Below are 115343 nucleotides of genomic sequence, written 5' to 3' on the forward strand. Positions count from 1 at the left end.
CGTCCTCCGGTTTGGAGAACGCCACAATCACATTGGCCAAGCGCACTCACCTCCAGGGTATCGAATCAGCTGCGAAACAAAATATCAATACTTATACAAGTACTCCTTTGTCTCCCAATCCGTTACGTACGCCCGGAACATCCGCCATTCGGCTTCCTTGGCCTCCAGATACTTGGTATAAATATGCTCTCCCAAAACCTCTTTCATGAATTCGCTGCTCTTAAATTCCTCGATGGCCTCTCCGAGCGTCTCAGGAAGCCTGGAAATACCGCGCGCAAGAACCTCCTCCGGCGCCATGGTATAAATATTAGTATCCACACTGTCAGGCGGAACCATACCTTTTTTAATCCCGTCCAGGCCAGCCGCCAGGCAGGCCGCCAGCGCCAGATACGGATTGACGGAAGGGTCCGGGCAGCGCAGCTCGATCCGGGTGCTCTCTCCTCTTGACGACGGAATCCGAATCAGCGGACTGCGGTTTGCCTTTGCGGACCACGCGATATAGATGGGCGCGTCGTATCCAGGCACGAGCCGCTTGTAGGAATTCACCAGAGGATTCGTTAAAATGGTCATCTCCTTCATATGGCAGAGGATGCCGGCCATAAACTGGTAGGCGAGCTGGCTGAGCCCCAGCGGATCCGTCTCATCCTCAAATAAATTCTTTCCATTTAAATCAGACAGGGACATATTTAAATGCATACCCGATCCATTGACTCCCGCCTTAGGCTTCGGCATAAACGTGGCATGAAGGCCGTGGCGTTTCGCAATCGCTTTTACTGCCATCTTAAACGTCATGACATTGTCGGCCGTTACCAGCCCTTCCGCGTATTCGAAGTCGATTTCATGCTGTCCCGGCGCCATCTCGTGGTGAGAGGCCTCTATCATAAATCCCATGTCCTCCAGATTGAGCACGATATCCCGGCGGACATTCTCTCCCTGATCAATAGGAGCCACGTCGAAGTACCCGGCCATTTCGTGGGTCTCCGTCGTCGGTCGGCCTTCCTCATCTGTCTGAAAAATAAAAAATTCGCATTCCGGTCCGGCGTTAAAGACAAACCCCATATCGGCCGCTTCCTTTAGCACGCTTCTCAGCACATACCGCGGATCCCCCTCAAACGGAGTCTTATTGGGACGGTAGACGTCACACATCAGCCGCGCCACCTTTCCCTGCTGCGGGCGCCACGGAAAAATCTCAAAGGTATCCAGATCCGGATATAAATACATATCGGATTCCTCGATCCGCACAAAGCCCTCGATTGAGGACCCGTCAAACATGCAGCGGTTATCGAGCGCCTTCTTCAGCTGGCTCGATGTAATGGCAACATTTTTCAGCATGCCAAAAATGTCAGTGAATTGAAGCCGGATAAACTCCACATCTTCCTCTTCCACGATTCGGAAGATATCTTCCTTACTGTATTTGCTCATAATAGCGTCTCCCTTTCCTCTTACACAAAAAGGGGCGTGATGTACCAGAACCCCTGACCGGAGCGTCCGCCCCGATGAAATTCTCTTACATCACCCCCGTTATATGCATAAAATATAACAGCTTGAGAAAAGTTTGTCAATGTATTTTTATTCTTATTCTGGAAGCATTTTATTCATATTTGGAAAACAATCCAGTCATCCGGTTTTCCCGAAAAGGTATGGGGCCATTTTCCTTAAACTTCCGTACCTGCGCTGCCCTCAAACGTCTTCTCCCGCGCATTCTTATAATTCAGCGCCCGGATGGCATTTAAAATCGCCAGTACAGAAACCCCCACATCGGCGAATACCGCCGCCCACATGGTTGCAAATCCAAGTGCCGTAAGAATCAGAACCAGCACCTTGACACCGATTGCAAATATAATATTCTGTTTCACAATCCGCATGGTTTTTCTGGCGATAACGATGGCATCCACGAGTTTGGAAGGTTCGTCTGTCATAATCACCACGTCCGCCGCTTCCACTGCCGCGTCGGAACCGATTCCGCCCATGGCGATACCGATATCCGCCCTGGCAAGAACGGGGGCGTCATTGATGCCGTCGCCCACGAATCCCAGTGTGCTGCCTTCCGGCTTCGTAGTGAGGAGTTCTTCTACCTTTCCCACTTTATCCCCTGGCAGGAGGCCGCCGTACGCTTCGTCGAGGCTCAGCTTATCTGCAACCGCCCTGCCCACTTCCGGTTTGTCTCCGGTCAGCATTATGAGACGTCTGACGCCGGCTCTTCTCAGTCCGTGCAGTGCTTCCGGCACATCCTCTCGCACTGTATCGGAGATGATGATGGAACCGAGGAACACGCCGCCTTCTGCGATGTAGAGGGATGTTCCTATGATTTCCGGCACATCCGAAATGGTGATTCCCTGTGCCTTCATCAGCCGTTCATTACCGATATATAAGTCTTTTCTGCCGTTCTCCAGATCCAGTACGGCGTGAATTCCGTGTCCGGCAATCTCTTCCGCCGTGACGATCCTGGATTCCTCCACGCTCTTTCCATATGCGTCCTTCACCGACAGGGCAATCGGATGATTGGAATGAAACTCTCCGTAGGCCGCCAGTTCAAGCAGTTCGTCCTTCGTTCCTTCCACCGGTTTTACCCGTGTCACCTGGAACTTTCCGGTGGTCAGCGTTCCTGTCTTATCAAATACCACCGTATCGAGTGACGCCACCGCTTCCAGATAGTTGCTTCCTTTCATCAGGATCCCCTGCTTCGAAGCCGCTCCCAGACCGCCGAAGAAGCTGAGCGGAACAGAGATAACCAGTGCGCATGGGCAGGACACTACCAGGAAGCTGCACGCGCGGTAAATCCAGATCCCCCAGTTTCCTCCCGTGATCAGAGGCGGAATAATAGCCAGAACAAGCGCCAGACAGACCACCACAGGGGTATACACTCTGGCAAATTTCGTGATGAAGTTCTCGGCTTTTGCCTTTCTGGAGCTGGCGTTTTCCACCAGTTCCAGGATCTTTGCCACGGTGGAGTCGTCGAACAGCTTCGTCACCTGGACCTCCAGAACTCCGTTTAAATTGATGGAGCCGCTGATAATCGGATCATGATCCTTTACCTCCACCGGCATGGACTCTCCGGTCAGCGCCTTCGTATCAAGGCTGGAGCTTCCTTTTATAATCACGCCGTCGAGCGGTACCTTTTCCCCTGGCTTAACGACGATCGTATCTCCGACTTCGACTTCATACGGATCGACCTTCTCTTCTTTTCCATCCCGGACCAGGTTGGCATACTCCGGGTTGATATCCATCAGCTCGGTGATGGACTTTCTCGACTTGTTGACAGCATAATCGCTGAATAACTCTCCTACCTGATAAAACAGCATGACCGCAACCGCTTCTTCCAGGGCTCCGCATCCGATCGCTCCGAAGGTTGCCACTGTCATCAGGAAATTCTCATCAAATACCTGGCCATGGGAAATATTGCGCACCGCCTTTAGCGGAATGTCATAACCGGCCGACAGATAAGAAATCATAAACGGAATCCATGCATAAGCCGTCTTCCCTTCCATCAGGGCTCCCGCAATCAGAAATACCGCGCTGACCGCCAGCCTTACTACCATCGTTTTCTGTTTTTTCGTCATCGCTGCTCCTTAACGTTTACCGGAGTACCTTGAATTCTGCTTCCGGCTCTATCTTATATGCAATTTTTCTGCTTTCTTCCACAATCGCGTCTGCGCGGTCGTCCTCGACCTCTATGGTCAGTCTCTGCGTCATAAAGCTGAGTGCTGCAGACTTCACGCCTGCCAGCTTCGAAACCTCAGTCTCGATCTTTGAAGCACAGTTTGCACAGCATAAACCTTCTAATTTAATAATCTTTCTCATACCTTACTCTCTCCTTTTTCTTTTCTCTTATTCGCAGATATGTTCCATGCCCTGGGCCAGAATCGTCTCGATATGGCCGTCTGCAAGGGAATAAAATACGGTTTTTCCGTCCCGCCTGAACTTTACCAGACGCATCTGCTTTAGGACGCGCAGCTGATGGGATATCGCTGACTGCCCCATCTTTAAAAGGCCTGCGATATCACAAACGCACATCTCGGACTGGCTGAGTACATACAGGATCCTGATTCTGGTGGAATCTCCGAATACCCGGAAGAATTCGGCCAGATCCAGAAGCTGCTGGTCAGCCGGCATCACCTGCATGACACGGTTTACAATGTCCTCGTGGACCGATATAAAATCACAGTGCGGTGCCTCGCTGTCCTGCAGATCCATTCTGTTTCCATCCTCCATGATTTACCTCCTTCTTGTTCTTATTTTATTCCTTCATATGAATAACTGTTCATATGTTTATATTATCACATTTTATGAATAAGTCAATACCCTTTTTCCGTTGACTTTTGCCCTCTCCGGTGCTAAAATGAAGTTCCTTTCTCCCGCCGTCATCCCATTCCGGGAATCGGGAAAAGAGAATATTGATACCACGGTAGAGTCCCCGGGAAGCAGGCGTCATTTCCTGCTGCACAGTCATCTCCCGGAGAGGAATGCGGTTTTTGAGGCATTCCACCGCTTGGCAAGATATTAGAACGCACTCACTGTTACGACAGATCTGCAACCGGCTGTCCTCTGTCAGAAAGTCCACGTTCCATAATATTACTACCAGGAGGAACCATTATGATTCAAGTGGAACATGTGAACAAGACTTTTAAAGTCGCAAGAAGGAGCGCCGGCTTTTCTGAAGCGGTCAGGGCGCTTTTTCACAGGGAAGTGGACTATGTCCATGCGCTGAACGACATCACCTTCACCATCGGTGACGGTGAGATGGTCGGCTACATAGGCCCCAACGGCGCAGGAAAAAGCTCCACCATCAAAATCTTAAGCGGAATTCTGACTCCCGACAGCGGAACCTGCCTCATTGACGGCCGGATACCCTGGAAGGAACGGAGGGAACACGTAAAAGAGATCGGCGTCGTATTCGGCCAGCGCTCACAGCTCTGGTGGGACGTGCCCGTCATCGATTCCTTCGAACTTCTCCGCGACATCTATGAAATTCCCCAGACACATTACGAAGATGCACTCGACGAGCTTGTAGATTTACTGTCCTTGAGTGAAATCATGCGGACGCCTGCCAGACAGCTGTCCCTCGGCCAGCGGATGCGCTGTGAAATCGCCGCCTCCCTGCTGCACCGGCCGAAAATCTTATTTCTGGATGAACCGACCATCGGCCTGGATGCCGTCTCCAAGCTGGCGGTCCGTGACTTTATCCGCAGACAGAACAGAATTCACGGCACCACGGTCCTCCTGACCACCCATGACATGCAGGACATAGAAGCCATGGCAGACCGGGTCATGCTGATCGGAAGAGGCCGCCTGCTTTTAGACGGCACCTTCGAGTCACTGAAAAATCACTGCAGGGAAGAAGGGGAGACTTTGGATGAGATGGTCGCCGATCTGTACCGCGATTATCGGATTTAGGAGGCGGCTTATGAAAAAATATCTCTCATTTTTCCGGATTCGCTTCCTACACGGGCTGCAGTACCGGACTGCCGCGGTGTCAGGCATGGTCACCCAGTTTGTCTGGGGCGCCATGGAGATTTTACTGTTCCGGGCCTTCTATCAGGCGGATTCCTCGTCATTTCCCATGACCTTTCAGGCGCTGTCGACCTACGTCTGGCTTCAGCAGGCGTTTCTGGCCCTCTACATGGCCTGGTTCTGGGAGATGGAGCTGTTTGATTCCATCACCACGGGTAATGTAGCCTACGAGCTCTGCCGTCCCGTGCGCCTCTATAATATGTGGTATGTCCGGAGTCTGGCCGTCCGTCTGTCAAAGGCGGTGCTGCGCTGTATGCCGATTCTCATCGCAGCCCTTCTCCTTCCGAAGCCCTACGGCCTCACACTGCCCTCCCATGCGGGAACCTGGTTTTTTACCGTACTTTCCATGGTTCTGGCGCTGTTCATCGTCACTGCGCTTAACATGGTGGTCTATATGTCTGTTTTTTATACCATTTCCTCTCAGGGAATCCGGCTGATCGTCTCATCGCTCTTCGATTTTTTCAGTGGCGCCGTCATCCCCCTGCCCTTTTTGCCGGGAAATATAGGAGCTGTCGTCAGCCTGCTGCCCTTTGCCTCCATACAGAATGTGCCGTTCCGCATCTTCGGCGGTGATTTGAGCGGCCGTGAGATATACTTAAGCCTTTCGCTGCAGATCTTCTGGCTGCTTGTGATGCTGGCCGCCGGCAGGGCCATGGAACGCCATGCATTGAAACACGTTGTCATACAGGGCGGTTGAGAAAAAGGAGGAATCTTTTATGAAAGCAGTACGGCTTTATTTTCGTTTTTTTGAAATGCAGTTAAAAAGCATGATGCAGCACAAGGCTTCGTTCTTTTTCACCATGCTGGGACAGTTTCTCGTCTCTTTTAACGCATTTCTGGGCGTCTACTTCATGATGACGCGTTTTCATGAGGTTTCCGGCTTCACCTATCCGGAGGTGCTCTTATGTTTTTCCATCACGCTGATGGCGTACACGCTGGCGGAGACATTTTTCCGCAGCTTCGATACCTTCAACCTGATGATTGGAAACGGTGAATTCGACCGGATCCTGCTGCGGCCGGGCAGCTGCGTCTTCCTGGTGCTGTGCAGCAAGATCGAGCTTACAAGGATCGGACGGCTTCTCCAGGCTGTCGTCATGCTGGCTTACGGAGTGGTGAAAAGCGGTATTCTCTGGACACCGATGCGGGTGCTCACGCTGATCCTCATGATCGGAGGCGGGACCCTCGTGTTTGCCGCTATCTATATCATCTTCGCCTCCATCTGTTTCTTCACCCTGGAGGGGCTGGAGTTCATGAACGTGTTCACGGACGGCGCGCGGGAATACGGTAAATATCCAATTGCCATTTACGGAAAGACGGTGCTCACGATCTGCACCTTCCTGGTGCCGTTTTCCCTGTTCCAGTACTATCCCTTCCTCTATCTGACCGGCAAAACAGTCAGGGACTGGTACGCCCTTCTTCCGCTGCCCGCCTGCCTCTTCTTAATTCCGGCGGCCTGCCTGTGGCGTTTCGGATTGTCCCATTACCAGTCCACGGGCTCATAAGAGACCCCCTCTGAAGCAGCTGTTGCACAAAAAGAAGGCAGAGAAAGTAAACGGTTCTACCTTTTACTTTCTCTGCCTTCCGGCACTTGAAACTCTATGGCTTATTCGGCCTGATTTTGCTTTTTCTTCACGCAGCGATGGGAACGATAGCTGCTATCTGATCAATTATATTATCACAGTTATCTGTATGGAAGATAACTTCTACTGTTCTCGATTTAGCAAGGGACAGCACTCCAACAATCGACTTCGCATCTACTATACGGCTTCCCAGTTTTACGTCCGCATCAAAATCACATTTGCTCATAATTTTTACAAATGAAAAGATCTGTTCTGCCTGGTCAAACGTTACGAAAATATGCTTCATTTTTATCACCCCTTTGTTTTCTGACAGTTTATATCATAACACGACAGGAATCGACATTTCTACGGTAATATTTTTCTAAATACTGGAAAATATTTCGTTTTTGCCATTTATCCCCGTTTCACAGGCCGCTGCCGCCCTCATCCGGCGCTGCGGGATCCCCCGCCGTCACTTCCAGACCGCCGCCGGCGCCCTCGTGAATCGGATAGTCCCTGCCGTCTTCCGTTTTAAATACCGCTCCTTCTCTCACTGTAAGCTCCTGATTAACCAGTGCCATGGACACCTGGGCAGACAACGCTCCTAATGCAGCCGGATTCCAGAGAATTAACTCCGGGCACACGCAGGCGTCGTCAGAAACAGCGTCTTCCTCAGACATGGGTGGAATCCCAAGACCTGTCACCCTGATCTGTCCCTCAAGTCCCTGCTCTTTTACGACATCCGCAGCGGCCTTAATCCCTACCGTGGTGGGCGCACAGATCGCCTTAAGAGCCGGGTACTTCTCAATCAGCTCTCTCGTTCTGGCTTCGGATGCCTTATAATCATCCTCCCCATATACAATATCCACGAGACGCATATTCTGATACTCCGGCTGCTCCAGTTCTTCCATCATGGCGCGAATCCACTGGCTCTGATTGGCTGAACGGGCCTGGGCCGAAAGGATTGCCCACTGGCCTTCCCCATCCATACAGTCTCTGACCGCGTGCACCAGACTGGCGCCTGTCTCCTTTGGATCGGCCGGGCTCACATAAATGCTGCGGCTGTCCTTTTCCGTGTCAGAATCTAAAGTAGTGACCACGATTCCTTTTGCCATCGCCTCCTTTAACACGGGAGCGAGCGCATGTTCGTCACTGACCGCGATGGCGATGGCTTTCACCCTCTCCCGCATCATACGGCGCACAAGAATCACCTGATCCTGGGCCCTCGCCGATTCCGGATACAGCACCTCGCAGCGATATCCCGCTTCCTCTGTCACCTGGCGGAACGATTCCGCCACTTCTTCATTATACTGGTTATCTTTCGATTTCATGATTATTGCATATTCCGGATCCTCCGCCACCAGCCCCGCAGCACTGCACGCCGCAAGGCTTAAAAGGGTCAGAAGTCCTATTATCAGCCAGAACCGTTTCACCGTCTTCCCTCCGCTGTTTCCTCTTTTGCTTCCATTATATTCCAGTATACTACCCATGGGGTAATTTGTCTATTTTCGTTGCATATTTCCTATTTCCTGTTACAATATTTATATACCATGTTTACAAAACATGAAACCGGGGACGTTCTGGCGTTCCCGCATTTTTGGAAGGAGAAAGATACGATGAAACTGCTGATTGTAGACGACGAAAAACTGACCCGCGAGGGAATCCGTGACAGCATCGCCAGGCTTTCTCTGCCTTTTGACTCCATACTTCTCGCCGACGACGGGGTACACGGCCTGGAGACTGCGGTCTCCGAACAGCCGGACATTGTCTTAACCGATGTGAGGATGCCCCGGATGACAGGTGTTGAGATGGCAGAAGCCATACTGGAAAAGAATCCTGACACCGCTATTATTTTTATGAGTGCCTATTCTGATAAAGAGTATTTAAAGGCAGCCATCAAACTGAAGGCTGTCCGCTACGTAGAGAAACCACTGAGCCTCTCCGAGCTCGACGACGCCCTGGCTGAAGCCCTGTTAAACTGCCAGGTGCGCAGCCACACGCGGAGCGCCGTCATGATACAGGAAAAGGAACAGAAAGGCCATCTGGCCCACCTTCTGTCGCTTCCGGGCAGCGAGGCGGCGGCGCTGGAGCTGAGCGGCCAGCTGGAGCTTACCATTGGTCCCGCCACCTCGTTTTTCACAATCATCGTGGACAGTATGACGCCGCTCTCCGAGCTTCCGGAGATCCCGATGGATGAGGCGCGGGAGAATTTCCTGATTCTGTTAAAGGCGCTGGGATTAAAGCAGGTCTATGCCTTCCGCTCCGACCGCTATGTGATCGTACATATATATTCTGAGAAAAAGCCCGATAAGGAGGCCGTTAAGCGATGCGCCCTGTTCTTACAGGAGAGTTTCGACAAATACTGCCGCTTTTTCCTCGCAGTAGGCCCTATCGTCACGGGCGCCGCCTCCGTCCATCTCTCTTACGAGAAGGCGAAGCTCCTCCTGGAAAACAGCTTTTTTCACGAGTTCAATTCCATTTTGACCGATTACGATAAACCGGCCGCCCTCTGCCCGCCCGCCGATGTGCTGATGGACTTTGGCCTGGCCCTCTCGGAAAAGCAGAAGGAGAAGGCGCTGGAGCTCGCGAGACTGCTCCACGACTCCATCTTGAACGGCCAGCCGCTTCTGCCCAGCCAGGTGAAGGATATCTACTACAAATACCTTGTAAAGCTGGACGAAAACGGCATCATGAACTACATTTCCCTGTGGAGCAGCGAGGGAGTAAATCCTCAGTCCATCTGGGACAGCGTACTCCGCTGCCGCACATTCTCCGAGCTGCACAGTCTGCTGGCAGAGAAAATCGAACAGTATTTTGACCATTTAAGCCGGGACACAGGGGAGAATCCCCTGGTCTTTCAGGTCAAGGAATACCTTCACCAGAACTATGCCATCTCCTCGCTCTCTGTGCTTGATGTCAGCGAATACGTGAACCGGTCTTCCAGCTATATCTGCACGCTGTTTAAAAATGAGACGGGTCAGACACTGAACCAGTATCTGACCAATTACCGGATCAAGAAGTCCAAGCAGTTTTTGGGCGATCCCCGTTATAAGATCGCCGATATTTCCTCCAAGGTGGGCTACAGCGACGGCAACTATTACAGCAAGACCTTCCGGAAGCTGGTGGGCCTGTCCCCTTCTGAATACAGGGAGAAAATACTTTCATGAAAAACTTCTTCAAACGAATGATGCGTCACTATACGTATGACCTGAAATTAAAGAATAAGCTTGTTATCTCCCACGCTCTTTTAATTCTGCTGCCCACGGCGGTCTTATCAGGCTTTATTTTCGTAAAGCTTTACGGCATCGTCATGGACGACTCCATCCGCTCGGAGCAGGCCTTATCTGCACAGACGGCGGCGTCGATCGAGAATCTGGTCTCCCACGTGACCTACGTATCCGACGCACTCAAGGAGTCTTCCTCCATCCACCGCCTCTTCTATCTCTCGGAGAGCGATGCAGCGGCGTTTGAGCCGGAGCAGAACCGGATGGACAGCCTGTTTCATTTGACGGACAGCCTGACCGACAACACCATGATCACGGGAATCCGCATCTACTATGATGATTCCGTTTACCCTGATCTGATGAAATACAATACAGAGGGCAACCGGCTGTTTTCTCCGGTCTCCTCTGTCAGCAGCAGCTACTGGTACGGAATCTTCAGCACCATGCATGATAAGGAACTGCTCTGCCCGGAGCTCTACTTAAGTCCGTCCGAAGCAGGGGAATTCGGCCGCCTGGCCTATATTTCCAAGATCACCTATCTGCCGCCTGTCGGTTCCGATCAGGAGCTTGTGCAGGCCTCCGCCTATCTGGCAGTGTATTTTAACAGTGAGCCCTTCGATTCCGCGCTTATTAACAACGCCTCAGTCAAGGGAGAGGCGGCCTACATCATCAACAGCCGTGACGTGATGGTATCCGCCTCCGACATGGCCCTTGCGGGGATCTACTATATTCCTGCGGACGAATTCTTTTCCAAGATCGGTCCGGAAAAGACATTTTCCCTGGTGGCGTATCCGGATGGCGACGCATATACGGCTTACTTCCCCATCAGGAACACGGACTGGTACATGGTCTCCCTGCTGCCCTCCAGCCATATCACCGACGCTGGGAGTAAGCTGATGGTTCAGCTGATTATGGCCTACCTCCTCTTCACCGCCGCCGCCCTCTTCATCGCCCTGAAGCTTTCCGTCTCCATCGCGGACCGTATCATCGCGGTGGCCTATCAGATGGAATCCGTCCGTACAGGCCGCCCCAGGCCGATGGAGGCCGAGGAGACCGGCTGTGACGAGATCGGCGTTCTCACCGACACGTACAACTATATGACGGAAGAGATCAACGATCTGATGAACAGCCAGGAGAAGGCCTCCGAAGACTTAAGGCTGGCGGAATTCCGGGCCTTACAGGCGCAGATTAATCCGCATTTTCTCTATAATACACTGGATATGATTAACTGGCTGTCCAGAACCGGACGAAAAGAAGACGTTACGAAAGCGGTCCAGACGCTCTCCCGTTTCTATAAGCTGACGCTCAGCAAGCGGGGACTTATGAACACCATCGAGGAAGAGTTAGAACACACCGAGCTATACGTGGAGCTCCAGAACATGCGTTACGACGACTGTGTCAGCTTCGTCGTGGATGTGCCGGATGAACTGTCCGAATATACCATTCCAAAGCTGACCTTCCAGCCCATTGTGGAGAATGCATGGCTCCACGGAATCATGGACAAGGAAGAAAAAAGCGGCAACATCCTTCTGACGGGCTGGCGGCAGGACGGGGACATTGTCTTCCTCATCTCCGACGACGGCATCGGGATTCCTCCCGAAAAGCTGGAATCCATTCTGGCAGAAGGAAACGGAGATCCCATGGCAAATGGAACCTCCGATTCTGTACACATCGGTGTCTATAACACCAACCTCCGTCTGAAGCGTCTCTACGGAGATTCCTACGGCCTTACCTTCCAGAGTTCTCCCGGAACGGGAACGGAGGTGACCATAAAGATTCCCGCGAAACGCCGGGAAGACAGCCCTGTTTAAACCGACAGAGTTTTAGTGATGACAGCTTCCGCCGCCATGATTGCAGTCATGGTCTTCGCCTTCATGGTGGTGGCTGCACATGGTATCAGGATTGTAGGAGAGCGTTCCCTTTAAGAGCGCCTCCACAGCCTGGTCCGCATCTCCGCTCACACCCGGATACAGTTCGATTCCGGCCTCGCTCAGCGCATTTCTCGCTCCTCCGCCGATACCTCCGCAGATCAGAGTCTCCACTCCCATCCCTTTTAAGAATCCAGCCAGCGCGCCGTGTCCGTTTCCATCGGTTTCCACAACCTCTGAAGATACAACAGTTCCCTCTTCTGCCTGATAGATCTTAAACTGTTCGCTGTGTCCAAAATGCTGAAACACACCGCCGTTCTCATACGTTACCGCAATTTTCATGATTACATCCTCCATTATGATATTCGAGTACTCTCGGAAACTCCTTGTGCTCAGATTTGTGAGATGATTTTTCGTCAGATGTGCACAAATTTACGAGGCGTACACGGCGTGTACGTTGAATAAATTTGTGTGCATATGGCGGAAAATCAGCCACAAAGATGGGCGCAAGGGAGTTTCCGAGAGTGCTCTTGTCCATCACACCTGCGTCCGGGGCAGAGACGCTTTCTGCAGTCCTTTTTACAGCAGCCGCCCGCCCTGGGGCATACCTCATAGTTTCCTCCGCAGATGGAAAGAGCGCTTCCCTCCACCAACATGGCCGCTATCTTCATCCTCGCGGACTGGTATACGGCCTGAATCGTCGTCCTGGCCACGCCCATCTGGTCTGCACACTCCTCCTGAGTACAGCCCAGATAGTCGATGAGGCGGATCGTCTCATACTCTTCCAGCGTCAGGGAAATGTTCTGGTCCGTCTCCGGGTCTGTCCCTGCTTCCAACGGTCCAAACCGTATTCTTCCCGGTATTCCGCATATCCGTCTTGCCTTAACGGGCCGTGCCATATCGTTTCCTCCCTTTTGCAGATGTTATTGACATATGTCATTTATTATAAGGCAATTTTTGACATATGTCAATTATTATCTCTGTATTTCTGTGATACTCTCTGCTTCAGTACAGTTCACGCCTCATCAGGGCCGCATATTAACGGTATTTTAGCATGAAACTGCTGTTTCTTAACAACTTCTTATTTGACTTTTCTTCTCATTTCCACTAAAATACAACATACTTATCAATGTATAAAGGAGGTACTTCACATGGGAGAAGTAAAGGTTGTATTCCAGTCCGTCGATGAAGTGATGGATTATTTAAAAGCGCTTGAAGGGTATTCCGGTGATCTGGATTTACAATGTGATCATATGATTGTTGACGGAAAGTCCCTGCTTGGCATTTTGAGTCTTGGAGTCAACCGCCTGCTCAATCTTCAGATTTATTCCGATAATTACGAAGAGCTGATTAAAAAGATCGAATTCTGCTGCCGCGGATAATAATCGGAACAGTTCAAAAAGGTGTGCCGCAGAATCATCAAAACGATGATTCTGCTGACACACCTTTTCTGCTTTCGTTCCTTCATCGGATCGATCCGATAATTCCGTCCGCCATATCCTTCCGGTATGGATCGTAGACGATCTCGATCATCATAATGGATTCTCCCGACCACCGGAAATACAGATCCTGGTTGAGAAGTCCCGTATAGATTACCGGCAGCTTCGCATATTCCCGGCCGCCAAGGGTGACCATCTCCACCGCTCCGATCTGCATGTACTCGTCGTATCCGCCGAGTCCCTGCCCCATCACCGCGGCCAGCTGTCCGGCATCCATTCCTTTAAACTCCTCGTCCATCTGATCATACGTCACCACCACCATGGACACCGTCATATCCGGCGCCGCCACCGACAGATCCAGGGTCATGGTATCATCCACGTATAAATCCATATAGGATTCCAGCGGCACGAAGCCTTCCGGAACCGTCACCTGATAGCCCAGCCTGGGGCTGGTAAACGTCATTCCGTTCCAGCTCCCCGCCGCCGGTGTGACGCCGGGTCCTTCCACCATGGCGCCGTTATCATCAAAGGTATACTCCGTCCCGTCGATCATACGGGTTGTCCCACAGACCATCGCTCCGGAATCCTCCAGATAATACCAGATCCCCTGAAGCTCTATCCAGCCGGTTTTCATAAATCCATCGGCTCCTATGTAATACCATCTGCCCTGATCCGTAATCCAGCCTTCCGGGGCAGATGTTCCGTCATCCTCCTGGTACTGCCATCCGCTCTCCTTCGTACCGGGGCCTGGCTGTTCTGCGGCCTGATACTGCCATGTCCCTGCCCAGGCCTGTCCCGTACCCAATGTGCCAAACAAAAGCACAGCGGCTGCGGCAATCCATTTTCGCATCACTGCTTTGTTCCTCCTGTCCGGACGTGCTCCTGGTACAGCGCTGCATAAACTCCTGAGTAACGCTGTAATACTAGTACAGCATTCACTGGAACTTATGCAACGTTGTACTAGGCTTTCTGCCTACCCAATACCGGTCTCCGGTTGATAATCTTGTCGATGACCAGGAAATAGATAGTCACCGATACAGCTGCGCTGACAAAATCGGAAATAGGTTCCGTGTAAAATATATATTTGATTCCCATGGTTGCAGGAATCAGAAACGCGCCGCCGAGGAAGATCATCTTCCGGAACATGGACAGTGTAATCGCCACACGTGCGATCCCCATACCGGTAAACCCGTCCACTACAGTATATTGCGCAGCCAGAGGAATTATGCCTAACGTATAGATTTTAATGGCCCAGACAGTCAATTCCACATATGTCTCATTCTGTGTGAAAATCCAGACGAAAAACTGGGGAATGGTGTGGGCGATCAGGAACATGACCGTGGTAAACACAAGCCCCAGCACTGCGATATGAACCTCCGCCTTCTTGATTCGTTCCGGCCTTCTCGCGCCGTAATTATAGCCCAGAATCGTCTGGGTCCCGCTGGTAATCCCGCCAAGCGGCATGGTGACCATCAGCATGAAGCTCTGAACGATCGTCATGCAGGTCAGCAGCATGTCTCCCTGCTCCGCACCGCCATACTTCTGAATCACAGTATTCAATGCGATGATCAGAATGTTGTCAAACGCGATGATCAGGAACGGACTTAAGCCAATTAAAAGGACTCTCTTCATAATCTGCCAGTCGTATTCCCCGAAGGTGATCCGCACCGGCGCCCGCTCACTGAAGAGAAACTTAAGCACGTAGGCGCAGGAAGCCATCTGAGACAGCACCGTAGCCACGGCCGCGCCGCGCACTCCCATGTGAAACACAAAGATAAACACGGGGTCCAGTATAATATTGCACACCGCGCCGATTAAGACCGACTTCATGCCCACCTTGGCGTAGCCCTGGCAGATGATAAACTGGTTCATCCCCGTCGCCAGGAGCGCGAATACCGTCCCCAGCAGATAAATCGTTATGTATGCGTTTGCATAAGGAAACGTGGCCTGGCTGGCTCCGAACCACATGAGCAGATGGTTCTTCATCAGCAGGGCGATCACTGTAATCGCCGCTGACAGCACGGTCAGAAGCAGAAAACAGTTTGCCAGAATCTGTCTGGCCGCCCGTTCATTCTTTTCCCCCAGCCGTATACTCATGAGGGGGGAGCCGCCGACACCCACTAAAAAAGCAACAGAAGAAATGAGGGTCACAATCGGGCCGCAGATTCCTACTCCTGCCAATGCGATTTCGCCGGTTCCGGTGATATTACCGATATACATTCTATCCACAATACTGTAAAACACACTCACAAACTGGGCCAGCATGGAGGGAAACGCAAGCCTCCATACCAGTCCTCTCATATCATCTGAATCTAAATTATTCTCTGCCTTCACCTTCTGTTATCCATCCTGTATTCCTATTTTCTTTCGCTTATTCTGCCATCGCCCCGTCAGGGCCAAAGGTATAAGATGCCCCGTCGATGGTCATAGTTGTGTCGTGAATCATGGCGCCGTTGGAATCTAAGTAGTACCACTTACCGTCTACCGAGACCCAGCCGGTCTGTTTCACGTAATTCTTCGTATAATACCAGTTTCCGTCTACATGCTTCCAGCCTTCCGCCGGAATCAGTGTTCCGTAATCCACAAAGGAGAATTCGATGGTCACGTCACCGGTGATTCCATCTACCTTTCCCTTATCCGTGCACTGCCATATGGTTCTGTTCTGGCAGTTGTTGATGGTTCCGTACCTCGCATACCAGATATCGTACGGAATCTGGCTGATATCCATATGATTGGTCAGCCACTCGTTGTTCGCATAGACGACTGGCCGGTATCCTGCGTCGGCTATCACTTTGCAGAATGCGTTAATATTGTCGGTGATCTGCTGCTTCGTCAGACCGTTGTCCAGCAGGTGCTGCGATTCCACATCATACGCGATCGGATACGATACAGGATAGTCCCGCACCATCTTTAACACGTAATTCGCCTCGTCTATGGCGCTCTGGGTGTCGAGTGCCTGTGTGTAGAAAAATACGCCGGTCTTAATCCCGTTTTCCGACGCTCCCTGCATGTTCATGGAATAGTAGGGATCCATGTCCTTGTAGTATCCGATTCTGATCATGGCGAAATTCACGCCGTCGGCCGCGACCTTTGCCCAGTCGATGCCTCCCTTGTCCGCGTTCGCCCGGTTCTGATACTTCGTCACGGTAATGCCTTTCTCCAGCGCTCCCGCTATGGGCGCCCCCGACGCGTCCACATACTGACCGTTTTCCTTGTCCCACGGCTCTGCCGCTGCCGCCGTAAACGGCACAGCAGCCATCATCATGACGGCCATCAGTCCCGCCGCCAGACGGATTCCTTTTTTCTCGTTCCTGATTTTACTCATTCCTTCCTCCAATTCGTTACTACACTAATACAGCGTTGCGTCAGTCCGATTCCCTGCGGAACACATTAATATCGTGAAGCAGTGTCTTCACACTGTAGATCAGGGAATCAAATGCCCCGAACTCATACAGATTCAGAAACAGCATGCCGATGGGCACCGCCAGGATCATACCTGCGACTCCGCTGATCTTAAAGCCCAGATACAGAAACAACAGCGTTGCAAGAGGATCCAGCCCCATGGTATCGCCTACGATCTTCGGTTCTATGACACGCCTCAGTACCTGTGTGAGCACATAGAGCGCAAGCATCCCCACTGCAAAGGCAGTATCTCCTGAAAAGAGCCTGATCACCGCCCAGGGAATCAGGATCGTCCCGGTTCCCAGCACAGGAAGAAAGTCCAGGAAGGCCACAATAACGGCGATCAGAAGAGCGTAATCGACTCTCAGGACCAGAAGGCCGACAGCAAGCACCACTGCGATCACAAACATGATCTTGAACTGTGCGAGAAAATAGCCTCCCACCAGATGCTTTACATCTTTTTTCAAATACTTATAATACTTCGATCCGCCCTCCGGCATGTTTTTCTTAAAGAATTCCAGTATCTTATCGCGGTCCACGATAAATAAGTAGGACGAAAAGATCGTGACAATCGTATATACCAGTGCCGCGGGAATACTCTTAACCACATTGCCGGCGACGGTCACGGTAGGGCTTGCGATCTTCTGCACTGCCAGATTCAAATACTCCCCGATATGTCCGAAGAACTGGTTTACGGAGTCTGAAACGCTCTGGGGCAGGAACTGCAGGAGCCGCTCCACTTGAATCAACATCTTCTGGACTTCCACGGAAGCCGATTCATAATACTTCGGGATGTCGCCCACGAAACCGACGGCCTCCGTTACCAGCTTCGTAATCACAAAATAAAGAAGCGTGATAATAAGCGCCAGAACCGCCACCACAATCAGCATGGAGCTGTGCTTTCTCACGATCTTCACCCGTTTTTCCAGAAACTTCACCAGCGGATTGGCTATCATCGCAATAATCCAGCCGATGACAAACGGCAGGAAAAACTTTAAAAAACGCGGTCCTATAAAACAGACCAGCCAGATAACAAGCAGGGGTATGACAATATTAAGAATTAACCTGCAGTACTTCTTCCAATTATTCATAATCATCACCTGTCCTCATTATACTCCCCGGCCGGAACCATTACAAGCCGAAAAAGCCGCCGCGCGCGGCGGTTTTTTTGACCCTCGCGGCAGTCGCCAAATGGACGCGCCAGCGTGTCCGTTTGGCTCGTTGCCCGCGGGAATGAAGAAAATCTAAAGATATTCTTTCAAAAAGCAGTATAGAGCCTCCATCTCCTCATCGGTTCCGATGGTAATGCGCAGATAGTTGTCAATCCGCGGCTGATTAAAGTACCGCACAAAGATGCTGTTCTGCCGGAGTGCCTCATAGATATCTTTCGCCCTGGCGGTCTCATGGGACGCAAAGATAAAGTTCGCCATGGATTCAGGGAAGGTAAAGCCAAGTTCATGAAGCCTCAGCTTCGCCTGTTCTCTCGTATGGATAATCTTCTCCACCGTATCCTGGAAATACGCCCGGTCTTCCACGGCCTTCGCCCCCAGAATCTGGGACGGCATATTCATGGTATAGGAGTTGTAAGAGTATTTCACATCATTCAAGGCGCGGATTAAGGCCGGATTCCCAATGGCATAGCCGATTCTCATGCCCGCCATGGATCTCGACTTACTGAAAGTCTGCACAACCAGAAGATTTTCATACTTCCTGGTCAGCTTAAGCGCGCTGGTTCCGCCAAAATCGATGTAGGCCTCGTCCACAATCACCACAGAGTCCTGGTTATGGGAAACGATGTCCTCCACCTCCGAAAGCGGCATATAGAGCCCGGTAGGCGCATTGGGATTAGGGAAAATAATTCCGCCATTCTCACGGTAATACTCTTCTTTCACAATCTTGAAATTCTCATCCAGAGCCGGTTTCTCATAGGGCACGCCGAAAAGCTCCGCCCAAACCGGATAGAAGGAATAGGAGATGTCCGGGAAAAGCACCGGCTTATCGGAGTTGAAAAAGGTCATGAACGCCATGGCGATCACGTCGTCGGATCCCACCCCTACAAAGATTTCATCTCTATCCACTTTATAATATTCGGAAAGTGCGTCCACAAGAACCGAGGATGCAGGATCCGGATATTTTCTGAACAGATCGTAATCCATCTCCTTAAGTGCTGCGCTTACGCCCGGCGTCGGCGGATAGGGATTCTCATTCGTATTTAACTTGACTAAATGACTGCCCTTCGGCTGGTCTCCCGGCACGTAAGGGACTACTTTTCTGATATTTGCCTCCCATGGTTTCATCGCTCTTCCTCCCGTCATGAAAGTCCGTACTCTCCGGCAACCGCTTCAAAGGCCGGCAGAGACCGCTCAATCTGCTCATAAGACACACAATAGGAAATTCTCACATAACCCGGACAGGCAAATGAGGTTCCCGGCACCACCAGCAGGCGGTGCTTCTTGCATACTTCACTGAAAGCCCTGTCATCTGCTTCCGGAGATTTTACAAACAGATAGAATGCGCCTTCCGGACGGATACACTCGAATCCAAATCCCGTAAGGCCGTTGTAAAGGAGATTCCGGTTCCTGTCATAGGCCTCCACGTTTACTTTCTCATCTATACAGCGCATGATCACCCGCTGCATCAGAGAAGGAGCGTTCACGCAGCCGAGAACACGGTTGGCAATGGTCGCCGCAGCGATGACTGCCTTTGAATCCTCCAGCTCATCCGGAATCACCAGATACCCGATCCGCTCTCCCGGAAGCGACAGGGACTTGCTGTAAGAGTAGCAGACAACCGTGTTATGGTAGAACGGAGTCACATAAGGCACCTCCACCCCGTCATACGCCAGCTCCCGGTAGGGCTCGTCCGATATCAGCACGATGGAAGTCTTGTACTCCTCTTCCTTTGCCTTCATAACTGCCGCAATCTGTTCCAGCGTCTCCGGCGAATAGACCACTCCGGTGGGATTGTTCGGTGTATTGATGATGACCGCCTTCGTCCGTTTCGTAATCTTCTCTTTCAGCTCCGAGATGTTCGGCTGAAATGAGGAGGTATTCGGGGACACCGTCACCAGCACTCCGTCGTAATTTCTCACATAGGCGCCGTACTCCATAAAATAGGGGGCAAATACGATCACTTCATCTCCCGGGTCCAGAACCGTCTTTAAAATAACGTTCATACCGCTGGCTGCGCCCACGGTCATCAGAATATTCTCCAGATGGAACTGGGTGCCGAATCTCCGGTTCAACGACTGTGCAACCGCATCCCGGACATCCTCGAAACCCGCATTGCTCATGTAACCATGGACCATGGTAGACACTTCTTCCGCCACGATATCCGTAATCGCCCGGTTCACCGCCTCCGGCGCCGGCACATTGGGATTGCCAAGGCTGAAATCATAGACATTCTCCGGTCCGTAGATGGCGGCCAGGCGTTTTCCTTCTTCAAACATGGCCCGAATGGCAGAATTATTCTCAACAAGGGGCCTCATCTTCTCAGCTATCATATCCTCATTCCCTCACTTTTTTCTGAATTTATGGCTGGTACTGCATTGCGTAAACTACCTCACCAAGTGCTCATAGTATACCATACCAGAAACTCAAGGTCTATAACAAAAATGAAGAGCCGGGGACAGCTGCAGGCGTCTTTTCACACCTGGCAGTTCCCCGGCTCCCGGTCTCATTTACGGCTAATCCACGATTTCTTCTCCGCAGCGCAGGCAGATGCCTTTCCCTCGGGAAGACGCCATTTCAAGCGCCTGCTCCGCCTTTTTGTAAAGATCATCAAAGTCTGCGCTTCCGTCCGCAGCCATCACATATCCCGCGTTGATGGAAGGCCGGATCTTTGCCGACTCCAGGGACAGCTCCAGCTTCATATCCGCCATCAGCTGTTCCAGCTTCCTGCACATATCCCTGCTCCCAATATTTTTACAGAGCACCAGGATCTCATAGCCGCTGATCCGGCAGACGATATCCTCCTCACGGAAAAAACTCTTCAGCTTCTCCACGCTGTTCACCAGGATTCGTTCCCCGCTCATCTGTCCCAGCGCCTCATTCACCTCTGGAAACCCGTGAAACCGGAACAGTGCCAGCGCAGACGGCTGGCCTCTGCGCCTGGATATCCACTCCTTCATCAGCGGAATCCCCGTCTCCCGGTTATGGAGACCCGTCAGCAGATCCGTCTCTGCAGGCCTGCACCGCTCCAGTTCTTCCAATCGTTTTCTGCACTCTTTTATCTCCTGGCGCAATGCCATAATCTCATCGATATCCAGGATGACTCCATATAAAAATGTGGTGCCATTCCAGTGTTTTCGTCTCGCCTGATAGCGGATCCATACATATCCCGTCTTCGTCCGCATACGGAATTCCAGGCTGTATACCGTCCGTTCCTCCGCCATAACAGCGGACAACACCCGTTCCCGGTCGCCGGGATGGATGAGCGAAACCATCTGATTCTGATACTCCTCCTCCAGCTCACGACCGGCAATTCCGAGAATTTCCAGAAAACGCCTGCTCACGTAGAGAAGCTCCATGTCCTCCGTCCACCGGCAGCAATGAAAACCGCCCGGAACACCGGAATCCAGAAACTCCAGTTCGTCGTTCTGCAGCTCAATGGGTTCTCCGGCCGTCTTAAGCATCTGGGGCTCAAATGCGCCTTCATCTCCGTTGATATTTAGTACATCCGCGAGAATCCGCTGGGAGGAAGCCAGCTTCTCTTCCTGTCGTTTTATCTTTGTCACGTCGCTGACCGATCCATAGAACAGCCTATGGCCATCCCTTTCCTTTAAGAAAAAGATGCGCAGGGAAATCCACATCAGCTCTCCGCTCAGCCTGTAGCGCCGTATGATACCTTCCGATCCCTTCAGCGGATTTCTGCAGGCCGCCTCGAAGAGCTCCAGCACCTTGCCCTGGTCATCCTCGTGTATCTGCGCCATAATAAATTTCCTGCGTTCCTCCAGATCGATGGGATTACAGCCGGTCACCCGGTAATACCCCTCGTTCACAGAAAGCAGCTCGATCTTTTCCCCGCAGACATCGTAAAGTGCCATTCCGCCCAGCATATTATTGAGGATTACCTCGCTGGTCACATCCTTATTGACCAGGTCCTCCAGGCGGAGTTCCTCCAGCTGATGGGCCTGAATACCGCGGTAATCCACATTCTCCTCATGGAGAAGCAGCGGTTCAAACTGATCAATCGGCATCGGACGGTAGTAGTAATAGCCCTGCCCGTAGATACAGCCCACATTTCTCAGGAAATCCACCTGCTCTTTTTTCTCCACGCCCTCTGCGATCACCCGCAGCTGCGTCAGCCTCGCCATGCGGACGATGGTCTCCAGGATTCCCATGCCGCGGTTCTGGCTGTACTCGTTCATATCCAGAAATTTCGTGTCGATCTTGATGACATCCACATTTACATCCTTTAACATGTTGAGCGAGGAGTATCCGCTTCCAAAGTCGTCCATAAAGACGGTAAAGCCCGCATTCCGCAGATCGATCACCACCTGGCGAATGAGATTGTAATCCTCGGCGTAGGCGCTTTCCGTGATCTCGATGGCCAGGAGCGCCGGATCGATCCCATACCGGCTCGTAAGCTCTGCAAACGTATTCGTAACGTTCATGGAATAGATATCGATTCTGGAGACATTGACCGCGATCGGAATCGGCTTATGCCCCGCAGCGATCCAGTCGTGAAGCCTTCCGCACACCATATCCCAGACGTAAAGGTCCAGATTGGTAATAAAGCCGTTGCTCTCCAGAAGGGGAATAAATTCTCCCGGCTGTACGATGCCCCTTACGGGATGGTTCCATCTGACCAGCGATTCCAGGCCGATAATCTTCCCTGTCAGCATATTGCACTGGGGCTGGGCGTAGAAGATAAACTCCCGGTTATCCAGGGCCCTCTGAACCTCCGACAGAAGCACCTGGTCGTCCTCCATCTTCTTTTTCATTCCCGCGTCGTACCGCCCTGTACGGTTTAGGTAATTCCCCTTGACCGAGGAAAGGGCGATGGAGGCTCTGTCATACATCATGCTGATAGATAGATTCCAGTCCTCTATCTCGTAGACACCGAAAGCCGGAAGGAAACCGGCGCTTCCCCCGTACTGCTTCACAAAATGCTTAATTCCCCGCTCCAGATTCCCAAGAACCAACTCATCTCTCGGAATGATGATGGCAAAATCATCGCCGCCCATATAGCCGGCCATGGAATCGCACTGCTTTTCGACTTCTTTTAACTGTTCCGCAATGCTGATCAGGAACCGGTCCCCGGCCTCCTCCCCGAACCATTCGTTAAACAGCTTGAAATGCTCAATATCGATGGCGACCATGCTGAACCTTGTGCCGCGCTTTTCCCGGAGAAACTGTTCCGCTCTCTCCAGAAACGGGCCGTACCGGTACAGTCCCATCATGGAATCCTTCTCTTCCAGCCTGCTTCCGCCTCTGTCCGATGCCGCAGTCTCCTGCTTTTTCTGATGATCGATGTCCTGGATAAAGACCATGATAACCGTCTTATCCTGCTCCCCCGTCCGCAGCAGCACGGCGGTCTGGGCCACCCAGCAGTACTCTCCTGACACAAGAAGCTTCCGGAATTCCCCTCTTATGGTGTGATTTTTTCCGCTCAGGCGCTGTGACAGCGTATCAAAATTCCAGAACTCCAGGAAACGCTCCCGGTCCTCCGGATCAATCATGTGATCCGCAACCTCCATACACATGGTATCCAGGCTTCCCTCCATGGCAGGAATCACGTATTTCCCATTCTGATGGAAAAGTATCTTATAGGTATTCTCTGCCAGATTTAACTCGAACAGCTCTTCATAGACACTGGTCTCCGTCAAATCGTAAAACAGGCTCATGCTCTGCCTGTCCACGATCTTAAAGAGCATCAGCCAGCACCGCCCGCGCCCAGGCCACTCAATCTGTCCCGACGACAATTCAAGCCACTGCCGGTTCACCGCGTCGTAAAACAGAATACGGCTGCAGTCCTCCTTCATGCCCGGACAGCCGCTGCACGGAGAATCTCCATTACAGATTCCCTGATAACAGGTGATCCCTACTCTTAAATTCGGGCAGACAGCCTTTGCTGTTTCATTGAAGTAGACAATCCTGTAATCTTCGTCTATAACATAAATGCCGGTACCTTCTCCAGCCACTGGCAATTGATCCATACGTTCCGCCTCTCTGCCGCAGTCAATACCGTCGGCATTCTATCGCAATTATTATCTATTATAAGCTATGGGAGGGGGTACGTCAACAAAACGAAATTGATGTTGGGCGGGGAAATTTGCGGTAGTTACAGTTCATGCCCCACCAGGGACACCGCAGTCCGGTTCGGCCGGGCAGGCTTCCTCAGCCTTTCCAGTTCCGGTTTCGGGCATAAGAAGTTCTAAACGTGCAGAATTTTTCTAAAAACCAGGTGAAATTCCCAAACTCGCTGCGCTCAGACAAGTGGGAATTTCACCTGAACGAAAAATTTTGCGCGTTAAGAACTTCTAATACCCTGCAAAGTCACTGGAAAGGCTGAGGAAGCCTGCCCGACCGAACCGGACTGCGGTGCCCCTGGTAGGGCGTGAACTGTAAATCGCGGTACAGAACTAAAAAGCGGGTGAAATTTGCCCGCATAAAGATGTATACAGGATACATCCTTCCGGCAAGTTTCACCCGCTTTTCAAGCTGTCAATACCAGGACTCACAGGCTGCGCAGCTGCTCCACCATTTCGTGGGATAATGTAAATTTTCCGACATAGCCCACGTCTCCGGTCATCAGGACAGATCCGTCCTCCTCGATTTCCACTTCAAGCACTCCGCCCGGCATATGGACGTACATCTTGGGATCGGTGAGGCCCATCTTGTAGGCGGCTCCGGCGGCGGCGCAGCCGCTGGTTCCTGATGCGAGGGTATAGCCCGCGCCTCTCTCATAGATCTCGATTTCTATGTTGGTCCTGTCCACCACCCTGAGGAGTTCAGTGTTTACCTTTTCCGGGAAACACTCTGCCGCTTCGGAGTGGCGGCCGATGCGGCAGGCCAGATCCTTTGAGATATCACTCAGCCAGATCACGCAGTGAGGATTGCCAATGGAGACACAGGTCACCCGGTACGGAATGCTGCCGAACATCATCGTCTCATTTAAGACTTCACGCCTCGGCCCTGTCATCGGGATTTCGTCGCTCCAGAAGCTTAAATGTCCCATGGAAACCTTGATTCTCGTTCCTTCCTCATTCAGGTAGTGGATCTGCTGTTCCCCGCTTAAGGTGTTGACCGTAAAATGATTTTTCTGCACATAGCCCGCATCCTTTAAGTATTTGCCGAATATCCGGACACCGTTTCCGCTTAACTCCGCTTCGCTGCCATCCGGGTTCAAGATCTTCACCGTCATCTTGTCTTCCCCCAGAATCGGGCCGACGAGAAGGCCGTCCGATCCAACACCGAAATTGCGGTTGCAGATCAGCCGTACCGCCTCCTTTGTGAGCTTTAATTCATTTTTATTCGGATCAAAGATCAGGTAATCGTTTCCGAGTCCATGGTATTTCTCCAACGTAATCTTCATAATGCAGCTCCTTTCCCGTTTTTGACTATTGCTTCACATAATTCTTGATACGTAATTCCGGCTGCCTTCGCTTCCTGCGGAAGAAGGCTGAAAGGCGTCATACCCGGAAGTGTGTTGGCTTCCAGACAGTATATGGCACCGTCTCCATCCATCAGAAAATCGACTCTGGAATAGTATCCCAGTTCCAGGATATGATGGACCGTCAGAGCGGCGGTTTCCAGCCTTAACTCCTGCTTTTCATCGATCCCGGCCGGACAGATCTCCCTGGTCATGCCGGGCTGGTACTTGTTTTTATAATCGTAAAAGCCTCTTTCCGGTATGATCTCTATGGCCGGCAGGGCTCTTTCGCCCAGTACGCCTACAGAGAATTCCCGTCCTGTAATCTTTTTCTCCACCAGCACGCGGTCGCCATAGGAAAATGCTGCTTCCAGCGCCGTATGCCATTCTTCTTCATTGTCTACGATTGTGACTCCCACACTGGAACCGCAGTCCAGAGGCTTTACGACACAGGGCAGGAATTCCGGCTGACTGCTTTTTCCTTTTTCTGCAAGATACCAGTCGGGAGTGGCCACTCCGGCCGCCCGCATCAAAATCTTGGAAATATTCTTATCCATTGCCAGTAAGCTTCCCGTATAACCGCTGCCCGTATGGGGAATTCCGTACGCCTCCAGTACTGCCTGGATCTGTCCGTTCTCTCCTGTGCTGCCGTGAAGCGCTATAAACACCATGTCCGCCTCCCGGCATGCCTCCAGAACGCCAGGGGCAATCAGTGATTTTTTCGCACCGGACTCTGCTCCGAGCAGCTCTAAGTCAGGGGCTTCCCCACCGATTTCGTAAGCAAAGCCCAGTCCATCTTCCCTGGTCCTGTAATGAACCCGCTCCCCTGCCTTGATTCCCAGCCAGGGATCCAGGAAAAAGACTTCATGGCCCTGCTCCATCAGCGCATTGGCAATTAAAGAGCCCGAGGACAGGGACACATCCCGCTCCGGACTGTATCCGCCTGCTAAAACAATAATCTTCATGATAAATTCCCTCTTTTGTCATTCATTCTTTCTCTCTATTATAGCCAGCATTATTTATCAATTCTATCGATATTATGCTGTTTTTATTGCATATTGTGCCTATTGCTGTATAATAGAACCATTGAGGAAAGGAAACAAGAACTTATGACCGGCTATGAAAAAAGAGGATACCTAAACAGCGACTTTCGGCTGTTCCATCTGACCGATACAAAAAAACAGGATTTTGAATACCACTACCACGATTTCGATAAAATTATCATCTTCATCCGGGGCCGTGTGACATACCGGATCGAAGGGCAGGCGTATGAGCTGCAGCCTTACGATATCGTACTTGTGAGCCATAACGATATTCACAGGCCGGACATCGATCCGTCAGTTCCCTACGAACGGATCATCGTCTACCTCTCCCCCCGCTTCATCACCTCCTACCGGTCCGACACCTACGACTTAAGCGACTGCTTCCATAAGGCGAAGGAGCTGCGTTCCAACGTGCTTCGGATTCATTCGCTGGAGAAGAGCGGACTCTTTAAGACCATCACCGATTTAGAATACGCCTGTGCCCACGATGGATACGCGAAAGAGCTGTACTGCCAGGTAGTATTTCTGGAGTTCATGATCAAATTAAACCGCGCCGCCCTGACCGGACGGGTGGAATACATCTCCCCCAGCACCGGCGACCGCAGAATCTCCGCAGTCATGGAATACATAGCCGGGCATCTGACAGAGGATCTGACCGTGGATCAGATCGCCGACGCCGCTTATTTAAGCCGCTACCATCTGATGCACCTGTTTAAGCAGGCTACCGGCTATACCCTTGGAAATTACATAACCGAAAAGCGCCTTTTGCTGGCGCGGGATCTGCTTCGCAGCGGGACGCCCGTTACCAGTGTATGCTTTGACTGCGGCTTTAAAAACTATTCCACATTTTCCAGGGCGTACAAAAAATACTTTGAATCTACACCCTCCGATGCAAAGAAGACGTAAAACAGGCAGCCTGGATAACAGGCTGCCTGCCAAAAGGGCATATCGCTTCGCCCGTGCGTAATTCTTATCATATCATCCGTTTAGAATCCATCAGTTTGGAATCTTCATCGTATGGAGAATATCGTCAATCTCCTGCCATCTCGATGGAATAAACACGGTCTCAATCATCAGTACATAGGAGCCGCAGCGTTTGAAATAGACATCGGCAATCCCCTCTTCACTCTGTATTAACGTGATCTTTGCGAAACCCAGATCGTTGAAGGATGCGCCGATGACATCGCTTTCGCTTCTATAAATATATTTAAAATAATAGGCCAGTTCCTCATCCGACCAGTTTTCTCCGTCCAGCTCAGACATATTGATAATGGCGGTGACGATGATACTGTTGCCATCGGGCGCTGATGCCACCATGTCGTACTGCGCCTCTTCCGGCAGAGAGACAGTGTTCCCCGAAACAGCCTGATAGGAATCCGGCAGTGTAATCTGGTATCCAACCAGCCGGTTCACGTAGGTCGTCCCGTTCCATCCGTCATTCAGCCGTACCTGCGGCTGTACCCACGCTCCGGAACCGTCAAACGTATAATCGGTTCCCCCGATATTCCGGGTTGTGCCGGAAACCATGGCCCCCGTATTCTCATCAAAATAGTACCATACTCCGGCGCCATCCTGGAACCAGCCGGTCTTCATAAAACCGTCCTGCTCCACGTAATACCAGGTTCCCTGGTCCTCTACCCACTGGGCTGCCGCATAGCTGCCGTCATCGTTGTGATACTTCCATCTTCCCTCCTGATTCTCCCAGGTTCCGGCAAATGCCGATGATGCCATCACCACACTGAGCGCCGCGGCAATAACAGCAGTCATCCACTTTTTCCCCATATTATTTCTCCCTTCCCCGCACCGGAACCTTCCGATAATCCCTGCGCGATTCCTTTTTCTATAACTCTATGGTACCGCCTTTTATATAGACTGTCAAGTATGCATTCTTTCTCTTTTATTTCGTCTTCGCAGATTTGTTTTTCATTTTTTCTTAATATTGTTTCCAAACATCTAATGTTTTCTTAATCCTTTATTACTTTCGTTGCAATCCATTTTCTGCCATGGTATTCTCTTACTAGAACCAAATTTAATCCATTCTCAGGGAGGAGAATAATTATGAAAAAAGTGGTTTCATTTATGATTCCGCTCTTTGCCGCTGTGGTCGGGATCACCGCATGCGGCTCGGGCAGCAAATCTTCAATGGTAGCAGAAGCGACGGTGGCTTACACAGAGGCAGCCGCCGAAACCGTGTCAAACACCTCCACGACCTATGACTCTGCATCCCAGAAATCCGAAAGCGGTTCCGGCGGCGAATTAGAGATGGATACGTCAGGTACTCCGCTCCTGCCGGAAGGGCGTAAACTAATCCGCAACATCACGATGCAGGTGGAGACGGAAGAATTCGACAAGATGATCTCCGGCATCAATGCCAAACTGTCTGAAGCAGGCGGCTACATCGAACAGTCCGATATCTCCGGCACCAGCTTAAACTATCGCGGAGAGCCCGTTCCCCGGTACGGCAACATCACTGCGCGCATCCCCAATGATAAACTGGACCGTTTCGTGGGAGCGGTCAGTGACAGCGGGAACGTCACCAACAAATCAGAGTCCACGCAGGATGTGACACTCCAGTACAGCGACGTGGAAAGCAGGAAAAAGTCACTGGAGATTGAGCAGGAACGCATCTGGCAGTTTTTGGAGAAGGCCGAGTCCATCGATACAGTCATCACGCTGGAGCAGCGGCTTTCTGATATCCGCTACCAGCTGGAATCCATGGAATCCCAGCTTCGTCTCTACGACAACCAGGTGGATTACAGTACCGTCTATTTAAGCATTTCAGAAGTGACAGCCTACACGCCTGTCACGCCGGAGACGACCGGAGTACGAATTAAAAACGGGCTCGCAAAGAATTTCGAGTCCATCGTCACAGCCCTGACGAATCTGCTGATCCTCTTCATCACCACATGTCCTTTCTGGATTCCGTTAGCCCTGCTCGCGGCTATAGTTATTTCCATCGTCCGGCGCCATAACCGGAAGATCGACAGGATCTATGCGGAAGAAAAGGCAAAGAGAACCACCGCACAGAAGACCGGGGAATTGCCGGATCAGGGATCGGATGAGGAAGATCGCAAATCGGATAAGGGATCGGGCGATGATATGGATTCATAAAGAATAAATACATAAATGACATCATAAAATATCGGGAGCATTACCTGCTGGTAATGCTCCCGATATTTTTAATCAGCACGGATATGCTCCCATCCGCGTTCGTAATAAATTCCACAGAGTTTCTGTTTTGATATTCCTCCATGGGAATCTTAATTTCGATACCGGTATCGGTAGTCAGATACTGTTTTTCAAATTTTTTGGTAGTAGATGGATTCTGAGGCGTCACCTGTTTTTCCGAAAGATTGTATTTTTCCATCTTTTCCGTAAATTCTTCCTTCAGTTCCGGTTTTTCGTGGAAAATCTTTTCCGCTACGGTCGGAATGTCAATGCTGCCCTGCTCCGCCAGCTCCTGGCTTAAGATGCTCTTCGCCTCCATGTGGGCTTCCCACTGCTCAGACTCATCATAATATCCTTTCTGCACCTGTTCCACTGCCTTGGTTACGATCGAAAGCTCCGTCTTCGGAGACATGCTGCCATGGCACTGCAAAAACATCTGGGAGAAGTAATTGGTCTTCACCCCGTTGACCTCATACTTTTTCTCCATCACACGCAGAGAGTAATCATTTAAGTCAATCAGACACGCCTCCGCCAGCTTTTGATTTTCCGCCGGAAGAATGGCGTTCTGCCGGATAATGTCGTTGCAGTTTCCATTTTCCGTATAGTTCGTCATATGAGTATAGGATGACTTATAGTTCATCTTAAGCAGAGCGATTCCACACTGCTGTCCCGCGTCGTACCGCACCACCATCAAATCCGCGGACGGAATTTCAATGTTGGAATACATGATGTCAAACAACTTCTGGGCGATCTCCTGAGACTTCTGAATAAACGTGTCCTCATCCATCTCCGAGACCATCTGATAAACCGGGGAATCCCCGTCAAACTGACAGGATTTTCCCTCGTCGCTGGTCATGACCCGGTAAATATGGCTTCTCACAAAATCGGAAAAATCGGAGCCGTGCTCCAAAAGGCCCCCCGACATCACCGCCGTCCCCACGGTTGAATCCAGAATATGTATAATGACGTGTGTTACTCTGATATCTTCTTTTTCCATTGCTTACTCCTCTTTCTGTAAATATCTGCAATACAAAATTGTTCCACCTGTGCGGTTGGGACGACTCCGGCATACGTCCTGCCACAGGCTCCCGCCGCCTGCCCCGGCTCGGTGGTTCGTGCTCCATTTCCTGTGACTTTGCAGGGCATTAGCAGTTCTTAACGCGCAGAATTTTTCGTTCAGGGGAAATCCCCACCTGTTTGAGCAACGCGAGTTTGGGGATTTCCCCTGGTTTTTAGAAAAATCCTGCACGTTTAGAACTGCTTATGCCCGAAACCGGAACTGGAAATGGAGCACGAACCACCGAGCCGGGGCAGGCGGCGGGGGCCTGTGGCAGGACGTATGCCGGAGTCGTCCCAACCGCACAGGTGGAAATTGTTCGAAGGCACTTAGTGCCGGAGAACAGGCGAAAGACACGGGGTTATCCCGCCTCTCAGGATTACCCGTGTCTTCCGTCATTACGCCAGGAGCAGAAGCCCCACAGCAGGCCTGTAATAATCAAATAAAACCAGGTGGCCGGATTGCTGAACCATGTGGTGAAGAAGGACAGCACCAGATACATCGCAAACTGGGCATAAAACAGATAGCCCACCGGATTGCGTATCCGCTTCATCATCCGAACCAGCAAAAATGCGACTGTGCCCAGAATACAGGCAAACAGAACGACGCCAATGATTCCAAAATCATAGAAGGAATCGTAAAACAGCGTGACCGTCGTCAGCTCCTCCTTCGTCACATAGATCGGAAAATCCACCAGGGAGGGAACCAGGAACTTGAGTCCGGTCAGCGCCCATAGGGGGAACAGCATACGAAGGCCGAAGGTGTGGGATGGAAGCCATTCCACCATACAGTTAAAGTTATCGTAGTTATTGGCGATATACATGTAAGGCTGTGTGACAAAGATCGGCATCTCGCTGTTCTTCATCTGGAAGATTCCATTTAAATACGAAACGTCATGGCCTCTCGCAAAGGTCAGCAGCACATAGATGGGAATCATTCCCAGCACAAGGCCTATGGCGTAAGAAATCTTCAGCCGGTTGTCCATGGCGATATACGTGAGCACTGCCAGTCCTACAGCCAGAATCAGCTGGAAACGGGACACGCAGAGAACCGGAATCGCACAGGCGATCAGATCCATGAGGATCACCAGCATCATACGCACGCCGTTCCGCCCCTGCTCGATACAGAAATAGAGCACGGACAGCGCCGGCACCAGGACACATGTAACCGTAAAATAGTGAACTCCCGTGATATGGAAGGTCGAATACGCATGCGGCACGCCCCGTACGAAAAACGGAATAAATCCCAGGATCAGGGCCTCTGCCAGAAACGCACCCAGGGACACCGCGGTAACGATGACCATGGACCAGAACAGCGGCCTCTCATAGCCCTGAAAATTAAACCACCTGGAACGCTGGCCTCCCGACTCTCCCTGAGCCCTCATCAGGAACTCATACGTCACCCAAAAGCCTAAAAGCGCCACCAGGAAACAGAGCCATGTGACTATATTCCAGTCTGACGACAGCTCAGACAGCTTCAGACACGCAATCCCCTGTCCTCCAACCCAGAACAGGGAGAAAAGCCCGCGAAGATGAATGATGTTCTCCGTCCTCTTATAATCGTACCAGTACAGCCAGACAGCCGCCAGGATAAGAACAAGGCCCGAAAGCCAGTAATACCCCGCCCTCGCAAACAGATAACTGGCTGCGTAACAAATCAGATATACACCCATATTAGTTTGTCTCCTTCATCACAGGAAGGCAGCCGCCAATGCGACAGCTGCCTTCCTTTCAGGATTTTATAATTCGTAAATTCAGCTTGACCCCGCAGTGCACCTCGACTCCGCTCCGCTTCGTCTCGGTCGCGGGCATTCGCCCTATGAAAAAGATCAAAGAAAAATCTGCTTATGTGCAGGCACAACGCATATTTTCCTTCGCTCTTTTTCGCACTGCTCATTGCAGTTCGCGCATGTATGCCTCAACTTCTTTGGTTGTCACAAACGACATTGCCTTATCTGCAATTGCCTGCAGTTCTGCGATGCTGTAGCCTGTGATCAGCTTTCTTGCGTTTAAGACTGCGGAAGCGCTCATACTGAACTCATTTAAGCCAAAGGCCAGCAGCAGCGGTATCATCAGCGGATCGCTGGCCGCTTCGCCGCACATGCCTACCATGATGCCCTCTTTGCGGCCGCACTGGATGATGTGGCGGATGCTGCGGAGTACGGCCGGGTTTAACGGGGAGTAAAGGTAGGATACCTTGTCATTTCCTCTGTCTACCGACATGGTGTACTGTGTTAAGTCGTTTGTTCCGATGCTGAAGAAATCCACTTCCTTCGCGAACGCATCGGCCATTAAGGACGCGGCTGCGGTCTCCACCATGATACCTACCTGGATATCTCTCTTATAGGCGATTCCCTTTAAATCAAGCTCTGCTTTCACTTCTTCGATCATAGCCTTCGCTTCCCGGAATTCCTCCAGGCATGTTACCATCGGAACCATGATCTTGATATTGCCGAACGCACTTGCGCGCAGAAGCGCACGAAGCTGCGGTCTGTATACATCTTCCCTGCGGTCCAGGCAGAATCGGATGGCCCGGTAGCCCAGGAATGGATTTTCATCTTTCTTTAATCCCATATATGGAATCTCTTTGTCGCCGCCGATATCCAGTGTACGGATAATCACAGGCTTGCCGTTCATGGCAATGGCTACCTTCTGGTACGCCTCGAACTGCTCGTCCTCGGTCGGCATGGAGTTCCGGTCCATAAACAGGAATTCTGTACGGAACAGGCCAATGCCTTCCGCGTCGTACTGAAGAACCTTGTCCACATCTTCCGGTTTGCCGATGTTGGCCACCAGTTCGATGGTCACACCATCCTTCGTTACAGTTGGCTTGCCGATGTACTGGTCCAGTTCCTTCTTTTCTTTTAAATAAGCGGTTCTCTTTGTCTCATATTCCGCAGTAACCGTTTCCTCCGGATTCACGAATACGATTCCTTCCGATCCGTCCAGAACCACAGTATCTCCGTCTTTTACATTATTTAAGAAGCCCTCTACTGCAACCACTGCCGGGATCTCCAGGGCTCTTGCCAGGATCGCGCTGTGAGAGGTCTTTCCGCCTAATTCCGTTACGATACCACATACATTGTCCGGATTGATGCCGGCTGTCATGGATGGGGTTAAATCCTTTGCAACGATAATGCTGCCCGCCGGCAGCGAGGCGATATCCACAGAACTGACACCGAGTAAGATCTTCTGCATACGTGTCTTGATATCACGCATATCGGTTGCTCTCTGCTGCATCAGCTCGTCTCCCATGGATGCGAACATATCGGCATACATATTGCAGACATTCTCGATCGCGTATTCACTGCACGCATTCTCCCCTGCGATCGTGTTCTCAATCTCGCCTGTCAGCATCGGATCAGAAAGAAGCATTAAATGGCCGTTTAAAATCTCGGCCTCCTTCTCTCCCACTCTCGTAGCCAGATCCTTAGCCAGAGCATCCGTCTCCTCCATCGCCTGATTTAGGGCCGCATGAAAACGTTCCTTCTCAGCTGCTGCGTCGGAGATCGTCTCCTTCTTAATCACCAGTTCTGTCTCTTCCACGATAGCGGCTTTCCCAATGCCGATACCTGCAGATGCGCTTGTTCCTTTCATCATAACAAGACCTCCTTATTAATTATAAAATAGATTTATTCGCCCAGTCCGTCTTCGACAGCCTGAACCATGGCAGCCAGAGCCTCTTTTTCGTCCACTCCCTCACAGACGAATTCAATCTCATCGCCGCTTTTTACGCAGGCGCCCAATACACTGAGCACGCTCTTTGCATTGGCGGTGGTATTCTTAAAACGGAAATTCACCGAAGACTTGAAGTTCATAGCTTCCTTACAAAGAATCCCCGCCGGCCGTAAATGAAGACCGGTAGGATTCTTTATGACAACTTTAGCACTGACCATATTCTATCCCTCCACACATTGTTACTGATTCTTATTCTGCTGCTTTTTTTGAAGTACCGGCGGTTGCTGGTTCATCCGTCTCCTGGTCAGCTGTCGTCTGTCCAGGACCGTCACTTTCATCCTCGTTATCAGAGACAACCGTCACTTCAAAGTCAGAATAATTCACCACTTCAAACCCTTCTCCCACCTCAAAGGTAAGCTTACCTGCATGGGTTCCGGGCTCCAGGCCAGTCATATCGAGCGCGGCATTCAAATCCTTGATATCCAGTGTATCCAAATCTTCCTTCAGCCCCCTGACCGTCACATCCACGCTGTCCTTGCTGAAGGTATACTCATAATCAGGGTCTGAACCACTGCTGGCTAAATCGGCCAGCTTAAGAGTGTAGGACTTTGTAGTCAGCGGTTCTACCTTTAAGGTAACCGTCACCTGGCTCTGGGCATTCGGTGCGATCGTCGTGCTCGGAGGCAGATAATCGTTCAGATCAAGATGGATCACCTTGTCTGTAGTCGCTCCGTCGATGGTAAGCTTGTCATCGACAACAGAAAGCGCATTGACAGAAGCCAGCACTGACTTCGTCGCAACCACGGGAACGACTTTCAAGTCGCTCTCCACTCCTGTGAACCGGTAGCCGGGAGCCACGGTTCCCTTCACTTCGAAATTCAGAGTCAGCTCCTTGGCCTTCAGGATCGCCATGTTATAATGGATGCTTTCCGGAGTAATCGTCAGTTCGTCTCCGAGATCCGTCAGTTCTTTATCGTTGGCGTCATAGCATATGGGCGTTACGTAGCCATCTAAGTCCGCGTTTGCACCTTCCCGGTTAATCTCAATACCGATCGACGCAATCTTGCCAATCACGGATTCCGGCGCACGCGCCACCACGTAATCAGAGGACAGTGTGGTAATTCCTGACGCGTAACCGTCTTCCACCTCTCCTACGTAATTCACCTTTAAGTCAAATTTCTTATTCTGCATGGCTTCCGTTTTCACATGGAGAACCATTGGCTTCGCCGTCACTTCCCCGTTTCTGATCAGGGATACCTTGTTTTTGTTGACCTCTATGGTGACCGGCACCGCGCCTGTCACATCGTTATAGTCCTTTAAATCAATATACGCGCTGAAATCGGATTCCCGGAACAGCGAGCTGTTTCTCGTGTTTACCTGGTAGCTCACCGTAACGCTGTCCTTGCCGATAATTTCATACGTCAGATTGGCATTATCCAGGATTTCCTTATTACGGACATCCACCGGAATTGTAAACGGCTGTCCGGAAACAACGGGATTGGAGATGTTGACAATCGCCATCCAGATAACAAAGGCAAGAACGAGAGAAACGACTTTCAGGCCGAGATTATTTAGCAATTTTTCCTTCATTTTTCCGCCTTCCCTTCAATATCTTAAATCTGCTGCCTTCTCCTTCCACGTGTTTAATATCCATAAGCAGTTCCCGCAGCGCATCCGCGTCAACCGCGCGCTTTAATCCGCCTTCCGAAGCGACAGAGACACGCCCCGTCTCCTCAGAGACCACGATGGTCAGACTGTCTGTCACCTCGCTGACGCCAACCGCGGCACGGTGCCTCGTTCCCAGTTCCTTGCTGATGGACATGTTGTCGGACAGCGGTAAGTAGCATGTCGCAGCCGCCACCCGGTTACCGTGTATGACCACCGCCCCATCGTGGAGTGGTGTGTTGTGTTCGAATATATTAATCAAAAGCTGGCTTGACACCAGACCGTTAATCTCAATGCCGGTTCGTTCGATCTCCTTTAAGGAGTCGCCGCGCTCAATCACCATAAGCGCTCCCGTCTTTACCTTGGCCATCTCAAAAGTAGCTTTCACCAGTTCGTTGATCGTCCGGTCGGTAAATGCAGAATTGTCCTTTCCGTCATCAAAGGTAAGAATTCCTGTAAGCGGGTTTCTGCTTCCCAGCTGTTCCAGCGCCTTTCGAAGCTCCGGCTGAAAGATCACGATCGCCATCGTCACCGCCGGCGTCGCTATCGTATTTAAAATCCACTTGATATTATCAAGACGGAAGATATAGGTCAGCACATAGAAAAACAGTATTAACAGAATTCCTTTTAAGAGAGTCCAGGCTCTCGTATTCATAATCCAGACAAGCAGCTCATAAAGCAGTATCGCTATGATAATAATCTCAACGAGATTCGTCTTGGTTATCCTTGGTAAGAAGGAAACCCAGAAATATAATCCATCTATAATATCTGCCACGAAAGTCCACCTCCCTTTTTCCAGTTTCGCCTAACGCTGTGGTCTCTGGAGTTTTCTGGCATTTATTTTTTGAACCTTTACGTCGGGCGTGCTCACCGTCATCTTCGGCACCGCCTTCACGTAATAATAATAATCATCATCCTCAAACTGAACGTACTCGGTCCGCGAATAATCCACTGCGAAGACGAAAAACGTATAAATCCCCGACAGGATTAAAGAAACCACCACTCCTATAATGAGCTCACTTACCGGAACTGATACATCCATGGTAATATCTCCGATAAAAATCACCACCAGCTGGGCGATGGTTCCCGCCACAATAGCGATGATCCAGGAGTAGTCGAAAGACATATTCTTAAGAATGAACACTACAATGATCGCAGCCGCAAAAGCCGCAATCAGCACTAACATCAGCTTATTGCCGAAGAGGCTCTTCACGATCTGAGAAAAACGCTGCATCATATCGGCTGATATCTCATTGGTCAGAACCCCCGCGTTCTGTTTGACATACAGAAGCGTATAATAGATAAAAATGCCGCAGCCCACCGGAATCACGGAAATCATGCCGCCTGAAAGGCCGACAATCAGTGGAATCGCGTACGGAATCTTCAATACGAAAAAGATCGGTGTGAGGATCAAAAGACAGCTGTCACCGGGATGGAAGCCATAGTACAAAAGCGCAACCACCAGGACAAACACCGCCATAACCAGTGTAACCTCAAAGGATACCGCCCATAAGTGGGCCAGCATAAATGCCGCAGCCAGAAAGCTTATTGCGCTGTATGGCAGAAACGAGCACGCCAGCGCCAGCACCAGAGGAACGAGCGGATTCGTGAGTTTTGCCATGAAACCGATATTCCGGTTCATCAGCCAGAACGCAAGGTAACTATATACAAACTTGATTACCGGCGTGATATAAATGTCAAACTTTGCATAAAATTCCTTTAATCGTTCCTTGAAAACAAGAAGACTCATCATTGGGTCCGTCCTCCTTTAGTCCGCGTTCCGGGTCTGGAATTACCTTCATACCGTTTGTCCAGCCTCTTCAGTTTTGCCATATAGACCTTCATCCCGCGGCTCGCGTAGTCGTATCGCCTCGCATAAATGCACAGGCTTATGATGAGGTAGACCACCAGTCCGGCCAGATAGATCACGCCCACCTTCATGCCCAGTTCAATGAGGCTCTCGATCCACATGACATTCAGCCACTTCTCAATATCACAGAGCACCCACAAGACAAGGCCCAAAAGGAAACTCAGGGTATAACTGAAAAAGGAACGCAGCAGTTTGCTGCTGATATAATCACTTTTAAAATACCGGTTTACGGGAAATATCCTGTTCCCCTCTTTTTTCTCGAACATGGCGAGGTTCGTCATGATTTTGATTTTTTCTTCACTCAGCATAGGCTCTCCTCAATACACCATAACATATCATCTTATTATAGCATAGAACTTTTTACTTGGCGAGACCCATCTGGAGATTTTTATAATTTTGTAAAGTTCAAAACCGGGGACACCCCTGTAAAATACAGGAAAATCCCCGGCCACCTACACTTATTTCTTCATGATTTCGAAAACTTTTATTCGTACCGCAGCGCGTCGATCGGGTCTTTTTTCGCCGCCTTTGACGCCGGATACAGGCCAAAGAACAGGCCGACCAGAGCGGAAAAGCCAACCGCCACGACGACGACCTGGGGTTTCACTACCACAGAAATCCCGAACATTGCACCGCCGCCCATGACCAGCCCCGCGCCGATCACCACGCCGAGAATGCCTCCCAATGCGGACAGAATCGCGGATTCCGTCAAAAACTGTATCATAACATCCCGCGTCTTCGCCCCAAGGGCCTTTCTGATTCCGATTTCTCTGGTTCTTTCCGTTACGGACACCAGCATGATATTCATGATTCCGATTCCTCCGACCAGCAGAGAAATGGCTGCTATCCCGCCTACAGCGGCGGACAGGCTGCTCATCATGCTGTCGTTCCCCTTCATCTCGTCGAGTGCAGAATAAAATGTCACATCCGCAGGCTGCCGGTCCTTAAGCCTTGCAAGATAAGGGACCATACGCCCGGACAGTTCGTTCATATCCGTCCCTTCCTTCGCATAAAAGTTCAGCTGGAACAGATAATCGTTGGGCCACGAAAGGATTGTGTACGGGATAAATCCCTCCTTCGTCTGCCCCGGCATCATGGACATCATCATCGCTTCGAACGGCGTCATCTCCTTTTTATAGACTCCGACTACATTATAATCGTCTGTCTCGCCATAGACCGTGGTCCGCAGCGTCTTGCCAACGGCATTTTCCGTTCCGAAGAGCTCCAGCGCGCCCTGCACTTCCAAAACTACATTCTTTTTGCGCCCCTTGATATCAGCCTCATTTAAATTCCGTCCGTATAAAATGTTGATCTTCTGTACGTCAGGATAATTGTAATCGATACCCTGGAACTGGAATTTCACTTTTTTCCGGCCAAACAGCGCTTCACTGCTGTAGAAGGCGTTGGTATCCATATACTCAATATCGTCATGAAAAACTTCTTTAATCCGTTCCATTTGCTCTAAATTAAAGTAATCGCTGTCCCGCATATCTCCGCCGTCGGAGGGCCAGATATAGATGATGGCCCGCGTCATACCCACATTGGCATATAAATCGGCTACCATGGAACGCATGGTGTCGCCGATGGACACGATCGCAATCACCGAACCGATACCGATGATGATTCCCAGCATGGTGAGAAAGGAACGCATCTTATTCGCTTTGATGGCATGCAGTGCCATAAACATATTTTCAAGCAGCATGATGGTCTCTCCCTTCCCTATTCATAGCGCAGCGCATCGATAGGATCGGCCTTTGCCGCCTTTGATGCCGGATACAGGCCAAAGAAGATTCCAACCAGGGCGGAAAATCCGACCGCCACAATGATTACGGACACCTTCACAACAGGGACCATCCCCATGGCGCTTCCACCGATCATGACAATCCCCACTCCCAGCAGAATTCCGATCACGCCTCCGCAGGCCGACATGAGCGCCGACTCTGTCAAAAACTGCATCATGATATCGCCGGTGCGGGCCCCCAGAGCCTTCCTGATTCCGATCTCCCTGGTACGCTCCGTCACGGATACCATCATGATATTCATGATACCGATGCCACCTACCAGCAGGGAAATCGCTGCAATACCGCCTACCGCGGCAGACATTCCGCCAAGCACACTGTCCACGCTTCCCATCTGTTCCACGACAGACTGGGTCATGATATCCGTTACCGGCCTTCCTTTTATCTTTGCAACGTAGCGGGCAATCTCAGGCAGAAATGTCTTCATGTCCACGCCGTCCTTCACATAGAAGTTCAAATCCTGAAAATAATCGCTGGGTCGGGTGAGAATCGTATAGGGCATAAAGCCCGACTGCGTCTGGCCGTTCCCCATCATCATCGCCTCCAGAGGCGACAAATCCTTGCGGTAGACGCCTACCACCGTATATTCCTCGGTGGTTTTATTGATTGTCATACGGAACGTTTTGCCGACACAGTTAGCTGTCCCGAACAGCTGCTCCGCCCCCTTGTCTTCCAGCACGACGTTATTCCTGCGTCCTCTTACATCGGCCTCGCTCAATTCACGGCCGTAAATAATGTTCGTGGGCTGCACCTTCGTATAATTGTAATCAATCCCCTGGAACTCGTATTTTACCTTGTTTCTTCCATAAACTGCCTCGGTGCTGGCATAGGCGTCGCTGTCCATATAGGAGATCTTGTCGTGAAACACTTCCTTCGCCCGGTCCAGTTCGTCCAGGGTGAAATAATCGCTCATTCGAAAATCATCGACACGCCAGGATACCATCACGATCGCCCGGTTCACACCCACGTTTTTATAGGCATCCGCATAGAGGGACCGCATGCTGTCACCGACGGAAACGATGGCGATCACCGACGCGATACCGATGATGATTCCCAGCATGGTAAGGAAAGAGCGCATCTTGTTAGACCGGATGGCATGGAGCGCCATGGTCATATTTTCTAGCAGCATGGCGTCCCTTCTTTCTTCATTTTAACTGCTTCCTCTTCCGTAAGCTCCTTCGGAACATTTCTCTTATCACTCACCACCTGCCCATCCCGGAACCGGATAATCCGCTCCGTAAATGCGGCGATGTCTTCCTCATGGGTAACCACAACGACCGTGGCGCCTTCCTTGTGCAGCCTGGAAAACAGCTCCATAATCTCCACGGAAGACGCGGTGTCTAAGTTACCGGTCGGCTCATCTGCCAGAATCAGCGGCGGTTCATTGGCCAGCGCCCTGGCTATGGCGACTCTCTGCCGCTGTCCGCCGGAGAGTTCGTTCGGCATGTGTTCATACCGCTCTCCCAGACCCACGCGCTCCAGAAGCTCCAGCGCGCGCTGTTCCCGCATTTTCTTGGATTTATGTGCATACGTCATGGGCAGTTCTACGTTCTTCAGCGCCGATGTTCTCGAAATCAGGTTAAAGGACTGAAATACGAAGCCGATCTTTCTGTTCCGGATCGCAGACAGCGCGTCGGGGCTCATGTCAGCCGTATCGATTCCGTCCAGGTAGTAATGGCCCATGGTCGGACGGTCCAGGCACCCCAGAATGTTCATCAGGGTGGATTTTCCGGATCCGGACTGTCCCATGATCGCCACAAATTCTCCCCGCTTAATGGTCAGATTGATTCGTTTCAGGCCCAGAACCTTGATGGATCCGGTATCGTATATCTTCACCATATCCACCAGCCGGATCAGGTCATCCGATACATTCTCGGTCATGCAGGAAGGAAGCCTTTTTTCCCTTTTCCACATATTGCTTCCTCCTTTACTGTGCGGCCGGAACAGCTACAACGGTCATGCCGTCTGTAAGATTTGCCGCCGGTGTCTCAACGATCTGCATTCCCTCGGTCAGTTTTCCTTCTTCCGCCGGGATCACTTCCACCTGAATATCACTCTCAACTCCGGTGGTCACAGGGATCATATGGGCGATGTTGTCTTCTATCGTTACGATTGCGGTGCTGCCATCCGGCTGCTGAAGCAGAGCGGAAACCGGAACGACCCACGCATCCTCCGCCTTCTGCAGTTCGATCTTTGCCTTCGCAGTAATGCCTGCAATCAACCGTGTATTCTGGTCAATAATGCGGACCGTCGTCGGGATCACGCGCTCCGTGGAACCGTTTCCTTTTTCCTCACCAGTCGGGGAAATGGCTGTCACCTCGCCCTTCACAACCTCGCCGTTTAAGATATCCGCGCTGATCTCTACCGGCTGGCCGATCTGGACTTTGCCGATGGAATACTCGCTGACATTGATCTTCATCTCCAGAACGTCCAGATTCTCGATAATGAACATCGGCTTGTCGTCATCGGTCTTATCCGCAAAACGGCCTACCTTACAATTGACCCGGACCACCGTACCGGCAATTGGGCTGGTCACACGCGTATTTTCCAGCAGTTCCTTCTTCTGGTCCAGTTCGAAAGCCGCATTCTCAATCTGAAGGGAATACGATTCATTGGCCACCGGTCTGCCGTCTTTTAATGTAAATGTCTTTAAATCGCGCTGTGCGTTGTTCAGTGCGTCGGAAGCTGTCTCCAGCTCCAGCTGGGAGGCGCTTCCTGACTGGAACAGCACATTTGTTCTGTCGTAATTGGCCTTGGCGGCATCGTAATCCTGCTTTGCCTTGGCATAGCCGTTCTCAGCCTCGATCTGTTTCTCATTATATGTAGTAACTGCAAGGTCATAGGCATTCTGAGCGATATCAACCTCTTTTTTCGCATCCTTCTCATCCAGAGTGGCGAGCAGCTGGTCCTTTTCCACACGGTCTCCCTCTTTTACCGGGATCTCCAGAATCTCCGCGTGTAAGTTGGATACCACCTCCACACTGTCCGTTCCCTCGACGGGACCGCTGACGGAAAGCATCTCCACCACTTCGCCCCTGGTCAGAGGGAATGTGGATGCCATCATCTGGGGCGCCTTGCCCCCGCCCATCACCTTGGAGGCTCCGAAAATAACCACCACCGCGATGCCGACGCCAACGAGGACTTTTTTCTTGCCGCTCCATTTTTTACGGCGTCCTCTTTCTCCATTTTTCTTCTTCTTTTTTTTCTTCTTGCCGGAAGTGTCTTCTTCCATGAGCTCTTTCAGTTCTTCGTTAAAATCCTCATCGCTCATCGGTTCTTCCATCACCGGTACAGGCTTCGCCCCGCCCCTCCGGTTCCGCTCCGGCTGAACGGTTTTCTCTTCCGCTGCAAATGCCTCAGCATCGGCCACGACATCATCCATCTTTACCTGGATATCGTCCGCCTCTTTACCGTCTATTTCCACGTGGTTGAATTCGTCTTTCATACGTCTCTTTCCTCCTGATTAATATCTCGCTCCATTCTCCCCCATTATAATGGTATCTCATAATCTTTTACAACAATAAATTCTTATAATTTTCTAAAGTTTTTACCAAATTTACCATTATTTACGTAAAATATATTTTATTGTTCTGATAAAAAAGAAGAGACCTGCCAGCAGCCCCCTCTTTCTTAACGTTCGTTAAATAAATCACACATCCCAGAATTTCTTTTCAAAGTCCTCCAGAAGCAGTGGTTTGGATATGTAATATCCCTGAATGCAGTCGGCCTCCAGGGAACAGACCGTGTCCAGCTCATTCTTCCGTTCCACGCCTTCCACGCATACGGAAATCCCCACTCTGTGACAGAGCTGGATAACCGAACCGATAAATGACCGGTTAAATTCATTCTCTTCATCCCCGATGGCGGTAATAAACAGGCGGTCGATCTTCACGATATCAGCCGGCGACTGGGACAGCATGCCCAGAGAAGAGTATCCGGTTCCAAAATCGTCCATGGCAATCTGTATATTCAAATTCCGCAGAAGCTTAAAGGCTTCTTTTAACGCCTCCATATCTGTGACGAAACAGCTCTCCGTCAGTTCCAGAACGATGTGGGCGGGCGGAAGATCGTATTGATTCAGAAGCTGTCTCACGAAATCGATAAACGACTCATCGAGCATCTGCAGATAGGAAATATTTACATTCATAATAAAATCAGGCTGATAGCGGAGCCACTTTTTGCAGGTGCGCACCGCCTCCTCCAGAACCCATTTTCCGACCGGCACAATCAGGCCGCAGGCTTCCAGGAGCGGTATGAATTCAACCGGTGAAACCACTCCGTAAGACTCGCAGGACCACCGAAGCAGCGCCTCGGCGCCAGAGACCCGCAGCGTCTCCGAATGCACAAACGGCTGATAGACGAGGTGAAATGATTCCATCCCGTTCATCACACTGAGCTGAAGACGGCTGGAAAGCTCCAGCGCGCGCCTTCTGGTGTGCATCATATCCTGGGAAAAGAATGTGACCGTATTCTTTCCATTCTGTTTGGACACCTCGAGAGCGCTTAACGCGCAGGTCAAAAGCTCCTGATAGCCGCTGCCGTCTTTTCCCATTATGGCTACGCCGACGGACACCGTAAGAAAATACGAGCTGCCGTCGATCTTATGGGGCCGGTTACAGTAAGCGTGTATCTTCTGATACAGCGCCCGCAGTTCCTCTTCCCCCGCGCCGGGATAAACGATGGCGAACTCATCGCCGTCAAAGCGGTACATGGCCGCCTCGGAGGGCAGAAGCTGCTGAACGCTCTGCGCAAACTGGCGCAGCACTGCATCACCAAAGATGTGGCTGTTTAAATCATTAATTCTCACGAAATCGTCCAGTCCCAAAAGCAGGATACCGCCTTCTGCGTTTTCCTCATTTTCAAAAATCCGGTCAACTTCCTTCTCACACTCCCGGTTGGTAAACAGCCCTGTCGTATAGTCAATCTTGCCCTTGCTGCCGAGATCCGTGACCACTCCGGCAAAAATAACCGGCTCGCCCTCATCATTTCTCTTCAGCACACCGCGGCAGCATACCCAGACATACTCTCCCTTTCGGTTAAGCACCTGGTATTCCACGTCGTGCACATCGGTCTCACCGTTCAGCATCGCCTCGATCGATCTGGAATACCGCTTGAAGTCTTTGGGGTTGATCAGATCCCCCCATACGGAAACGAGTCCCGGCACCAGTCTTCCTTCCAGCTCGAAATCTTTCTGCATATTCGGGGATACCAGTGCGACATCAGTCTTCATGTTAATAATATAAATATAATTATCCGTGCTTCTGACCAGAGCGCTGTAAAACATGCCGGCATCTGCGCCAAACTCGGCAAAAAGTTCATCCTCTGAAGCCATTGTTTCCCCTTCTTCCTGTGTACGGTTTCCTTATATGATCTCTTTATGATTATACTGTAGGGTGTTCTCTGTGATGTTTTCTATATGATGTTTTCCAAACGGGCTGTTTTTACTTTTTCTGCGCTGCTATAATCAGCATCATCGGCCGCCTCATCTCATCCTTCATCCCCGGAATGTCCATCATCTCTTCCGGCGGCTGAGGTTCGATGATATTCTTAAACGCGAATCCGTTGACCAGCAGAGTATTCAAATATGTGGTCAGTGTCCGGTGGTATTTGGTCACGTGTTCGCCAAGGAATACTGCAGCCCGCTCACCTTCATAATAGTAGCGGTCCACTGGGAAATGAAGAATCTTCCCCTCTTCGTCATAATACCAGTCCTGATCCCCGCGGGAGGTAAACACCGGATGTTCCACAGAAAATACAAATGCTCCCTCCGGAGCCATCCAACTGCTTATCTTTCGGACAAGCGGCTTAAAGTCCCTGACATAATGAAACGCCAGCGAGCTGATCACGATGTCAAAGGATCCGTCTGGGAAATCCAGTTCCTCCATGGCACTGCAGCGGTATTCAATCACCTCATGACTATTTTTCAGTTTGGCAGCGATCAGCATCTTCTCGGAAATATCTGTTCCCAGAACGTACCGCGCTCCATTCTGAGCGGCATACAGACAGTGCCAGCCATAACCGCAGCCCAGATCCAGAACCCGTTTCCCGTTAAATTCAGGGAGAACTTTCTGTAACTCAGACCACTCTCCGGCCCCTTTTAAGCCCTGCTTCGAGCGTTCCATCTCGCTGTATTTCTTAAAAAATGACTCATCATCGTATTTATTTTCCTTCACAGTCCGCTTTCCTGCCTTTCTGCCATGCTGTCCTTTTTTGTCCCGGTCTGTTTAACAAAGCTCCAGGACATACTATGGTTGCTCTATTTTACCATATTTGTATTAATTTTACTATCAAAAGATTTTTCTGCCTGGCTGTGATCTTTTTATAACCTTCCCGCTTTCTTATCCATCTTTTATATAGAAGAAAATAAAAAAAGAGGTGCCAGAAAAGCCAGTTTCAGACCTTAAAATACATCTGTTTCTGACTTTCGGGCCACTCTCATAAATCTTTTAATCCCGATTATAGCAATACTCCTCTTCCACAATCCTCCCCGTCCCACTGTCTCTCCGGAACTGTCTGAAGAAGTCCCACAGCAGCTCCGCCATGAGAACCGGCGGCCAGTGGGGATTATTTTCCACCGCAACATAGCGGAACGCGTTAATGCTATCCCGGTTCCAGATATTCAGCGTGTAGTATTTATAACCATAGTGCCAGGCAATCTCCTCTTTATCCCCATAGAATCCCAGGACGTGGTGGAGCTCGTCTTCCGGTGTATTTTGATAGGAAATGCACGTCTTAGCGTCTCTTGGTTCGCAGTTCAGGGTATCCATGCGCATGTTCAGCCGACGGATCATCCATTCGTGCTTGTCCTCGCCCTCAGGCGGAACCGGCATATCGCTGAATCTTCGGCGGCCGCCGTGAATCCGGGTAGGGTCCTTCGAGTCGTCGCGCCGGTCATCCAGATATGTCTCCCCACTGCATTCTCTCCCCCAGTCCTTTCTCGGCTTCCAGTCATTGACCGGAACGAAGCTGGAGGCCTCGCACACGCCTACCACCTGCATGAGGGGTACCAGGGCGTCCTTTAAGTTCTGTATTTCCTCCGGTGTGTAGGGGACGTTGAAATTATCGTATTCCCTGTAGATATCATTGCCGCAGGGTCCCACTGCCGTCAGCTTCTGCGGAATTCGGAAATAGGTGGAGGTAACCTGGTAACCGCCCTGGGAATAGCCGCAGAGATAGACGCGCTCCCGATCCAGGGGGTATTTCCGGCCGATGAAATCCAGCACGCGCTCAAAATTCTCCCAGTTGGTATTCTGCAAATAGGCCACCATGAATTTATCTCTCCCCGCCAGCTCGGCAAAGCCAAGGGAAAATTCCTCACACTCAATGGAATTGCCGCCGCCGTGGTTATAGAAGACGATCGGATATTTCTTCTTTCTGCCTTCCTCTGTCTCCATTTCCAGAGGTGTCAGGATCACCCAGCGGGCGTAGTAATCATCACCGTCGTACATCTCTTTCTTTAGGCCGCAGGCCCTGTAATACTCCATTGCGGCCTCGCCCATGGCGTCGTGTTCGTATTTAAAACGGAGCTGCATCCGTCTGGCGCATTCTTCCCCGTATGGACTGTCAATCATGCTGTCAATATCCGCGCTGCCGTTATGGGCGGTATGGAAATATTCCAGCACTCTGGCAAACTTCTCCCCTGTCTCCGGATTCGTCTCCGGAGACCAATAATCTCTTCGATTCATCAAACTGCCTCCTCTTTCGCCTGACCGGCTGAATGAATTCTGTTTCGGAACACGAGCACAATAAGCAGTGCCAATGCTACCGGGATGATCATGATTCTCCACATGGCCGCATAGCCGAAACGGCCTGCAAGAGATCCCGCAATCAGCGGTCCCACCAGGTTTCCGAGATCCTGGCCAATGTAGTTGGTGGAGCTGCCGGCTCCCCGCTTTTCCTTTGGTACACATTTCATGCACAGCGTCTGTACCGACGGCTGGCAGGCGCCGTATCCGAACGCCGAGACAAAGGCCGCCAGCAAAAACATCCAGATATTGGTTGCGAAGCTGATCAGTAAAAATGCCAGTGCAAAGAAGAACATGGCGGGAATAAAGATCTTTACCAGACCGTGTTTATCGCCGAATCTGCCGATCACCGGTCTGGTCACCAGGAGCGTCACGGCATAGACTGTGAAGAAGTACCCGATGTTCATGCCGCATCCCCTTTCCTCCGCGTAAATGACGAGGAAGGTTGTGATGTTGTAATAAACCATGCAGAGCAAAAACATCAGCACGGCGGGGAGTATCGCCTCCTTGGCGATAATGCTGTCCAGGGAAATACTGTACCGTTTTACGGCTTTGACGTGCTTGTTGCGGATCCGGCTGGCCGCCACCGCCGCCAGGCACATGGTAACCGCGCCGATCATAAACGTGTAATGGTAGCCGATCGTTCTGGACAGCGACAAACCGATGGTGGGCCCTATGGACTGACAGATCACCTGGGCCAGGGAAAAATAGGATATACCGGTTCCCAGACGGTCCGGAGGCAGCGTGTCCGTGGCCAGCGCCAGACAACACGTGGCCGAGAACGCCTGCCCGGCCCCCTGAAGCAGCCTGCTGGCCAGAAGCACCGGGATGGACCCGGAAAAGCTGTATCCGGCATAGGACGCCGCCATGACCAGCATGGCGCATACCAGAATATACCGTTTGTTAAACGTATCAATGGCAGGCGCTGCAAAGATCTTGAAGATCAGCGCCGTGTAAGCAAACGCGCTGGTCACCAGACCCACGATGATGGGCGCGGCTCCCAGATGGTTGGCGTACTTCGCCACCAGGGTATTCATCATCTGCTGCCCCATGAACATCAGCATATTGGCGATAAATACACTGATAAAGGAGGCGTTCCATATTTTATCAGGGACCTTTTCTTCTGTTTTGCCTGTTTTCAGTGCTATACTACTGCTCATTTCAAGTCTCCTCCTTCTGCCGGTAACGTTAAAGACCATTGATTTCTCCGGCGCGGCAGCAGGAAACGAAATGGTTTGGCAGCAGTTCCTCCAGATGCTGCGGCTCGTGGCATTTGCCGCACACGTAGGGGCAGCGGGAGGCGAATCTGCAGCCTGGTTTCGGATTGACTGGGGAAGTGATCTCCCCTTTTAAGATGATCCGCTCTCTCTTCGCATGGATATCCACCGACGGAATCGCGGAGAGCAGCGCCTTAGAATACGGGTGCAGCTGCTTTTCAAACAGCTCTTTCGAGGGCGCCGTCTCCACCAGCTGGCCTAAATACATGACGCAGATATCATGGGAAATATGGCGTACGACCGATAAGTCGTGAGTAATAAACATGTAGGTCAGATGGTATTCATCCTGTAAATCCATGAGCAGATTCAGAATCTGCGCCTGAATGGACACATCCAGGGCGGATACCGGCTCGTCGCATACCACAAACTTCGGATTTAGGGCCAGCGCCCGGCCGATTCCTACACGCTGGCGGCGTCCGCCGTCCAATTCATGGGGATATGCATTTCTGAGACGCTCTTCTATTCCCACCAGATCCATGAGCCGGACGGTCTCCGCCTCCAAGGAGCCTCTGTCCGAGAAACGCTTCGACAGAATCAGCGGTTCCTGGATAATGGCTTTTACTGTCATACGCGGGTTTAAGGAGGCGTACGGATCCTGGAAAATGATCTGCATTTTCTCTCTGAGCCGCATCAGCTCCTTATCCTTCACCTTTGTCACGTCTTTTCCCTCGAAGTAAATCGAGCCCTCCGTGCTCTGCAGAAGATGGATCATCGTCCGCCCCAGAGTGGATTTGCCGCAGCCGGACTCGCCGACCACGCCCATGGTGCGGCCCGGCATAATTTTGAAGGATACATCGTCCACCGCATGTACTTTTCCTTTTGGAGAATCAAAATGTTTTTTTAAATTTCGTGCTTCGATCAACGCTTCCATGTCAATCCTCCTTTTTCTGAACAGCACCGGCTTTTAAACAGCGCGTCAAGTGGCCCGGTTCCAATTCACGCAAGGGAACCGTATGTTTTCTGCATTCTTCCGTGGCATGGGGGCATCTTGGGTGAAACGAACAGCCTTCGGGCAGATGGACGGGATCCGGCGGCAGGCCCTCGATGGGATTCAGCCTGCGGACTTCCTTGCTCAAATCCGGCAGCGCGCCAAAAAGCCCCTGCGTATAAGGATGGGAAGGATTGCCGTAAACGGCTTCCTTCGATCCGTACTCAATGATCTCTCCCGCATAGACCACCGCTACGTCGTCCGCCACGTCGGCGACGACTCCCAGGTCGTGGGTGATCATGATCATGGCCGTATTCATCTTGTCTCTCAGCGCCTTGATCATCTCCAGCACCTGGGCCTGAATCGTCACATCCAGAGCCGTGGTCGGCTCGTCCGCCAGCAGCAGATCAGGGCTGCAGGCCAGCGCCATGGCTATGACCACCCGCTGCTTCATTCCGCCTGAAAACTGGTGCGGGTAATCGTTTACGCGGTCATCCGAGATGCCTACCATGTTCAGCATGTCGCAGGCACGGTTTAAGGCTTCCGCCCGGCTTATCTTCTGATGCTGCCGGATTCCCTCGGCGATCTGCTCTCCCACCCGTTTGACCGGGTTAAGCGCTGTCATAGGGTCCTGAAAGATCATGGATATCTTATTTCCCCTGACCTTCCGCATCTCGTCCTCTTTCAGCTGCAGCAAATCCACGCCGTCTAAATACACGCTTCCGGACGGCACTCTGGCAGGCGGATCGGGAAGGACGCGCAAAATTGCCTTTGCGATGGAAGTCTTGCCGGCTCCCGTCTCTCCAACCAGCGCCAGCGTCTTTCCCCTTTCCAGATGAAAGGAGACGCTGCTCACCGCATGTACGACTTCTCCCTCCATCGTATATTCCACGACCAGATCCTTTACCGACAGGAAGGAATCTGTTTCGATCTTTTCATTTTTCATATAAACACCTCTTTGTTATGAGTTACTTATTCAGCTTCGGATCAAGCGCATCACGGACCGCGTCCCCGATCAGGTTAAACGACATGACGACAATCATGATAAATACGCCGGGACAGATCATCAGATACGGGTACTGCCGCACATAGGATCTGGCGTCGGACAGCATGGCTCCCCACTCCGGAAGCGGCGGCTGAACGCCGAGACCGATATAGCTTAATGTCGCCGAGACGATCAGGCCGCCGGCGATTGCCAGGGTGCAGTGGACGATGAACGGCGTGATCGCATTGGGGATGACGTGCCGGAAGATGATTCTCGCATTTCTGCAGTTGATGGACTCCGCCGCCTCTATGTATTCCAGTCCGCGGATGGCCAGGATGTTGGCGCGGATCGTCCTGGCAAAGTTAGGGATACCTGCAATTCCTACCGCCAAAACCGTCTTAAAGAACCCGGCTCCCAGAACGGAGGACACGCAGATGGCCATGAGCACCTGGGGAATGGAGTGGAATATATCCAGGAAACGCATGATTAAGTTATCCACCTTTCCTCCGAAGAACCCGGCGATGGAGCCCAGGATCAGTCCGCCGGTTCCCGAGATGGCCACGGAGACGATACCGACCGAAAGGGAGAAGCGTCCGCCGTATAAGATTCTCGAAAGCATATCTCTGCCCATGGAATCCGTTCCCAGCCAGTGATCCCTCGAAGGCGGGGCAAAGGCATTCTGCAGATTCATTTCCGCGTAGTTATAGCGGCAGATATAGGGGGCCAGGATGGCCAGGACCGCCAGGATAATCAGAATGGACAGGCCGAACATGGCTTCTTTCCGCTTTACCATTCTTCTCAAAAAGATCGAAAACATGGATTCACTCTTTATTTTTCCCATTCTTTGTACTCCTCTGCTTATTCTCATACTGGGCTTTGATTCTGGGGTCGACATAGGCGTAGATGACATCCACGATCAGCATGACCACACTGAAGGTGATCGCCGAGAAGATGACAGATCCCTGTACCGCCCCGTAATCGCGGTAATTGATTGCCTGCACCATATAGGTGCCGATTCCGGGAATTGTAAATACGTTTTCAATGACGATAGCACCTCCTAAAAGTCCGGAGAACTGTGTGCCTGCGTAGGTGATAATCGGAATCATGGAGTTCGGAAGAATATGCCCCATGAGGACCTTCTTCTCACTTACTCCCTTGGCCCTCGCCGTCGTTACATAATCCGCCCGGATGCACTCCAGCACGCTGGACCGCGTCTGTCTGGCGAATCCGGCGATTCCGCCGAAGGAGTTGGCGATGGCCGGAAGGATATAGAATTTCAGTCCTCCGATTCCATAAGAGGGGAGCAGCCCCAGCTTCATGGAAAATAAAAGCACCAGCAGAATCGCCAGCCAGAAGGAGGGCATGGATACGCCAAACATGGCGACGATCATGGAAGCACGATCGGAAACCGTATTCTGGTGGGTTGCCGCGATAACCCCAAGCGGCACCCCCACACAGATGGAAATCAGCATACTGGCCACGGCCAGCGTAAATGTCCTGGGAAAGCGTGTCAGCATATCGGCTGTCACGCTGGTTCCGTACTGAAAGGACGTTCCCAGGTCAAAGCGTAAAAATACTCCGCTGGCGTAATTCCAGAACCGGTGGAGATACGAGCCGTTTAAGCCCAGCATCTCCCTCGCCTGTTCAATCTCCGCCTGTGTTGCACTGGATCCAAGCATGATGGCCACCGGATCGCCTGGAATGAAGAACATAATCGTAAAGATCAGGAAGGTCACGCCCACAATAACCGGAATCAGCCACAAAATTCTTTTTGCAATATATTTACCCATAGAATAGACCTCACTTAAAATTCGTATAGTCGCACGCCGGTCCTACCAGCTGTCCCCACGGGTGATTGACGAGACCGATGGTGTCGCGTCCTACGGAGAAGGTATAGGACTGATAGAGTCCGTATGCGTATGCGTTGTCACGGACGTAATCATGGAGCGCCTCTACCGTCTCATCACCGTGCGTGCTGATTTCATGGGCCGCTTCCACCAGCCCCTGCAGTGTTTCATCCTTTACGAAGCACTTCGGAGCTTTCCCATCCGCGCCCGCGTCAAAGATTCCGTCGTAAATACTCGTTACGTAGCACTCGGTTCCCTGAATGAACACGTATAAATCCCACTGGGCCGGGTCGTACTGATACGTTGCAAGCAGAGAGTTGTCATAGGCATTGATCTCTACGTCCAGTCCTGCTGCGATTAACTGGCTCTGGATCACCACCGCGGTATCCTTGTACTGCTGGTCGATCAGAAGACGGATATGAAGGGGTGCTCCCGTCGCCGGATCGACTCCTCCCGGATATCCTGCTTCTTCGAGCATGGCTTTCGCCTTGTCCAGATTGAAATCATAGTAATCTTCCTCATTCCATTCCGGGTTGTAATCGCCGCAGAGCTTATCGCCTAAATCCTTGATCGCCTCTCCGTTTCCTCTTAAGCCTCCAGCGATGATATCTTCCTGGTTGATAGCGTAGCAGATGGCCTGGCGCAGCGCCAGATTGCCGTCGAACATCTGGCCTTCATCCATGTTAAATGCAAGGAGCATGGGGGCCGAGGATAAGACCTTGTTTACACTGTAGCCCTCGGTGGGTGTGCCGTCCTGGTTCATGAAGTAACCGATCTCTGCATTATTGCAGACAGTAACGATGTCATCCTCTCCCATCTGGAGGGCGATGGTCGCCTGGCTGGCCTCTGTGACAATGTTGTAGACAAACTTGTCCACTCCCTGGTCATATGCACTGGCTGCATAGCTTCTTAAGCTCTTCTCCGTCTGCCAGTAATCCGGATTTTTCTCCAGCACGTAATAGGAACCGGAAACGCATTCTGTCACCTGATAGGCTCCTGAGGTAATCGGCTTCGTGGAAAACTGATCTTTATGTTCCTCGTACGTCTTCTGGCTCACGATACAGCACTGGGCCAGCATATATTCAAAAGCGCCCACGGTAGTTGTCTTTAGCTTAACCTCCAGATGATTATCGTCGATCACAGAGGCCGATTCCATGTAGTTTGTAAATCTCGTGAAGTTGCCCGATTCGGAAATGCTGTTTAAACAGAACACCACGTCACTCGCTTGAATCGGATTCCCCAGCGCGTCGTGTATGTAGTCGTAAAGCTCGATCTCGAAGGTCACATCATCCTTCTGCTCAATGTTCTTTGCCAAAACCCACTGCATCTGATCCCAGCTGGTTCCGAAATCTTTAAATATGGCGATGTTGTCATAAACTGCATACCGCAGAAAATTTCGTCCCTGTGTGGGCGGTGCAAACGGGTCCAGGTCCCCCATTGTAGTTGTCATTGCAATGTTGACGGTTTTAGATCCATCCGCCGAAGCTTCCTTTCCCGCCGGTGCCTTTGCCGCCGCTGCTTCACCGCTTCCCCCATTGCTTCCGCATGCTGTCAGACTGCCCAGCATGGTCACCGCCATAGCCACTGCCAATACTTTTTTCAGCTTCATATACCTTCCTCCTTGTTCTGATCACGATTGTGACCGCCTGTGTTTGGCTTCTTTGATGTGCAAGATACATTTAAAGTACAAATTCATATCTAATTCATCTTACACAAGATTACCATATTATCACTATTTTTCAATGGTATTTTTTCACAATTTTGCCGATTTATTTTTATGGATTTTGCTATTTTATCGATTTTGCCGCGCTTTTCCCTCATTATTTCTTGTGTTTGTATTTATTTTGTGATATGTATAGAGTTATAAAAGGTATTTAAATCATATCTTTTATTTTCTTGTAATTCATCTCTTTTTATTTTATGGAGGTATTTTCGATGATACAGAGTAAGAACAAATTAAGATATATGGAAATTTACAGTGATATAAAAGAAAGGATTGCGTCCGAAAACTATGGTGCAGGCAGTCTTCTTCCCACCGAGGATGAACTCACACGGCTGTATTCGGCAAGCCGCACCACTATAAGAAGAGCGATTGCCCTCCTGCAGGAGGAGGGGCTGGTAAAATCCGCACAGGGAAAGGGGACGGAGGTGATCAGTCCCAAGAAATGGTCGCGGCCTTATCCCTTCCAGGAATTCAGAAATTTTAATCACATAACCGATTTTCGGGGAGCTCCGCTGGTGGAGGGGGAGATCATCACTCAGGAAGCCCTCGTCGATGTGGTACCTGCGGAAATAAAGATCGCCGGGATCCTCTCCGTAGCCGTCGGCTCCGAAGTCTACAGGATTCAGCGTATGAAAAGCTTAAATGATATGGTGTTTGCCTACGTCACCAGCTATGTGCCGTGCCCTCTGGCCCCGGGCCTGGAGCAGCACAGCGGGAAATTCTTCATTCTGTACCGCTGTCTGCAGGAAAATTACGGACTCACTGTTACAAAGGTGGAGGAAACGATATCCTCGGCCGGTTCCGGTTTTCTCGAATCGCGTCTGCTGGGAGTCGCTCCCGGCTATCCGCTCCTTACGTTTCAGCGGACCGCCTACTGGGAAGGCGGGATTATGGAGTATTCCGAGTCCAGCTTCCGGCCGGACGTCTATCGAATCGCGGTGACCATGGAGGGACCCTTTGAATGGACAAGCGCAGATCAGCTTTCTTAGAGCGGGGCTGAAATTCACCTCTTGAGAGCGTTGCAAAGGTATTCAAAACATACCTTTTATTCCCGTAATCTATTGACTTTCCCTGGTACGTCTTTTATAATGGCCTGATGGACAGTTTTTTTGTTTGGTAAAAAACCACAGACAGGAGGCAATGATCTTGGATAAAAACGCACCAAAATATGTATCGGTTTACAATGCGATCAAGGCAGATATCTTGTCGTCAAAATATCCGACGGATTCCTTTCTTCCCCCGGAAAATGAACTGATGGAGATCTACGGCGTCAGCCGGACCACCATACGGAACGCCGTCAACCTGCTCAGGGACGAGCATATCGTGGAAGTTCATCAGGGGAGAGGAACAAAGGTACTCCAGGCCGCAAAATCCATCACACCCTATAAGTTTCTCAGCGTAAAAAACCAGGCCTCCGTGACCACACAGTTCCGTCTGGAAGGCGACTGTTCCGTCAGTGCACAGGGCGCCGTGATCGACATGATTCCGGCCGAACTGAAAGTGGCCAGGGCCTTAAACATCGAGAACGGCAGCGATGTGTACCGTCTCCAGCGCGTCAAGATGGTGAACGATACGATTTTCGCCTATGTGGTCAGCTACGTGCTGCCGGAGATCGCGCCCGGCCTGGAGCAGCACAACGGGGAAATCTACTTTTTATACCGGTTTCTGAAGGAAACATATGATATCAATTTTGAAAACGGCAAAGACATCATCTCCGCCGGAATCGCCGGCTTCATGGAGTCTCGGCTGCTGAACGTCAACCCGGGAGCCCCTCTCCTGATCTTTAACAGAACGACGTACCAGCGCGGCATACCGTTCGAATACTCGGAAAGCATCAACCGCGGCGATCTTCTGGAGCTGGTAGTGGACAGCTTTGCGTCTTCGCCGAATTCTTATTATTAGAGTACTTCCCCTTCATTCGCAGTCTCCACCAGCAGTTCTTCTGCCGGCAATACCTCGGTGAATTCAGCGAAAAAGACCGTCTGGGGCCAGTTGAGTCCCGCCCGGACGTGTTTCCCCTTTTGCCTTGCGGCCTCCTCCATCAGAGTTAAGAGTTCTGTCACCGTGTCCCGTGTCAGATAACCGCCTCTCCAGTGGAAAATAAGCGGCTTTCCTTTTTTGACCGCCTGTGCGGCGCGTTTGGCCACATCCTCCGTCTTTGTGAAGGAAAGCTTCTTTTCCCTGTAATAGAAATGGTCTCCGTCGCCGCATGGCGGCGCCTGATAAAGCACCGGCTCGTGGTCGCGGAACAGCTGCTTATCCCCCAGGTTAAAGTAGTCGTAGCGGATGGTCTCTCCACGGCCCAGGCTGTTGTCAAAGGTGGCATCCAGATGGTAATACCGGCCGCCGATTTTCACGATATTCCAGGCGTGGCGGTATTTGATGCCCTTTTCCGGATTGGCTTCGGATATGGCAATCATACACCAGATTCCCAAGGCGTCGCAGAGAATCTTCACCGTCTTGGCGATCCCCTCGCAGACGCCTACGCCCTGGCCCAGGGGGCCGATGATCTCATGGGAATACGGCTTCTTAAGCTTGTCGTAGCGGACGCTGGTACAGATAAAATCATGAATATACCGTTCCTTCTCCCACTCTGTCATGGATTCGGCCGGGCGAACCAGCTTGGCCGTTCTGGCGCTCATCGCCTTCTGATGTTCTTTCACCTTTCCCTTGTCAAATAAGTATTCCGGTATCATCTCCACGCTGCCTGAATTCTGGTAAAAACGGTAGTGGAATCCGGTACCGTAAAACAGTTCGGGGCAGTCCAGGCGGAGCTTGAAAAAGATATCCGCCAGTTCCCGGTTTTCCAGCCGCGGAACAGCAAAGGACGAAGCGAGCGCCGTCAGACCGGTTTTCATGGCGTGATACGCGCTCTGCTCTGTCTTGTTCATCTGGCTGTAATAGTATGGTTCCATGGTCTTTCGCTCTCCTGCCTAATCGTTATCGTCCTTTGCCTCTTCCATGAGGCGCATACCCGCCGTGCTCGTCACGGGGAGCGAGAACGCTACGGCCCGTGCCTTGCTTGCCGGACCGGCTTTTTCCATGATATTTTTCATAACAAGGTTCTTCATACCGCTCTTTACGACGATGAACACCATCTCCTTTTCCGCCACGAGGGAGACTCCGAGATACTTCTCAGCACGCTCCAGACCCGTGCCTCTGGCGTGGATCACGGTTCCTCCGACTTCTTCCACCTCCCGGGCGGCGTCCATAACCATGTTGGTATATCCCTGGTTGGCAATCACAATCAGGAGTTCGTATTTCGTGTCTTTCAATGAGCTTTCCTCCCCTTTTTCAAAATTCTGATTCTCCGTCAGGAACAGCAGGGGCTTCTTGCCGCCTATGCTGCTGAGCGGAATAATAAAGGCTATGCCCGTGCCGGGAACGTCAATTTTCAAATGCTTCTGTAGATCTGATTTTATTTCTTTCCATACGGAGCCCGTCACCACAGACAGCATGACAGCCTTCTCCGTCTCCTCCAGCCCTAAATAGTCCAGGGTATCGCTGACCGCGGTCCCGTTACCCACGGTTATAAAGGCGACATCCGCCCCGTGATGGCCGTACAGAGTATGAAACTTTTTTACCGCGGTTCTTTCTGTGATTGTAACCATTAAATACAGTTCGCTCATACTGCAGTCCTTTCTTTCGGAATCTTATCTGTGATGCTATATTGCAGCTATGCTGCCATTAAAGTTCGATGATCGCATCATCATCAAGCTGGTCGAAGTCCAATGCCGGCTCGGAAAATACCTGGTCTTTCGGTGCGGATCTCTGCTGCATCTGATAGATCATGCCCAGAATCTGTATGGTGATCAGCGGAGTCATGGCAACCATGGCGACCACGCCAAAGGCGTCAGTGACAATGTTTCCGCCCACCGAGGTACAGGCTCCCTGCGCAAACGGCAGCAGAAATGTAGCGGTCATCGGACCGGAAGCCACCCCGCCGGAGTCAAAGGCGATGGCCGTAAAGATCTTCGGTACAAAGAAGGAAAGTCCCAGCGCAATCGCATATCCCGGTATGATGAACCACAGGATGGAGATTCCCGTCAGCACCCGCAGCATGGCGATTCCGATGGATACGGCCACGCCGATGGAAAGGCTGATACTCATGGCTCTGGCTGGAATGGCGCCGTCCGTGATCTCTTCCACCTGTTTGTTCAATACGTAAACAGCCGGTTCCGCCTTGACGATAAAGAATCCGATCAGCATGCCGATCAGAACAATAATCCAGTTGTAATCCAGGGAGGCGATCACCTGTCCAAGGTAATTACCGGCCGGCATAAAGCCCACATTGGCGCCTGTCAGAAACAGCACGAGGCCGATATACGTATAGACGAGGCCGACAATAATTTTTCTTAAATTTCTCTTTGAAAGTTTTAGAACTGCGATCTGGAAAATACCGAAAAACAGGATTATGGGAAAAAGCGATACGGCAATTTCTCTAATATAGGTAGGAAGTCCGACGCGGAACAGCTCCCATAGTTCTACGGAATTGCTGATCTCCGGAAGGACTGGCGGAATGTAGGCGCTTTCATTGGGCCTGTAAATCATCCCGAGGATAAGTACTGCAAGAATCGGGCCTATGGAACAGAGTGCCACCAGGCCAAAGCTGTCGTCCGACGCATGCCGGTCATTACGTATGGCGGAAATACCGATACCAAAAGCCATGATAAACGGAACCGTCATGGGGCCCGTCGTCACGCCGCCGGAATCGAAGGCCACTGCCAAAAAGCTCTGCGGAACAAACAGTGTAAGAACAAATGCCAGAATGTAAAATACAATCAGCATGTGAGGCAGCGCAATGCTAAACAGCATACGCAGAAGTGCAATGACGAGAAATACACCGACGCCCAGCGCGACCGACAGGATCAGAGTCCGGTTCGGTATGGACGGCACCTGTTCCGCCAGCACCTGAAGATCCGGTTCCGAAATCGTGATGATGAATCCCAGTACGAAACCCAGTATAACGATGATGCTCAGTTTTTTACTCCTTGTAATGGCCGTACCCAGCCTTTCGCCCATGGGGGTCATACTGATCTCCGCCCCAAGCGTGAAGAACATGGTGCCTACGACGATCATGGCCGCGCCCATCAGAAAACACAGTAAAATACTGGAGGAAATGGGAGCGATCGTAAAGCACAGAATCATAACGATTCCAATGATCGGGAGTACGGAATTAAGCGCTTCCGTCAGTTTCTCTCTCAATTTCAGCAGGGAATTTTTCAATAGAACAACCTCATTCCTTTCTGTAATAAATTTTGTGCTTCCAGTATAACATAAAAATGCTCTGGCCGTAACCCCTTTTGGCCAGAGCATTTTTTCTTAAGTTATCCCATTAATCGATTCCATTTCCGTTCCCAGGTCCAGAAACTACGCTTCCAGTTTTGCAGCAAAATCCGCCATCGCCTCTGATATCTTAATCCGCTGCGGACATACGGCCTCACAGCTGCGGCATCCGATACAGGCGTCGGGATGCTTATCCTTTGGGACCGCCATCAATGCCATCGGTGCGAGGAAACCACCGCCGGTAAAGCAATGCTCGTTGTACAGCTCCAGCAAAGCCGGAATATCCAGCTGTTTCGGGCAGTGACTCATACAGTAATGGCAGGCCGTACATGGCAGAGCGGTCTTCCCAAGCATCTCGTCCGCAATCGACAGCACGGTGTCCATCTCCTCTTTTTGAAGCGGCTGATCGCTTTCGAAGGTGCGTATATTTTCCTGAAGCTGCTGAAAATCGGACATGCCTGACAGGATCATCGTTACACCCGGAACAGACTGTAAAAAGCGGAACGCCCACGCCGGCGCCTTCTCCTCCGGACGGAATTTTCTCAGTCTCCCCATTGTCTCCTCCGGCAGGACAGCCAGCCTGCCGCCACGCAGCGGTTCCATGACCCAGACAGGAATGCCGCGGCTGTGCAGCAGTTCCGCTTTGGCCTCAGCGCCCTGGAAGGACCAGTCCAGATAATTGAGCTGAATCTGACAGAACTCCATCTCGCTGCCGTACGCCTCCAGAAAACGCTTCATCACCTCGTAGCTGCCATGGGCCGAGAATCCCAGGTGGCGAATTCTCCCTGTCTCCTTCTGCTTCATAAGATACTGATAAATACCGTATTTTTCGTCCAGATATGCGTCGATATTCATTTCGCATACATTGTGAAACAGATAAAAATCGAAGTACTCCACCCCACACTTCTTAAGCTGTTCTTCGAAAATTTCCTCCACCCGATCCATATTGGAAAGGTCGTATCCCGGAAATTTCGTCGCCAGGTAAAAACTCTCCCTTGGATACCTGCCGAGTACTCTCCCCATCACTTCCTCGGAATGAGCGCCGTGATATCCCCAGGCAGTATCAAAGTAATTAATGCCTTTTTTCATTGCGTATGCGACCATCTCCACCGTGGCCGCCTCGTCAATGGCGGAGTCGTCTCCTGCCATGACGGGAAGGCGCATAGCTCCCATACCAAGGGCTGACAGTTTTAAATCCTGAAAATCTCTGTAAATCATATAACGCACTCTCCTTTTTGCTGCTGTTCTTTTTGTCTAAACTATTCGTGGCCCACAATCCTGTGAGGCACGTAAGCTTCCTCCAGATACTGCATATCTGCTCTCTCCAAACGTACCTTAAGTGCGCCCGCAAAATCATCCAGATAGCGTTCTTTTGTGACTCCCACCACCGGGGCACAGACTCCTTTTTCCCAAAGCCAGGCCACGGCGATCTGGGATCTCGTCACCCCATACTTTCCGGCGGTTTCCGCGACGCGCTCCACAATCGTACGGTCCGTACTCTCTGTGCCGTCATACTTTCTTCGGGCTACCTGATCTTCTTGAAACCGTCTCGATCCGGATTCCCAGTCCCGCGTCAGACGCCCTGCCGCAAGGGGACTATAGGGAATCAACGCGGCGCCCATGTCTGCGCATAAGGGATTCATTTCCCGCTCCTCCTCCCGGTACAGCAGATTATAGTGCCCCTGCATGGCGGAAAATCCCGACCAGCCATGGGACTGCGCCGTATAATTTGCCTTCTGGAACTGCCACGCATACATGGAGGAAGCCCCCAGGTAGTGGACTTTCCCCGCCCGCACCAGATCATTTAATGCCTCCATGGTCTCTTCCACCGGAGTCTGATAGTCCCATCTGTGAATATAGAGAAGATCGATGTAGTCTGTGCTCAGCCTCTTTAAACAGGAATCCGTTTCTGCCAGCACCGCTTTCCTGGATAATCCTCTGCCATTCGGTCCTGGCCGCATGGGCTCGCTGACCTTCGTGGCGATCACCACGTCTTCACGCCTTGCATAATCCTTCAGAGCGCGCCCCAGATACTCCTCGCTGGTACCCATGCCATATACATTCGCCGTATCGAAGAAATTGATCCCAAGATCCAGGGCCTTCTTTATGATCTTCCGGCTCTCCTCTTCCCCCAGCGTCCAGGAATGAATCCATCTAGAGGAATCGCCGAAGCTCATGCAGCCCAGACAGATGCGGGAGACATCCAGTCCCGTCTTTCCCATTTTTACGTATTCCATCAAATTTCCTCCTTATCAGACGTATCCATTTCTTACATTATACTTGCTGGAGTGAACTCCAAGTCAAGAAGTTTTTTAAATAATTGCCTTTTAAATAATTGTAAAATCATCAACCAACAAATCCGCCTCCAACTAACTCATTTTATCGCTTACATTGCAAAAAGCAGCATCAAAATTTCAATTTTGACACTGCTTTTAGCAGACACTATTTTACACTTCCTCTGCTCCCCACGCAAACTGGGAATTGTAAAGCTGGCTGTAGAAACCGTTCTGCGCCATCAGGCTCTCATGGTTCCCCATTTCCGCAATATCCCCATCCCTGAGAACGAGAATTAAATCTGCGTTTTTAATGGTGGACAGACGGTGGGCGATGACGAAACTGGTCCTTCCTTTCAGTACCTTGTTCATGGCGCTCTGCAGCATCTTCTCCAGACGGGTATCTACCGAGGAGGTAGCCTCATCTAGAATCATGATCTGCGGATTCTTTAAAATAGCCCTGGCAATTGTCAGGAGCTGCTTCTCTCCCTGGGAGATATTGCTTCCCTCCTCGTTGATCACCATGTTATAGCCCTGGGGCAGCGTACGGATAAAGTGATGGACATTGGCCATCTTGGCCGCATCGATTACCTCATCCTTTCTGGCCGACAGATTGCCGTATCGGATATTGTCAAAAATCGTTCCGGAGAACAGCCAGGTATCCTGCAGCACCATACCGAACATGGACCGTAAGTCCTCCCGGTTCATATCGCGGATATCCACACCGTCAACGAGAATCCGTCCACCGTTTACATCATAAAAGCGAAGCAGCAGATTGATAAGCGTGGTCTTTCCCGCTCCGGTTGGTCCTACGATGGCAACCATCTGACCGCTCTTAACCGTAACGTTGAAGTCCCGGATTACCGGTGTATCCCCATAGGAAAAGCTGACATGCTCAAAGGTAACCTCGCCCTTTGCCGGTCCCGGAAGGAGTCCCGCCGGAGCGCTTTCCGTCTCCTCCGATTCATCGAGAATCTCAAAAATACGTTTCATGCCTGCAAATGCCGCCTGAATCTGGGCGGACAGCTGGGATACCTGGGTCAGCGGGTCGTTGACCTGCCAGATATAACGGATAAATGCCTGTAAGTTACCCACTGACAGCGTGCCGGCCAGGATGGCAAAGCAGCCGATCACCGCAATAACGCCGATACTTAAATACGTCGTAAGGGAAATGAGGGGACTCATGAGCGAGGAGAGAAACTGCGCCTTAAAAGCGTGTTTCTGCAGGCTGTCATTAACCGCCTCGAACTGTTCTCTGGACTGTTCCTGCTGTCCGAACAGCAATATTTCATTGTAACCGGTATACAGCTCCGTAATCGCTCCGTTCATATCACCGAGGGAGTCCTGCTGAGCCTTAAACTGGCTCTGGCTGATCCGCACAATACCGCGGGTGATAAGGGCCCCCACCGGGATGATCAAAAAAGCGATGCAGGCCATCAGCTTGTTGATGGAAAACATCATCCACAGGGCCAGAATCAGGGTAAGGATTCCGCTGATCACCTGGGAAAAGCTCTGCTGGAGCGCGTTGGATACCGCCTCCACGTCGTTGGTGACACGGCTCAGTACGTCGCCGAAGCTGTTAGTGTCAAAATACCGGACAGGCAGGCGGCGGATCTTGTTCTGAACCTCGTTCCGCAAATCGTGCATGGCGTTCTGTATCGAGTTGGTCAGGCAGAACGAGCCTACGATCTGGGAAACCGTCTTCGCAAGATAAATAGCCAGAAGCACCAGCAATATATTGCGAATCACTTCAAAATGAATGCGGGCGCCCTCTGCGCCGGAGGCCATATCCGCCAGGTCCGCGGCCAGTCTGCTGGTAATCATTCCTTCAATCCGCGGAGCGGCTGTAATCGCTCCAATACTGATAACAATCATAAAAACAGATACAAATAACTGTAAAGCATAAGGCGCCAGAAAGGGTTTCAGTTTTCCCAGCATCCTTCCGATTTCTTTGATTTTTTTATGCATGGGATAATTCCTCCTCACTTAACTGGGATAATGCAATCTCACGGTAAATGCGGCAGTTCTCCAGCAGCTCCTTATGGGTTCCTGTCCCCACGATACTGCCCTCGTTCAATACGATAATCTGGTCGGCCTCCATGATGCTGGAAATACGCTGAGCCACCACCATGACGATGGCGTTACCCGTCTCCTTTTTCAGCATATGGCGAAGCTTCGCATCCGTCTTAAAATCCAGGGCGGAAAAGGAATCGTCAAACACATAGACATCCGGCCTTCGAATCAGTGCCCTTGCGATGGACAGACGCTGGCGCTGGCCGCCGGAAACATTGGTTGCGCTCTCCGTGATATGTTCCTCAAACCCGCCTTTTTCCATGATAAAATCGTACGCCTGCGCGGTCTTTGCCGCCTGGACCAGTTCCTCCATCGTGGCATCCTTTTTACCGAAACGCAGATTATCCGCAATGGTTCCGGAAAACAGCATGGCTTTCTGGGGGATAAAACCGATGGCGCGCCGCAGGCTCTCCAAATCATACGTCCGGATATCCTTCCCGTTCATCAGAACACGGCCCGCACTGACATCGTAAGCCCTGGGAATTAAGTTAATCAGCGTACTCTTTCCTGACCCGGTACTTCCGATAAAGGCGATCGTCTCTCCCCGCTTCACCGAAAACGACACATCCTTAAGCACCGCTTCCTCTCCATCCGGATAAACGAAATCCACATGGTCAAAAACGATATCATCGATATGGTCTAACGGCTGCACATTGGTTTCAGGATTTTTAATCGACGGATCTGCGTCAAATATTTTCTGGATACGTCCGGCGCTGACCGCTGCCTTCGGGTACATCATAAAGACCAGGCAGAACAGCATAATGGAGAACATCACATGGAATAAGTAGTCCATAAATGCCACCAGCTCACCGATCTGCAGAGTTCCCTCGCTGAGCATAATGCTGGCAATCCAGTAGATTACCATACCGGCTAAGTTCATAAGAAGAAAGAAGACCGGCTGAGTCACAGACATCAGCTTAAACAGTTTCTTCGAGTTCCCCATATAGCTTGAATTGGCGCCATCGAAGCGCTTCTTCTCATACTCGTCGTTGGTAAATGCACGGATTACCCGGATACCGCTTAAGTTTTCCTTGGAAATCCGGTTGATGTCTTCCAGGGAGGACTGCTGGCTCTCACTGATCGGCTCCGAAATCCTTGCCACCAGAATCACTCCGCCCACAATCAGCGGAATTGTCGCCAGAATAACGACAGACAGGCTTAAAGAAGCCCGTAAAACCAGGAAGATGCTTCCGATCATCATCACCGGCGTCATGAGCGCGGTTCTAAGAAGAATATTCATAAACATCTGAATCTGAAATGCATCGTTACCCGTCCTGGTAATCAGGGATGCGATACCGAATTCGTGGAACTCACTGTGTGAGAATTCCTGAGTTTTCTTGAAAATATCATTTCGGATATCTCTGGTGACAGAGGTCGAAAGATAGGCACAGCAGTATCCCAGCAAAACCGTACCGGCAACTCCGGCAAACGAAATAGCGGCTATCACCAGTCCCATCTTCCATATGTAGGCCGGATCCCCGCGGTTTACTCCGTTATCGATCATCTGTGCCACGATTGTCGGAATACCCAGCTCCACAAGCGCAAAGCCCAGTACGGAGACTACATTGAGCAGAAACATTTTCTTGTAGTTTTTTAAGTAGTGGATAATTAATTTCATATAAAGCCCGTTTCCTCCTGATGAAAATATCTTAACGATTTACTCGCATCTCCCTAGCATAAACTATAAGGTAACCCTACAGTCAAGTAAAATTTTAGCAGACAATCAAAATGGTGGTAAAATGTAATATCAGTTTTCGTACAGGGAAGCTATATCATGTATTCTTCGCTTCATTTCCATACGGATATGCAGCGGCTCCAGGCATTCGCATTTATCCCCAAAGCTGAGAAGAATATCGTAGTGGTACTCGTTCTCTATGAAAGGAAAACTGACAAGGTAATGACCATCACCGTCCGGCGAGAAATCTTCATAAGAGCAATAATCAAGCACCCGGTCCATCACCGATTGATGAATACGGATTTTAATTTTTGTCTGCATCGTTTCCACCATTTCCGCAAAGTCTAAATCCGGTTTTTGATAATCCCGTGGTACAAAAGCTTCCTCCTGCATTTGCAGGTCTGCCATACGGGACAGTCTGAACAGGCGGAAATCATTTCTTTTTTGGCAATACCCTTGTAAATACCAATGGCTGCTTTTCAATACAAGCTGATACGGCTCGACTGTTCGTGCGGTTTTATTTCCATGGTGGGCTGTATATTCAAACGAAAGCAGCCTGTTTTCCTGCAAAGCTGATTTGATAATTTCTATATATGGCTGTATGCTGTTGTTGCCTGTCCACGGACTTAAATCGATACATATTTGATTTACCTTTAATTCGATGTCTTTTGCTCTGTCAGCCGGGATAAAGCTCCTGACTTTCGCAAGAGCGTGTACCAGCTCGTCTCCCTGCACGATACTGGAAAGACTGGACAGCCCCATCAGGAGAGTGGAAAGGTCGTCAACAGAAAAGACCTTTTTATCCATCTTGTATTCCTGCATGATTTCAAAGCCGCCGCCCACTCCCGATATCGAACAAACAGGAATCCCCGCCATATTGATCGCATCTATGTCGCGGTAGATCGTGCGGGGTGAAACTTCAAACAGATCGGCTAACTCCTGCGCGCCTATACGCTTTTTATCAAGGAGTATCATAATAATGCTCACAAGCCTGTCAACTTTCATCGGATCATCCGCCTTCCAAAATTGCTTCCACTTGTGCGGCTGGGACTGCTTCGGCATACGTCCTGCCACAGGCTCCTGCTGCCTGCTCTGGCCCGGTGGTTCATCTCCATTTCCTGTGACTTTGCAGGGTATTAGCAGTTCTTAATGCGCAGAATTTTTCGTTCAGGGGAAATTCCCACTTGTTTGAGCAACGCGAGTTTGGGGATTTCCTCTGGATTTTAGAAAAATCCTGCACGTTTAGAACTGCTTATGCCCGAAACCGGAACAGGAAATGGAGATGAACCACCGGGCCAGAGCAGGCAGCAGGAGCCTGTGGCAGGACGTATGCCGAAGCAGTCTCAACCACACAGGCGGAATTTCTTTTTCCCATTATAGATTGTTGCCATACTGATGTCAACAATTACAGGCTATAATTAAAAAGCAAACAAAATATACTACCTGTCAGGAGGAGACACCATGCAGAAAAAAGCCCTGGTTATAATCGATATTCAAAATGATATAACAAAGAATTACAAGGATGTGATTAACAATATCAATCAAGCGATCGATTGGGCAGACAATCATCAAATTCATGTTATTTATATCAGACATGAAAATTTATCCGCAGGCACGAGGACATTTAAACCGGATACCCATGGATCTGAATTAGCTTCAGACTTGAAAATGGTATCAGACAATATTTTTACAAAATGCAAAGGGAATGCGTTAAGCTCTGAAGAATTTACAGATTATATCAGAAAGAATGAAATATGTGATTTCTACATCGCAGGCGCAGATGCTGTCGCCTGTGTCAAATCGACCTGCTACAACCTGCGCAAGGCAGACTATGGCGTAAGTGTGCTGTCAGACTGCATTACCAGTTATGACAAAAGAAAGATTGATGAGATGCTGCATTATTATGAAAGCAAGGGATGTAACATAATTTGTTTGAATAATCTGTTAAGTTAAACGCCTTCCATATTAACAGAATCGCGCGGCGGACATTGTTTTATCCGCCGCGCAGCAAACCGATCTTTTAAATTTTCTCTTATAAGTTTTTAGTCATTTGCTTTTCCATCATTTCATAGATCAGTATGGCGTTGTTCTCAACCTCTGTTTTCCCATGTCTCACGGTCTTGTATCCCCTGCTTTCGTAAAATTGAGCCGCGGGAAGGGACGCATCCAGACATATGGAAGGATATTCCCGTGCAATTTCACCTTCCAGGTTTTCCATGATCCGCCTGCCGTACCCCTGTCCCTGAAATTCCGGGGCAACGAAGACTCTGGTGATGTGGCTGCCTTTGCAGCTTCCTGTTCCCACCAACCGGCCGTCGTTCCACAGAACACGCACACAGCCGTCTTCTATATCCCGGATGATATTGGTTCTGTTGTGAAGGCTGCAAAAGAAATCTACCACCGCCTCTGGATAGTACCGGGGATAGACCGCGGTAATGGTGTTCTGTACCAGATTATAAATCTGCTCTGCGTGGTCTTTGGATGCTTTGAAATATTCCATGCAATCCGCTCCCCTTTATTTCGAATCTCTCAGCATGACATCATGTGCCCCGCCCTCGACAATACTGGTCGATGAAACCAGCGTAATTTTTGCTTTACTCTGCAGTTCCGGAATGGTGAGCGCGCCGCAGTTGCACATGGTTGAGCGCACCTTGCTCAGGGTGAGACCCACGTTATCCTTTAAGCTTCCCGCGTACGGTACGAAGGAATCCACACCTTCTTCGAATGAAAGCTTTTTCTCTCCGCCCATATCGTACCGCTGCCAGTTTCTCGCCCTTGCGCTTCCTTCGCCCCAGTACTCTTTCATGTAGCTTCCGTTGACATTGACTCTTTTTGTCGGGCTCTCGTCAAATCTGGCGAAGTATCTGCCCAGCATCACGAAGTCCGCGCCCATGGCCAGCGCCAGGGTTACGTGGTAATCGTGGACAATTCCGCCGTCAGAGCAGATCGGAACATAGATACCGGTCTCTTCGTAATAGGCGTCTCTTGCTCTTGCCACCTCGATCAGAGAAGTTGCCTGTCCTCTTCCGATTCCCTTCTGTTCACGTGTGATGCAGATTGCGCCTCCGCCGATCCCGACTTTGATAAAATCAGCTCCGGCCTCCGCCAGGAAACGGAATCCTTCCGCATCCACCACATTGCCTGCGCCCACCTTCACACTCTGTCCGTAATTCTTCCGGATATAGTCGATGGTGATCTTCTGCCACTCGGAAAAACCCTCCGAGCTGTCGATGCAGAGCACATCGGCGCCTGCTTCCAAAAGTGCAGGAACCCGTTCCTCGTAGTCTCTCGTATTAATACCAGCTCCCACCATGTAGCGCTTGGAACTGTCAATCAGCTCGTTTTCATTTTTCTTATGGCTGTCGTAATCCTTGCGGAACACGAGATATACCAGCTGTCCTTCTTTATTAACCAGAGGAAGACAATTGATCTTGTGTTCCCAGATAATGTCGTTGGCTTCCTTTAAAGTGGTGTCTTCGTCCGCATAGACGAGGTCGCCGATCTGTGTCATAAACTCCTTTACCTTCGTGTCAGGGGTCATACGGCTCACACGGTAATCCTTATTGGTTACGATTCCCAGAAGCCTGCCGTTCGGTCCGCCGTCTTCCGTGACAGCGATTGTGGAATGGCCTGTCCGCTCAGTCAGGGAAAGCACGTCCTCCAGCGTCATCTCAGGAGATACATTGGAATCGCTTACTACAAAACCGGCACGGTACCGTTTCACCCGGTTCACCATCGCTGCCTGCTCGGCAATAGTCTGAGATCCATAAATAAAAGACAGGCCGCCTTCCTGCGCGAGAGCGATAGCCAATCTGTCGTCCGACACCGACTGCATGATTGCGGAAACCATAGGAATATTAATATGCAGCGCCGGTTCCTCTCCCCTTTTATATCTGACCAGGGGTGTCTTCAAATTTACTTCTGCAGGGATACACTTTGTCGATGAATAGCCCGGAACCAGAAGGTACTCGCTGAATGTTCTGGACGGTTCCTCATAATAGAATGCCATTTTAATTCTCCTTTTCTGACTGCTTTTCTCATATTCTACTACATTTTCCCACAAATTGGTAATCTTTTTTGTTGTTTTTATTTATTTGTCGGATTACTAAAAATCCAGCACTGGCGCCAGATTCTCACTCCCCCCGCTCCTGGAAGAGCTGTTCTCCGTAGAAGCAAATGAAACCAGGGGACCTCCGGTCACATACTGGAGCCCGTTTTTCAACGTAATCCGCAGATAAACTTCGTAATTTACGTTGTCTTTTCTTCCTATATAATCGGACACGTCAATCCGGTAGCCTACTATTTTGTCTGCCTCACCCGAAAGCTTCGTAAGAGTAAGGTCTTCCCCTGCCAATTGGTCGTATGCGGCAGGCTGTACTTCTACGGCCTGCGCCTCCGTGACTGCCTGACTATGGCCTGATCCCTGGTGTGAGCCGCCGTATCCTCCCGGGCTTTCTACCATACCATTTGCCGCAATCTTTGCTTCTGCCATTGTGATATCGTCCTCTTCAAAGGGATTTCCATCTGTATTTCCCGTAATCCAGAAATGAAACCTCCCCTCATCGTTTGCCTCGTAATCATAAAAATCACATTCCACCCGCGCCAGCATGGTATTGACGGCATACACAGGCTTCAGAATTTCCTGATGATATCCGGTATCTGACTCAATTACAAAAGCCGGTTCCAGCCATTCTGCCGGTTCCAGCATAAACTGTGCCTGATTCTCTGCGTCAAGCGCCTGCCGGTATACGGTTCCGTCCGCAGTCAGACTGGCAGTCACAGTTTCATTCTTCTCCAGCGCTTTCGGAACCGCACGCATCGTCACCACCAGCTTTCCGTCCTGCATCCCCAGTCTTATGGAAGTATCGGAAAACAGGCTCGCATCCTGCTCCATCTTCTTTGTCACACTCTCATATTTACGATCCGCATCGTTCCGGACTCCGTTGATTTCATTGCGCAGAACAGCTTCCATACTGCTCATCTCGCTTCGCAGATTGTTCAGTTCCTGCTTCATACGGTAATTGTTGTACAGGGCGACAGCCAGCAGAATGATTACAAGGGTCAGTGCTTTGGATCTGATTTTATCTTCGCTCATGACATCTCCTTAATGGCTTTATCTTTATGGCCTTATCTCTATTCTATTATCCGGCGGAAGCAATGTCAAATCTTTAATCAAAGCTTCTGTACTGGCTATCTTAAAGCCCATCTTAAAGCCATTATCGTGGTTACGATCCGGTTCCCTGATATTAAGAAATAAGCAGAGGCAAAAGCAGATTTTTTATCTGCCTTTGCCTCTGCCAGGCTATAACATTTTGATCAGTTACTCCTACCGAATCCCCGCCTCAAGCGCCTCTTCTGTAATCCCTTCTGTCAACACTCCCGCAAGCTTTCCGTCTTTAATAAATGCCACCGCCGGTGCTCCGCTGATGCCCAGACGGCTGGCGATGCCTGTAGATTTATAGATATCCGCCTTCGTCACCTTTACACTGCCCGCATGCTTTTCTTCAAAGGCTTCGATGACAGGAAGCAGCTCACGGCTGGCCGTGTCCACGGCATTCCAGATATAAACCACCCCCGGTACGGCAGGGTCCATAATCTGTTTTTCGAAGACTTCGCTCTCAGCCAGGTATTTCTCCGCCGCATAGCCAGCGATGGCGCCGTCTCCGACCGCGGTAGCTACCTGCTTTAAGAATTTATCCCTTACGTCCCCTGCCGCAAAGACGCCCGGCATGTTTGTCTCCATCTTTTCATTGGTGATCACGTAGCCTGCACGGCTTAAATCGATGATATCCTTGAATATCTCGGTATTTGGCAGGTAACCGATAAATAAGAAACACGTATCCACCGGCACGTCAATGATCTCGTTGTTCTTTAAATTCCGCAATGCCACGCTGCGGAGATGTTCCTCATCTCCTCTGAATTCTGCCGGAAGCGTGTTCCAGATAAACTCCATCTTCGGATTGGCCAGTGCTTCTTCCCTGGCAATCTCATTACAGTCCATCTTCCCTTCCTCGTGCATAACGCTGACGATGACTCTGCTCGCAAACTTTGTGAGGAACATTCCCTCCTCGATGGCCGCGTCTCCGGAGCCGATAACCATGACGGTCTTTCCCGTGTTCGCCGCCGCATCACAGGTGGCGCAGAAAGAAATACCCTTGTCGTATAAGAATTTGTCCTCCCCCGGCGCGCCGGTGAGTCTGGGCTTGCCGCCGCTGGCAATGATGACGGAACGGCACTCATAATTTGTCCGGAAGGTCTCCACTACTTTTTTGTCTCCCTTAAGCTGCACCGCGCGCACGTCGGTCAGTTTGAACTTTACGCCGAATTTCTTGGCCTGTTTGTGGAACAGCTCCATCAGGCCCAGACCTGTACTGCCTTCCGGAAATCCCGGGTAATTTTCAATTTCGTTTGTATAGGTAGCCAGTCCGCCTACCAGCGCCTTCTCGATCACCAGGGTTTTCAGCCTCGCGCGGCCGCAGTAGATGGCGGCCGTCAGACCTGCTGCGCCGCCGCCGATAATTACCACATCGTATTGCTCTATTTTCTTTTCCAAAATGATTCCTGCCTTTCTGTACTAATTGTCATCTGTTCTATAGGAAAAATGTTTTATGTTTCCCGTGACGCAAAAACCGCCGCAATTCTGTCAAAGAGTTGCAGCGGTCAAAGATTCATTTCCGATATTGCGACGCTACATGAAGAACCTGGCCAACAGCTTGCTCCCAATGAAAGCCCCGATAAACAAAAAGAATGCAAATACCCATCCGGATAACGACATGGAGCCGATCGCTGAAAAAAGAGCTCCGATGTTGCAGCCGCCGGCAAGCCTTGCGCCGTATCCCATCAGCAGTCCGCCCAACGTGGCGGCCACTACCTGCTTTAAGGATTTAATCTTTTTGAATTTAAACTGAGAGGCCAGCAGAGCAGCCAGCAGCGCTCCTGCGATGATACCGAAGTTCTGCCAGGATCCTGGATGATTCAGGATTCCGCTGTTTAAGGTGTTCTGTGCGCCTTCTGAAGAAAAGTAATACCACTTATCCACATTACCGCCCACGAGACGGTACAGCCATGCGCCCCAGTTGGCAAAGATGCCGGACACTCCCCAGGGGGAACCGGTAGACGCAAACATGGCGATCTGGAAGACGGCCAGCAGCACCGCTCCTGTGACATATGTAAATGGATTTTTGAAAATCTTTTTATAATATGGATTTTTACTCACTTTATCCCAAAAAGCCTTCAAAGTGTCACCCACGCCTTTCTATTTTGTTTTTTCAATGACGATTTCCCATTCTCCGTCGTCCACTTCCTCGATCTCTACGTTATATCCCTGATTTCTGGCCCATTCCGGAACATTTTTCATCGCGCAGCTGTGGTCAATCGACGCAATCAGTACGTCACCTACCGCCATCTTCTCACACTGCTTCTGAACCTTCATTAACGGTACCGGGCAAGCCTCGCCTAAACAATCAATTGTAAATTCTGCCATGATAATATCTCCTTTCTACTCTTCAATTCCCATTTTTTTCTTTTCATATAAATCAGCCGCTATATAGAGCAGGCCGATGGTTGCTAACTGTAAAATCACTGCTCCCGCCCATCCAAACACATCCGGAAGGAAAATTCTTGGAGCGGTTGCGATAAAGTTCTCTGTCCACCATCCCATATGGCTGGCGCCGATCAGGGATCCGATTACAAAGAACAGCAGACTCAGCATCTGCATTGCAAAGCCTTCACCAACCCGCATCAGCGTGCCGGAAGCACAGCCGCCTGCGATTACCATACCGATACCAAACATGATTCCGCCTACTGCCGTGGCAAGGCTGATGGGCATGATATAACTCTGGCCCGGAATCTCCTGTCCGTTTACAAATGCACCGTATTTAATTGCGGCGAAGCCGATGGTGGTTATGGCGAATGCAATCAGAACCGCACGGGTAATCGACGTTGATCCGGTAATACACGGGTCTCTTAAGGATGCGGTAAAGCAAAAGCGGGACTTCTGCAAAATAAAACCGAAGCAGCACCCAAACGCCCAGAAAAGAGCCAGCGTGCCGTTTTTAAATCCCAAGAGTATTCCGATCACTATGATAGCCAAAAAGACTCCAAATCCAATGGGAAGCTGATTCTTTTTCTTCTTCCGTGGTCTTGACGAGCCTCCTGAGGTCTGGCTTCTGCGGATACTTCCTGTCGTTTCTGTTCCGTTTTCCTGCATTCATTGCACCTCCTTTTTTCTTGTTTTTTGAGGATTTGAACGCGTTACTACACCTCTACAGTATAGCACATTGTCATTTTTTTCACTATCCAAGTTGCTTATACTGTATAATTTTTTGCTATAAACAATCCTTATGGCGATATTGTGTTTTTTTTAACGTTCTTGTATAATGAATGATAGAAATGATACCGGAATAACAGAGATGAAACAATGAGGGGGGGGGATCAAATGCTTTTAGAACAGATTTCCATGTTTTCCAGAATTGCAAAAGAACAGAGTATATCCAAGGCAGCCCAGGCGATCCACATCTCTCAGCCGGCCTTAAGCCAGCAGATGCAGCGGCTGGAGGAGGAACTGGGCGTAAAACTTTTCGAACGTTCCAACCGCGGGATCATACTTACCAGAGCAGGAGAGGTCATGCAGAAATACTCGGAACAATTTTTAGAGACCTACTCCAATTTAAAGGAGGAACTCGCCAGCCTTGAATCCTACAACGGGACATTTCGTATCGCGGCCACTCCCGTGGCCTGCAACTACGCGCTTCCCTGCTCCCTGTTCAAGGTGAACCACAAATATCCCAGCTACTCCTTCAGTTTAAATTCCGTTCCCTCCACCGAGGTCATTCACCGCGTGGGGCACGGGCAGGCAGACATGGGATTTATCGTGGGCGCCACAGATAATCCTGAATTCGTCTGCAACCTGGCCTTCAGCGATAAAATCTGTCTGGTGGCGAGCGAAGACTACCGATGCCCGGACAGCATTACACTGTCTGAGCTTAAAAAATTCACCCTGGTCATGCTGAACGAGCAGTTCAGCTCCTACCGTCTGCTTCATCAGTACCTAAAGCAGGCAGGGCATCCCCTGGACACCCTGCGGGTGATGTACCATCTCGACTCCACAGAATCTGTAAAGAGCACAGTTCTTGCCGGACATGGAGCCGCGTTTCTTCCCTACATAACAGTAAAGAAGGAAGTATACCAGAAGCAGATAAAGATCATCTCCGTTATGGATTTCGATTTGAATTACGATGTGTACTCCATATACAATCCACATCTGGTCAAAAACAATCCTGCTCTGGAAAAAATAATCCTGTATTTTATCTCCATTGTTACGAAAAGCATCTGCTAGACTGTAATATACAGCTCCCAGATTCCGTTCATCGGCTCTACTGTCTCCATTTTCAAGTGCATTTTCCGGCAGTAGCTGCCTATGGATTCCACCACACAGCTGTGGTCTGTGACCAGCTTGATCTGGCCGCCGTGTTCCTTAATCTCCCTGCATTGTTTCAGTTTCATGATGGGAATCGGACACATATCTCCCAGACAATCGATTTCATGCATCACGCAGCGCCTCCATTTCTTTGATGGCTATAGTGTATCATAATTCAGGCGGCCGCGGTAGAGGAAAGGGATTATTATGGATATTTCATTTTACAGCCGCTTTCATGCGCCTCTTGAATCCGCCTATTTAGAAGAAGTCCTGGCCTCCGGCCTGGAGACGGATGGCTTATTCATGAAACGGCTGCTTGACTGCGCGGACAGCCTCTATCCAGGCTGCCGTTTTCTCTTTACCCCGAGCTGCACGCTGGCCCTGGAGACCGCTCTGGCCTGCTTACGCCTGCTTCCGGGTGATGAGGTCCTGCTTCCTTCCTTTAACTTCCCGTCTGCCGCCAATGCCGTGCTGCGCCACGGCGGCAGGCCCGTTCTGTGCGATATCACGCCCGACACCCAGAACATCTCGGTCCGGGACGCGTCCAATCGCTTAACCAGCCGCACCAGGGCCGTGATCGCCATGCATTACGCAGGTGTCTCCGCTCCTCTCGGCGGCTTAAAAAGGCTGGCCGAAGAGGCGGGTATCGCCCTGATCGAGGACGCCGCCCAATGTGTGGACGCTTATTATGAGGATCAGCCCCTTGGGACCGTCGGCGATATGGGCTGCGTCAGCTTTCATCACACCAAAAATGCCGTCTGCGGGGAAGGCGGCCTGATGATCACCAAAAACCATGGCCATTGGCAGTACGCGCGCCAGTACCGCCTTCACGGAACGAACCGGGCGGGATATTTGGACGGGGAAGCCGCCCGCTATACCTGGAATCTTCCCGGCTCCTGCGCCGCCTTAAGCGAACCGCAGGCCGCCCTTTTATTGGCGCAGCTTCAGTGTCTTTCCCAGATTACCCGCAGCCGCCTCCACGTGACGGAGCAGTATTGGAAGCAGCTGGCTCCCTTGGAGGAGCGGGGAATCGCCATGCGCATGCGGATTCCCGCCTACGCCCGGCCCAACGGCCATATTTTCTATCTCCGTTTCCAGGACCCCGCCCTGCTGAATTCTCTCATCCCTGCCCTGGCGGCCCATGGAATCGACTGCAAAACGCACTACGTCCCTCTCCACGCCTCCCCTATGGGGGAAAAACTGGGATATCACAAAGAAGATTTACCCGAATCGCTGGCCTGTTATCAGACGCTTCTCCGCCTTCCGGTCCACACGGCCCTGACGGATGAAGATATCGCAAGGACAACGGAAACGATCCTGCGGTTCGTGTAACGGATAAGGAGCTTTACCATGATTTACGATCTCGGCATCATCATCCCCGTATACCGGCCCCGGGAATCCATCGGGATTTTAACGGACCGTATACGGGAATTATTTTCTGAAAAACTCACTCTGCGCATCTGTATCGTAGATGACAGCGGCAGGCCGGAAACGGCGGATTTCCTGGCCGGGATATGCCGTTCTCCGGAGACCGCGATTCTGGTTCTGGACCGCAATTACGGACAGCAGGCCGCCACACTCTGCGGCCTGGAGCACTTAGATCCGTGCCGGTATTACGCCACCATTGACGACGACTTAGAACAGCCTCCGGAAATGCTGGCGGCCCTTTACGACACCATCCGGCAGGGATATGACATCGTATACGGAGTCCCCGCCGTCTCCCGCCGTTCTCTTTACCGAAGGGCAGGAAGCCACATGCGCGACGGGCTGTTCTCCCTGTTTCTGGGCGTGCCGGAAGGAGTTCGCGTCAGCAGCTTTCGCATCATGACTGCCGGCTTAGTGAAGGAAGCCTGCCGCCTGAAACCCAACGGATTCTTTTATCTGTCCGCCTCTGTTTTTAAAGGGAGCGCCAGACCGGTCCGGGCCGTATCCATCCCCTACAGGAGTGAATCTAACGGCAGAAAGGATTGGAATCGTGCTCTTTCTCAAAAGAAATCATCAGAGAAAATCATCAGCGGCTACAGCGCTCTCTCACTGCTGCGGCTGTATACAAAGCTGTTTCTAAATTATACGTACTTCCCCACAGCAAAACGGAATTGCAACTGCGGCGCAAAGCCGCTCTACCGCATATCCCGGCGAATCCGCGCCCCACGGCTCATGATCCTCGGCGGCTCCAACTGCCAGGTTCATGCGTTCCAGCGGGCAAAGACGCTGGGGATCGACACGATTCTGGCCGATTACACTAAATCGCCCAGCGGAGCACGGTATGCGGGACTCCATGAACCGGTGAGCACCTTCGATATAGAAGGCTGCATCCGGGCGGCCAGAGAGCACCACGCAGACGCGGTAATGACCATGGGAACGGACCAGCCGGTGTACACGGCCGCCTGTGTCAGCAGCGCTCTAAACCTGCCTTCGCTTCTGTCGATCAGGGAAGCGCTGTCCGTAACCAACAAAAAGCACATGAAAACAATCCTGAAAGAGGCCGGTATTCCTGCCGCCCGTTTTCGTTTTATCCATCAGGGCATGGAAGCAGGCTCTCTGGACGGACTGCAGTCTCCCTATGTCATAAAGCCTCTGGATTCCCAGGGTCAGCGCGGAATCTACCGCCTCAATACGCCGGAGGAGGTCTTCTCCCATCTGGAGGACACACTCTCCTATTCCCGGGAGCAGGAGGCGCTGGTGGAAGAATTCTGCGAGAGCACGGAGATTACGGTCAGCGGCTGGCTCAATGAGGGCAGACTCCACATCCTGACCGTCACGGACCGCCTTCTCTATCCGGATCCGATCCATATCGGAGTCTGCGTCGGGCATCGTTTTCCCACGGTTCACATGGACCGGTACGCGGAAATTGAGTCAATCAGCCGCAGAACCGCAGCCGCATTCGGCATCGCGGGTGGCCCCTTCTATCTTCAGCTGCTGGTCGGAAAAGACGGAATTCAGGTCAACGAACTGGCCAGCCGGATCGGAGGCGCTTTCGAGGATGTCTTTATCCCGTTCTTAACGGGCTTTGACATATTGGGCGCCGTGATACGAAGCGCTCTCGGAACGCCGGCCGAGCCCCCCTCTATGGACTGCTTAGAAGCGGCCGCAGAGGGACGATGTGTCGCGGTCCAGCTCTTATTCTGCCGGCCAGGCGACATTTTAAGCGTCACGCCTTTAGAAGAACTTCTGGCTCTGCCCTACGTGCTGGATGCAGGCTACAACTATCTTCCCGGCCAGACCATCCCCGCCATGGAAAATGCCACCGCCCGCTTCGGCCACGCCGTCCTCTGGGGAGATAAGGCAAGTATTTACGCCAATATCCATGATTTTTATCATCGTTTGTCCGTCCGTTCCACACAGGGGGAAGAGATGATCACGAATTTTTATGGACTGCATAAAGGAGACTGACATGAACACAGACATGTATACAGACATGAACACAGACATGAACTCTAACATAATCGCTGACATAAGAGCTGATTTAAACACCGGCAAAAGGCATCGCCCCTCATTCATACGATCCGCCCTGCTCATTCTCACCGCAGCGGCGGTCCTCATTCTGCCCGGATGCGGCGGGAAAAAGGCACCGTCTGTAGGGATCGCCGAGCAGTACGGCATAGCCTATGCCCCGCTTCAGATCATGAAGGAGCAGAAGCTTCTGGAAAAGAGGCTTCCCGGTGTGGAAATCAACTGGAAGCAGTTCGGCGGCCCGACCGGCATCCGCGAAGGAATGATGAACGGAGAGATCGATTTCGGATTTATGGGGGTATCTCCGGTCCTAATCGGCATTGACAACGGCATGAAATGGCGTTATGCCACCGGAATCAGTTCCAATGAGGTCGCCATCGTCACACGGAACGACATTCACTCCTTGACCGAGCTGACGCCCAAAGACCGGATCTCGATCCTGTCCCCGGCCTGTACCCAACACGTACTATTATGCATGCTGGCCGGCCAGCAGTTGGGAGATCCCCATGCCCTGGACAACCAGCTGGTCTCCATGAGCCATCCCGATTCCGTAAACGCCCTTCTCTCCGCGACCGAGATCACGGCACACGTTTCCACACCGCCCTATATCACCCAGGAGCTGGATGGCGGAATGCATGTTATGGCAACGGGTGAGGAGATTGTCGGACAGCCGTTTACCTTTATCACCGGAGTTGCCATGGAGGAATTTCACGACAGCCGCCGGGAGTATTACGATGCGGTAATCGAGGCTCTTCAGGAGGCCATTGAGTACATCAACAACAATATGGAGGAAGCCTCCCAGCTTCTCGCACCTCTCTATGGAATTTCTCAGGAGGAACTTTACAGACAGATGGGCCGGGACGGCACGATCTATTCCAGCGAACTGAACGGAGTAGAGATCTTCAACCGCCAGATGGCTGAGATGGGCTTTCTCTCAGAGGAGCTTCCGGCTGACAGTCTGTTTTTTGACAACGTGGTTCACCACTAGAGTGTAAAAAAGAGGAATTTTTACTATGACTGAACGTTTTTTAGACACTATAACGAAAAAGAAATGGGCCGGGCGCCTGTTCTGGATCTCGGTCTTTCTTCTGCTGTGGGAACTATTCTGCCGGATCTCGAACGTTTCCCCGCTTCTGGTTCCCTCCCCGGAACAGGTGTGCGCCACCCTGATTCAGGGCATCACGCAGGGGGACTTAATCTGGCAGTCCGTGTACTCCCTGGGAATCATCGCCTTTTCCCTCATCATTTCTGCCGTCCTGGCTGTTGTCCTGGCCCTGTTTTCCAGACAGAGCCGGCTGATATACAGTCTGGTGGATACCCTGACCGCCCTGGCGCATCCGCTCCCGGGCCTGGCTCTTCTTCCGTTAATTATCATGTGGTTCGGAACCGGCACCGGGGCGGTAACGGCCATCGTGGTTCACTCTGCGCTCTGGCCGGTTCTGGTCAATCTCCTGGCCGGTTTTAACGCGGTTCCCGGCATTTATGAGGATATGGGGCGCAGCCTTTCCATGAGTTCCGCCGCTATCACTGTAGAGATCCGCCTGCGCGCATCCCTGGGCTATCTAATCTCCGGCCTGCGCATCGGATGGGCCAGGGGCTGGAGGGCCTTCATTAGCGCCGAAATGGTCTTTGGAGCAGTAGGCGCCAAAGGCGGCATCGGCTGGTACATTCTGACTCAGCGCACCTTCATGAACACGGCGGGACTGTTCGCCGGAATTATTCTTGTCATTTTCATTGGAATGCTGGTTGAAGACGGCCTGTTCTCGGTCATTGAGAAATGCACGCTCACCAAATGGGGGATGAAATCTGTTTAGAAAGGAATGAAACCATGCTGGAAATTCATAACATCAGCCGCTCCTACACCGGAAGCAGCCAGACCCATACGGTCATTGACCATTTAAACCTGACGGTATGCGATCATGATTTCTTTGTCATCGTCGGTCCCAGCGGCTGCGGAAAAAGCACGCTGTTAAGGCTCATCGGAGGTTTTGACCGCCCGGACAGCGGTTCTCTCCTGCTAGATGGAACGGAAATCACTGCTCCGTCGAAAGACATCATGATGGTATTTCAAAGCTTCGATCAGCTTTTTCCCTGGTACACGGTTCTCGGCAACCTGACCTATGCCATGAAGAAAGCCGGACTCTTCCGCACTTTGGCCGAGAGAAAAGAGTGTGCCCGAAGCTATTTATCCATGGCAGGCCTGTCCGGCTTTGAAAACGCCTATCCCCACCAACTCTCCGGAGGCATGAAGCAGCGCGCCGCGCTGGCCCGCGCTCTGTCCTTAAAGCCCAAAGTCCTCCTTATGGATGAGCCCTTCTCCAGCCTGGACATCGCCACCAAAAAGGCCTTATATCCCATCGTCACCGCCATGGCCGCCCAAACCGGCTGTACTATCCTGCTGGTAACTCACGATATCCATGAAGCCCGTACTCTTGGCTCCCATATCGCCGTCATGTCCAGACAGAAAAAAGGCATATCCGCCGTTTTTTCCAAAGAAGCGATGCCGGAGGCAGAAACGCTGGAAAAAATGCTGGAGGAAAATGCCTGAATTTATTAAGAAGTGTTTCAGATGCCTGCGAGGGCTGAGACCGTGGGAGGACTTAAGTGTCCTCCTATCTTTCCTAGTTCACCCGATACACTCTCACCGTTCCCCATTCCTCCGCACCTCTCAGGGAATTCACCCGCGAGGCATACTCCAGGCTGTGAATCCGCCCGACCTCCCTGCACGCCGTCTCACAAAACGCCTTAAGCTCCCTCACAAACGCTGCATTTCCATAAATCACATGAAAGTAAGGCCTGTGCTCATAGAGATAGTCCAGCTCATCAGAATAGCAGATATACTCGATCTGATTTTCCCTGATATACGTTTCCACCCCGCCTTCCACGTAAGGAAGGTTTCTGTAATCCTTCAGCATCCCCCTGTCAAAATAAAACTCCATATTCAGGTTTCCGATTGTGGGGGCATCCGCAGGCACCAGATCGGCCAGCTGATCAAGGTAGGAAACGTAATTCTCTGTCTCCCCGGGCCGCTGGTTCTGTATCTGCCAGATACTTCCCACGGCAAGACCGGCCGCAAGAATCAGAATTCCGATCGTACGGCCGGCCTTCTCGAAGAGCTGCAGGACCTGGCCTGCAAGGAGCCAGCCAAACAGGAAGAAAAACAGGACTGCCGTCTGATTATACCGGCCAATCACCACCATACCCGCCGCAAGCCCTGCGGCCCCCTCGAAAATCACCCTGGTATTTTGAATCCACCGATCCTCTTCGCTGTCAGAAATGATCTCCCCTCTCAACGCTTCACTCTCAGATATGGCCGCCCCTCTCATGACCAGACACGCGGCGGCCGATAATCCTGCCGCCAGAACCATGGCAATCATCTCCAGACGAACATCGGGAAGATAATAGGTTCCGTTATCCCGTCCGTATACGCCGCTGAAAAATGTAAACAGCTCCCCGACTCTCGCCCATCCGGAGGACGACAACTCAAACTCCTCTTTCCCATACAAAAAGTAGTCCGGCAGAAAATGAGGGTTAAACTGAAAACTGATACCAACATAGACGGCAGTCACTGCAAGCACCGCCCCCGAATAGGCGGCAAGACTGCCCAATGTCTTCACTGCCCCCTTTTTATCCTTTCCCGCCGCCTGCCTTACGACTTCAAACACCATAATGAAGCCGCAGACCGCCGCGCACAAAAAGCTGTTCGGATGAATCCCGACAAAAAGTCCTGTGATCACTCCCAGGATCAGGGCGGTCCCTGTCCCCGGCCGCCCTTTTTTTCCAAGCAGAATCCACAGACACACCAGCAGCTCCAGCGCAATAAAAATCTCCTGCCGCGCAAAATGGGAGGCATAAATAAACTGAATATCCAGGCTCAGCAGAACAGTAAGCCCCAGAGCAAACCACCGGCTTCCCATACGGCGCACGCAGAGATAAAACAGAACAAGGCAGATAATCCCCGCCAGAAGAGAAAGCATTCTCACACTTCCAACGGAAAAGCCACCCAGACCGACCGCTCCCATCTGCATGAGATGAAACAGGCTTTTCATCGCGTGGGGAACCCGGGGCTTCGCATCAAAAAAGCTTTCTGTCACTCCTAAATTTTCAGCCGCCAGCATATCACGGCTCAAACCGGCCAGCCAGCTCTCATCCGAATGTACAAATGGAAATACGAGAAGATTCCGGTATGATACAAATATGTAGACTGCCAGGTACACGGCTGCGGCACAAAACACCGCCCATTTCTTCCATCGGTCCATTCCCTGCCTCCTTATGATTTCTTCGCATTTTTTCGTTATTATTTTATCACGATTTTCGTTAAAGTTTTAGCATTATCCGATTAACAGATATAATATAACGGATTCTTATACCAGAAATCACCCCTGTTACAGTATAATAAAACTTGGAATTACATGGAAATAAGGTTGAGGCCCTTATTTTCACGCAAAACAACAGCGTTTACTACACACTACCATTACTCGCTTTATAAAGGAGGGTTTTATGGGCTTATTTGCCAAAAAAATAACAATCTTTTCGTTTTTGGCGATTCTGGCAGCGGCTCTTACAGGCTGCAGCTCTCATACTTTTGTCGAAGGGGAGTCCCTGATCGTCTCCACGAAGGACCTGCCCGGCTACGCCGAACAGTCCAACGTGGTCATTGTGGATACCCGTACCCCGGAGGAATATGCCGCGGGACACGTAGCAGGTGCAGTCAATATTCCCACCGCCGACATTGTTATCAATGTTCCGGTAAAGAATATGCTGACCAGCCAGAAAAAGATTGAAAAGGTAATGGGCAGCAACGGAATCTCCAATGACACATTAGTCCTGGCGTACGATGCCAATAAAATGGGCGCCTCCCGCCTTCTCTGGAGTCTGTTCATGTTTGGCCACCAGAAAGTTAAGGTTGTGGATGGAGGCTTTGACGCCATCCAGACAGCCGGGATCCAGCTGAGCACTGATATCGAAGCTCCGGCCGAGGCTGTTTTTACTGCGAAGGAGCCGTCAGCCAACTGGCTCGCAACGATGGACGAGGTTCGCGCACAGGCTGAGAACCCGGATCCGCACACCATTTTGTTAGACGTTCGTTCTTTTGAGGAATACGCAGAGGTCGGAAAGGTTCCGACATCCCTGATCATTCCCTATGAGACCAATTTCTTCTCGGATGGAACATTTAAGACAACGCAGATTACCAGAATTAACTACCTGGAGGAAAAAATTTATCCGGAGGATGAAATCATTCTCTACTGCCAGACGTCCATGCGGGCGGCTCCGGTCTTTGTTCAGCTGTACGAGGCTGGATACCGGAACATCCGGATCTATGACGGCGCCTATTTAGAATGGTCTTCCAACTCCGATAATCCGGTTGAGATGCCGGCCGGTCAATCTGCTCCGTTAAAGAAAAACGCATCCTAACACCAAAAGGAGAATTATTATGAAGAAAATTGTACCTGTATTACTTGGGCTCACCCTGGCAGCCAGTCTGACCGCCTGTGCAACCAAGACCGTAAAGGAAGCACCTTCTGCTGCCCCTCAGACGACGGCCGCAGCTATGGAAGAAACCACAGAAGCGCCCGCGGAGACAGCTGGCACAGAAACGGAAGCCGCCGCAAAAACAGAAGACAGTGTTACCGCAGCCGCGGTCGATTATTTTAAAAACTTCCCGGAAGATAAGCATATGGTATCTGTAACTGATCTCTTTGCTAAAATAGACGCGGACGAAGACATGGTTATCATCGATATCAGGAAGCCAGAAGACTACGCTGCGGGACATTTAAAAGGAGCGTGGAACCTCCCTTACGGTGCTGCTGTAGCGGAATCACTGGATAAAATTCCGGATGACACGCCAGTATATGTAAACTGCTATACCGGTCAGACCTCCTCTCAGACGGTAGCCCTCTTAAACGCAGCCGGAAAATTTGCTACGAACATTCAGAGCGGCTGGAACAACGGCATTTCCCAGGAAGAAGGCTACGAAGCCTATATCGACACCGAGGAAGCCGCCATTCCTGATGACACCTATGAAGTAGATCCGGCCATCGCCGCCGCTATCGCCGATTACTACAAAGAGGCGACCAGCAACACCATCGCTTCCTTTAATTTCAAGGCGGAAGCCTTAAAAGAACTGGTTGACGCGGAAAGCGAAGATTATACGATTCTCTCCATCCGCCGTGAGGACGACTATAAGCAGGGCCACATCGCAGGCGCCATGAACATTCCGTTCGGCAAGGGAATGCAGGAACATTTTTCCGAAATTCCGACTGATAAACCAGTCGTCGTATACTGCTACAGCGGACAGACCTCTTCCCAGACCATGGCTATTCTCCGACTGCTCGGCTACGAGGCCTATTCCTTAAGCGGAGGCATGGGAAAAGAAGGCGGAGCCGGCTGGCTCGGAGCAGGTTATCCGGTTGTGACCGAATAATGAATGATTGATCCTTCCATATCTGCTGTCATATGATGGGGCGTGAATCCATTTTCATGGATTCACGCCCCATTAATTTCTCTCTTCTCGCATAAGTCCTTTCAGATCACTGCCCGCCTTATTTCTTCACTGCTCCGGATCTGGCTTCATAATCCTCCCTCACTTTTTTCAAAAACTCCGGTATCTCAATGGGACACTCTTTATTGCTGCGCATACTCTTTACAGCCATAGAAACCGAGTCATAGCAGCACTGAATTCCCTTTCCGTCGTATGTATAATTTGCCGCATGATCACGCCTGATTCCAATTCTGCATGCGGTCTCTGCTGCATCTAAATTAGCGCCAAGGAATATGTATTCCCAGCCACGCCTCTCCTGACTGAGTTTTACCATTTGGCTGACTTCGCTGTAAGAATATCTTCGGCTGGAATTTTCCATACCGTCAGTTGTGATAACCACCATAGTTTTTTCGGGTATATCCTCATCTCTCGCATACTGGTAAATAGTTTCCATACGATGGACAGTTTCCCCAACTGCATCCAGCAATGCTGTGCTCCCCCGGACAAAATAATCTTTTTCCGTCATCGGCCCCAACTCCGCCAGGTTGTTTCTGTCGTGGAGAAGCTCGATTTTGTCATCAAACAAAACAGTCGTGATACAGGCCTCACTTCCCTCCTCTTTCTGTTTTTCTATCAGTGAATTAAACCCTCCAATCGTATCTGACTCCAGTCCCGACATGGAACCGCTGCGGTCCAGTATAAATATAATCTCTGTCAAACCTTTCCTCATAATGGCGACCTCCTGTATTTGATAAAAAGAGATTACCACATAAACAAAAAGAAAAGGTCGCCGTAAAAGCGACATTTTCTTTCATAATCCTCCAATCGGCTGCTGCCCAAACGCAAACAGCGCTTCATTCAGTTTCATTATGTCGTATATACCCTCGGAAATAAAAAATTCCACAATAATATCTGATTTATTGCTGTGGGACAGCACATATCCGGCTCTTGCAAGCAAATCTCTGGTCTCGTCCAGATTCAGCTTCAAACCAAGTGCCAGCGAAACAGCTGTCTGTTTTCCCGGCGAATAATCCGGATTGCTTCTGATTTTTGAAAAAAGCCTTCTGTCTATGTTCGCTCTTTTATAAACTTCCACATCTGTCATACCTTTTTCGTCAATCATACGCAGTACAGACACAGAAAAGCTTTCCTCTGTCTGTGCCGCCAAATTTTCCAGCTTTCTTATGGAAAAGGAAGCCTGCACCTTTCGCGGAAGCGCTTCCTCTTCTAAGCTTTCTGCCAACGATTCTGTAACTGTCCCTGATTTCTTTTTTAGAAAATCCGGAATATTTATTTGCTTTTCCCTGTTTTCCGCATGGGGTTCCCTCATGCACGGAACATAACTGCCGTACTGCTCCTGAATTCTTTCTGCCGGCTCTGCAGCTGCCGTATCAGCGATATAATTTATGCAGATATAACGGTCAATTCTGTCTAAAATTTGCCTGGATACCATATTTATCACTCCTTATTTATCACGCCTTCTGACACGTCCGGAATTATCAATTTATTTTATGCTATCATAAATACATAATATAATCAATCAAATATACAGATGCTGACAACATAACTAATACTGCCAGCTTGCAAATAATACATGTCTGAGGTTCAGAGTCGGGAATATGGCAAAGGGGGGGGAAAGCATAAATGCTTTCCCCCCTTTGATATGCACCATTTATCTTTCGTATTTTTCACCGCAATCAGTGCTGAATCTCATCCCCCATTTTCGCCATCATGGCCGCCAGGTCAAACTTCGGCGACGCTTCCGCATGCAGCTTTAACAGGCAGTCGTCGTGGTTATGACGGACCTCGCAGACACGGTCGAAGATCATGGTCGCCTCGTCGTCCTCCCGCGAAGCAGGCCACTGGGGCAGCCCCTCATACTCCGGCTTCCCGGTTCTGGCGAAAGCCATAACCGCGCCGAAGATCTGCTCTTGCAGACGGTCCGACACCTCCGGAATGTTGGCAACCGGAACCAGCTCCGTGTTGTGGAAAACAAAAGGAATATCGGAACAGTGCCACGCCGTCTTTTGATTCTGGTACGGGAACTCCAGCGCAAATAAATAGGAATACACGCTTCCGCCCGCGGCGGCCAGCGCCCGCACAAATTCCCTGGTTGGCCCGCGGAATACTGTATCCAGCGTGAGTAAGTCCGCCGGATTCTTTCCCGGATACGCCTCGGCAAAGACGGCCTTCAGCTCCTTCCCACGGCCCTGGAAACGGTTGTCGAGAATGGCCTCTAATTCTGCCTCTGGTATCTGCTCCTTGTTAAAGGGCAGCGGCGCCATTGCAAACTCTCCGAAGACCGTACCGACCATCACCGGTATGGTCTTTGCATGTTCCGTAAATCCAACCGCCGGCCCCTCTCCCTTGTAGAAATCGTCCGGTTTGGGCGTGCATCCGATGTAACCGCCAGCTCCGGCGATTGCAGGACTCACCCGGTTATACGCAGCTGCCAGGTCGTGGTAGGGAATCGTCTCCAGCCGCGAGGCCTCATCTTCCGTGAGTCCCAGTTCTTCCAGCATCGCCCGGATTAACGGCCTGGAATCGCCAGTGGAATAGGGAAGAATATCGCCCGCCACACCGCTCATGATCATTCCCTTATGGAACAGCCCGTCGGCCTCCGGGGTCTGCATCAGGCCGCTCACCTTCATGCCGCCGCCCGACTGTCCGAAGATGGTCACGTTGCCCGGATCTCCGCCAAATGCCTCGATGTTGTCCCTGACCCACAAAAGGGCGGCCACCAGATCGGCCTGGCCCGCATTGGCGGAGCCAGCGTACTTTTCACCGTAAGGAGACATGTCGAAGTATCCAAGGATGTTCAGCCTGTGGTTCACGGTAACGACTACCACGTCCCCGTATTTGCTCATATTTTCTCCGTTATACGCCTTCTGCTCGATGGAGCTTCCCATGGAAAACGCCCCGCCGTGAATCCAGAACAGCACCGGCTTCTTCGCGCTCCGGTCCAGAGACTGGCTCCAGATGTTTAGACTCAGACAGTCCTCATCCTGCGGCCAGTAGCGATGGGGCACCAAAAGCTCGCCCTGCGGATTGTCCCTTGTGAGCATCGGGCAGACGAAGCCATAGGAGGCCGCCTCCCTGACTCCCTCCCAGGGTTCTGCTTCCTCCGGGAGCTGAAACCGTTTCGCCCTTGCGTAACGGATTCCCTTGAAGATATACGTCCCTTCCCACTGATATCCTCTGAGCTTCCCGGCCTTCGTCTCCACCACCGGGAGGCTGTCATACTGAAACTGTCCTGCCATCATTTTCTCCTCCTTCTGTTCTGTCTCCCATATTTTTCAGTTCTCTCGTCTTCAATCACGCCGTCGAAATTCATGCCAAAGCCGAATTCATAGACATGGCCCTCGCTGTCCACGCAGCACTCCATGTCGAACGCCTTATCCTCTGCCTGCCGTTCCACGGTATCCATATCGGCCGGCATCTGAAGCGGAAGGAGGCCGCAGGGGATAAATCTGCCCGTGATAACGTCCAGCACCGCCTGGGGGGATACCCCGTAATCCACCAGGAGCGCGTCGGCGCAGGGCTCCAGCTCCGCCATGACCATGGGATTTTTCAAGTTTACCGATACGATCACCGGGCGGTCTCCCATGCGTTGTTTCGTGTCAAGGACAAGATCCAGATCTTCTTCATTTGCCGCAGTATTCCATTTTCCATGATAGCTCCGGTCGTCAAAATCCTCCAGCGGATCGCCTCCTGCCAGGCTGTGAAGCCTCGCCTGCTTCGCCTCATAGGGCCTGTACTGAAGCGTTACCGGAACGTATCCGCTGCCGCCCTGCTTTCGGTCTTCCGGATCGTAGCCCACGGAAACTGGCGATTCGATGAAGCAGATGGCAGCGTCAGCCTCTTCCGGCGTATCCACGACCACAAAGTAATCGGCGGCCGCGCCCTTACCGGCAGGTTCCACATGCATATCCGGTGTCATGGAGCTCATGAAATCCAGGTATGGGCGGATATGACGCCGCGGAATATATACCCTTATGTGCTCTTTGAGCGGAAGCACCCCCGCCCGGTTCTTCAAGAGCGTCACAGATTTCAGCTGGGATAGGTATCCCTTTTCCGTAAATTCCCTGCAGCCCACCACCTGGCAGGAATGCTCCAAATCCAGGTACGGATTTTCAAACAGACCCGTCCGGAATATGTTTCGGAGCAGCCTGGAGGCGGACCGTTCAAAGCGGCTGCGCATGGCTTCTTCCCCGTATTTTTCACACCCCATCCGGTAAGCCTCCAGCACCGGCCCGGCATCGTTGTTTCCGCCGAACTGATCCACACCGGCCTCCAGAGCCTTTAAGTGGCGTTCCGCCTCTGTGAGCATCTCCACACCCCAGCATTTTCCGGCAAACTCCTCTTCCGTCTTTCCCATATCGTGGGTGATGCCCCAGTCCGTACACACGACGCCGTCGTAGCCAAACCGTTCGCGGAGCAGATCGTTTACGATATATTTGCTGAAAGAATTCCCTACATTTTCACCGTAGGTCTGGTCTGCGCCGTAAGAAATCGTGTAGTAAGGCATCACGGCGCTGGCCGTCTTCGTACCGCCGTTCAGCGAGAAGGCGCCCTCCGTAAAAGGCCTTAGATGCTCTTCAAAATTCCCGCCGGGATAGACCGCGAACTTTCCGTATGCGTAATGTCCGTCGCGTCCGGCCTCACAGGGCCCCCCTCCCGGGAAATGCTTTACCATGGTATTGACGCTGTCCGCCCCCATCCATCCTCGCTGCCCTTTGTAGTCTGGAATCCGTCGCAGTACGCCCGCGTCATTTCCACGGTCAGCTCCGTATGTTCGCCAAATGTATCCGCAAACCGCATCCATCTCGGCTCCGTGGCCAGATCGATCTGCGGGGACAATGCCGTCGTGATTCCCAGCGCCCGGTATTCCGCCGCGCCGATCTCCCCGAATTCTCTTACCGCCTCCGGCTCAAATGCAGCAGTCAGGCCGATTCCATTCGCCCATTTGGATATGGGTTCTCCGGTCACACCCATGTATTCCGCTGCAGCGCCCGCCCCGTGCCTCGGGTCCGAGCTGTTATTGGCGGGGATTCCAAAGCCGGTGTTTTCCGCCAGGGCCTGAAGCCGGTTATTCCATTTGACCGCAGTCTCCGTGTCCTGCAGCTTCATGATCAGCACGTGGCGCACCCTGTCTTTTACGATGAATTCCTTCTGCTGATCCGTTAAATCCCACGGGTCCGCCCCGCTCTCATCGAAGGCTTTTCCGCCGTACGTACCCCCGAAAGCTGCCGACAGCGGCCCCCTGGCCGGAATCAGCTGATGCGCGCTGTAGAGCATCAGGCCGGCAATATCTTCGATCGAAAGCCTGGAAGCCAAGTCCGCCGCCCGCTCTGCTGCGGGCAGTCTCCAGTCTTCATAGGCTGCTAGTTCTCCTGTTCCGAGAAAATCCTTGAAGGCGAAGCCATCCTCTGTTATAATCGTCACCTTACTTTCGGAAGAGATTCCGAGATCCTTTCCCCCCTCATTGTGAATGAGACGGTAGCCCTTCTTCTCTGCTTCGTTCCATTTTTTCTCCATCAATTTCTCCTTTCATGTATTTCAGCCAGAATTTTTTCATATTTCTTATCCAGGTCATAGAACAGACTGAGTATGACCACCACGATGAAAAAAATGACCGGAATCCAGATATAATTCATTTGAATCGCGCGAAGCGCGCCTTCTGTCTGCACCGAATTTTCCACATAGCCTCCGAATTTTAAGATCTGGGCGCCTACCACACCCGACATTGCCATACTCAGCTTTACTCCGAAGCCCATGAGGGCGGTCATGATTCCCTGCGGACGCCTTCCCGTCTGCCACTCGGAGTAATCCACAGTCTCCGCTCCCATAACAAATGTCACTCCCATTCCGAGTCCCAGGCCGATACCGCATAAAACCGTACCCGCCAGAATCCCGGCCAGATTCGTTTTGGAGATCAGCACCACAAGGTTTCCTGCGATGGTAGCCAGCCCACCGGACAGAATGCAGTTGCGTTTTCCGATCTTCTTTGCCAGAGTCGGGATTACAAATGCCATGAGGAAAGAGAGCAGCGTCGGAATCGTCATCAGAAGGGAGGCAATTCCCTCGTTGTTTAAGTAGTATTTTGCATAATACATGGTGGACTGATTCTTCAGAATCATGCCGGCAAAGGTAAAGAAGGTGATTCCACAGAGCAGAAGCCAGTATTTGTTTTTGGCGGCAACCTTTATGGCGCCTGCCACGGAATCCTTTTCCGTCTCCGGTATGATCCTCTCTCTCGTATTTTTAAAACAGATCATCAGGAGCAGGATGCCCACAGCCGCGTACAGAACAACCGTACCGAAAAAGCCTTTTTTCTGATCCCCCTGGCCGATCATGCCGACCAGCGTCAGGGTCGCTCCCATGACGATGAAACCGCCCAGACTGGCTCCGAGAGACTTAAACATATTAAAGGAGAGCCGGTCGGAGACGTCATCTGTCATGCAGGACAGCATGGTGCTGTATGGAATATTGAGGGCTGTATACACGATACAGAACAGAATATAGGTGATCAGCGCATAGATAAATTTGCCCGTTCCTCCGAAATTCGGCACCAGGAACATGGAAGCACTGATGATTCCGAAGGGAACCGCCATCCACAGCACGTAAGGCCTTGCCTTTCCCCATTTGGTGTGAGTCTTGTCGATGACTACCCCCATCATCGGATCCGTGACCGCGTCCACCACTCTGGCGACCAGCATAATCAGGCTGATGGCCCCCAGTCCGATCCCCGCCACATCGGTATAGAAAAACATCAGATACGCCGTAATCAGCTGAAACATTAAATTGCAGGCCAAATCTCCCAACCCATAACTGAATCGTTCTTTTAACGAAATTTTCTCCATTTTTCAATAACCTCTCTTTTTTTGTTAAGGACGCGTCTTATGTTCTAATTGTATCGGATTCACCTTGTGAAATCTTTACATTATTTATTGAAAACAGATACGTTTCTTGACATTTTTTTAACGCTCCTTAAGAGAGGGCCGGCAGACGCTGGAACTGCTCCAGCACTCTGCCGGCCATGGCCTGGGCGGATACTAATGGTTGTCTTTCTGTGGTTCCACCACCCTGATATGGGGCGGATATTCGGCAGACACGGTTTCCTTCACGGTCTCCCGCCTGGGGTTCTTTTTCCGGTACTGAGAAGGCGTCATGCCGTACGTGTCCCGAAAAACATTGATAAAGGACCGGGTATCCGGAAATCCGCTGCGCATGGCAATCTCCAGGATGGAGTAATCCGTCTCGAGCAGATCCCGAAACGCCTTGCTGACGCGGACCTGGTTCAAATGCATCTTGAATGTGTTGCCCGTATACTTCTTTAATATTCTCGCCATATACTCCATGGACACGCTGAAATGGTCCGCTACTCCCTGCAGCGTCAGCGGTTCCTGGTAGTTTTCTTCCACGTAGTCCAGCACCACGCGCAGGCGGTCGATATACTTCTGACTCTTTACGGCTGAGCTGTTCTTCGGGCATTTAAAATACGTGAGAAGCAGGTACATCATCTGATGGAGCAGCGCATTCTTCTTTAAATAACCGTACTCTTCCGCAGGGCTCAGCTCCAGGCGGATCAGGTCATCGAAAATCCCCTTCAGTTCATTCAGCCGTTCTTCCTTTCCCTCCAGCTCGAAGGTAATCTGATCGATCTCCGGGCATATCTTTTTCAGGAATTCATAGGATATAAACAACGAAATTCCGTGAATCTCATACCCCGGGTCTTCCGGCACTTCTCTTGGCTCCAGGGCATGAATATCGCCGCTGTTGATCAGCGTGATGCTTCCGGCGGAGACGGCTTTCTTCTTCCCGTTCATATAAAAATCGGCTTCACAGTCCAGCAGATAGTCGATCTCAATGCTCCGGTGCCAGTGCTCCAGAATCATATAATTAATCTGTCCGCGGTGCAGGCGAAGCTGCATCGGCATCTGCTCACTCTGCATAAATGTCTCATGATAAAATAAGTCCACGGTATACTCCCTTCTCCCCGGGCGGCCTTCTGTGTCTGTTCCTATTTTAGCACAGAGCTCCTGCATCTACAATATAAAAGCTGGGGCTAAAATCGATCCGTCCTCTCTTTATTCCTTGCAACAGCCTGCTAAATATGGTACTCTTAGGGATAGTACTTAATTAAATTCTTTCCCATTTTCTTCGACTTGTTTCCGTAGTCAGTAAGCTGATGGCGCAGGAGTTTCTGATCTTGCCGTCTATACCGAATAAGCCACAGATAATCAAAGAATTTATCATGATAGCGGACCCGGAGGCACCCATGCAAAAGAAAATATTTCCTGTCATTTTAACTGTAGCGCTCGTTCTTTCCAGCATTTTTTCGGTTTTATGCCTTCATAATCTTCAAGGCAATGCCAAGGTTATAAACTACGCCGGCATTGTCCGCGGCGCGACCCAGCGTCTCGTCAAGGAGGAGCTGAACGGTATTTCCAATGACTTACTGATTGCGAAGCTGGACGGCATTCTCGATGAACTGCAGTCGGGGAACGGCGTGCACGGGCTGATCCGCATGAACAGCAGGGAGTTTCAGGATCTGATCCTCCAGATGGAGGCGGACTGGAGCATTTTGAAGGAAGAAATTTATCTTGTCAGAGACGGCGGTGACGCAGAGCAACTGTTTGAAGACAGTGAATCCTACTTTGACCTGGCCGACCGGGCGGTTCTTGCCGCCGAGCAGTTTTCCGAAAGAAGGGAACTTCTTGCTGAAAAGAGTCTGCTCCTGTTAAACTGTTTTTTCGTTCTGATGATCCTCTTTTTCTACCTGTACAGCTCCGCACAGGCCAGACGAGAGAAGGAACTTCAGGAGATTGAGGAGGAGGACCGGAAAAGGAAGGAACATCTCTCCCATATGGTGGACAACCTTCTCGGTCCCATGAATGAGATTTCCGAACTTGTCTACGTATCCGATCTCGAAGATCACACCTTGCTGTTTGTCAATAAAGCGGGGCAGGAAACTTTTCACATCGATACCATGGACGGACAGAAATGCTATAATGTCCTGCAGGGCTTCGATTCGCCGTGTGAATTCTGCACCTCTTCGATCCTGAAGGAGGGTGAGATCTACACATGGGAATACACGAATCCGCTGACCCAGCGCCACTATATTTTAAAAGACCGGCTGATTCAATGGGAAGGGCGGGCCGCCCGTATGGAACTCGCCTTCGATACCACAGAATCAGAAAAAGAGAAGATCCAGCTTAAATTGACGCTGGATACCAATAAGATGATCACGGAGTGTGTCCAGACACTTTATCAGTCCGATGACGTTGACACCGCCATCGCCCAGGTCCTGGAGCACCTTGGAAGTTTTCTTTCCGCCGACCGGACCTACATCCTCTACATAAGAAACGGCAAGATGTACAATGACTATGAATGGTGTTCCGATGGGGTGGAGTCGCAGCAGATGATGCTTCAGGACCTTCCCCTCAATCTGATCACCCGCTGGATGACGTATTTTGACAAAAAAGAATGCGTTCTTATCGAGGATTTGGAGCAGATCCGGGAATCCGTGCCCGAGGAATACCGGATTCTCCATGCACAGTCGATTACCAGCCTGGTAGCCGCTCCTCTGGAGCAGGATGGCACCCTGATCGGATATCTGGGAGTCGATAATCCGCCTCCTGACCGGATCCGGAACATTGCTCCTCTGCTTCAGACACTGTGCTACTTCCTGATGCTGGCAAGAAGCCATTCGGAAAGCAAACAGATGCTGACCCATTTAAGCTATTACGACAAACTGACCGATTTTTACAACAGAAATAAATACATCGTCGATACTGGGGCTCTGGCTCATTCGAAGCAGTCTGTGGGAATTGTCTATCTGGACGTCAACGGGCTTAAGGACATCAACGACCACTACGGCCACGAATTCGGAGACCGCGTCCTGATCGAGTGTGCCAAACGGATCAAATCCACCTTCACACAGGCGGATCTCTATCGGATCGGCGGGGATGAGTTTGTCATCATCAGTCCGGGTATCACGCAGGAGGCTTTCCTGAATCAGGTGCGCGAACTGAAAGCCAGATTCCGGAACGACTCCGACTGCCAGGCCGCCATCGGCTCCCAATGGATGGAAAGCATCGAGAACATCAGCCGGATCATCGCGGCGGCCGACGCGAAGATGTATGAAAATAAAAAAGCCTTTTACCGGATCAATCCTGTATCCCGCAGATATCGCCGCTGCAACGACAGTTTGCTGCAGCATTTATCCGATTCCGAAACATTAGAAAGGGAGATTGCTGAAAATCATTTTCTTGTTTATTTCCAGCCCAAGATTTCGTCGGAAGACCGCCTGATTGTGGGCTGTGAGGCTCTTATCCGCTACACACCGCAGCCCGGCGTCCTGATTACTCCCAGAGAATTTCTTCCTCTGCTGGAGGAATTTGATACGGTCAGCCTGATTGATTTTTATGTTTTCCAATTCGTGTGCTCCAGACTTAAGACATGGCAGGATCAGGGCAGACAGATTTTCCCCGTATCCGTCAACTTTTCGCTCCGCACACTGCGGGAAGCGGCGCTTGCCGAACGGCTCCTGGCCATCTGTAATCAGTTTGGGATTCCATCGGGCTATCTGGAGATTGAAGTTACGGAAAAAGTTCATAACGAGGAAAACCTCGACATTAAACAGTTAATCACGGAACTGCAGAACGCAGGTTTTGCGGTTACTCTCGATGATTTCGGTACGGAATGTGCCAATATCGTTCTCATGTCCGAGGTGAGCTTCGATGCGTTAAATCTGGATAAGAGCATGGTTGATCACATCACCACGAACTCCCGGAATCGGGCGATCGTGGAATCCATCTCCGAGGTCTGTCTCAAGCTGGGAGTCCGCATGGTGGCGGAAGGAATCGAGAGCGAGGAGCAGTTTGCAGTCCTGCGCGCCTGCGGAATCGATCTGTTCCAGGGCTACTTATTCAGCAAGCCGGTTCCTGTGGAAGAATTCGAACAGGAATATTTAGGAAAACAGGAAACGGAATGATAGCAGCCGTTTTATTTCATTCGCCCTGCTGCTCTGCCGCCAGCTTTCCGATCTTCTTCCAGTTCTTCGAGAAAAAATAGCTGAACATGCAGCACATTCCGAACACAAAGCTGATGGGAAGGCAGGCCATAACATAGCCGCCGTCTATGTACCAGGTAATCAGCCAGGCGCACGGAATCCGCACGGCCCAAAGCATCAGGAGGTTGACGACAGTCGGAAACCGGACTTCTCCCATCCCGTTTACGAAGCAGATAATCCCGTTAAATACCGCATAGGCCCATGTAAACGGCAGGACGATCCGTATATACCGGACCGCGATGTCAAGCACCTCCGCGTCTCTGGTGAAGAATTCCAGAAGCGGCCGGCACCAGAACGTCACGATCAGTCCGGCGATACAGGTGATCAGGCCGGAGAACAGCGGGATCTGGATTCCGCCTTTCTTTAAATACACGTAATTCTCCGCCCCCAGATTCTGGCCGGAAAATGTCGTAGCGGCTGAAGACAGGGAGGTAATCGCCACGTTGGCAATCCCCGTAACCTTACTGCTCACGGAACAGGCGGCAATGAATATGGAGCCCTGAAGGTTGATCAGCGACTGCATCAGAATATGGCCCACGGAATAGATGGAGCTGTTTAATCCCAAAGGAAGCCCGATCGCTACAATACTCCCCAGCATCCGTTTGTTCATCCGGTGCGGCAGATAGGTGAAGCAAAACTCCGGATACTTTTTACGGATGTAGACGATGCTGAACAGCCAGGAACAGTACATGGCTATGGTGGTCGCCCACGCGGCACCGGCCACGTCCATGCCCAAACCGGCCACAAACACCAGGTCCAGCACAATATTCACGGCACAGGAGACGATTAAAAACAGCAGAGACGCGTTGCTGTCTCCCATCCCCCGCAGGATTCCCGCGTTCATGTTATATCCCATATTTCCGAGCGTTCCGAAGAAAATAATGCTGATATAGGCGTTGGCGAGCTCCCACGTATCATCGGGCACCTGCATGAACCGCAAAACCGCCGGCCCGGCAAACTGTCCGATTATCGTCAATGGGATGGCGCACAGAAATAAAAAGGAAATGGCGGTTGCCCCGATCTCCTTCAGGCTTTCCATGTCACCGCTCCCGGTAAACTGCGAAACGAGAATTGATACCCCGGTGCCAAGCCCCAGGAACACGCACAGCAGGATCTCCACCGGCTGGCTGCTGGTGCCCACGGCGGCCAGCGATACGGAACCGCAGAAATTGCCGATCACCAGCGTATCGACGGTACCATAGAGCTGCTGAAGCACATTTCCCACGCAGATGGGAAGTGCAAACAGCAGCACCCGCTTCATGATGGATCCCTGTGTCATATCTACTTTCTTTGCGGCCTTCATAGGACTCTTTCTCTCCTGTTCTGTCATTCGTATGAATAACAGTATACCGCTTATTGATTAAAAGTACTACTGAGAATACGACATACATTTTTACTCTACAGAAAATTTGTCCTGTTGCAGTCTTTACGGAATCATTCCTCTCTCTTTCTTCATCTTCAGGATGCGCAGGACGCTTTCCTCGATTCTGCTCTCAGTTATATCTCCGTTTTTCACCGCGTCTTCCAGCGCGGCCGCCGCTTCCTCTGGATTTGCAGGGCAGAGCAGCATGTCAACGCCTGCCTTGACCGCGCTGCACGCGATCTCGCCGTCCGAATAGAAATCCGTCATAGCCTTCATCTGAAGTCCGTCCGTGATGATCACGCCGTCAAAGCCAAGCTCCTGCCGCAGCAATTCCGTTACGATCTTATGAGAAAATGGAGCCGGCTGATCGTCGATATCCGATAAGATGAGATGGCCGATCATGACCATGTCGCTGTCCGCCTGGATTCCCGCATGGAATGGAAGCAATTCCTTTTCCCTGATCTCTTCCAGCGTCTTTGTTATAAACACGGCTCCGTAATGGGAGTCTTTCGAGGTATCGCCGTGTCCTGGAAAATGTTTCAGCGCCGTCGCCACTCCGCCCGCATGAAAGCCTTCCACCGCGGATGCGACCAGAACGGCCGCCTGCCGGAAATCGTCGCTGTAAGCCCGGTCCCCGATCACCGTGTTCTCCGGATTCGACCACACATCCGCCACCGGCGCCATGTCGGCGTTAAAGCCCAGCGCGCTCATGTCGGAGGCGATCGTACAGGCATTATTATACGCGGTTTCCGCTCCCTGGTCCTTATAATCCAGCATCGGGCCGATCATCGTCGTATTTACCGTGCTCATCAGGCGATTAACTCTCCCGCCCTCTTCGTCGCATGTGAACATCAGAGGGATGGCCGAGTAACTCTGCGTATTCTCAAGCATCGTCTTCACCTGGTCTTTGCTCCTTAAATTGGGCTTGCTGTACAGAATTCCGCCCACCGGCATTGCCTGCAGGGCCTTTTTCGTGGTGTCGCCCGCCGCAGTCACCGCTTCCACACCTGTGATGCTCTCCGGAGTTACGACCAGCATCTGGCATATTTTTTCGTGCAGGGTCATTTGGGACAGAAGGCTTTGGAGCGTGGGATCGGCGCTTTCTGGGGATGGGTCCGATGGAGCGGGATTGCTGCTGGCTTCTCTTGTTGGAGGGGAGGGGCTGGCCTCTGCTGACAGGGAGGCGCTGCGGTCGCGGTTACTCTCTGCATCCATCGACGTACCGCCGCCTTTCGCACTGCAGGCGGTAAGCAGCAGAATCAGGGCACCTGTCAATCCTATTAATACTCTTTTTTGCATCTTTTATATTCCTCGTCTTGTCTTATTTCGTTTGCGTCTTGTTATACGTTCATAAGTAAAACTTTACTCGAAAAATATCAGGGAATGAAAAGGACGTTTTCCTTCTCATTCCCTGTCTAGCAGTCCGTACTGCTCTGCGCAATGCAGTGCCAGATTGAACTACGAAAGCGAGCTCAGCTCACCTGTCACCGAATCCATCATAAATCCCCGAATCACAATATCCTTCGGCATCAGCGGATGGTTTTTCAAGCTTTCTACCGACTCTTTCACGGCTTCCTCCGCTGACTCGAAACCGCCCAGCCATTGTTCCAGAGAGATTCCGCTCTTTCGGATGATATCGATATGCTCCTTCGGAATTCCCCGTGACTCCAGCTTCGCCACCATCTTTTCACCGTCCATGCCCTGGACGCCGCAGTCTGTGTGGCCGATTACCATGATCTCCTCTACGCCCAGTTCCAGGATCGCCACCAGAAGACTTCGCACCGCGCTGCCGTAAGGATGGCTGATTACACCGCCAGCGTTTTTTATAATCTTGGCGTCTCCATTGCGAATTCCCAGCGCAGCCGGAAGCAGCTCCGTCAGCCTCGTATCCATACAGGTCAGTATTGCCAGCTTCTTGTCCGGATATTTGCTGGTTTCGTATGGCTCATAGCCTCTTTCAGCCACGAATTTCCGGTTGTGCATTATTATGTCTTCTATCATCGCGCTATTTCCTCCTGTCTATTTCTACACATTATAATCAATTCAGAGGAATGTTGCAAGTGTTCTGATGATGATCCTGTATTCTGATGACACTCCTGACACCACCGTTTCCCCGATCCCCAATTCCCCAAATAACGCCACACCGTTCACGCTCCCTGCGCACCCTATCCATACGGCGATAGACAGAACCAATCCCCTCATGATATAATGACACCACTAAATCCGCAGATCATACTGTGCGATAAAGCGTCCTCAAAAAGGATTACAGAACATGGACCTGGGAGGTTATACAAGCAGATGGAAAACCAACAGCTTTTAGCGGAGTTTGAACAGCTGAAGACCCTGGAAGGAAGCGCGCTTCACACCTTTAAGCGTGGTGAGATCATCATTCGGCAGGGTGAACCGGTAAACTATATCTATTATCTGACCGATGGAACGTGCTATCGCTCCGCGATCACGGAACAGGGCGAGGAGTATTTCTACTGGATACGGAGCTCCGGAAACGTCATCGACTCCCTGCTGGGCGTATTCTCCCTGTACGGCTACGGATATTCCGGAAGCAGCATTACGGCCAAAAGCGACTGCACCTGCTATCGGATTCCCGGTGACATTTTTCTGAAATTTGCGGATACAAGCCCGGTTCTGCTGCGCAGTCTTCTGGAACGATGCCTGCGCCAGTACGGCGACTTAGACAAAATGTTCCACTCCTACAAGGAACACAAGGCAGGCGAACAGGTCGCTCACGTCCTCCTGGAGGGATGTGGATACGGAGAGAAAGGCAGCACTCTCCCCGCGACGTTCAGCTACGATTTTATCAGCCGGAAAACCGCACTTCACCGGGTCACCGTGGCCCGGGTTCTCCGCTACTTCAAAGAACACGAAATTATCCGCAGGGATGGCCGAAAGATCGTCATCCTGAATCAGGAAGAACTCGAACGCATTGCGGACGGGAAACAGGTGAAATACTATTTGCCAAGATAACAGGCTGGGGACTCCCGGCCTGTTTTATTTTGATTCATATTGTTTTAACCATTTAGTATCACATGCTACTAATCAATCCCCATACGATTTGATATGATGAGATCACGATATATCGGATGTTAAAAAAATAACGATAACAGCTAAGGGGGATATTGCAATGGGTAAAGATGAGAAAGGGAAAAACAAAAGCTGGCTGAAGCACTTTGCCGGAACGCTGGCTGGTCCGGCCATATTTTTCCTGATCTGCTGGCTTCCGTTTTTTCGGGAAATGAATCAGGAAGCCGTCTATGTACTGGCCGTATTCGGCTGGTTTGTGGCCTGGGTGATTGCGGCTCCATTTTCATGGGGAATCAGCGCTCTGGTGCCGTTAGTGGTCCTGCCGCTCACCGGGATGGATTTCATGGCGGTGGCCGGAATCTATGGACAGGGAACCATGTTTCTCTGTATCGCCGTTCTGCTGATCGGTGAGGCGATAAGCAAACACGGGCTGGGCAAAAGGATCGCTGTCACGATTCTCTCGATGAAGTGGATCGATGGCCGATTCAGCCGTTTTCTGTTTGTATTTATGATGATGCTCTTCTGCCTGCTGCCGATTCTGATGTCCGGCGCAACCTTTATGATGTTCTCCTTAACCACATCGACTGTGGCCTATTTACTGGAGGAGTGCAAAAAGAATCAGCTTAATGTCAGTGAAAACCGCCTGCGAGCTGCGATGGGCTGCGGCCTGCTCTATGCGTTCTTTGCCGCATTTATGACCACGATACCGGTCTACACGCACAATACCGTCAATGTGGGCCTGTTAAAACAGATCAACGGAATCGACGTTTCCTTCTTCCAGTGGATGATCCCCGGCGTCATCATAGGGCTGGTTACACTTCTGGCCTTATATATGGTAATCCGGCTGATGAATCCGATCGGCGAGGATAAGCTGTTCAGCGATCCGGAGTATTTTAAGAAGCAGAAGGCGGAACTGGGGAACATGTCACTGGGCGAAATCATGAGCCTGATTCTCTTCCTGGTCCTGCTGGTTTTATGGGTGCTTCCGAGCGTCGTAACGCTTCCTGAGGGAATCGCCTCCTGGCTTAACATGTACTGGGTTGCCATCGCCGGAGTCATCGCGGCATTTATTCTTCCCGCCGACCGTGAGAAAAAGGAAGCACTTCTGACTGCCAGCGATTTTAAGAAGCTGGACTGGAACATGTTCCTTCTGGTGGCCTGCGGTATCGGTCTGACGGGCCTCTTGAAGACAACCGGTTTTACGGAATTCGTATCCGCGAAGCTGGCCGGTGTCAGCGGCTCCGGTCTCGTCGCTCTGGCCGCATTTGGCACCACCGGAATTACCAGTTTCATGTCAGGCCTGGCCACAGACATGATTCTCATGAATATCATTCTTCCCGTGATCGGAGCCACCGGAATCCATCCGCTTGTGATCGCCAAGATCTGCGCCGGCCTTGGAATGACACTTATTTTCCCGTGGGGAGGCTTCATGCCTGCCATGTGTTTCAGTTTAAGCGGCATGCAGGTAAAAGATGTAATCCGCATGGGTATTGCAGCTACAATTGTGGCCATGTTTATCGTCACTTTCGGCAACCTGATTCTGGTGCCGCTGTTCGTATAGAAGGAGGGAGTTACCATGTCAGCAGTACATAAAAAAATAGAACACATCATAGAGTCTCAGTTTAAGGCGGAGGAAACATTTCTGGCTGAATACAGGAGGGGAACATATACTTTTGAGCAGCCGTTTACAGTAGAAAATCCATACCTGATCGCCCCTCTCACCGCTCTGATCCTGTTTGAAACAGAGAAGGAAGAAGCCATCACTGTAACAGTAAAAGGGACTGAAACATACGGTGATTTCCATTTCACCACGAAAAAGGAACGCAGTCACACAATACCCGTTTACGGCTTATATGCAGACGCCGAAAATACCGTGATCCTATCCGATGAATCGGGCGCGGAATCCCGTGTAATCATCCGCACAAGACCGCTTCCTGAGCTGGTAAAGCGACCTGCCTATGTAAAGGAAAACGGGCCTCATATGGCAGAACAGCTGATGTTTTTAAGCCCCACCTCCGACGCTTTAATTGCAGGCTACGATTACAGGGGCGACTGCCGTTGGTACTGCAGTCTGAATATCGTATTTGCCGTTCACAGACTTGCTAACGGCAATATTCTGATCGGGACGGAGCGGCTGGTCGCTCCGCCCTACAATACAAGCGGCCTATATGAGATGAGCCTGATCGGAAAAATCTACACAGAATACCGGATTCCCGGCTCCTATCATCATGACCACGCAGAGCTTCCCAATGGCGATATCATCGCCCTGACCCAGGATCTGGGAAGCGGCAGTGTAGAGGACGTGGTGGTTCTGCTCGACCGTCGGACCGGGGATGTCAAAAAGACATGGGATTTAAAAGATGTCCTGCCCATGGGTGCGGGAGCCGTCAGCAGGAATCAGAACGGCTACGACTGGTTTCACAACAACGCGGTGTGGTACGATGAGAAGACAAACAGTCTGAGTCTGTCCGGCAGAAATGAGGACGCCGTAGTCAACCTCGACTTTGAGACAGGAAAGATCAACTGGATTCTGGGCGACCCGGAATGCTGGCCGAAGGAGATGACGGATCGGTACTTTTTCCGTACAGACGATGAGACTCTGGAATGGTGCTACGGGCAGCACGCCTGTCAGATTCTTCCGGATGGCGACATCATGCTCTTTGATAACGGGTGCTGGAGAAAGAAGAGCGATCCGGAGTGGTATCCGGAGGGGGAACGCTACTCCAGAGGCGTCCGGTATGAGATCGACACAGCTCAAATGACCATACGTCAGAAATGGCAGTATGGAAAAGAGCGCGGAGAGGAAGTATTCTCTCCGAATATTTCCAATATTGACTACTACGGAGAAGGCTGTTACCTGGTTCATTTTGGAAGCAACGGCCATGTAAATGGAAAGGTCTGTACCCGTACGCCGATGGCCCATTTAGCCGAGGGTGAGGTGACCTTTAATTCTGTCTCCGTAGAGCTTGTGAATGACGAGGTCATGTATGAACTCCGTCTTCCCGCCAGCTATTTCCGTGCGAAGAAGCTGCCTCTCTACTGTGAGGAAGAAACCCTGGTGTTCGGTTCCGGGAAACAAATGGGCCGCCTGGGTGTAACAGAGGAATTCGAGACGGAGGTACCGGCGGAATGCGGCGGTGAAATTCCTGATTCCCTCTGTCTCGAAATCAGAGAAGAAAACGACCGCTTTATCCTTCACGGTAAATTTGAAAATGGCCAGATCGTCATGGTCCTCCTGGAAAATGGCGGAGAACACCACCGCTACTTCGTACCTACCACAAAGCACGCATTCTCTTCCATCTGCGTCGGCACCTTCATCGAACACGATGAACGGATCGTCAGCCACCCGATCAATAAAGAGGGGCTGAAAGGGTGCTATGTGATAAAGGTGCTGGTGGAAGATAAGATTTACGAGACCGGAATTTCCGTAGAGTGCTGACGGAAATATAAATCAATAGATTTGAATCAGGAGCTCCCACTGTACAATAACAGCGGGAGTTTTATATTTCATATTTTTAAGGATATTTTTTCACAATTACTGTACAGTTCGAAACGTTTTTGTTAAATTTCAGCGCACAACATTGCCCGACAGTTACAATTGTGATATAGTTATAATCAAATAAGTTGATTACGTAACTTTTTCATATGTTTTAACTTGATAAAAGAAATGGAAAACAGAGGATAACGCGATGGCTGGTTTAAAAAATGAGCAGTGGATAAGAGCACGTTATGAAGAAGTCTGCAGGAATAATCCGGAGGAATACGCCCTGATCAGCATGAAGATTAAGCGTTTTCGAATATTCAACCGGCTGTTTGGATGGGAAGCCGGGGATGAGTTGATTGCCAGAATCTATGACTGTGTTGAATCCTGGCTGAAGCCGGAGGAATACATTGCGCATATCCGTTCCGGCTACTATCTCCTCCTGGTTCATATGCCGGAGGACTATGACGATATCTTTCATTATATCCTTGAAATTAACAGCAGGATCCGCGACTGGCCCTATGATGAAAAATACGGAAAAATATACATGGGCTACGGTATTTTCCGGCTGGAAACCAATCCACCTGACTTTCTTACCGCACAGTACAATGCCGATATCTGCCGCACAGAGAGTGCCGAATGCTGCCTGCGCAATTCTCATTTTGAAGTATACGGACTTACATACCACGATGCAAACCTGGGAAACTATAATATGGAGCAGGATTTCCGGCCGGCGATCGAACGGGAGGACTTTAAGCTCTATCTCCAGCCCAAAGTTGATCTGCGCACAGGAGAAATCACGGAGGCCGAGGCTCTGGTACGCTGGATCGATCCCGTAAAAGGCATGATCCCGGTTGGTGAATTTCTGCCGGAGCTGGAAAAGAATGGATTGATCGGCGATCTGGACTTATACATGTTTCAGCATGTATGCAGCACCATTAACCGCTGGCTTGAAATCTATGGAAGAAAGATCAAAATCAGCGTCAATCTCTCCAGCAACATGTTTAACTACCGCTATTTTCTTGACGAGTACAAACGTATTTACGAAAAAGTTCCCTGTCCCAAGGATTGTATTGAATTTGAGCTTCTGGAAAGCATCGTATTAAACCAGCTGGATCTGGTGCAGAAGGTCGCGGAACAGCTGCGGGATTACGGTTTTGCCTGTTCGCTGGACGATTTCGGAAGCGGCTACTCCTCGTTCAGCGTGCTGACCAACACGGCGCTTAAGACCTTGAAGATTGACCGCTCACTGTTCCGTAATTACTCCGATCCCAGAGAACGGGTTCTGGTCCGCCACATCGTCGAGACAGCCAAGGAACTGGACTTAAAGATCGTCGCCAAGGGAATCGAAACAAGAGAATACGTGGACTTCTTAAAGGGGCTCGGATGCGATTATATACAGGGATTTATCTTCTATAAGCCCATGCCTGTGGGGGAATTTGAACAGCGGTTTTTGCGGAATCATGAGCGGGCGCAGGTTGCGCCGCAGAGCATAGAATAACCAAAAGTGGTCATTAAATCTCTCACCAGGGATTTAATGACCACTTTTCTTTTATATCTGTATCTATTCCTCTAATAAAACCTGCAGACCTTCCCCCCTGTTATAACGGCTTCCGTCCCTGTCATACAGGATTGTATATGTTTTTCCATGAATCTCTACCCCCTCCAGCAGGAAATACTCCCATCCCTCCGGGATCAGCGGCTTCACTGCCGGCGGCTCCTGGCTGGGATCGATCCGCGGTGCGAAGGCCAGCCTTTCCCAAGAAATTCTCCTCCCGCGTCAGGTAATAAAACGCCTTTTCATATCCCGCGTCCGGCAAATTAAAATACCAGGGAATGTATCCGATCAGTTCCTTCACATTTCTGTCTGCCGGTATATCTTCAAAATCCATCGTGCCGCACGAAATGAAACATTTCTCCTTACAATCGATCTCCGCCGGAATCACCTGAAAGAAATCGCCGTTCCAGAGACTGTTCTGCACACTTTCCTTCAGCTTCTCTGCCGTCTTTGCAAACCGGGAGGCCGTCACCTCTTTCCCAGCTTTTTCCGCCAGCCGGGATATGGCGGCAGCATCCGCGTAAAGATAGGAGTTTAATGTCGGCCGGAATCCGGATCCGCTGATGGAACACTCCATGGCATCCCGGTCATCGATCGACCAGTATAAGCCGTTATCCCTCCGATGCTCTTTTGTCCACCACTCAAAATTCGAGATCAGATCGTCCAGCATTTCAATTCCAAATCCATAGTCTTCCAGCACACTACAGTAGTCCCATACTGCGTCGGCAATCCACGTGCTGTAAGACCGGACATCTCCGCTCCCTCTCAGCCAGAAACAGAAGTATATCGCCCAGAAGCTGGGATACCACGACAGCCATAACTTCATGAAAATCTATAAGCGGGAAACCGGGCTGACGCCATCGGAATACAGGAATTCCTTTCCCAACCGGCTGCGGTACGATACTTGAGGCACCGCAGCCGCCGCAATCATTTATCCAGCTTAAGGTAATATTTCATCTTTTCTTATCGGATCGATCTCCCTGCACAATTCGCGCATGTGTTCCAGGAGTGCACAGTTCCTCTGCTCCGGACTGAGATTATGCATTTCAAACGGATCTTTTTCCAAATCATACAGTTCTTCCATATCCCCCTGATTATACACATACTTTATCCTGCCTTCGACCGCCATCTTTCCCACATATGGAAACGCATGGCCATAGGTCTCTGCATAGACAGCAGTTCTCCATCCACCTCCACCTTTCTCGAAAAGAGACAGCAGATCGAGCCCATCCACCTGGCTGCGGAAGGCAGTTCCCGCAGCTGCCAGCACCGTAGGAGCCAAATCCACATTGGAAACCAGCCGACTACACACCTCCCCTTCGGGAAGTACGCCCGGGTACCGAATGGCAAGCGGAATCCTCATAATTTCCTCCGGCATATAGGCAGACTTATCCGTATGCCCTCCATGACATGCGATTCCGTCTCCGTGATCAGAGGTCCACAGCACCACGGTGTCATGACTCAACTGTAATTCTTCCAATTTACGAAGGACCCGCCCTACAGCATCATCAATCAGCGTAATCTGTCCATAGCACCGTGACAGAATCATTTTCCATTCATCTTCTGTCACGTTTCCCGGTCTCATCAGCTTTTTATTCCGGCTGATTCCTCTTCCTGTCTCAAATTGATATACCTCTGGCTTGCTCTTTAAATCATCCCGAAAACTCACAGGCAGTCTGATATCTTCCGGGGGATAAAGGGAGGCGTATTCCATTGTCGGATGATAAGGCTGATGGGGACCGTATAAATCTAACCGGATTGAAAACGGGTTGTCTTCCTCCCGTGTTTTTAATTCTTCCAGCAATTCACACGCTGCATGCGCATAATAAAAGGCCTCATGACTTTCTTTCGGCCCTATGAGAATTCCGGAAATCACTTCATTAAGGAGATCGTGGGTGAAAGAATAGATTTCCCCCTCCTTCGCCTCATCAATCCAGCCTTCCTCGCACATATTCTTCTCCACCATCATTTCAGCCGGAGGAAGTCCATGGCCTGCAAGGTATCTCCAATATTCCGGCTGATGGTAGGGATTATCATAGCCCGGGTAAAATAATCCATGGCAGCCAAGGTCTGCCGGACTTCCGCCGCCAGCATGCCATTTACCAATATAATAGTTGTCATACCCACTGTCCCTCAATGCATCCAAATACGTTTCATCACTGTCAGGCGCCATGGTTACAGCATTGTTTATCTGCCCGTGGTTACACGCATACAGTCCGGTGAGCATGGACTTTCTGGAAGGGCAGCACAGCGGCGTGGAACAGTAGGTATTCGTAAACAGAACTCCCTGTTCGGCCAGACGCTCAAAATTCGGCCTCTTTACTCCCTCATGCCCGTAATACGCATGGTGATCCGTCACAATCCACAGAATATTCGGGCGTTTGCCCTCTTGTCTTTTCATATAAAACTCCTCAGTTTACTGCTCTCTCGGCGACACAATCAGTCCATAGGAATTGCTCTGCCATAAGGAAAGTTCCACAATCGAATCCCCAGCCTCCTTTAGACAATGGTACATTCGCGCTCTCATTCTTCGCATTACATGAGCAAAGGCCGGTAATGCCGCCAGGTTCCGAAGTTCTCCCGGGTCTGACTCCATATCGTACAGCTCGTCAATGGAAAACGGGTTATAGACGTATTTCCATGTCTCGTCCCGTATCATACGGCTGGTCACAAGAGTGCTTTCATATCCATTAAACTCCACAAGAATCTCATCTCTCCACGCCTTTTTCCAGTCCCTTTCCTCCTGTCTCAAAAGGGGGAAAAGAGATTTCCCATCCATGGGCATTTTCTCCTCAAAAGCGGTATTCGCTGCTTCAAGAAATGTAGGCGCCAGATCTGCCAGGCTCACAAAATGGCTGCAGCTTCTCCCGGCTGTTTCCGCAGCATCTGCCGGTAATTTCACAATCAGAGGAATATGGTTGTCTTCCTCATACATATTAAATCCCTTGTTAAACAGCCTGTGGCCTCCCAGCATGTCCCCATGATCAGACGAGAACACGATCATGGCTTCCTCATACAGTTCTTTTTCTTTCAGCGCCTCAATTACCCGTCCGATCTGGGCATCGATAAAGCTGCAGTATCCCCAGTAAGCTGCGACCACCCTCTGCCAGCCCTTAAAACTTAAGTGAGCGGTATTCCAGCGCATCAGTTCCTTCTGCTGAACCAGCGGTTTCTGATCGAACATTTCATCAAAATTTTCCCATCTTTCAACCAGCTCCGGATCATACATCGTATCATATGGAGCCGGAACAGCGTAAGGAAAATGGGGGCCATGGAATCCTGCGCAGATGACGAAAGGCTCTTCCTCCTCAGAAAATCGTTCGATCATTTCAATAGCCTGGTCCGCAGTCCATGCATCATGGTGATCCCTCTCAGAGAGGACCGACCGGCCGCAGAATACGGCCTCCTTTCCCCACTCCAAAGGCTGCACCTCATGAATTCCAAAGTCATACGTAATGCCCTTTTGATTCAGCGCCTTTAAGAAATCGCCTTCGGTTCTCCAGTCCTCGATATACCACTGACTGTAATGTCCTTCCTCTCCCAGATGAAATTTGCCGCAGTAGCCCGTATGATACCCGGCCTCCTTTAAGTACTGAAAATAACCTTTATGGTCCAGAACCTGCCGGTCAAACACCGCATTGAAATTCCCCGTATTGGCGAGCTGACCGTGGTGATGCGGATAGAGGCCTGTGAGAATCGAAGCCCTGGCGGGCGAGCAGAGGGCGTTGGTTGTATAAGCGCGTTCAAACCGCACACCGTCTGCCGCAAGACTGTCCAGATTGGGAGTTTTAAGAACTGAAGCGCCATTACAGCCCAGGCAGTCATACCGCCACTGATCCGTTAAGAAATATAGAATCGGATAACTCATTTCTTCTACTCCTGTTCCTCCAGATACTGGGATACCTGGCGTTTCACCTCGTTCTCGATCTTATCGAGTCCCGCCGCCTCGGCCTGCTTCTGAAAATCTGCCAAAGTTTTGTCGATATCCTCTACCAGTCCCAAATCCAGAAGCGGGATATATTTCATGACAGTGTTGTTCATATTCGTAATTTCATTCTTAATCGAACTGTCATCTAAGTTAAAGCCCCCCAAAGGAAGGTCTGTCTGCTTCGATTTCCAATCTGCTTCAATCGTCAAAACATCTTCAAATGTATCTTCATTAACTCTTGCGTAATCTCTGTTTTTGAATGCCCAGGCTACACAGCCGCCAAAAGGATACTCGTCCTGTTTTTCCCCCAGCCGAAAGAAACCTTCCCTGCCAATCGCTTCCGTCGGATCAATCCAGTGAACTCCCTCGATTCCCATGCATACCAGATCGTTGCACTCCTGATCGAATTTTAATAAATCTATCGCCATAAAAGCCCGTTCTTTCTGGTCTGATGATGCCAGAACTGCCATTCCATCTCCGGTATAAGCTCCCAGCGTTTTTTTCTTATCCGGTGTCAGATCGTATAGCTCCGGTTTCCATTCCGGATGCTCCTTCATCACCTGACTGGCTACTGACCCGCACGTATCGAGATTCCAGATCAGTGAAGCAGACGTTCCGCTTAAGAAGGCTTCTTTGGGACTGGTGTTGTTAGCCACCGCGTTCTTTGACCAGAAGCCCTTATCGGCCCACTCCTTCATTTTCTGAATATAATTCCTGTATTCCGCAGTATCATAAAGCCAGAAGATATCCTCTGCCTTCATGGAATCGGAAAGCTGATAGTAAAACAACTGGTTGACTCCATTGACCGAGCGGTAATCCAGCAGGTTATTAATCATGATATACTTTAACTCATCATTCTTCTGAGAAGCGGCATAAGGGAATATTCCTTCCTCCCCTTCTGCAACCTTCGTATAATACGTCTCCAGATCATCGAGATTTTTCAGTTTTGAAAGACCGTATTTTTCTCTTAAATCCCCGCGAAGCAGAATCAGATTCTGTACGACCCTTGCATTGTTGGCCGGCACAAAGTAAACCTTTCCACCAACTTTTGCCTGGTTAAACGCCTCCTCCGGTTCCCCCTTGAAGGTCAGAGGCATACAGTTTTCCATGATTTCATCCGTAACCTCGGCAAATGCTCCCTTTACGGCTTCCGCCGAATACATTGCCCAGGTAGACGTATAAATCAGATCAAACTTTTCACCGGACGAGATTAACAGCGAATACTTCTGTGTATAATCACTTAATGACATATGCTTAACTCTCAGGGTTGCATTGATCTTCTCCTTCAGCTTCGTGTTCAATGCCTCGATCACATTCTTCTCACCGGCGGCTTCATCCCCGATAACATACATAACCAGTTCTATCGGCTCCGATACATCCTGGCCATTATAAGTCATGGCAGCCGTTTCCCCCGCAGCCGCTGTCTCTGCCGCTGTATTCTGCTGTGTGGCGGCCGCACTTCCTGCTGCCGGGCTTTCATTTGCCTTCTTTCCCGCACATCCCCCCAGCAGGCCCGCTGTCATGGCGGCTCCTACGGCCAGTGCCGCTATGCGGACCATAAAACGATTCTTCTTAAACATAAATCCTTCCTCCTTTTCTAATTGTGGCACACTTATCCTTTTACTGCACCAACGGTCAGCCCCTTCACAAAATATTTCTGGATTACCGGATAGAGAAATACAATCGGTCCGGTTACCACAACAGTCAGTGCCATCTTCATAGATTCGATCGGCAAGATATCTAAATCCGCTCCGGTCTGAGCCATGATATTCCTCATTCCCTCGGCGTTTCCGATCATTCGGTAAAGAAGATACTGAAGATTGTAGAGCTTGTCATCGTTGATAAACAGCATACAGCTGTACCAGTCATTCCATAAGAGCAGCGCGGTAAACAGTCCAATCGTTGCTATCACCGGCTTCGCCAAAGGCATGATAATTCTCATAAATATGGTGAAGTCCCCTGCTCCGTCTATCTTGCCCGATTCTGTCAGTTCATACGGAATGCCAGCCATAAACCCTTTAACCAGAAGAATGTTCCAGACAGAAATCAGGGAAGGCACAAAAAGGGCAAGTATATTATTATTTAAATGAAGATATTTCACACAAAGCACATACCATGGCACCAGACCGCCTGAAAACAGGGTCGTAAAGAAAAAGTAGAAGGAAAATTGATTTCTCCAGCAAAAATCCTTTCTCTGCAGCACATAACCGGTCATGGTATTTAAAAACACGCTGATCAGAGTTCCTGCAACGGTTACAAACAGAGTAACGCCGTAAGCCCTGACAATTTCTACGGGATTTTTAAAGATCGCTCTGTAGCTCTCCAGCGTAAATCCCCGGGGAATCAGGCCGTATCCATGGCGGATAATTTCCCTCTCTTCCGAAAATGAAGAAGCTAAAATAATGAGAAACGGAATCAGACAGACAGCTGCAAAACAAGATAATAAAAGATAGCCAACTCCTTTAAACCATTTTTCTTCGACAGATAATTTTTTCCAACCATTCATTTCAGTCTCCCCCTAAAACAAAGCATAATCCGGATCCCGCCGTTTCACGATGTAATTGGCGGCCACCACCGTAACAAAGCAGAGTACGGACTGATATAACCCAACGGCTGCCGTACGCCCCACATCCCCAGATTGAAGAAGGGAGCGGAATACATAGGTATCAATCACATCTGTCGCATCAAACAGCGCTCCATTATTACCGACCAGTTGGTAAAACAAATCCAGATTACCCTTAAATATTTTTCCTATGGCCAGTAACGTCATGGTAATAATCGTTGGCTGAATACATGGGATTGTGATATAGCGGATTCTCTGAAATATATTGGCTCCGTCAATCTGTGCGGCTTCATTTAAAGATGCGTCAATTCCTGCAATTGATGCCAGAAATACTACCATTCCATATCCCACGCCCTTCCATGCAGAGAAACCAATGATAATCCCTCTCCACCAGGACGGTTTTCCGTAGATGTTGACAGCCTCCATGCCAAACCGCTGCAATAACGCATTGACCGTGCCGTTTTCAAAATTGAACAGGCTGTAGGCAATCGATCCTACGATTACCCAGGAGATAAAGTACGGAAGGAAAATCACCGACTGCAGCGCTTTTTTCATCCGCTTTCCTCCCATCTCGCTGAGAATCACAGCAAAGCCTACCTGAAGCACTGTATTCACGACGATAAATGCCCCATTATAAAACGCCGTATTTACCGTAACCTTCATTGCATCCCCGGACTGGAAAAAGAATTTAAAATTCGTCAGACCGACAAACTCACTCCCCAGGATTCCCAGATCATACCGGAATTCTTTAAATGCCAGCACCAGACCTCCCATCGGCAGATAGGCAAACACAAACATCAGCGTGCATGCGGGAAGCAGCATGAGCAGCAGAACCCTGTTTTTTCTTACCTTACTTTTAAAACTGTTTTTTTCACCAACCATTGCCAACACTCCCGTCTCTTGTTTCTCACTTTCTACATTCATTTTATCAGGAGAAGGCCTTCGGCTGTATGGTAAGATTTTATGGTTGCATCGTATTATTTTTGCCCTGCTTTAAAAGGATCTTCACTTCAGTGCCTTCTCCCGGGCGGCTGGTAAAAAGAAGGTCCGAGTCATTGCCGTACAGCAGCCGGATTCTCTGCCGGATATTCCTGATTCCATAGGAGCTTCCGCTTCCGCCTGCTTCTGAAGCAGAAAACAGTCTGGAGATCTGCTCTTCCTCCATCCCGACACCATCATCGGTCACGGTAATGATCATACTGTCTTTTTCAACCGCACCGGAAATCGTTACGGTTCCTGTCTCATCTTCCGTTTCAAGGATTCCATGGAGAATCGCATTTTCAATCAGTGGCTGCAGGGTGATCTTGGGGATCGGAACATCCATCAGTTTTTCAGGAACCGCCACCTTTAGGGTAATCCTGTCTCCAAATCTCATATTCTGTATATTGACGTACTCCCTGGAATGCTCCAGCTCGTCCCTCACAGTTACTATATTGCGTCCTCTGCTTAAAGTGATTTTATAGAATTTTGCCATGGAAGCAACCGCTCTCTCAATATCGGCGGTTCTTCCCGCATAGCACATCCACTTGATCATATCCAGGGTGTTATAGAGAAAATGCGGGTTAATCTGGGACTGAAGCGCCTTTAGCTCCGCGTTCTTCACCTCTTTGCCCAAACGATATTTTTCCTCCAGCAGCGCCTTCGTCTCCTCGATCATATAATTGAAATTGTCATACAGGACACCGATCTCATCAGTGCTTTCGTCCGGTTCCAGGCCGGTCAGCTCGCCGGACTGAACTCGTTTCATGTGCTCTGCCAGAAGCCCCACCCGATCGGTAATCGACTTTCCGATCAGATAAATACAGACACTCACAAGGGCCGAAAAGAGAATCATACAGACAAGGAAACGATTTTTCAGTGCAGTGATCTCCCTCATAAATGAGCTGTATGGAATGACTGTCATCATGGTCCAATCCAGATTCTCGAAATCCTGCGTCCGGTACAATACCGCATTTCCTTCCATATAAGCTTTTTGAAATCCGGCCGTTCGCGCTGTCTCCCACGCCTCCTTTGGTATTTTCCCCTTCCCGGTTCCTGCCACAATCTCTCCATTTCCATTGCAGATATACGTCTCGGCATCCTTTGCGGCATTGGCTTTGTTTAGTATCTCATCAATCTGGCCCTTATCCATATCTACCCGGAGATAACCGATTACTTTTCTGTAATCATTTGGACTTTTTACGGTTCTCGCCAGCGACAGGATTTCTTTCTCCGTTTTCTCGTGTTCCGCCAGCCAGGAATACGGACAGCCCAGAATCTGATCCGCATCTTCCTGCAGATACCGATACCATACCGTGGACTCTATGGAATTCAAGCCAAACAGATGAATCTGGTCGATCGAATACATCAGCTCATCCCGTACATAGATTCTCACCCGGTCAACGTCCTCTCCGTTTCGGGCATCCTCAAAAGCCTTGCGCATGTCCAGCATATCGGACATCTGCTCCACAATTCCATAGTCGTTTAAATCTTTCAAAAGAATTCTCTGAATCATATCGCTGTTTGCAAACTGGTTTAATGTATCCGATGTCTTTGAAAAACGATAGGCCAGGAAATCGTATGTCTGGGAAAATCCCTGCTCTGCCGAATAAGACAGTTTTTCTTTCAAAGATCTGCTGAATATCTGCATGACAAAAATTCCGATTACAAGAATCGGAATCATCGTAAGCAGCAGATAGGCCAATACCAGTTTCTTTTTTAGCGGAACACGGTTAAATACGTCCTTTTTCCTCTTTTTTGCTTCTGTATTCAAGGGGCGTCACTCCTTCTATTTTCTTAAACACCTTGATAAAATAATTGCTGTTCTGATAGCCGGTTAAAAAAGCAATATCCTTGATTTTCATGGTTTCATCGGCCAGCAGCTCTTTCGCCCGTGCCACCCTGTATTCCATAATATATTGGGTAAGGGTTACCTGACACTCTTTTTTAAATACAATGCAGAGATAAGAGCTTGTCAGCTTCAGTTTATCCGCTATGGAGGCCAGAGAAAGATCCATCTCTCCGTAATGGCGGCTGACGTAATACTTCACCTCATCAGAAACTGCGGGCTTCCCATTCTCTTCCGATACGTTTTCAAAATAAAGCTGCAGGCTGTCAATTAAGTAGGTCTCCAGTTCTGACAAGTAACCGGCGTCCCAAATCTGGTCATGCACCATAGATTCCGTAACCGTTTCAAAGGCCAGAATCCGGCGGCGTGATGCCGCATCGAGCATGCGCAGCATACAGCGATAAAAAAATTCTTTTACATGGAATACGAGTGTTTCCGGTTTTTCTCGGATTTTAGACACGACATC

Annotated in this window: 100 protein-coding genes (2 of these 100 running past the window's edge); 25 read left to right on the forward strand and 75 right to left on the reverse strand. The window is 50.7% G+C overall.

The window, feature by feature from the left end; all coding sequences use genetic code 11:
• From DFR60_RS06445 to DFR60_RS06465, 5 genes are all read right to left on the reverse strand, one after another.
• A protein-coding gene (locus DFR60_RS06445; protein ID WP_110322165.1) for an ANTAR domain-containing response regulator crosses the window boundary here: on the reverse strand, positions 1 to 40 show its 5' end (the start). 509 nt of this gene lie to the left of the window's left edge; the window shows 40 of its 549 coding nt (coding positions 1–40); the start codon lies at positions 38 to 40; the stop codon falls past the left edge of the window.
• A 44-nt stretch (positions 41 to 84) separates the two neighbouring features.
• A complete protein-coding gene (glnA, locus tag DFR60_RS06450) occupies positions 85 to 1422 on the reverse strand; it encodes a type I glutamate--ammonia ligase (protein ID WP_110322166.1) in 1338 nt (445 codons plus the stop codon).
• Between the two features lie 233 nt (positions 1423 to 1655).
• Positions 1656 to 3560: a heavy metal translocating P-type ATPase gene (locus DFR60_RS06455; RefSeq protein WP_110322167.1), complete on the reverse strand. Its 1905-nt coding sequence runs from the start codon at positions 3558 to 3560 to the stop codon at positions 1656 to 1658.
• 16 nt (positions 3561 to 3576) lie between these two features.
• Positions 3577 to 3801, reverse strand: a complete 225-nt coding sequence (locus DFR60_RS06460; protein WP_110322168.1) for a cation transporter — start codon at positions 3799 to 3801, stop codon at positions 3577 to 3579.
• A 27-nt stretch (positions 3802 to 3828) separates the two neighbouring features.
• A complete protein-coding gene (locus DFR60_RS06465) occupies positions 3829 to 4194 on the reverse strand; it encodes an ArsR/SmtB family transcription factor (protein WP_025531196.1) in 366 nt (121 codons plus the stop codon).
• Between the two features lie 399 nt (positions 4195 to 4593).
• Between DFR60_RS06465 and DFR60_RS06475 the strand changes: the two genes are divergently transcribed.
• Genes DFR60_RS06475 through DFR60_RS06485 form a run of 3 tightly spaced genes read left to right on the forward strand, consistent with a single transcriptional unit; the run spans position 4594 to position 7013 of the window.
• Complete coding sequence (locus tag DFR60_RS06475; protein ID WP_025531194.1) at positions 4594 to 5394, forward strand: ABC transporter ATP-binding protein; 801 nt, start codon at positions 4594 to 4596, stop codon at positions 5392 to 5394.
• A gap of 10 nt (positions 5395 to 5404) precedes the next feature.
• A complete protein-coding gene (locus DFR60_RS06480) occupies positions 5405 to 6208 on the forward strand; it encodes an ABC transporter permease (RefSeq protein ID WP_110322170.1) in 804 nt (267 codons plus the stop codon).
• A 19-nt stretch (positions 6209 to 6227) separates the two neighbouring features.
• Entirely contained in the window at positions 6228 to 7013 is a 786-nt protein-coding gene (locus DFR60_RS06485; protein WP_110322171.1) for an ABC transporter permease, read from the forward strand.
• 127 nt (positions 7014 to 7140) lie between these two features.
• Here DFR60_RS06485 and DFR60_RS06490 read toward each other — a convergent pair whose 3' ends face one another.
• Both DFR60_RS06490 and DFR60_RS06495 read right to left on the reverse strand, forming a co-directional pair.
• Complete coding sequence (locus DFR60_RS06490) at positions 7141 to 7377, reverse strand: HPr family phosphocarrier protein (RefSeq protein WP_002603170.1); 237 nt, start codon at positions 7375 to 7377, stop codon at positions 7141 to 7143.
• A 118-nt stretch (positions 7378 to 7495) separates the two neighbouring features.
• Positions 7496 to 8503, reverse strand: coding sequence for a substrate-binding domain-containing protein (locus tag DFR60_RS06495; protein ID WP_207659506.1), 1008 nt, complete (start codon positions 8501 to 8503; stop codon positions 7496 to 7498).
• 183 nt (positions 8504 to 8686) lie between these two features.
• On the opposite strand from DFR60_RS06495, the gene DFR60_RS06500 reads away from it, so the two are divergent.
• A complete protein-coding gene (locus DFR60_RS06500; RefSeq protein WP_110322173.1) occupies positions 8687 to 10237 on the forward strand; it encodes a response regulator in 1551 nt (516 codons plus the stop codon).
• Positions 10234 to 12105, forward strand: a complete 1872-nt coding sequence (locus tag DFR60_RS06505) for a sensor histidine kinase (RefSeq protein ID WP_110322174.1) — start codon at positions 10234 to 10236, stop codon at positions 12103 to 12105. The genes DFR60_RS06500 and DFR60_RS06505 overlap by 4 nt, the downstream gene beginning before the upstream one ends.
• A 12-nt stretch (positions 12106 to 12117) precedes the next feature.
• Here the strand turns inward: DFR60_RS06505 and DFR60_RS06510 are convergent, their stop codons facing one another.
• Together DFR60_RS06510 and DFR60_RS06515 are read right to left on the reverse strand one after the other, a co-directional pair.
• Entirely contained in the window at positions 12118 to 12504 is a 387-nt protein-coding gene (locus DFR60_RS06510) for a NifB/NifX family molybdenum-iron cluster-binding protein (RefSeq protein ID WP_110322175.1), read from the reverse strand.
• Positions 12505 to 12650: 146 nt separating this feature from the next.
• Positions 12651 to 13061 carry a DUF134 domain-containing protein gene (locus DFR60_RS06515; RefSeq protein ID WP_110322176.1) on the reverse strand — a complete coding sequence of 137 codons (411 nt, stop codon included), beginning with the start codon at positions 13059 to 13061 and terminating at the stop codon, positions 12651 to 12653.
• A 252-nt stretch (positions 13062 to 13313) separates the two neighbouring features.
• On the opposite strand from DFR60_RS06515, the gene DFR60_RS06520 reads away from it, so the two are divergent.
• Positions 13314 to 13544, forward strand: a complete 231-nt coding sequence (locus tag DFR60_RS06520) for an HPr family phosphocarrier protein (RefSeq protein ID WP_110322177.1) — start codon at positions 13314 to 13316, stop codon at positions 13542 to 13544.
• An 82-nt stretch (positions 13545 to 13626) separates the two neighbouring features.
• On the opposite strand, the gene DFR60_RS06525 is transcribed toward DFR60_RS06520, so the two are convergent.
• The 9 genes from DFR60_RS06525 to DFR60_RS06565 form a co-directional block, all read right to left on the reverse strand.
• Entirely contained in the window at positions 13627 to 14451 is an 825-nt protein-coding gene (locus tag DFR60_RS06525) for a hypothetical protein (RefSeq protein WP_110322178.1), read from the reverse strand.
• A 110-nt stretch (positions 14452 to 14561) separates the two neighbouring features.
• The gene (locus tag DFR60_RS06530; protein WP_110322179.1) at positions 14562 to 15935 is read right to left on the reverse strand and encodes an MATE family efflux transporter; all 1374 of its coding nucleotides are present in this window, start codon (positions 15933 to 15935) and stop codon (positions 14562 to 14564) included.
• A gap of 37 nt (positions 15936 to 15972) precedes the next feature.
• Positions 15973 to 16926, reverse strand: coding sequence for a glycoside hydrolase family 25 protein (locus DFR60_RS06535; protein ID WP_110322180.1), 954 nt, complete (start codon positions 16924 to 16926; stop codon positions 15973 to 15975).
• 40 nt (positions 16927 to 16966) lie between these two features.
• Positions 16967 to 18100, reverse strand: coding sequence for a sporulation integral membrane protein YtvI (gene ytvI, locus DFR60_RS06540; protein WP_207659507.1), 1134 nt, complete (start codon positions 18098 to 18100; stop codon positions 16967 to 16969).
• 147 nt (positions 18101 to 18247) lie between these two features.
• Entirely contained in the window at positions 18248 to 19300 is a 1053-nt protein-coding gene (hisC, locus tag DFR60_RS06545; protein WP_110322181.1) for a histidinol-phosphate transaminase, read from the reverse strand.
• 14 nt (positions 19301 to 19314) lie between these two features.
• The gene (locus tag DFR60_RS06550) at positions 19315 to 20505 is read right to left on the reverse strand and encodes a pyridoxal phosphate-dependent aminotransferase (protein WP_110322182.1); all 1191 of its coding nucleotides are present in this window, start codon (positions 20503 to 20505) and stop codon (positions 19315 to 19317) included.
• 183 nt (positions 20506 to 20688) lie between these two features.
• On the reverse strand, positions 20689 to 24162 hold the full coding sequence (locus tag DFR60_RS06555; protein ID WP_110322183.1) for an EAL domain-containing protein: 3474 nt from the start codon (positions 24160 to 24162) through the stop codon (positions 20689 to 20691).
• A 521-nt stretch (positions 24163 to 24683) separates the two neighbouring features.
• Entirely contained in the window at positions 24684 to 25541 is an 858-nt protein-coding gene (gene dapF / locus DFR60_RS06560) for a diaminopimelate epimerase (protein WP_110322184.1), read from the reverse strand.
• Positions 25538 to 26563 carry a D-alanine--D-alanine ligase family protein gene (locus DFR60_RS06565; RefSeq protein ID WP_110322185.1) on the reverse strand — a complete coding sequence of 342 codons (1026 nt, stop codon included), beginning with the start codon at positions 26561 to 26563 and terminating at the stop codon, positions 25538 to 25540. The genes dapF and DFR60_RS06565 overlap by 4 nt, the downstream gene beginning before the upstream one ends.
• A gap of 144 nt (positions 26564 to 26707) precedes the next feature.
• Here DFR60_RS06565 and DFR60_RS06570 point away from each other — a divergent pair, with 144 nt between their 5' ends.
• On the forward strand, positions 26708 to 27547 hold the full coding sequence (locus DFR60_RS06570) for a helix-turn-helix domain-containing protein (protein ID WP_110322186.1): 840 nt from the start codon (positions 26708 to 26710) through the stop codon (positions 27545 to 27547).
• Between the two features lie 90 nt (positions 27548 to 27637).
• On the opposite strand, the gene DFR60_RS06575 is transcribed toward DFR60_RS06570, so the two are convergent.
• Entirely contained in the window at positions 27638 to 28423 is a 786-nt protein-coding gene (locus tag DFR60_RS06575) for a choline-binding protein (protein WP_110322187.1), read from the reverse strand.
• Positions 28424 to 28699: 276 nt separating this feature from the next.
• Here DFR60_RS06575 and DFR60_RS06580 point away from each other — a divergent pair, with 276 nt between their 5' ends.
• Positions 28700 to 29752, forward strand: coding sequence for a DUF4349 domain-containing protein (locus tag DFR60_RS06580; RefSeq protein WP_110322188.1), 1053 nt, complete (start codon positions 28700 to 28702; stop codon positions 29750 to 29752).
• A gap of 40 nt (positions 29753 to 29792) precedes the next feature.
• On the opposite strand, the gene DFR60_RS06585 is transcribed toward DFR60_RS06580, so the two are convergent.
• From DFR60_RS06585 to DFR60_RS06690, 21 genes are all read right to left on the reverse strand, one after another.
• Positions 29793 to 30806 (reverse strand): nucleoid-associated protein, encoded by a 1014-nt coding sequence (locus DFR60_RS06585; protein ID WP_110322189.1) that lies wholly within the window; start codon positions 30804 to 30806, stop codon positions 29793 to 29795.
• 439 nt (positions 30807 to 31245) lie between these two features.
• On the reverse strand, positions 31246 to 32538 hold the full coding sequence (locus DFR60_RS06590) for an O-antigen polymerase (RefSeq protein ID WP_110322190.1): 1293 nt from the start codon (positions 32536 to 32538) through the stop codon (positions 31246 to 31248).
• A gap of 220 nt (positions 32539 to 32758) precedes the next feature.
• Positions 32759 to 34465: a phosphoenolpyruvate--protein phosphotransferase gene (gene ptsP, locus DFR60_RS06600; protein WP_110322192.1), complete on the reverse strand. Its 1707-nt coding sequence runs from the start codon at positions 34463 to 34465 to the stop codon at positions 32759 to 32761.
• 32 nt (positions 34466 to 34497) lie between these two features.
• Positions 34498 to 34761 carry an HPr family phosphocarrier protein gene (locus DFR60_RS06605; protein ID WP_002603149.1) on the reverse strand — a complete coding sequence of 88 codons (264 nt, stop codon included), beginning with the start codon at positions 34759 to 34761 and terminating at the stop codon, positions 34498 to 34500.
• A 31-nt stretch (positions 34762 to 34792) separates the two neighbouring features.
• Positions 34793 to 36133 carry a CdaR family protein gene (locus DFR60_RS06610; RefSeq protein WP_110322193.1) on the reverse strand — a complete coding sequence of 447 codons (1341 nt, stop codon included), beginning with the start codon at positions 36131 to 36133 and terminating at the stop codon, positions 34793 to 34795.
• The gene (cdaA, locus tag DFR60_RS06615) at positions 36111 to 36983 is read right to left on the reverse strand and encodes a diadenylate cyclase CdaA (RefSeq protein WP_110322194.1); all 873 of its coding nucleotides are present in this window, start codon (positions 36981 to 36983) and stop codon (positions 36111 to 36113) included. The genes DFR60_RS06610 and cdaA overlap by 23 nt, the downstream gene beginning before the upstream one ends.
• 30 nt (positions 36984 to 37013) lie before the next feature.
• The gene (locus DFR60_RS06620; protein ID WP_002603146.1) at positions 37014 to 37961 is read right to left on the reverse strand and encodes a hypothetical protein; all 948 of its coding nucleotides are present in this window, start codon (positions 37959 to 37961) and stop codon (positions 37014 to 37016) included.
• The gene (locus tag DFR60_RS06625) at positions 37958 to 38386 is read right to left on the reverse strand and encodes a hypothetical protein (RefSeq protein ID WP_055658672.1); all 429 of its coding nucleotides are present in this window, start codon (positions 38384 to 38386) and stop codon (positions 37958 to 37960) included. The genes DFR60_RS06620 and DFR60_RS06625 overlap by 4 nt, the downstream gene beginning before the upstream one ends.
• Positions 38387 to 38562: 176 nt before the next feature.
• On the reverse strand, positions 38563 to 39780 hold the full coding sequence (locus DFR60_RS06630; RefSeq protein ID WP_110322195.1) for an ABC transporter permease: 1218 nt from the start codon (positions 39778 to 39780) through the stop codon (positions 38563 to 38565).
• A gap of 17 nt (positions 39781 to 39797) precedes the next feature.
• Positions 39798 to 41006 (reverse strand): ABC transporter permease, encoded by a 1209-nt coding sequence (locus DFR60_RS06635; protein WP_055658668.1) that lies wholly within the window; start codon positions 41004 to 41006, stop codon positions 39798 to 39800.
• Positions 40997 to 41791, reverse strand: a complete 795-nt coding sequence (locus DFR60_RS06640; RefSeq protein WP_110322196.1) for an ABC transporter ATP-binding protein — start codon at positions 41789 to 41791, stop codon at positions 40997 to 40999. The genes DFR60_RS06635 and DFR60_RS06640 overlap by 10 nt, the downstream gene beginning before the upstream one ends.
• A gap of 13 nt (positions 41792 to 41804) precedes the next feature.
• Entirely contained in the window at positions 41805 to 43322 is a 1518-nt protein-coding gene (locus DFR60_RS06645; RefSeq protein WP_110322197.1) for an efflux RND transporter periplasmic adaptor subunit, read from the reverse strand.
• A 204-nt stretch (positions 43323 to 43526) separates the two neighbouring features.
• Complete coding sequence (locus tag DFR60_RS06650) at positions 43527 to 45209, reverse strand: bifunctional diguanylate cyclase/phosphodiesterase (RefSeq protein ID WP_110322198.1); 1683 nt, start codon at positions 45207 to 45209, stop codon at positions 43527 to 43529.
• Between the two features lie 109 nt (positions 45210 to 45318).
• The gene (locus DFR60_RS06655) at positions 45319 to 46050 is read right to left on the reverse strand and encodes a class I SAM-dependent methyltransferase (protein WP_110322199.1); all 732 of its coding nucleotides are present in this window, start codon (positions 46048 to 46050) and stop codon (positions 45319 to 45321) included.
• Positions 46051 to 46323: 273 nt separating this feature from the next.
• Positions 46324 to 47562: an alpha/beta hydrolase family protein gene (locus tag DFR60_RS06660; protein WP_110322200.1), complete on the reverse strand. Its 1239-nt coding sequence runs from the start codon at positions 47560 to 47562 to the stop codon at positions 46324 to 46326.
• Positions 47562 to 48782, reverse strand: coding sequence for an MFS transporter (locus DFR60_RS06665; RefSeq protein ID WP_110322201.1), 1221 nt, complete (start codon positions 48780 to 48782; stop codon positions 47562 to 47564). The genes DFR60_RS06660 and DFR60_RS06665 overlap by 1 nt, the downstream gene beginning before the upstream one ends.
• 28 nt (positions 48783 to 48810) lie before the next feature.
• Positions 48811 to 49770, reverse strand: a complete 960-nt coding sequence (locus DFR60_RS06670; protein WP_110322202.1) for an ABC transporter ATP-binding protein — start codon at positions 49768 to 49770, stop codon at positions 48811 to 48813.
• A 1-nt stretch (position 49771) separates the two neighbouring features.
• Positions 49772 to 50773 (reverse strand): ABC transporter ATP-binding protein, encoded by a 1002-nt coding sequence (locus DFR60_RS06675; RefSeq protein ID WP_110322203.1) that lies wholly within the window; start codon positions 50771 to 50773, stop codon positions 49772 to 49774.
• A gap of 22 nt (positions 50774 to 50795) precedes the next feature.
• The gene (locus DFR60_RS06680; protein WP_110322204.1) at positions 50796 to 51653 is read right to left on the reverse strand and encodes an ABC transporter permease; all 858 of its coding nucleotides are present in this window, start codon (positions 51651 to 51653) and stop codon (positions 50796 to 50798) included.
• On the reverse strand, positions 51634 to 52602 hold the full coding sequence (locus tag DFR60_RS06685) for an ABC transporter permease (protein WP_110322205.1): 969 nt from the start codon (positions 52600 to 52602) through the stop codon (positions 51634 to 51636). Before DFR60_RS06685 ends, DFR60_RS06680 begins: the two co-directional genes overlap by 20 nt.
• Before the next feature lie 10 nt (positions 52603 to 52612).
• Positions 52613 to 54268: an ABC transporter substrate-binding protein gene (locus DFR60_RS06690; protein WP_110322206.1), complete on the reverse strand. Its 1656-nt coding sequence runs from the start codon at positions 54266 to 54268 to the stop codon at positions 52613 to 52615.
• A 326-nt stretch (positions 54269 to 54594) separates the two neighbouring features.
• Here DFR60_RS06690 and DFR60_RS06695 point away from each other — a divergent pair, with 326 nt between their 5' ends.
• Positions 54595 to 55371, forward strand: a complete 777-nt coding sequence (locus DFR60_RS06695) for a GntR family transcriptional regulator (RefSeq protein WP_167437533.1) — start codon at positions 54595 to 54597, stop codon at positions 55369 to 55371.
• Positions 55372 to 55528: 157 nt separating this feature from the next.
• A complete protein-coding gene (locus DFR60_RS06700) occupies positions 55529 to 56284 on the forward strand; it encodes a GntR family transcriptional regulator (RefSeq protein ID WP_167437534.1) in 756 nt (251 codons plus the stop codon).
• Here the strand turns inward: DFR60_RS06700 and DFR60_RS06705 are convergent.
• The 8 genes from DFR60_RS06705 to DFR60_RS06740 all read right to left on the reverse strand — a co-directional run bounded on the left by DFR60_RS06705 (position 56281) and on the right by DFR60_RS06740 (position 66694).
• Positions 56281 to 57297 carry a transglutaminase domain-containing protein gene (locus tag DFR60_RS06705; protein ID WP_110322209.1) on the reverse strand — a complete coding sequence of 339 codons (1017 nt, stop codon included), beginning with the start codon at positions 57295 to 57297 and terminating at the stop codon, positions 56281 to 56283. The genes DFR60_RS06700 and DFR60_RS06705 overlap by 4 nt on opposite strands.
• 18 nt (positions 57298 to 57315) lie before the next feature.
• Positions 57316 to 58011, reverse strand: a complete 696-nt coding sequence (locus DFR60_RS06710) for a P-II family nitrogen regulator (protein ID WP_110322210.1) — start codon at positions 58009 to 58011, stop codon at positions 57316 to 57318.
• A gap of 58 nt (positions 58012 to 58069) precedes the next feature.
• Entirely contained in the window at positions 58070 to 59608 is a 1539-nt protein-coding gene (locus tag DFR60_RS06715; RefSeq protein WP_110322211.1) for a DUF1538 domain-containing protein, read from the reverse strand.
• Between the two features lie 144 nt (positions 59609 to 59752).
• Complete coding sequence (locus DFR60_RS06720) at positions 59753 to 60886, reverse strand: aldo/keto reductase (RefSeq protein ID WP_110322212.1); 1134 nt, start codon at positions 60884 to 60886, stop codon at positions 59753 to 59755.
• A 41-nt stretch (positions 60887 to 60927) separates the two neighbouring features.
• The gene (locus tag DFR60_RS06725; protein ID WP_110322213.1) at positions 60928 to 61905 is read right to left on the reverse strand and encodes an aldo/keto reductase; all 978 of its coding nucleotides are present in this window, start codon (positions 61903 to 61905) and stop codon (positions 60928 to 60930) included.
• Positions 61906 to 62115: 210 nt separating this feature from the next.
• Positions 62116 to 63909, reverse strand: a complete 1794-nt coding sequence (locus tag DFR60_RS06730; RefSeq protein ID WP_110322214.1) for an ABC transporter ATP-binding protein — start codon at positions 63907 to 63909, stop codon at positions 62116 to 62118.
• The gene (locus DFR60_RS06735) at positions 63902 to 65632 is read right to left on the reverse strand and encodes an ABC transporter ATP-binding protein (protein WP_110322215.1); all 1731 of its coding nucleotides are present in this window, start codon (positions 65630 to 65632) and stop codon (positions 63902 to 63904) included. The genes DFR60_RS06730 and DFR60_RS06735 overlap by 8 nt, the downstream gene beginning before the upstream one ends.
• Positions 65633 to 65761: 129 nt before the next feature.
• A complete protein-coding gene (locus DFR60_RS06740) occupies positions 65762 to 66694 on the reverse strand; it encodes a helix-turn-helix transcriptional regulator (RefSeq protein WP_110322527.1) in 933 nt (310 codons plus the stop codon).
• 456 nt (positions 66695 to 67150) lie between these two features.
• On the opposite strand from DFR60_RS06740, the gene DFR60_RS06745 reads away from it, so the two are divergent.
• Positions 67151 to 67642 carry a cysteine hydrolase family protein gene (locus DFR60_RS06745; protein WP_110322216.1) on the forward strand — a complete coding sequence of 164 codons (492 nt, stop codon included), beginning with the start codon at positions 67151 to 67153 and terminating at the stop codon, positions 67640 to 67642.
• 79 nt (positions 67643 to 67721) lie between these two features.
• On the opposite strand, the gene DFR60_RS06750 is transcribed toward DFR60_RS06745, so the two are convergent.
• From DFR60_RS06750 to DFR60_RS06780, 7 genes are all read right to left on the reverse strand, one after another.
• Positions 67722 to 68189 (reverse strand): GNAT family N-acetyltransferase, encoded by a 468-nt coding sequence (locus DFR60_RS06750; RefSeq protein ID WP_110322217.1) that lies wholly within the window; start codon positions 68187 to 68189, stop codon positions 67722 to 67724.
• Between the two features lie 15 nt (positions 68190 to 68204).
• Entirely contained in the window at positions 68205 to 69698 is a 1494-nt protein-coding gene (locus DFR60_RS06755; protein ID WP_110322218.1) for an IMP dehydrogenase, read from the reverse strand.
• Positions 69699 to 69794: 96 nt separating this feature from the next.
• Complete coding sequence (locus DFR60_RS06760; RefSeq protein ID WP_110322219.1) at positions 69795 to 70784, reverse strand: hypothetical protein; 990 nt, start codon at positions 70782 to 70784, stop codon at positions 69795 to 69797.
• Positions 70785 to 71015: 231 nt separating this feature from the next.
• Entirely contained in the window at positions 71016 to 72242 is a 1227-nt protein-coding gene (locus tag DFR60_RS06765; RefSeq protein ID WP_110322220.1) for an FAD-dependent oxidoreductase, read from the reverse strand.
• Between the two features lie 135 nt (positions 72243 to 72377).
• Positions 72378 to 72905 carry a YeeE/YedE thiosulfate transporter family protein gene (locus DFR60_RS06770; RefSeq protein ID WP_034533379.1) on the reverse strand — a complete coding sequence of 176 codons (528 nt, stop codon included), beginning with the start codon at positions 72903 to 72905 and terminating at the stop codon, positions 72378 to 72380.
• Between the two features lie 39 nt (positions 72906 to 72944).
• Positions 72945 to 73172: a sulfurtransferase TusA family protein gene (locus DFR60_RS06775; RefSeq protein ID WP_002603120.1), complete on the reverse strand. Its 228-nt coding sequence runs from the start codon at positions 73170 to 73172 to the stop codon at positions 72945 to 72947.
• Positions 73173 to 73187: 15 nt separating this feature from the next.
• Entirely contained in the window at positions 73188 to 73898 is a 711-nt protein-coding gene (locus tag DFR60_RS06780) for a YeeE/YedE thiosulfate transporter family protein (protein ID WP_029466629.1), read from the reverse strand.
• A 228-nt stretch (positions 73899 to 74126) separates the two neighbouring features.
• On the opposite strand from DFR60_RS06780, the gene DFR60_RS06785 reads away from it, so the two are divergent.
• Positions 74127 to 75026 carry a LysR family transcriptional regulator gene (locus DFR60_RS06785; protein ID WP_002603118.1) on the forward strand — a complete coding sequence of 300 codons (900 nt, stop codon included), beginning with the start codon at positions 74127 to 74129 and terminating at the stop codon, positions 75024 to 75026.
• Here the strand turns inward: DFR60_RS06785 and DFR60_RS06790 are convergent.
• Positions 75023 to 75238, reverse strand: a complete 216-nt coding sequence (locus tag DFR60_RS06790; protein WP_002603117.1) for a sulfurtransferase TusA family protein — start codon at positions 75236 to 75238, stop codon at positions 75023 to 75025. The genes DFR60_RS06785 and DFR60_RS06790 overlap by 4 nt on opposite strands.
• A 76-nt stretch (positions 75239 to 75314) precedes the next feature.
• Here DFR60_RS06790 and DFR60_RS06795 point away from each other — a divergent pair, with 76 nt between their 5' ends.
• From DFR60_RS06795 to DFR60_RS06815, 5 genes are read left to right on the forward strand one after another with little or no spacing between them, the layout of a single operon-like run.
• Positions 75315 to 76439 (forward strand): aminotransferase class I/II-fold pyridoxal phosphate-dependent enzyme, encoded by a 1125-nt coding sequence (locus tag DFR60_RS06795; RefSeq protein WP_110322221.1) that lies wholly within the window; start codon positions 75315 to 75317, stop codon positions 76437 to 76439.
• A gap of 18 nt (positions 76440 to 76457) precedes the next feature.
• Complete coding sequence (locus tag DFR60_RS06800) at positions 76458 to 78500, forward strand: glycosyltransferase (RefSeq protein ID WP_110322222.1); 2043 nt, start codon at positions 76458 to 76460, stop codon at positions 78498 to 78500.
• A 1-nt stretch (position 78501) separates the two neighbouring features.
• On the forward strand, positions 78502 to 79548 hold the full coding sequence (locus DFR60_RS06805; RefSeq protein ID WP_110322223.1) for an ABC transporter substrate-binding protein: 1047 nt from the start codon (positions 78502 to 78504) through the stop codon (positions 79546 to 79548).
• Between the two features lie 25 nt (positions 79549 to 79573).
• Positions 79574 to 80374, forward strand: a complete 801-nt coding sequence (locus tag DFR60_RS06810; RefSeq protein ID WP_110322224.1) for an ABC transporter permease — start codon at positions 79574 to 79576, stop codon at positions 80372 to 80374.
• A 14-nt stretch (positions 80375 to 80388) separates the two neighbouring features.
• Positions 80389 to 81108 carry an ABC transporter ATP-binding protein gene (locus DFR60_RS06815; RefSeq protein WP_110322225.1) on the forward strand — a complete coding sequence of 240 codons (720 nt, stop codon included), beginning with the start codon at positions 80389 to 80391 and terminating at the stop codon, positions 81106 to 81108.
• Positions 81109 to 81181: 73 nt separating this feature from the next.
• Here DFR60_RS06815 and DFR60_RS06820 read toward each other — a convergent pair whose 3' ends face one another.
• The gene (locus tag DFR60_RS06820; RefSeq protein ID WP_110322226.1) at positions 81182 to 82819 is read right to left on the reverse strand and encodes an ArnT family glycosyltransferase; all 1638 of its coding nucleotides are present in this window, start codon (positions 82817 to 82819) and stop codon (positions 81182 to 81184) included.
• A gap of 241 nt (positions 82820 to 83060) precedes the next feature.
• Here DFR60_RS06820 and DFR60_RS06825 point away from each other — a divergent pair, with 241 nt between their 5' ends.
• Positions 83061 to 83975 carry a sulfurtransferase gene (locus DFR60_RS06825; protein ID WP_110322227.1) on the forward strand — a complete coding sequence of 305 codons (915 nt, stop codon included), beginning with the start codon at positions 83061 to 83063 and terminating at the stop codon, positions 83973 to 83975.
• 19 nt (positions 83976 to 83994) lie between these two features.
• The gene (locus DFR60_RS06830; RefSeq protein WP_110322228.1) at positions 83995 to 84984 is read left to right on the forward strand and encodes a rhodanese-like domain-containing protein; all 990 of its coding nucleotides are present in this window, start codon (positions 83995 to 83997) and stop codon (positions 84982 to 84984) included.
• A gap of 118 nt (positions 84985 to 85102) precedes the next feature.
• Here DFR60_RS06830 and DFR60_RS06835 read toward each other — a convergent pair whose 3' ends face one another.
• The 7 genes from DFR60_RS06835 to DFR60_RS06860 form a co-directional block, all read right to left on the reverse strand.
• The gene (locus tag DFR60_RS06835) at positions 85103 to 85771 is read right to left on the reverse strand and encodes a vWA domain-containing protein (RefSeq protein ID WP_110322229.1); all 669 of its coding nucleotides are present in this window, start codon (positions 85769 to 85771) and stop codon (positions 85103 to 85105) included.
• An 81-nt stretch (positions 85772 to 85852) separates the two neighbouring features.
• On the reverse strand, positions 85853 to 86494 hold the full coding sequence (locus DFR60_RS06840; RefSeq protein ID WP_110322230.1) for a hypothetical protein: 642 nt from the start codon (positions 86492 to 86494) through the stop codon (positions 85853 to 85855).
• A gap of 244 nt (positions 86495 to 86738) precedes the next feature.
• On the reverse strand, positions 86739 to 88304 hold the full coding sequence (locus DFR60_RS06845; protein WP_243004990.1) for a carboxylesterase/lipase family protein: 1566 nt from the start codon (positions 88302 to 88304) through the stop codon (positions 86739 to 86741).
• The gene (locus DFR60_RS30800) at positions 88301 to 89761 is read right to left on the reverse strand and encodes a glycoside hydrolase family 3 C-terminal domain-containing protein (RefSeq protein WP_243004991.1); all 1461 of its coding nucleotides are present in this window, start codon (positions 89759 to 89761) and stop codon (positions 88301 to 88303) included. Before DFR60_RS30800 ends, DFR60_RS06845 begins: the two co-directional genes overlap by 4 nt.
• Positions 89731 to 90579: a glycoside hydrolase family 3 N-terminal domain-containing protein gene (locus tag DFR60_RS30805; protein ID WP_243004992.1), complete on the reverse strand. Its 849-nt coding sequence runs from the start codon at positions 90577 to 90579 to the stop codon at positions 89731 to 89733. The genes DFR60_RS30800 and DFR60_RS30805 overlap by 31 nt, the downstream gene beginning before the upstream one ends.
• Entirely contained in the window at positions 90579 to 91904 is a 1326-nt protein-coding gene (locus DFR60_RS06855) for an MFS transporter (protein WP_110322231.1), read from the reverse strand. The genes DFR60_RS30805 and DFR60_RS06855 overlap by 1 nt, the downstream gene beginning before the upstream one ends.
• 192 nt (positions 91905 to 92096) lie before the next feature.
• Positions 92097 to 93023 carry an AraC family transcriptional regulator gene (locus DFR60_RS06860; protein ID WP_110322529.1) on the reverse strand — a complete coding sequence of 309 codons (927 nt, stop codon included), beginning with the start codon at positions 93021 to 93023 and terminating at the stop codon, positions 92097 to 92099.
• Between the two features lie 299 nt (positions 93024 to 93322).
• Between DFR60_RS06860 and DFR60_RS06865 the strand changes: the two genes are divergently transcribed.
• Positions 93323 to 96040 carry a sensor domain-containing phosphodiesterase gene (locus DFR60_RS06865; RefSeq protein ID WP_110322232.1) on the forward strand — a complete coding sequence of 906 codons (2718 nt, stop codon included), beginning with the start codon at positions 93323 to 93325 and terminating at the stop codon, positions 96038 to 96040.
• A gap of 16 nt (positions 96041 to 96056) precedes the next feature.
• On the opposite strand, the gene DFR60_RS06870 is transcribed toward DFR60_RS06865, so the two are convergent.
• The 3 genes from DFR60_RS06870 to DFR60_RS06880 all read right to left on the reverse strand — a co-directional run bounded on the left by DFR60_RS06870 (position 96057) and on the right by DFR60_RS06880 (position 99482).
• Positions 96057 to 97421 (reverse strand): MATE family efflux transporter, encoded by a 1365-nt coding sequence (locus tag DFR60_RS06870; protein ID WP_110322233.1) that lies wholly within the window; start codon positions 97419 to 97421, stop codon positions 96057 to 96059.
• 123 nt (positions 97422 to 97544) lie between these two features.
• Positions 97545 to 98780 carry a glycoside hydrolase family 3 protein gene (locus tag DFR60_RS06875; protein WP_110322234.1) on the reverse strand — a complete coding sequence of 412 codons (1236 nt, stop codon included), beginning with the start codon at positions 98778 to 98780 and terminating at the stop codon, positions 97545 to 97547.
• Positions 98781 to 98939: 159 nt separating this feature from the next.
• Positions 98940 to 99482 (reverse strand): beta-class carbonic anhydrase, encoded by a 543-nt coding sequence (locus DFR60_RS06880; RefSeq protein ID WP_110322235.1) that lies wholly within the window; start codon positions 99480 to 99482, stop codon positions 98940 to 98942.
• Positions 99483 to 99779: 297 nt separating this feature from the next.
• Here DFR60_RS06880 and DFR60_RS06885 point away from each other — a divergent pair, with 297 nt between their 5' ends.
• The 4 genes from DFR60_RS06885 (at position 99780) to DFR60_RS06900 (ending at position 105502) form a co-directional block, all read left to right on the forward strand.
• Entirely contained in the window at positions 99780 to 100463 is a 684-nt protein-coding gene (locus DFR60_RS06885) for a Crp/Fnr family transcriptional regulator (protein ID WP_167437535.1), read from the forward strand.
• A gap of 157 nt (positions 100464 to 100620) precedes the next feature.
• The gene (locus DFR60_RS06890) at positions 100621 to 102081 is read left to right on the forward strand and encodes an SLC13 family permease (RefSeq protein ID WP_110322237.1); all 1461 of its coding nucleotides are present in this window, start codon (positions 100621 to 100623) and stop codon (positions 102079 to 102081) included.
• A gap of 15 nt (positions 102082 to 102096) precedes the next feature.
• A complete protein-coding gene (locus DFR60_RS06895) occupies positions 102097 to 103959 on the forward strand; it encodes an aryl-sulfate sulfotransferase (RefSeq protein WP_110322238.1) in 1863 nt (620 codons plus the stop codon).
• A 250-nt stretch (positions 103960 to 104209) separates the two neighbouring features.
• Entirely contained in the window at positions 104210 to 105502 is a 1293-nt protein-coding gene (locus tag DFR60_RS06900; RefSeq protein ID WP_110322239.1) for an EAL domain-containing protein, read from the forward strand.
• 121 nt (positions 105503 to 105623) lie between these two features.
• Here DFR60_RS06900 and DFR60_RS06905 read toward each other — a convergent pair whose 3' ends face one another.
• On the reverse strand, positions 105624 to 106385 hold the full coding sequence (locus DFR60_RS06905) for an MGH1-like glycoside hydrolase domain-containing protein (RefSeq protein WP_207659508.1): 762 nt from the start codon (positions 106383 to 106385) through the stop codon (positions 105624 to 105626).
• Here DFR60_RS06905 and DFR60_RS06910 point away from each other — a divergent pair.
• Complete coding sequence (locus DFR60_RS06910) at positions 106384 to 106467, forward strand: hypothetical protein (RefSeq protein ID WP_243005007.1); 84 nt, start codon at positions 106384 to 106386, stop codon at positions 106465 to 106467. The two genes, DFR60_RS06905 and DFR60_RS06910, sit on opposite strands and share 2 nt — an antisense overlap.
• Before the next feature lie 32 nt (positions 106468 to 106499).
• Here the strand turns inward: DFR60_RS06910 and DFR60_RS06915 are convergent, their stop codons facing one another.
• From DFR60_RS06915 to DFR60_RS06945, 7 genes are all read right to left on the reverse strand, one after another.
• On the reverse strand, positions 106500 to 107960 hold the full coding sequence (locus DFR60_RS06915; RefSeq protein ID WP_110322241.1) for a sulfatase-like hydrolase/transferase: 1461 nt from the start codon (positions 107958 to 107960) through the stop codon (positions 106500 to 106502).
• A gap of 15 nt (positions 107961 to 107975) precedes the next feature.
• A complete protein-coding gene (locus tag DFR60_RS06920; RefSeq protein ID WP_110322242.1) occupies positions 107976 to 109427 on the reverse strand; it encodes a sulfatase family protein in 1452 nt (483 codons plus the stop codon).
• Between the two features lie 5 nt (positions 109428 to 109432).
• Entirely contained in the window at positions 109433 to 111067 is a 1635-nt protein-coding gene (locus tag DFR60_RS06925) for an ABC transporter substrate-binding protein (protein ID WP_110322243.1), read from the reverse strand.
• Positions 111068 to 111099: 32 nt separating this feature from the next.
• The gene (locus tag DFR60_RS06930; RefSeq protein ID WP_110322244.1) at positions 111100 to 111993 is read right to left on the reverse strand and encodes a carbohydrate ABC transporter permease; all 894 of its coding nucleotides are present in this window, start codon (positions 111991 to 111993) and stop codon (positions 111100 to 111102) included.
• A 12-nt stretch (positions 111994 to 112005) separates the two neighbouring features.
• Positions 112006 to 112932, reverse strand: coding sequence for an ABC transporter permease (locus DFR60_RS06935; protein WP_110322245.1), 927 nt, complete (start codon positions 112930 to 112932; stop codon positions 112006 to 112008).
• A 79-nt stretch (positions 112933 to 113011) separates the two neighbouring features.
• On the reverse strand, positions 113012 to 114802 hold the full coding sequence (locus DFR60_RS06940) for a cache domain-containing sensor histidine kinase (protein ID WP_110322246.1): 1791 nt from the start codon (positions 114800 to 114802) through the stop codon (positions 113012 to 113014).
• Positions 114762 to 115343, reverse strand: the final stretch of a protein-coding gene (locus DFR60_RS06945; RefSeq protein ID WP_167437536.1) for a response regulator. Its footprint extends 1044 nt past the window's final position; only the last 582 of its 1626 coding nucleotides appear in the window; its start codon lies off the right edge, out of view — the gene reads right to left on this strand; the stop codon is at positions 114762 to 114764. The genes DFR60_RS06940 and DFR60_RS06945 overlap by 41 nt, the downstream gene beginning before the upstream one ends.

It is taken from the genome of Hungatella effluvii (assembly GCF_003201875.1).
Lineage (GTDB): Bacteria > Bacillota > Clostridia > Lachnospirales > Lachnospiraceae > Hungatella > Hungatella effluvii.

Bases quoted from the DNA above. Each gene is read 5' to 3' on its own strand.
- DFR60_RS06640 (WP_110322196.1), bottom strand. From the start codon at position 41,791: ATGTGGAAAAGGGAAAAAAGGCTTCCTTCCTGCATGACCGAGAATGTA.
- DFR60_RS06680 (WP_110322204.1), bottom strand. From the start codon at position 51,653: ATGGGAAAAATAAAGAGTGAATCCATGTTTTCGATCTTTTTGAGAAGA.
- DFR60_RS06565 (WP_110322185.1), bottom strand. From the start codon at position 26,563: ATGAAGATTATTGTTTTAGCAGGCGGATACAGTCCGGAGCGGGATGTG.
- DFR60_RS06730 (WP_110322214.1), bottom strand. From the start codon at position 63,909: ATGCATAAAAAAATCAAAGAAATCGGAAGGATGCTGGGAAAACTGAAA.
- DFR60_RS06775 (WP_002603120.1), bottom strand. From the start codon at position 73,172: ATGGCAGAATTTACAATTGATTGTTTAGGCGAGGCTTGCCCGGTACCG.
- DFR60_RS06840 (WP_110322230.1), bottom strand. From the start codon at position 86,494: ATGGTATCCAGGCAAATTTTAGACAGAATTGACCGTTATATCTGCATA.
- DFR60_RS06465 (WP_025531196.1), bottom strand. From the start codon at position 4,194: ATGGATCTGCAGGACAGCGAGGCACCGCACTGTGATTTTATATCGGTC.
- DFR60_RS06550 (WP_110322182.1), bottom strand. From the start codon at position 20,505: ATGATAGCTGAGAAGATGAGGCCCCTTGTTGAGAATAATTCTGCCATT.
- DFR60_RS06455 (WP_110322167.1), bottom strand. From the start codon at position 3,560: ATGACGAAAAAACAGAAAACGATGGTAGTAAGGCTGGCGGTCAGCGCG.
- DFR60_RS06580 (WP_110322188.1), top strand. From the start codon at position 28,700: ATGAAAAAAGTGGTTTCATTTATGATTCCGCTCTTTGCCGCTGTGGTC.
- DFR60_RS06855 (WP_110322231.1), bottom strand. From the start codon at position 91,904: ATGGAGAAAATTTCGTTAAAAGAACGATTCAGTTATGGGTTGGGAGAT.
- DFR60_RS06835 (WP_110322229.1), bottom strand. From the start codon at position 85,771: ATGAGGAAAGGTTTGACAGAGATTATATTTATACTGGACCGCAGCGGT.
- DFR60_RS06875 (WP_110322234.1), bottom strand. From the start codon at position 98,780: ATGCAAAAAAGAGTATTAATAGGATTGACAGGTGCCCTGATTCTGCTG.
- dapF (WP_110322184.1), bottom strand. From the start codon at position 25,541: ATGAAGATTACGTTGGAGAAATACCATGGACTCGGAAACGATTACCTG.
- ptsP (WP_110322192.1), bottom strand. From the start codon at position 34,465: ATGATGAAAGGAACAAGCGCATCTGCAGGTATCGGCATTGGGAAAGCC.
- DFR60_RS06710 (WP_110322210.1), bottom strand. From the start codon at position 58,011: ATGAGCGAACTGTATTTAATGGTTACAATCACAGAAAGAACCGCGGTA.
- DFR60_RS06880 (WP_110322235.1), bottom strand. From the start codon at position 99,482: ATGATAGAAGACATAATAATGCACAACCGGAAATTCGTGGCTGAAAGA.
- DFR60_RS06520 (WP_110322177.1), top strand. From the start codon at position 13,314: ATGGGAGAAGTAAAGGTTGTATTCCAGTCCGTCGATGAAGTGATGGAT.
- DFR60_RS06760 (WP_110322219.1), bottom strand. From the start codon at position 70,784: ATGAGCGAAGATAAAATCAGATCCAAAGCACTGACCCTTGTAATCATT.
- DFR60_RS06665 (WP_110322201.1), bottom strand. From the start codon at position 48,782: ATGAGCAGTAGTATAGCACTGAAAACAGGCAAAACAGAAGAAAAGGTC.
- DFR60_RS30800 (WP_243004991.1), bottom strand. From the start codon at position 89,761: ATGGGGGCGGACAGCGTCAATACCATGGTAAAGCATTTCCCGGGAGGG.
- DFR60_RS06535 (WP_110322180.1), bottom strand. From the start codon at position 16,926: ATGAGTAAAATCAGGAACGAGAAAAAAGGAATCCGTCTGGCGGCGGGA.
- DFR60_RS06750 (WP_110322217.1), bottom strand. From the start codon at position 68,189: ATGGAATATTTCAAAGCATCCAAAGACCACGCAGAGCAGATTTATAAT.
- DFR60_RS06790 (WP_002603117.1), bottom strand. From the start codon at position 75,238: ATGCATGAAATCGATTGTCTGGGAGATATGTGTCCGATTCCCATCATG.
- DFR60_RS06925 (WP_110322243.1), bottom strand. From the start codon at position 111,067: ATGTTTAAGAAGAATCGTTTTATGGTCCGCATAGCGGCACTGGCCGTA.
- DFR60_RS06570 (WP_110322186.1), top strand. From the start codon at position 26,708: ATGACCGGCTATGAAAAAAGAGGATACCTAAACAGCGACTTTCGGCTG.
- DFR60_RS06585 (WP_110322189.1), bottom strand. From the start codon at position 30,806: ATGGAAAAAGAAGATATCAGAGTAACACACGTCATTATACATATTCTG.
- DFR60_RS06885 (WP_167437535.1), top strand. From the start codon at position 99,780: ATGGAAAACCAACAGCTTTTAGCGGAGTTTGAACAGCTGAAGACCCTG.
- DFR60_RS06630 (WP_110322195.1), bottom strand. From the start codon at position 39,780: ATGCTGCTTGAAAATATGTTTATGGCACTGCATGCCATCAAAGCGAAT.
- DFR60_RS06625 (WP_055658672.1), bottom strand. From the start codon at position 38,386: ATGCTGAGTGAAGAAAAAATCAAAATCATGACGAACCTCGCCATGTTC.
- DFR60_RS06745 (WP_110322216.1), top strand. From the start codon at position 67,151: ATGCAGAAAAAAGCCCTGGTTATAATCGATATTCAAAATGATATAACA.
- DFR60_RS06845 (WP_243004990.1), bottom strand. From the start codon at position 88,304: ATGATGGCAGGACAGTTTCAGTATGACAGCCTCCCGGTGGTGGAGACG.
- DFR60_RS06695 (WP_167437533.1), top strand. From the start codon at position 54,595: ATGATACAGAGTAAGAACAAATTAAGATATATGGAAATTTACAGTGAT.
- DFR60_RS06910 (WP_243005007.1), top strand. From the start codon at position 106,384: ATGAAAATCTATAAGCGGGAAACCGGGCTGACGCCATCGGAATACAGG.
- DFR60_RS06490 (WP_002603170.1), bottom strand. From the start codon at position 7,377: ATGAAGCATATTTTCGTAACGTTTGACCAGGCAGAACAGATCTTTTCA.
- DFR60_RS06460 (WP_110322168.1), bottom strand. From the start codon at position 3,801: ATGAGAAAGATTATTAAATTAGAAGGTTTATGCTGTGCAAACTGTGCT.
- DFR60_RS06800 (WP_110322222.1), top strand. From the start codon at position 76,458: ATGATTTACGATCTCGGCATCATCATCCCCGTATACCGGCCCCGGGAA.
- DFR60_RS06870 (WP_110322233.1), bottom strand. From the start codon at position 97,421: ATGAAGGCCGCAAAGAAAGTAGATATGACACAGGGATCCATCATGAAG.
- DFR60_RS06935 (WP_110322245.1), bottom strand. From the start codon at position 112,932: ATGGTTGGTGAAAAAAACAGTTTTAAAAGTAAGGTAAGAAAAAACAGG.
- DFR60_RS06705 (WP_110322209.1), bottom strand. From the start codon at position 57,297: ATGGAACCATACTATTACAGCCAGATGAACAAGACAGAGCAGAGCGCG.
- DFR60_RS06830 (WP_110322228.1), top strand. From the start codon at position 83,995: ATGAAGAAAATTGTACCTGTATTACTTGGGCTCACCCTGGCAGCCAGT.
- DFR60_RS06620 (WP_002603146.1), bottom strand. From the start codon at position 37,961: ATGATGAGTCTTCTTGTTTTCAAGGAACGATTAAAGGAATTTTATGCA.
- ytvI (WP_207659507.1), bottom strand. From the start codon at position 18,100: ATGATTATGAATAATTGGAAGAAGTACTGCAGGTTAATTCTTAATATT.
- DFR60_RS06920 (WP_110322242.1), bottom strand. From the start codon at position 109,427: ATGAGTTATCCGATTCTATATTTCTTAACGGATCAGTGGCGGTATGAC.
- DFR60_RS06485 (WP_110322171.1), top strand. From the start codon at position 6,228: ATGAAAGCAGTACGGCTTTATTTTCGTTTTTTTGAAATGCAGTTAAAA.
- DFR60_RS30805 (WP_243004992.1), bottom strand. From the start codon at position 90,579: ATGGAGAAAAAATGGAACGAAGCAGAGAAGAAGGGCTACCGTCTCATT.
- DFR60_RS06635 (WP_055658668.1), bottom strand. From the start codon at position 41,006: ATGCTGCTAGAAAATATGACCATGGCGCTCCATGCCATCCGGTCTAAC.
- hisC (WP_110322181.1), bottom strand. From the start codon at position 19,300: ATGAAACCATGGGAGGCAAATATCAGAAAAGTAGTCCCTTACGTGCCG.
- DFR60_RS06890 (WP_110322237.1), top strand. From the start codon at position 100,621: ATGGGTAAAGATGAGAAAGGGAAAAACAAAAGCTGGCTGAAGCACTTT.
- DFR60_RS06720 (WP_110322212.1), bottom strand. From the start codon at position 60,886: ATGATTTACAGAGATTTTCAGGATTTAAAACTGTCAGCCCTTGGTATG.
- glnA (WP_110322166.1), bottom strand. From the start codon at position 1,422: ATGAGCAAATACAGTAAGGAAGATATCTTCCGAATCGTGGAAGAGGAA.
- DFR60_RS06515 (WP_110322176.1), bottom strand. From the start codon at position 13,061: ATGGCACGGCCCGTTAAGGCAAGACGGATATGCGGAATACCGGGAAGA.
- DFR60_RS06815 (WP_110322225.1), top strand. From the start codon at position 80,389: ATGCTGGAAATTCATAACATCAGCCGCTCCTACACCGGAAGCAGCCAG.
- DFR60_RS06675 (WP_110322203.1), bottom strand. From the start codon at position 50,773: ATGAAAAATGAAAAGATCGAAACAGATTCCTTCCTGTCGGTAAAGGAT.
- DFR60_RS06820 (WP_110322226.1), bottom strand. From the start codon at position 82,819: ATGGACCGATGGAAGAAATGGGCGGTGTTTTGTGCCGCAGCCGTGTAC.
- DFR60_RS06670 (WP_110322202.1), bottom strand. From the start codon at position 49,770: ATGGAAGCGTTGATCGAAGCACGAAATTTAAAAAAACATTTTGATTCT.
- DFR60_RS06825 (WP_110322227.1), top strand. From the start codon at position 83,061: ATGGGCTTATTTGCCAAAAAAATAACAATCTTTTCGTTTTTGGCGATT.
- DFR60_RS06500 (WP_110322173.1), top strand. From the start codon at position 8,687: ATGAAACTGCTGATTGTAGACGACGAAAAACTGACCCGCGAGGGAATC.
- DFR60_RS06780 (WP_029466629.1), bottom strand. From the start codon at position 73,898: ATGCAGGAAAACGGAACAGAAACGACAGGAAGTATCCGCAGAAGCCAG.
- DFR60_RS06785 (WP_002603118.1), top strand. From the start codon at position 74,127: ATGCTTTTAGAACAGATTTCCATGTTTTCCAGAATTGCAAAAGAACAG.
- DFR60_RS06735 (WP_110322215.1), bottom strand. From the start codon at position 65,632: ATGAAATTAATTATCCACTACTTAAAAAACTACAAGAAAATGTTTCTG.
- DFR60_RS06525 (WP_110322178.1), bottom strand. From the start codon at position 14,451: ATGCGAAAATGGATTGCCGCAGCCGCTGTGCTTTTGTTTGGCACATTG.
- DFR60_RS06645 (WP_110322197.1), bottom strand. From the start codon at position 43,322: ATGAAAGACGAATTCAACCACGTGGAAATAGACGGTAAAGAGGCGGAC.
- DFR60_RS06725 (WP_110322213.1), bottom strand. From the start codon at position 61,905: ATGGAATACGTAAAAATGGGAAAGACGGGACTGGATGTCTCCCGCATC.
- DFR60_RS06610 (WP_110322193.1), bottom strand. From the start codon at position 36,133: ATGAAGGAAAAATTGCTAAATAATCTCGGCCTGAAAGTCGTTTCTCTC.
- DFR60_RS06555 (WP_110322183.1), bottom strand. From the start codon at position 24,162: ATGGATCAATTGCCAGTGGCTGGAGAAGGTACCGGCATTTATGTTATA.
- DFR60_RS06795 (WP_110322221.1), top strand. From the start codon at position 75,315: ATGGATATTTCATTTTACAGCCGCTTTCATGCGCCTCTTGAATCCGCC.
- DFR60_RS06590 (WP_110322190.1), bottom strand. From the start codon at position 32,538: ATGGGTGTATATCTGATTTGTTACGCAGCCAGTTATCTGTTTGCGAGG.
- DFR60_RS06475 (WP_025531194.1), top strand. From the start codon at position 4,594: ATGATTCAAGTGGAACATGTGAACAAGACTTTTAAAGTCGCAAGAAGG.
- DFR60_RS06480 (WP_110322170.1), top strand. From the start codon at position 5,405: ATGAAAAAATATCTCTCATTTTTCCGGATTCGCTTCCTACACGGGCTG.
- DFR60_RS06930 (WP_110322244.1), bottom strand. From the start codon at position 111,993: ATGAATGGTTGGAAAAAATTATCTGTCGAAGAAAAATGGTTTAAAGGA.
- DFR60_RS06605 (WP_002603149.1), bottom strand. From the start codon at position 34,761: ATGGTCAGTGCTAAAGTTGTCATAAAGAATCCTACCGGTCTTCATTTA.
- DFR60_RS06810 (WP_110322224.1), top strand. From the start codon at position 79,574: ATGACTGAACGTTTTTTAGACACTATAACGAAAAAGAAATGGGCCGGG.
- DFR60_RS06650 (WP_110322198.1), bottom strand. From the start codon at position 45,209: ATGGCTTCAGAGGATGAACTTTTTGCCGAGTTTGGCGCAGATGCCGGC.
- DFR60_RS06660 (WP_110322200.1), bottom strand. From the start codon at position 47,562: ATGAATCGAAGAGATTATTGGTCTCCGGAGACGAATCCGGAGACAGGG.
- DFR60_RS06685 (WP_110322205.1), bottom strand. From the start codon at position 52,602: ATGGGTAAATATATTGCAAAAAGAATTTTGTGGCTGATTCCGGTTATT.
- DFR60_RS06895 (WP_110322238.1), top strand. From the start codon at position 102,097: ATGTCAGCAGTACATAAAAAAATAGAACACATCATAGAGTCTCAGTTT.
- DFR60_RS06805 (WP_110322223.1), top strand. From the start codon at position 78,502: ATGAACACAGACATGTATACAGACATGAACACAGACATGAACTCTAAC.
- DFR60_RS06865 (WP_110322232.1), top strand. From the start codon at position 93,323: ATGCAAAAGAAAATATTTCCTGTCATTTTAACTGTAGCGCTCGTTCTT.
- DFR60_RS06900 (WP_110322239.1), top strand. From the start codon at position 104,210: ATGGCTGGTTTAAAAAATGAGCAGTGGATAAGAGCACGTTATGAAGAA.
- DFR60_RS06505 (WP_110322174.1), top strand. From the start codon at position 10,234: ATGAAAAACTTCTTCAAACGAATGATGCGTCACTATACGTATGACCTG.
- DFR60_RS06510 (WP_110322175.1), bottom strand. From the start codon at position 12,504: ATGAAAATTGCGGTAACGTATGAGAACGGCGGTGTGTTTCAGCATTTT.
- DFR60_RS06575 (WP_110322187.1), bottom strand. From the start codon at position 28,423: ATGGGGAAAAAGTGGATGACTGCTGTTATTGCCGCGGCGCTCAGTGTG.
- DFR60_RS06905 (WP_207659508.1), bottom strand. From the start codon at position 106,385: ATGAAGTTATGGCTGTCGTGGTATCCCAGCTTCTGGGCGATATACTTC.
- DFR60_RS06915 (WP_110322241.1), bottom strand. From the start codon at position 107,960: ATGAAAAGACAAGAGGGCAAACGCCCGAATATTCTGTGGATTGTGACG.
- DFR60_RS06740 (WP_110322527.1), bottom strand. From the start codon at position 66,694: ATGAAAGTTGACAGGCTTGTGAGCATTATTATGATACTCCTTGATAAA.
- DFR60_RS06690 (WP_110322206.1), bottom strand. From the start codon at position 54,268: ATGAAGCTGAAAAAAGTATTGGCAGTGGCTATGGCGGTGACCATGCTG.
- DFR60_RS06755 (WP_110322218.1), bottom strand. From the start codon at position 69,698: ATGGCATTCTATTATGAGGAACCGTCCAGAACATTCAGCGAGTACCTT.